Source organism: Brevundimonas naejangsanensis (assembly GCF_003627995.1).
GTDB lineage: Bacteria > Pseudomonadota > Alphaproteobacteria > Caulobacterales > Caulobacteraceae > Brevundimonas > Brevundimonas naejangsanensis_B.
Window position 1 is genome coordinate 2,014,640 of the sequence record NZ_CP032707.1, and the last position, 112,301, is coordinate 2,126,940.

Below are 112,301 nucleotides of genomic sequence, written 5' to 3' on the forward strand. Positions count from 1 at the left end.
CGCGCCTTGGCCGGATCATGTGGATAGAGGCCGGTCAGGTCGACATAGCCCGGCGCCTGACGCGAATAATGGCTGCCGATCGGCTGGCCGAAGCCGAACATGGCCCCCTGGATCAGGGCGTCGCGGTCGATGGCGTAGGACAGGGCGCGGCGCACCCGCACATCGTTGAACGGCGCCTTGGTGTTGTTGATCCCCAGGATGACCTTGCCCTCGGACGCGCCGACGACGACGCGGAAGCGCGGGTCGCGCTGGAACTGGGCCACGTTTTCGGGCGCGGGATAGTTGGGGAAGGCGTCCACGTCGCCGGCGCTGACGGCGGCGAAGGCGGCGGTCGGGTCGCTGATGAAGCGGAAGACGACGGTGTTCAGGCGCGGCGCCGGCCCCCAGTAGCCGTCGCGGCGGATCAGGGTCAGTTGGCTGCCGCGCTGCCAGCTCTGCAGTTTGAACGGGCCGGTGCCGATGGGGGTGACGGCGTTGGTCGTGGCGCTCTTTGGCGAGACCATGACCGCGTCGCCCCAGGCCAGGACGTAGGGCAGGGTGGCCATGGGGCGCGACAGGTGGATGCGGATTGTCGCCGGGTCGACGACCTCGACATTGCGGATCGGCTCGAACAGGGCCTTCTGGGCGTTGGTCGAGCCCTCGGCGGTGATGCGGTCGAGAGAGAATTTGGCGACGGCGGCGTCGAACGGCGAGCCGTCGGAGAAGGTCACGCCGCGCCGCAGATGGAAGGTCCAGGTGAGGCCGTCGGGGGCGGCTTCCCACGACTCGGCCAACGACGGGGCGACCGCGCCGTTCTGGGTCAGCCTGGTCAGGCCCTCGAAGACGTTGGCGTAGACGACTTCATCCACCGCCGCCGCCGCGCCCGAGGTCGGATCGAGGTTCGGCGGCTCCAGCGGCAGGCCGAGGATCAGACGGTCACGCGGCGCTTGCGCCTGAACCTGCGGCGCCGTCAGGCCCCAGACGAGGCACAGGGCCAGCGACAGCACGAGCGTGATCAGGCCGGACCGAAGCCCGCCGTTCCGGCCACGCCGTCGGGATGCTGTCGCGACGCGTGTCGCCCCTGTCTTCGTCACCTTCCCTCGATCTCCCCTCGTGCGACGTGGCCGATCTGCGTCAGCCTACGTCATGAATTCGGCGTCACGCCATCGGTTAAGCGCGCCTCACCACGGCTGGCGCGCCAGAGAGGCGGGGCAGGCGGCGGTCGCCTCCGTCGCGGCGGCGCGGGCAGCGTCGAACTCCTGCTTGGCGCGGGCGAAGTCGGCCTGGAACGCCGGGTCGGCCTTCAGCCGGGTGACGATGGTCGCGCCGACGATCCGGCCCGCCTCGACGTCGCTGGGATAGTGGACGCCGCAGACGGCGCGGCTTTCGCCGTAGGCCAGTCCGCGCCGCAAAATGGCGTCGGCGCGGTCGGGGGCCAGTTCAGCCAGCACCAGACCCCAGGCCCAACCCAGCGCCGAGTGGCCCGACGGATAGGAGCCGCTGGCCCCCAGCCAGACCTCGGGCGCGATGCAGGTCGGCAGCGGCTCGACCACGAAGGGCCGCTTGCGGAAATAGCCCTTCTTGGCCGGGGTCTGGATCATCTCCAGATCGCCCAGCATTTTGCCCATCAGCAGGGTCAGGGTCGGCATCTTTTCCGGTTCGAATTTGAAGCCCAGGGCGCAGTCGAAGGCGCGCGGGGCGCCGGGCGTCTCGATCTCATTGTCGGCGCGGGCGATGGCCCAGCGCTCGGAGCCTTCCAGCGACCGCATGGCCCGATAGGCGGCGATGTCGGCCTGTTCGCGCAGCGAGCCTTCTTCAGGAGGCGGCGGCAGGAAGTTGGCGGCGTTGGGCGTATTCTCGGCCGTCAGATAGCCGTGCGGGTGGTCGCGGAAGCCTTCCCAGAAGGTTGCGGGCGCAGGCGTGGCGACCGCCGCGGTCTGCGTCGACACGGCGCCGGCGCAACCGCCCAAAGCCCCGCTCAGGGCCAGGGCGAAGCCCATGGCGATGAGAGAAGAAGCGAGGCGCGGCTGGGTCATAGAGAAGCTCCGGTCAAAAGGGATCATGCGGCGACGGCGCCGGGGCGGCCCGATTCAACAGTCCAGGATTTCAGGGTCGACAGGCTGGCCTTGGGATCGCGCACGTCGCTGATCACCTGATAGCGCGTATCCATGCGGTCGGGGCGCACGTCGATCGACATATAGCCGCGCGGGCGGCTGTCGAAGAACTTCACCTGCGGATTATTGGGCATGACCGCCATCAGGCCGTCGTAGCTGGGGCCGGTCGAGGTGATGGAGGAGCCGACGAACTCGGTCGCCACGGTGGCCGAGGACGGGTCGCGGCTGTCCAGCTTCACGTCGTTGGTCCAGAAGGAGTGGTAGTCGCCGCTGAGCACCACGGGGTTGGACGGCTTCAGTTCGGCCAGGGCGCCGGTCAGCCGGTCTCGGGCGGCGGGAAAGCCGTCCCAGGTGTCGGTCCAGTAGCGGTTTTCCTCGGCCGGGCTGCGCGCCAGACGCAGGCCCGCCATGACCAGATTCTGGCCCAGGATGTTCCAGCGCGCCTCGGCGCGGGCCAGACCGTCATAGAGCCAGCGCTCCTGCTCGAAGCCCAGGAAGGTGCGCGACGGATCCAGCCGGTCGGTGCAGGTCGCGTCGGTGACGATCTGGCCCTTGCCGCCGTTCTCGCCGGCGCTGCACGGCTGTTTCGATCGGTATTGGCGCCCGTCCAGCATGAAGAACTCGGCCAGCCTGCCGTAGCGGACGCGACGATGGATCGGCATCTGCAGGGCGGCGCTCAGGCGCGTGCGGCGGATCGGCATGGCCTCGTAGAAGGCCTGATAGGCGGCGGCGCGGCGTTGCAGGAAGTCGGTCGGGGCGACGCCGGAAACCTTGGACCAGACGCCGGAATAGTCGTCCTGAACCTCGTGATCGTCCCAGACGGCGAGGCAGGGGGCGACGGCGTGCAGACGCTGAAGGTTCGCGTCGGTGCGGTGCAGGGCGTAGCGGTTGCGATAGCCTGCGAGCGTCGTGGCTTCCTCGAGGTTGTAAGGGCGCACCACCTGGTCGGCGCGGTCCGGCCCCAGGCTGTATTCATAAATGTAGTCGCCCAGGAACAGGGTCAGGTCGGGCTGTTCGTCGGCCATGTGGCCATAGGCGCTGAAATAGCCGCGCTCCCAGTGCGAGCAGGAGGCGACGGCCAGACGCAGGCGATCCGCGCTGGCGTTCGGGGCGGGGGTGGTCAGGGCGCGGCCGGTCGGGCTCTGCTGGCCCTGGGCGGTGAAACGGTACCAGTAAGGGCGGTGGGGGGCGAGACCGGCGACCTCGACATGCAGGCTGTGGGCGGCGTCGCGGGAGGCGATCGCGTTCCCCGCGGCGACGATGCGGCGGAACTGGTCGTCGGCGGCCACTTCCCAGCGCACCGGAATGTCTGCGGACAGACCGCCCAGCCCATCGGCGGCGAGGGGATCGGCCGCTAGCCGGGTCCAGATGACGAAGCCGTCCGGCGCGGGATCGCCGCTGGCGACCCCCAGCGGGAACAGATAGGCGCCGCCCGCCTGCGCCCGGCCGAAGCTCAGCACGGCGGGCGCGACGACCAGGCCCGTCAGCAGGGCGCGGCGATCAAGGCGGGAGGTGGAAGAATGCATCATGACATCAGCAAAAGGCGGAGGCGGGTCGGCTGAAACCGACCCGCCTCGTTCGGAAGAAAGCCTTAGAAGTCCATCGACAGCCGCACGCCGAAGGTGCGGCCCTGGCTGGGCGAGGTGGTCGGCCGCGACGAGCTGTTGAAGCCGTTGCGGGTCTCTTCGTAGTAGGTGTTGAACATGTTGCGCACCCACAGGCCCGCCCGCCAGTTGGCGCCCGCCGGGCTGACGCTGAAGTTGGCGTTCCACAGCCAGTAGGCGTCGATGATCGAGGCCGAGCTGACCGAGTACAGCTCGTCACGATAGTTGTAGTTGGTCTCGGCGCGCAGCTCCCAGCCCGCCATGTCCCAGTCATAGCCGACCGAACCGCCATAGTTCATCTTGGGGAAGGACAGGCGTTCGCCCGAGCGGTCGTTCGAGATGATGATGTCCCAGGGGCCGTCGGGCGGGTTGGCGGCGACGGTCGCGGCGCTGTCGACGGCGAAGTATTCGTCATACTTGCCCGTCTTGTAGCCGAGGTTCTGGGTGATGGTCAGGCCGTTGATCGGAGCCCAGACCAGTTCCACCTCACCGCCCCAGATGTGCGACTTGGGCACATTGGTGATCTTGCCCAGGCGACCGGCGGTGCGGTCGAACTCGATGCCCTGAACCTGCTGATCCTTGTAGTCGTAGTAGAACAGCGCGCCGTTCAGGCGCAGGCGACGGTCGAACAGGTCGGATTTGACGCCAGCCTCATAGGCGCTGACGATTTCCGGCTTGAAAGGACGAGCGGCCTGAGAGTTCGGAGAGTTGTAGGTGGTGAAGCCGCCTGATTTCACGCCGCGCGCCACGCTGGCGTAGAACAGGGCGTCGTCCGTCAGCTTGTATTCCAGTCCGGTTCGCCCCGTGACTTCCTCCATCGTGGTGTCGAAGGTTTGCGGGGCAGGCGGCAAGGCCGGGGCCGTATAGGTGCCGCGGCTCGTCAGTTCACGCTCTTCCTTCTCCCAGCGCAGGCCCAGGATCAGGTTGAGTCGATCGTTGACCTGATAGGAGTTGTGCGTGAACAGACCGAAGGCGGAGACGCTCTGGTCGTAAGCCGTGTTGATCAGGCTGGACAGATAGTTCGGCGGGGTCGAGCCTCGGAACTCGGTATAGAATCCGCCGTCGATGCTCTCATCGGCGTAGTGGGCGCCGACCATCCATTGCAGCGGGCCGTCGCTGGTGGAGCTCAGGCGGAGCTCTTGAGCAAAGACATTGATGTCATTGTAGAAATAGACATCGGACTCCTGGAAGCGCGTGCCGTCCCAGTCGTTGTATTCCTTGCGGGAGAAGGTCTGGTAGGCGGTGATCGACGACAGGTCGGCCCAGCCCAGATCGGCCTTGATGCGGGCGTTGACGTCGAAGCCGTCGTTGTCGCGGAACGGCTTGGCGTCGGTCGAAACGCCGGCCACATCGGCCAGGCGTTGGGAAATGCCCCAGCCCGTGATGCGCCAGGCCGTGTCCTTCGGATAGGTAACGCTGCCGTTGGCGACCTTATAGGGCCCCAGCAGGCGGAAGCCGCGGCCGTCGGACTTGTCGATCGAATAGGTGGCGGCCAGGTCGACGGTGACCGTCTCGCTGGCGTCCCAGGTCAGGCGGCCGCGAATGGCGCTCTTGTCGAGGTCGCCGAGCTTTTCGCCGGTGTCGCGGTGGTATTGCCAGGCGCCGCCCTGTTCGGTGACGGCGGCCAGGCGGCCCAGCAGGTTCGGCGCGATCTGGCCCGAGACGTAGCCCTCGACCTTGAAGCGGTCGAACGTCCCGTATTCGGCGTTGAAGCCGGCGCGGAAGTCGGCCGTCGGGGCGTAGGTGATGATGTTGACCGCGCCGCCGGTGGTGTTGCGGCCATAAAGGGTGCCCTGCGGGCCGCGCAGGACTTCCATGCGGGCGATGTCGAACAGGGCGCCTTGCGTGGTCACGGTATAGGGGTGGGCCACTTCATCGACGTAGATGCCGACCGTGGAGGCGTTGTTCGAGGAGTATTCGCGCGCGCCGATGCCGCGGATGCGGAACTGGGGCTGGCCGCCGCCGAACTGGCTGTCGACCTCCATGTTGGGGACGGCGTTCTCCAGGTCGTTGACGACCGAGATGCCCTTCTCATCCAACTGCTCGCCGCCGACGACGCTGAGCGAGACGCCGACGTCCTGGCTGGCCTGTTCGCGGCGCTGGGCGGTGACGATGACTTCATCGACGCGCGTGGCCTGTTGTTCGCTGCGCGTCCCGCTCTGAGCGCTGGCGACAGTGCAGAAAGATATCGTCAGCAGGCTGACAGATGACGCGAGGATATACTTCTTCACTTAGTTCCCCTCAATCCCGTTGGTATCAAGATGTTTGCTTGATGATTGTCGAAAGCCGATCGATCAACTCGTCGATCTGGGCGCGGCTGATAATCAAGGGAGGCGACAGAGCGATGACGTCCGCCGTGACCCGCACTAGAATTCCGTCGTCGAACGCGCGGTGGAACACCTCGGTGGCTCGGGCGCCCGGCGCGTCGGCGCGCGGGGCCAGTTCGATGCCCGCGACCAGGCCCAGGTCGCGCACGTCGATCACGTGGGGCAGGCCTTTCAGACTGTGCACCGCGTCCTGCCAGTAGGGCGTCAGTTCAGTCGCGCGCTCGAACAGGCCTTCGCTTTCATAGACGTCCAGCGTCGCCAGGCCCGCCGCCGCCGCCAGCGGGTGGCCGGAATAGGTGTAGCCGTGGAAGAACTCGATGCCCGGCCCGGCGGCGCCCTCGACCACGGACTGATAGACGGCGGCGCTGACGCCGACGGCGCCCATGGGCACGGCGCCGTTGGTCAGCCCCTTGGCGCAGGTCAGCAGGTCCGGCGTCACGCCCAGGGCCTCGGACGCCGTTAGCGCCCCCATCCGGCCGAAGCCGGTGATGACCTCGTCGAAGATCAGCAGGATGCCGTGCCGCGCCGTGATCTCGCGCAGCCGCTCCAGATAGCCGACCGGGGGCACGATCACTCCGGCCGAGCCGGACATGGGCTCGACGATGACGGCGGCGATGGTCTCGGCGCCGTGGCTCGCGATCAGGGCCTCCAGCTCATCGGCTAGGTGCAGGCCCCAGGTCGGCTGGCCGCGGGTGAAGGCGGCCTCGTCCAGGTTCAGGGTGTGCGACAGGTGATCGACGCCGGGCAGGGTGGGGAAGCCGCGCCGGTTGTTCTCCAGCCCGCCGACGGAAATGCCGCCGAAGCCGACGCCGTGATAGCCCTTCTGACGGCCGATCAGGCGGGTGCGGTTCTCGAACCCCTTGGCGCGCTGATAGGCGAAGGCGATCTTCAGGGCGCTGTCGACCGCTTCCGAGCCCGACCCCGCGAAGAAGACGTGGTTCAGGTCGCCGGGCAGCAGCATGCCCAGGCGCGACGCCAGCTCGAACGCCAGCGGATGCCCCAGTTGGAAGGTCGGAGCGTAGTCCAGGATCTCGGCCTGGCGCTGGATCGCCTCGACGATGGGTTTGCGGGCGTGGCCGGCGTTGACGCACCACAGGCCCGCCGTCCCGTCCAGCACCGCCCGGCCGTCGGGGGTGAAGTAGTGCATGTCCCGGGCCGAGGCGAACAGGCGCGGCTGGGCCTTGAAGGCGCGGTTGGCCGTGAAGGGCATCCAGAAGGGATCGAGATCGTTGGCGGCCTTGCCGGCGCTTGGGGCGGTCATGCGTTCATCCTTCGTCGCGGTCTGCGCCGCCTGGGGCCGTCACGGCCGACTTGAACCCTTTCGGGCATGAGTAGCCGACGGATCGATATTGGCGGCAAGCCTGTTTCTTACGTGGCCTATGTTGCTGAGATCGATGGGATAAATATTCCAATGATCGCTATAATGATCGCCCGCAACAGCGCGGTCAGAAGGTCGGCGGGGTGCAGGCGCTGATGACCACGCAGGGGATGTCGCCCACGTTGCGGAAACGGTGCGGCAGGACGCTGGGAAACAGGTAGCCGTCGCCCGCCTTCAGCACCCGCGACTGGCCGTCGACGGTGACTTCCAGGCGGCCGGAGATGATCAGTCCGCCTTCCTCGCCTTCATGGGACAGCATGACCCGGCCGCTGTCCGAGCCGGGCTGATAGGTCTCGTAAAGGATCTGCAGGCTGGTGTCCTGGCCCGAGCCGAGCTGGCGATAGGAGACCTCGCCGCGCGAGATGTCGGTCAGTTCGTCGTGGCGATAGAAGTATTTGGTCGGGGTCTCGAATTCCGAACTGAAGAACTCGCCCAGGGAGATGCCCGCCGCGTCCAGCAGCCGTTTGAGCGAGCCGACGGACGGGCTGGTGCGGCCGCTCTCGACCAGGCTGACGGTGCTGGACGGCACGCCCGCCTTGCGCGCCAGGGCGCGTTGCGACAGGCCGAGGCGATCCCGCAGCGCCCGCAGGCGCGGACCGATGATGTTTTCTTCGTCCATATCGCCGCGCGCCATTCCGTCAGCTCCGCTTGCGGGTCAGCAGGTCGTAGGCGGCGCGGGCCATGACCTTGGCGGAGTTGGTCATGTCCTCGATGCCCACCCATTCGTCGGGCTGGTGCGCCAGGTCGAGGACGCCGGGGCCGTAGGCGATGCAGTCCTTCAGCTTGCCGATGCGGTCGATGTGCTTCTGGTCATAGGTGCCGGGCGAGCAGACGAACTGGGCCTTGCGCCCCAGCACCGTCTCGATGGCGGCGGCGGTGGTGCTGGCGACGGGGCCGTCGCGGTCGGCCATGCTGGGCGCCACTTCGAACAGGTCGCGCATCTCATAGCGAAAGCCGTGGCGCTGGGCGGCCAGCCCGTCGAGGATGGCCTTCACCTCGCCCTTCACCTCGTCCAGCGTCTCTTCGATCAGGAAGCGGCGGTCGATGATCATGCGGCTGGAATCCGCCACGCAGGGGGCGGGCAGGCCGTCGAAGCCTTCGTCCTGGCCGCCGTGGATGGAGTTGATGTTCATGGTCGACTGGCGGGCGCCTTCGGGCACCACGGGCATGTCGGAACGGCGGGCGGCCATGGCGGGGTAGAGCTTGCTTTCGAACTCCTCCATCACCGCGCCCATGTGGCGGATGGCCGAGTCGCCCAGGAAGGGCATGGAGCCGTGGGCGATGCGGCCCTTGGTCTCGATCTCGGCCCACCAGACGCCGCGATGGCCGATGCAGACCCGGTCCACGTTCAGCGGCTCGGGGATGATGACGTGGTTGACCTTTGGTTCGGAGAACCAGCCGCGCTCGGCCAGATAGGCGACGCCGCCGTAGCCCCCGGACTCCTCGTCCACCGTGCCGGAAATCTCTAGCGCGCCCGGCAGGGGCAGGCCGGAATCGATCAGGGCCTCGACCGCGATGATGGAGGCGGCCAGCCCGCCCTTCATGTCGCAGGCGCCCCGGCCATAGACGCGGCCGTCCTTCACCTCGCCGCCGAACGGATCGACGGTCCAGCCCGCGCCGACCTCGACCACGTCGATGTGGCTGTTGAAGTGGACGCAAGGGCCGGGCTCGGAGCCGGTCCAGCGGGCGATGACGTTGGTGCGGGGATACTGGTCGCTGTCGCCCGGCGAGCCTTCGCCGCGCACATATTCGACGATGAAGCCGCGCTTCTTCAGCCGCTCGCCGATGTATTCGGCGCAGGGGCGATAGGCCTCGCCCGGCGGGTTGATGGTGGGAAAGCGGATCAGGTCCTGGGTCAGGGCGACCAGTTCGTCGGTGCGGCCGTCGATCAGGTCCATGACGGTCTGCATTGTGGGGGCGCTCATTGGTGGAACCTCACTGGGCGTCCAGCGCGGTCAGAACCGCGTCGGTCATCTCGATGGTGGAGACGGCGGCGATGCCGGCGTGGGCGATGTCGGGGGTGCGGACGCCGCTATAGACGACGTGGCGCACGGCGCGCTCCAGACGGTCGGCCAGGTCCGCTCGGTCGAAGGACCAGCGCAGGCACAGGGCGAAGGACAGGATGGTCGCGATGGGGTTGGCGACGCCTTGGCCCGCGATATCGGGCGCCGAGCCGTGGATCGGCTCATACAGGCCCCGGCTGCGGCCGCCTTGTCCGAGGCCGGACAGGGAGGCGGAGGGCAGCAGGCCCAGCGACCCCGTCAGGGCCGCCGCCGCGTCGGACAGGATGTCGCCGAAAAGGTTGTCGGTGACGATGACGTCGAACTGGTCCGGGCGGCGAACCAACTGCATGGCGCAGTTGTCGGCGTACATGTGCGACAGCTCCACGTCGGGATAGTCGGCGGCGACCTCGGTCGCCACGGCCCGCCACAGGGCGCCGGTCTCCATGACATTGGCCTTGTCCACCGAGCAGACGCGGCGCTGGCGGGTGCGGGCCAGTTCGAACGCCGTGCGGCAGACGCGGGCGATCTCGGCCTCGGTATAGGCCTGGGTGTCATAGGCGCGGCGCTGGCCGTCGGGGGCGACCTCATTGGCGCGGGGCAGGCTGAAATAGACCCCCGCCGTCGCCTCGCGCACGATCAGGATGTCGAGGCCCCGGATCAGTTCAGGCTTCAGCGCCGAGGCGTCCAGAAGCTCGTCGAAACAGACGGCGGGGCGCAGGTTGGCGTAGAGGTCCAGCGCCTGACGCAGCCGCAGGATGCCCATCTCGGGCCGCTGGGCGCGAGGCAGGTGGTCCCACTTCGGCCCGCCGACCGCGCCGAACAGGACGGCGTCGGACGCCAGCGCCTGCTGCACCACGTCTTCGGCCATGGGGGCGCCAGCGATGTCGATGCTGGCGCCGCCCGCCAATCCCTCGCTCAGTTCAATGCGCAGCCCGGCGTTCCGGGCCCAGTCGATGACGCGCAGGGTTTCGCGGATGATCTCCGGTCCGATGCCGTCGCCGGGCAGGACCAGCAGTTTGAACACGCGGTCAGATGCAGCGGCCACCGTCGACCTCCAGCGCCACGCCCGTGATCATCGAGGCGTCGTCCGAACACAGGAAGGCGGCGGCGGCGCCCATGTCCTCGGGCGTCGAGAAGCGGCCGATGGGGATGGAGGCCAGGAACTTGGCCCGCACCTCGGGAGTGTCGGCGCCCATGAAGGTCTTCAGCAGGGGGGTGTCGCCCGCCACCGGGTTCAGCGCGTTCACCCGTACCTGGAAGGGCGCCAGCTCGACCGCCATGGCCCGCGTCGCCGTGATGACCCAGCCCTTGGAGGCGTTGTACCAGGTCAGGTTCGGGCGCGGGCTGACCCCGCCGGTCGAGGCGATGTTGAGGATGGCGCCGGACCCTTGCGCCTTCATCGCCGGCACGAAGGCCTTCGACATCAGATAGATGGCGCGCATGTTGACGGCGGCGATGCGGTCGAAGGCCTCGTCCGACAGTTCGTCCAGCGGCTGGGGCGTGTGGCCGACGCCGGCGTTGTTGACCACGATGTCGATCCCGCCCAGCAGGCGGTTGGCGGCCTCGGCCAGGGCGGCCACGTCGGCGGCGCTGGACACATCGACCTTCACGCCCAGATCGGCGTCGCCCAGTTCAGCGGCCAAGGCGCGGGCGGCGTCGCCGCTCAGGTCGGCGACGATGACGCGGGCGCCTTCCTCGGCGAAGCGGCGCGCGATGCCGGCGCCGAAGCCGGAGGCTCCGCCTGTGACGATCGCTCGCTTGCCCTCCAGCCGCTTCGATCTGTTCTCCCCCAAGACGCTTACTCCCTGCTATCCGTGATGGGCCGCGACGGTCTTCAGGACGGTGAAGGCGTAGAGCGCCTCGAACCCTTTCTCGCGACCGTGGCCCGACCTGCCGACGCCGCCGAAGGGCAGTTCGACCCCGCCCGCCGCGCCGTAGTTGTTGATGAAAACCTGTCCCGCGCGCAGCCGTTTCGCCAGCCGCATCTGTCGTCCGCCGTCGGCCGTCCAGACCCCGGCGACGAGGCCGTAGTCCGTGCCGTTGGCGATGGCGACGGCTTCGTCCTCCGTCTCGAACGGGATGACGACGACGGCGGGGCCGAAGATTTCCTGCTGCGCCAGCGGGTGATCGGGCGCGACGTTGGCGAACAGGGTGGGCGCGACATAGGCGCCGCCCTCGGGCAGGTCGGCCAGGGTCGCCTGGGCCACGATCATGCCGTCGGCGCGGCCCTTGTCGATGAAGCTCTCGACCATGGCCTGCTGTTTCTTCGACACCAGCGGGCCGACGTCGCGGTCGTCCATGGCGGGGCCGACGCTTAGGGCGCTGAAACGTTCGGCCATGCGGCGCACGACCTCGTCATAGACGTCGCGCTGGACCAGCACGCGCGAACCCGCCGAGCAGGTCTGGCCTGCGTTCTGGACGCCCGCGTTGACGAGGAAGGGCAGGGCCTTCTCCAGATCCGCGTCGTCGAACACCAGTTGCGGCGACTTGCCGCCCAGCTCCAGCGTCACCGGCACGGCGTTGACCGCCGCCGCCTGCTGGATGGCCACGCCCACCCCGGTCGAGCCGGTGAAGGACAGGTGGTTGATGCCCGGATGGGCGGCCAGCGCCGCGCCCGCCTCGGCCCCCGTGCCGGTCACGACGTTCAGCGCGCCTGCGGGCAGGCCGCAATCCGCCGCGATGTGAGCGAAGGCGAGGGCCGTCAGCGACGCCTGCTCGGCGGGCTTGAGCACCACGGCGTTGCCGACGCACAGGGCCGCCACGACCGAGCGGCCGATGATCTGCATCGGATAGTTCCAGGGGATGATGTGGCCCGTCACCCCGTGCGGTTCGCGCAGGGTGTAAACGGTGTAGCCGTCCTGAAAGGGAATGGTCTCGCCGTGCAGCTTGTCCGCCGCGCCGGCGTAGAATTCGAGATAGCGGGCCAGGGCGATGACGTCGTTGCGGGCCTGCTTCAGCGGCTTGCCGACGTCGAGGGCTTCCAGTTCGGCCAGCAGGTCGATGCGGGCTTCGACCTCGCGGCCCATGCGGGCCAGGATGCGGCCGCGCTCGACCGCCGTCATGCGACCCCAGTCGCCGCCGAAGGCGGCGCGGGCGGCCTGGACGGCGGCGTCCACGTCGGCGGCGGTTCCGGCGGCAAGCTGGCCCATGACCTCGCCCGTCGACGGGTTCTCGATCGGCAGGGTCGCGCCGTCGCCCGCTGCGCCCCAGGCGCCGCCAATGAAGACCTGATCCGTCGGAAAGGGCGCGATCATCGTGTTCGTGCTCACCGCAAGGACGATCGCCCCGTCGACCGCCGCGACCAGTGGGCCCGATAATGGATTGCGCAACAAGCCCTTTATGGGGGTGCCCTAAGTCATTGATCTGCTGTTTCTGACGCTCGTTAAAATGAGCGTCCGCCGCTCGCGGAAACCGAGCAGGGCGAAAAGCGGCAGCGCGGCGACAGTTGCCAATCTTAGTTCGCCGAACATTGTTTACATAAACCGCGCCGCAGCTTACATCTGGGCGGATCGGGGGCTCATGCAATCACAGCGGCCGAAAAGGCGCGCGTGGCCGGTTCGTCTGTGTGCGCCGTCGGGAGGGCGGATTTCGCCGATGTCGCGGTGAAACGCGTTCCTCCGGGCGTGCATGGCCTCCCTGCTTGCTCAGACGTGGCCCAGGAGGTCTCAGTGTCACGACTTATGGTCATCGGCGGCGCGGCCTTGTGCGCGGCCGCGCTTTCGGCGTGCGCGACGGTGGAGCCCACGCCCGTAGCGGTCGTGGCGCCCGTGCCCGCCGTCGTTCGCCCGGCGTCCGCCGCCGTCCAGCCGGTGCTCAAGCGGCGGATCGCGGTCGGGCGGTTCTCGAACAGCACTAGCTACGGGCGCAGTCTGCTGTCGCCCGGTGAGGCCGACCCGATCGCGGATCAGGCCGGCGACATGCTGGCCAACGCCCTGGTCGGATCGGGTCAGTTCCTGGTGTTCGAGCGCAACGACCTGGACTGGGTGGTCGCGGAACAGGCCCTGTCCGGCGTCGGCTCGGACGGCCTGGTCGGGGTGGACGCCCTGGTCATCGGTTCGGTCACCCAGTTGGGGCGGCGGACCGAGGGGCAGTCGGGGTTCCTGAGCTCCACGCGCAAGCAGGCGGTCAATGCGACCGTGGAAATTCGCCTGGTCGACGTGCGCACCGGCCAGGTCTTCTTCACCACCTCGGGCTCGGGCGAGGCGTCGACGGAAGCGGGCGAGGTCGCGGGCTTCGGCTCGCGCGCCGGTTATGACTCGACGCTCAACGACCGGGCCATCGCGGCCGCCATCGCCGATTGCATGACCAACGTGATCCAGCAGCTGCAGCAGCGTCGCTGGTTCACCGACATTCTGCGGGCCGAGGGCCAGACGGTCTATGTCAGCGGCGGCCCCGCCCAGGGCTTGAAGATGGGCGACCGCTTCAACGTCGAACAGGCCGGAGAGACGGTGATCAGCGCCCAGACCGGCCTGCCGATCACCCTGCCGGGGGCGGTGGTGGCGGGCATCGAACTGACCGCCTTCTTCGGCGACGCGCCGGAAACCCAGGGCGCCGTGGCCCGCGTCATCTCCGGCGCCGTTCCCAGCGAAACGCGCGGCCTGCGCGTGGTGGAGGCGAGGCCATGAGAGCCCTGATCTTCGCGGCCGTGATCGGCCTGTCCGTCGCGGGGTGCGCCACCGCCTATCCCACCTCGACCGTCAGCCAGGGCACGCCGGACGGCCGGTTGTGGTTCAGCGGCGCCCCCGCCGGGGCGCGGGTCGTGATCGACGGGGTCGATGCGGGGGAGGCCGCCGCCTTTGACGGGCGCGCCGCGATCCTCGAGGTCACGCCGGGCCGCCATGTCGTCGAAGTGGTGGCGGCCGGCACGCCCATTCATTCTCAAACCGTGATGGTGGGTGCCGGCTCACGCATCCAGATCAAGGTGCGTTGATGCGCAAGATCATCCTTCTGGGGCTTCTTTGTGCGGGGGCCGGCCTGGCCGCCTGCGCCCCGACCAGCCGCTTCGAGTGGGGCGCCTATGACACGGCCCTGTACGCCTACGCCAAGAAACCGGAGACGCGGGACGCCTATCGCGCGGCCCTGGTCGCGGCCATCGAGCGGGGCCGCGCGTCGAACCGGATCGCGCCGGGCCTGCTGGCGGAACTGGGCTACCTGCATCTCGAGGACGGGCAGCAGGCGGCGGCGATCAAATGTTTCGAGGAAGAAATGAGCCTGTTCCCCGAATCCGCCCCCTTCATGAGCGGCGTCATCGCTCGTCTGACCGGCCGGCCCGTCAATGCGGCCGCCTCGACGACCGCCTCAACGACCCGCGCTGGAGAAGCCGCATGAAGGCCGCGCTGAACGCCCTGAGGGGCGCCGTCTGCCTCGCCGCCGCGCTGACGCTGTCGGCCTGCGTCATCGCCGGCCCGCCAGCCAAGGACTATACGGCCTTCCGCGCGGCCAGCCCGCGCAGCATCCTGGTCGTGCCGGCGCTGAACAACACAGTGTCGGTCGAGGCGCCCGACTTCTTCCTGTCGACCATCTCCCAGCCGTTCGGCGAGCGCGGCTATTATATGTTCCCGGCCTATATGGTGAAACGGCTGCTCGAGGAGGACGGCCTGTCCGACGCCGGCCTGGTGCACAACGCCGACGCCTCGCGCTTCGGCGCCCTGTTCGGCTGCGACGCGGTGCTGTTTGTGTCGATCGAGCGCTGGGAGTCGCAGTACATCGTCATCTCGAGCTCCACCAATGTGGAGTTCACCTACACGCTCAAGAGCTGCCGCACCGGCCAGGCGCTGTGGACCGACACCCAGTCCATGACCTACAGCCCCCAGGCGTCCAATTCGGGCAATCCTCTCGCCGACCTGCTGGCCCAGGCCATTGTTTCAGCCCTGGAAAAAGCGGCGCCCAACTATATCCCGCTGGCCAAGATGGCGAACCTCCAGGCCTCCACGATCGCCGGCCGCGGGCTGCCCGCCGGTCCCTATCTGCCGGAGCAGCATCTCAAGGACGCCACGGCCTTTCCGGCCAACTGATCGGGCCGTGAAAGGCGCAGCAGGGGCTTCGGCCTCTGCCGCGCGTGCGCCGAGGAGGGCGGCCGCCCGTCAGGATGGCTTGGCGTACTGTTCGGCGCTCATGACTTCGATGCCGACGAAGCCGTCGTTGCCTTCCACCCAGGCGTCATGGCCGGGGGGGATCGTGTAGGACATGCCGGGGCTCAGGGTTTTCTGAGTCCCGTCATTCATTTTGACGGTCAGGGTCCCCGACAAGACGTGGCCGACGTGCGCCATCTGGCAACTGTCTGTCTTGACGACGGGCTTCACGCACTCGGACCACTTCCATCCCGGCTCCAGTTTGAAGCGTCCGAGGGTGGCGCCGGGCAGCCGAACCACCTCCACCCGAGTCTTGTCGGGGGTCCGCAATTCATCGGGACTGTCGTGGGATTTGGCCTCGAATTTCAAGGCGTTCATTTCGCCGGCACCCATGGCGTCCTCCTGACGTTTCAACACTTGGTCTGACGCATTCGGTTCCCATAACGGCGAGAGCTTCCCGGCGTTCCCGAGGCGATGTGGAAGGGGGCGTCACCCTTCGGCGCGTCTGCGCCGGCGCCGTTTTCGGCGAACGACGCGCCGTCAAGGACGGCCTTTGGACAGCCGTTCCAGCCAAGATCTTGTATTTTGGACCATAAGATCAGTGGTCGATCAGGGTGTCGGTCATGCGCTGGACGCATGGATTGATACGAAACTGCAATATTGTTGCATTCGATCCCCCGACCCTGCTCCTTCCGTCTCAATCGCACGCCCCGATCCAGAACAGGGGCGGCGCAAAGGGCATCGGAAGACCGGGGAGTGACCATGACGGTATCTGTGAACGGACAGGCGCGACGCCTGCTGAATGGGGCGGCGCTGGCGGCGCTGGCCTGGGGCGCCGCGGGCGCGGCCTGGGCGCAGGAGCAGGCGCCTCAACAGCCGGACGACGCGACTGCGGTCAGCGAGATCGTCGTCACCGGCTCGCGCATCCAGCGCAAGGACGCCGACTCGGTCGGCCCTGTGCTGACCCTGACCGCCGAGGACATCAAGAACTCCGGCGCCACCTCGATCGGCGACCTGCTGCAGAAGCTGCCGTCGGCGGGCGTCAGCCTGAACAGCAATGGCACCCAAGGCACCTCTTACGGCGCCTCCTCGATCAACCTGCGCTACCTCGGCGGGGCCGAGGGCAGCGGCAACCGCGTCCTGGTGCTGGTCGACGGCCACCGCTGGGTGGACGGCGTGGGCCAGCGCGGCTTCCGTGACTTCGTCGACCTGAACACCATGCCGCTGGGCATGATCGAGGGCATCGAGGTGCTGAAGGACGGCGCCTCGGCCATCTACGGCGCCGACGCCATCGCCGGGGTGGTCAATATCCAGACCCTGCGCGACTTTGACGGCATCCGCCTCAGCACCCGCTATGGCTCGACCGATCGCGGCGACGGCGAACAGTTCCAGACCATCGCCAACTTCGGCAAGCGTTTCGACAACGGCGCCCTGGTCTTCTCGGCCAGCTATGTGAAGGACAGCCCGATCCTGACGACGGATCGCGACCTGACCCGGGTCTCTCTCGTGCCGCTGACGGCGCCGGGCACCAGCCCCTATGGCCTGTTCACCCTGCCGGGCCTGGCCAACAACGCCTATTTCGGCACGGGCGCGGGCTTCGCCAGCTCGGCCTCGCCGATCACGGCCAATGGCTTCGGCTCCATCGGCGCGGGCGCCCTGGCGGATGACAGCTTCCACGTGGCCAGCCTGCCGGGCGACTATTTCAATCCGCTGACGCAGGGCGTCTACACGACCGGCCCCAGCGAGCGTTACGGCTTCTACGGCCGTTATCGCGGCGACCTGTCCGATACGCTGAGCTTCCACGCCGAGGCCCTGTTCAACCGCCGGGTGTCGGACCAGATGTTCGCCCCGGTGCCGCTGGACATCGGCGGCACGGCGGGCTCGGTGCGCGGCTTCAGCCTGCCGGTGAACCACGCCTACAACCCCTTCGGCACGGCCAACGGGGCGCCGGTCGCCAACGCCCTGGCCTTCAACGCCAACCAGGCCTGGCGCGTGCGCAAGGTCATGTCCGACGTCGGCAACCGCGACAACGTCCAGGACGTGAAGACCTATCGCTTCGGCGCGGGCTTCGACGGCCAGGTCCGCCTGTTCGAGCGCGACTGGAGCTGGGGCGCCTACGGCAGCTACGCCCGCAACGAGATGAAGTCTTCGGCGTTGAACGGCATCAACTACGACAACCTGTTCCTGGGGCTGGGCAATCCGGCGACCTGCGCCGCCACGGCGGGCTGCGTGCCGGTCAATCTGTTCGGGCCGATGAGCGCCGAGGCGGCCGACTACATCCGCTTCACCACGCGCGAATCCAACAGCACCGAGATCTACGACCTGGCGTTCAACGTCACCGGCGACCTGTACGAGCTGCCGGCTGGTCCGCTGGCTGTGGCGGCGGGCTATGAGTATCGCCAGAACAAGGCGACCGACACGCCGGACCCCTTGGTCAACGCGCCGTCGAAATATCTGTCGAGCGCCTACGCCGCCACCTCCTCGCAGACGCGGGTGCCGACGACGGGCCAGTACAGCCTGCACGAAGCCTATGTGGAGCTGGCCGCGCCCCTGCTGCGCGACATGCCGATGGCCCAGAGCCTGGATCTGAGCCTGGCCGCTCGCTACTCCAACTATGACACCGTCGGCGACGCCACCACCATGAAGGTCGGCCTGGGCTGGCGGCCGGTCGAGGACGTGCTGGTGCGGGGCACCTGGTCGCAGGGCTTCCGCGCGCCGTCGATCCTGGAGCTGTTCCAGGGCGGCCGCGAGGTCCTGCTGCAGGTCATCGACCCGTGCAACGGCGGCGCCGCTGCCAACCCCAGCCTGCCGGGCTGCGCCGGCGTGCCCGCGACCTATCACCAGCAGAACCACCAGACCCTGATCCCCGGCACCACCTCGGGCAATCTCGACCTGAAGCCCGAGACGGCCGACACCTACAGCCTGGGCGTGGCCATCAAGCCGCACTGGGTTCCGGGCCTGAGCCTGACGGTCGACTGGTACGAGATCACCATCCAGGACGCCATCGCCTCCCAGTCGGCCGCCCAGATCATGAATCTGTGCGCGGTGCGCGGCGACCCCTACTGCTCGCTGATCACCCGCGACGCCTCGACCGGCGCCGTGCTGAACCTGGTGCAGGGCGCGCAGAACCTGAACGAGATCCGGACCTCGGGCGTCGACGCCACGGCGCGCTATGAGTTCAGCACCTCGGTCGGTCGTTTCGCCGCCATGGTGGACGTCTCCTATCTGAGCGAGTTCGCGACCGTCAGCCCCGATCCGGCGGGCGGCCCGGCCATCGTCGACGACCGCGCGGGCAAGGGCGACCGTTCGCGTTCGACCTATCCGCACTGGAAGGGCCAGACCTCGCTGCGCTGGAGCGACGGTCCGTGGAACGCCCTGTGGCGCGGCCGCTACATCGGCGACAGCACCGACGTGGTGAACCCGGTCAAGGACGCCAAGACCGACGCCGTCTTCTATCAGGACCTCGAGGCCGGCTATCGCTTCGACCGCTACGACACGACGATCACGGTCGGGATCAACAACCTGTTCGACGTGATGCCGCCGGCGTCCTACGCCAACGCGCCGATCAACTTCGACATGTACACCTATGACGTGCGGGGCCGCAGCGCCTACGTTCGCCTGGGCTTCCAGTTCTAGGATCAGGCGCTTTCCATGACGGACACCGAGGCTCCGCCGGCTGACACGGGCCGGCGGAAACGGAACTGGCTCGACCGGATCGAGGCGATGGGCAACGCCCTGCCGGATCCGGTCTTCATCCTGCTGTTCTGCATCGGGGTGCTGGTGGCCGCCTCGGTGGTCGCGGACTTTACTCAGTGGAGCGCGATCAACCCGGTGACGGGCGAGCGGCTGCAGGCCCAGAGCCTGTTGTCCGGGGCCAATGTCGCCCGCCTGCTGGTCGACATGCCCAAGACCCTGACCAGCTTCCCGCCTCTGGGCCTGGTGCTGGTGGTCATGATCGGGGCGGCGGTGGCCGAGCGGTCGGGCCTGTTCGCGGCCCTGCTGGGCGGCGGGGTGAGGCGGCTTCACACCCGCTTCCTGACGCCCGCCGTCTTCATCATCGGCCTGTTCTCGCACCATGCCTCGGACGCGGCCTATGTGGTGCTGATCCCGCTGGCGGCGCTGGTTTACGCCAAGGCCGGACGCCATCCCCTGGCCGGGATCGCCATCGCCTATGCGGGGATTTCGGGAGCCTTTGCGGGCAATGTCATTCCGGGCCAGTTCGACCTGCTGATGCTGGGCATCACCGCCCCGGCGGCGCAGCTTCTGGACCCGAGTTTCACCGTCAATCCGTTGGGCAACTGGTGGTTCACTCTGGCCATCGGCGTGGTCTTCACGCCCATCGCCTGGTTCTTGACCGACCGCGTGGTCGAGCCGCGCCTGGGCGTCTGGGACGGCGACAGCGCGGCGGGCGAGGCGGAGGCGGCCGGCCTCGGCGTGCTGGGGCCGGCTCAGAAGCGCGGCCTGCGGCGCGCGGGCGTCGCCGCCTTGCTGGTCGTCGGCCTGTTCGCCGCCCTGACCCTTTGGCCGGGGTTCAGCCCCCTGGTCGATCATGAGGCCGTCGGGCCGCGCCGCCTGGCGCCCTTCTACGGCGCCCTGATCGCCGCCTTCATGCTGCTGTTCGTCTCGACCGGCTGGGCCTATGGCGCGGCGACGGGGACGATCCGCTCGCACCGCGAGCTGGTGAAGATGATGGCCGAGGGGCTGAAGAGCATGGCCCCCTACATCGTCCTGGCCTTCTTCGCCGCCCATTTCGTCGCCATGTTCAGCTGGTCCAACCTGGGCCCGGTGCTGGCGGTCAAGGGCGCCGAGGGCTTGAAGCAACTGGCCCTGCCGCTGCCGCTGCTGCTGGTCGGCCTCTTGATGATGTCGTCCGTTCTGGACCTGGTCATCGGCTCGGCCTCGGCCAAGTGGAGCGCCATGGCGCCGGTGGTGGTGCCCATGCTGATGCTGCTGGGCGTCTCGCCCGAGATGACCACGGCCTCCTATCGGATGGGCGATTCCATCTTCAACATCGTCACCCCCCTGGCCAGCAACTTCCCCCTGGTGCTGATCATGTGCCAGCAGTGGAAGCCGAAGTTCGGGGTCGGGTCGATGATCGCCCTGATGCTGCCCTACAGCGCCGCCTTCGGCGCGGCGGGGATGCTGCTGATCCTGACCTGGGTCGGGTTCCAGCTGCCCGTCGGACCCGGCGCGCCCGCCGCCTATCATCTGCCACAACCGGCGGCCGCCGCCGCTCCGGTCGTCCCCCAGGTCGTCGCGCCATGACCGATCTGCCGATCCTGTCCGGCGTCCGCGTCCTGCGCGACGTCATGATCCCGATGCGCGACGGCGTGCATTTGGCTGCTGACGTCTATCTGCCGGACAGCGAGGAGGGGCCGCTGCCCGCCCTGCTGGAGCGCACCCCCTACGACCGGCGCGGGACCAACCACGCCGACCGCAGCGCCGCCGATCCGACGCCGCGCTCCAAGCCCGAGATCGCGGTCGAGTTCGCGCGCGGCGGCTACGCCTATGTCCTGGTCGACTGCCGGGGGCGCTACGGCTCCGAGGGCGTCTTCACCAAATACGCCAACGAGGCCGAGGACGGCTTCGACGTCATGGCCTGGCTGGTCCAGCAGCCGTGGTGCGACGGGCGCATCGGCGCCCTGGGTCTGTCCTACGGCGCCCACGTCCAGGCGGCGGCCGCCTGCCTGAACCCGCCCGGACTGCGGGCCATGTTCATGGACTCCGGCGGCTTCGCCAGCGCCTTCCACAGCGGGGTGCGCCAGGGCGGGGCCTTCGAGCTGAAGCAGCTGACCTGGGCCATGAAGCACGCCCGCCTGTCGCCCCTCAGCCAGGACGACCCGGCCCGTCTGGCCGCCCTGAACGCCGAGGACGTGCGCGACTGGATGGCGGTGAATCCGTGGCGGCCGGGCCGAACGCCGCTGGCCGCCGCGCCCGAATACGACGCCTTCATCCAGGACATGTGGCGGCGCGAGACCTTCGACGACTTCTGGCGCGCGCCCGACTTCTGCGCCGCCTGTCATGAGGAGGCGTTCACCGACGCGCCCATGGTCTTCATGAGCAGCTGGTACGATCCCTACGCCCTGTCGGCGACGGACAACTACGCCCGCTTCAGCCGCGCCAAGGCTGGGCCGGTCAAGCTGGTCATGGGGCCGTGGACGCACGGCCAGCGCTCCGTCGCCTTCGCCGGGGACGTGGACTTCGGCCCGTCGGCGACGCTGGACGGCTGTCTGGCGCCCGACTACCTGGCCCTGCGCCGGGCCTGGTTCGACCGCTGGCTGAAGGGGCGGGCCGCGCCCGACTACCTCGAGGCGCCGGTCAGCCTGTTTGTCATGGGCGGCGGCAGCGGGCGACGCACGGCCGAGGGGCGGCTCGACCACGGCGGCTGTTGGCGGGCCGAGGCCGACTGGCCCCTGCCGGGCACGGTGTTCACCGACTTCCACCTGCACGCCGACGGCGGCCTGTCGACCGAGGCGGCCCAGCCGGGCGAGCGCGTCTGGCGTCACGACCCGGCCCATCCCGTGCCGACCATCGGCGGGGCCATCGCCTCGGGCGCGCCGGTCATGGCGGCGGGCGGCTATGACCAGCGCGAGACCGGGGGCCTGTTCGGCGCGACTCAGCCCGGCCGCGCCCTGTGCGACCGCGACGACGTCCTGACGTTCGAGACCGCGCCCCTGGACGCGGCGGTCGAGGTCACGGGGCCGATCACGGCGCGCCTGTCGGTGTCGTCCTCGGCCCTGGACACGGACATCATGCTCAAGCTGGTCGATGTCTATCCGCCCAGCGCCGACTATCCCGAAGGCTACGCCCTGAACTTGACCCACGGCGTGCTGCGCCTACGGTTCCGGGACTCCTTCGCGGCGCCGCGCCCGTTGGTTCCGGGTGAGGTCTATGACGTCGAAATCCAGCTGTTTCCGACCAGCAACCTGTTCGCGGCGGGGCATCGCATCCGCCTGGACGTGGCCGGCAGCAACTTCCCCCACTTCGACGTCAATCCCGGCACGGGCGCTCCGGCGGGCGAGGCCAGCGAGGCCGTGGTCGCGATCAACCGCATCCACACCGGGCCGGCGAGCCTGTCGCGGCTGGTCCTGCCGATCGTTCCGGCGCGCAGGGGCTGAGTGATGGCGCTGGTCTCGGCCGGCGCCCGGCGCCCCATCCGGCTGCGCGCCATGCGCGCCTTCCGCGCCATCCTGCAGCAGGGGTCGGTGACGGCCGCCGCGCGCACCCTGGGCCTGACCCAGCCCGCCGCCAGCCGCCTGCTGGCCCAGCTGGAGCAGGACCTCGGCTTCGAGCTGTTCCATCGCGACCGGGGCCGCCTAGTCCCGACCGCCGACGGCCTGATGCTGTACGAAGAGGTCGAGCGCGCGCTCGACAACGTCGACCGGGTCCAGGATCTGGCGCGGGACATTTCCGACTTCCGCGTCGGTCGTCTGCGTCTGGTCGCCCCGCCCAGCTTCCTGGAAGCGATCCTGCCCGACGTCATCGCCGCCTTCCTGGACCAGTATCCGCGCGTCCACCTGTCCATCGATTCCCACGGGGTGGAGACGACCAAGAGCATGATCGCCTCGCGCGCGGTCGACGCCGGCTTCGTCAAGCTGCCGCTGAACCGCGACGATCTGGACGCGCGCACCGTCCTGGTCAGCGAGACGGCCTGCGTCCTGCCGTCCGACCATCCGCTGGCCGAGCGCGAGGAGGTCACGGCGCAGGACCTGAAGAACACGCCCCTGGTCCTGCTGGGGCAGGGCAGGCGATTCCGCTCCCAGGTCGAGGCCGCCTTCGCCGAGGCCGGGGTCGCCCCGCGCGTGCGGGTCGAGACCCACACCGTGGCCTCGTCCTGCGCCCTGGTCGCGCGCGGCGTCGGGGTCGCCATCGTCAACGAGCGCCTGGCCCAGGCCTATGTCCGCGACCGGACCGTGCTACGGCCCTTCCGGCCTGGAATCCTGCACGAATACGCCTTCGTGGTCTCGAACAGCGTCAAGCCCTCGCGCCTGGCCGAAGCCTTCTTCGCGCTGGCCCTGGCGCAGGGCGCGCCGCCGACGGGCGGCGCCTGACGTCCAAACTCGCCTAGCCCGCCCGAGCGGCGGGTTTCAGCCACGCCTCCCTCTGGTTGCTTTCTCGAGACGCGCCCGTTGCGCGCGCGGTGGCGTTCGCGCGGACAGCTGGCCTCCGCATTGGCATGGACGACCGCGACGCCTCCCTTCGGAAGCTTGATCGCCACGGCGAAATGTCCGCTGAGAGGGCAAAGAATTTGTCCCATCGAAATTTGAATTTCTCAGTGGATCTTCTGTAAGCGCGATGAATCATTTTAAATTCGATCAGAATTTCTTGAATTGCGCATCCATTTTTGAATTCTGATACAATTGAAGGAAAATTATTTTGTTAACTTTTGGGGTAGGTAATTGTCCCTATTTCCAAAATGCTGCGGCCTTATCATTCTCGAAGAGCATTGATTGGTATTTTAGCGTTCAAAGGCATTTGGATAGAAAAAGAAAATTATGGATAAAATTCTTACTTCAGATGCATCGATAACATTGAAACAAGTTTATAGTCTTAAAGAGAATTTAATCTCTGAATTTGGGAATTATAATCATATTGTTGTCGATATAAGCGATGACTGTTGCGTGGATTTGTGTGGATTGCAGCTCATTGAGTCCGCGCGTTGCTACGCGACGTTGACCGGAAAGCGCCTGTCATTGTCACGGCCCGCGGAGCATTTGCGTTCGCTTCTCAATGACGCAGGCTTCCTTGCAGGCGGATCGTCTGACGCCGTCAGCTTCTGGTTTCATGAAGAGCCGGCGCAATGACTGCCTCTATTCTTACCGTCGACGACTCGCCCAGTATCCGGGTCGCGTTGAAGATCGCCCTGAGTAACGCTGGCTATTCGGTCACCGAGGCCGCCAACGGCGCGGAGGGCATAGACAAGGCCCGGGCCGCCGACTTCGACCTGATCATCACCGATCTGAACATGCCGGTCATGGACGGGCTGACCATGATCGAGGAAATGCGCCGCCTGCCCGAGCTGATGGGCGTGCCGATCGTCTTCCTGACCACTGAGTCCGACGCCGCCATGAAGGACCGGGCAAGGGCGGCCGGCGCTACGGGCTGGCTGACCAAGCCTTTCGATCCCGACCAGCTGGTGCGTATCGCCAAGAAGGTGCTCGGTCGATGAGCGACGACGCCATCGCCGTTTTTCAGGTCGAGGCGCGAGAAAACCTGGAACTGATCGAACAGGGTCTGCTGGACCTGCTCGACCGTCCCGAGGATCGCGATCTGGTCGACGCCGTTTTTCGCGGCCTTCACACCCTGAAGGGGTCGGGCGCCATGTTCGGCTTCGACGCCCTGGCCGCCTTCACCCACCATTGCGAGAGCGCCTTCGAGCGGGTCCGCAAGGACGAGGTCGCGGCGACTGCGGACCTGGTGTCGGCCGTCCTGGCCGCGCGGGACCATATGCGTCGCCTGATGGAGGACCCGTCGGGCGATCACGCCGCGGCGGGCGACCTGTTGCTGGCCGATCTGGAGCGAGCGGTGCGTGAGGCGGAAGCGATCGCCCCCACGTTCGCCGCGCGGCCGGGCATGACGACCTGGCGCATCCGGTTCGACCTGCCGTCCAACGCCTTCAGGAACGGCGTCAATCCCTTGGCGCTGCTGGCGGAGTTGCGCGACCTGGGCGAAGCTTCCGTGGTCGCCGACATGTCGCGCGTGCCGCCCTTGAACCTCATCGAGCCGACCGACCATTACCTGGCCTGGGACGTGCTTCTGACCACCGACCAGGGCCGCGCCGCCATCGAGGACGTCTTCATCTTCGTCATGGACGACATGACCCTGGAGATCGAGGCGGTCGAGGACGCGGCGTGCATCGAGGGCGGAGAGACGGAAGCCGCGATGGTCCAGCCCGCCGCCGCCCTGGCGGACCCGATGCCTAACCCGGCGACGGCGCCTGCCGTCGGCGATCCGGTTGACGTCGATGTGGCTCGGCCCGTCCGGATCGCGGAGAGCGTTCGGGTCCCGGCGGATCGCCTGGACGAATTGATGGACCGGGTCGGCGAACTGGTCATCGCCCAGTCGCGGCTCGGCCAGATCGCCCACGCCAGCGCGGACCCGCTCCTGCGCGCGGTGTCGGAAGACATCGGCCGCCTGTCGGGAGAGCTGCGCGACACCATGATGGTCTTGCGCATGGTCCCGGTGGCGACCCTGTTCGGCCGCTTCCGGCGTCTGATCCATGATCTGGCGCGCGAGACGGGCAAGGCCATCGAACTCTCCACGGACGGCGAAACGACGGAAATCGACAAGACCGTCATCGAGCGCCTGGCCGATCCGCTGATCCACCTGATCCGCAACGCCGCGGATCATGGGCTGGAGCAGCCCGAAGACCGCGTCGCCGCGGGCAAGACCGAGACCGGCTCCATCTGCCTGTCGGCGCATCAGTCGGGCGGCGAGGTGGTCATCGTCATCCGCGACGACGGCCGAGGCATCGACCGCGAGCGGGTGCGGGCCAAGGCCGAGGCCCAGGGGCTGATCGAGCCCGGGGCCGCGATCAGCGACCATGACCTGCTGCAGATGATCTTCCATCCGGGCTTCTCCACGGCCCAGGCGGTCACCAATCTGTCGGGGCGCGGCGTCGGCATGGACGTGGTCAAGCGGACGATCGACAGCCTGCGCGGCTCCATCGACGTCGCCAGCCGCCCCGGCGAGGGCTCGGAGGTGTCGCTGCGCATCCCCTTGACCCTGGCCATCATCGACGGCCTGCTGGTTCGCGTGGGGCAGGGGCGCTACGTCATCCCCCTGAGCGCCGTCGAGGAATGCCTCGAGCTGTCATTGGACGAGGACCGGCGCTCGCGCGGGCGAAGCTTCATTTCCCTGCGCGACCGGCTGGTGCCCTTCCTGCGCCTGCGCGAACTGTTCGCCACCGGAACCCCGCCCGAACTTCACCAGAAGGTCGTCGTCGTCTCCAGCGGCGAGGAAAGGATCGGCCTGGTCGTCGACCAGATCATCGGCGACCACCAGACGGTCATCAAGTCGATGTCCAAGCTGCACGCGAGCCTGTCGACCTTCTCGGGCGCGACCATTCTGGGCGACGGGGGCGTCGCCTTGATCCTCGACATCGCCAATCTGGTCGCCATGGGCCAGGAGCAGGAGGCGCAGATGCGTGAAGCCGTATGAGCGCCCAGGACGACGTCGCGCCGGCGGCGGGCTGGACCGGCGCCGAACAGGTTGAAGTCCTGACCTTCGAGTTGAGCGGGGAGTTGTTCGCGCTCGACGCCGTGCGGGTGCAGGAGATCATCGACCTGGCGCCCGAGACCGTGGTGCCGGGCGCCGATCCCTTCGCCGGATCGGTGATCAACTTCCGCGGCAAGGTCATCCCCCTGGCCGACTTGCGGGTCGCCTTCGACCTCGAGATCGGCGCTTTCACCATCGACAGCCGCATCGTCGTCATCGAGATCGAACTCGACGGCGAGCAGACGCTGGTCGGCCTTCGCACCGACAAGGTCCACGAGGTCACCACCCTGGAGCGCTCCGCTAGCGAGGCTCCGCCCAGCGTCGGGATGCGCTGGCGCCCCGAATTCATCCAGTGCCTGGTGAAGCGAAAGGACGAGTTCATCGTCGTTCCCGCGCTCCAGGCCATTTTCAATCAGCACCAGGACGCCCGCCAGCCGGTCGCGTCCCAAACTCGCCACTGACCGGCCTTTAGGGATCCATCATGCGTTTGACTATTAAAGCAAAACTCACTCTGACGTTTGCTGTCCTCATAGTGGCCCTGGCCACGGTTGTCGGCGTTTCCATTTCGCGGATGGGCTCGCTGAACCAGTCCATCAATAACGTGATCGAAGGGCCGGCGGCGCAATTGGCGCGCGCCCAGACCATCGCGACCGAATACGGAGCCGTTGTTCGCAGAGAGCGCGGGATGGCGCTGACCGTCGACCCCGACACGAACCGCCAGCTCGACGGACAGATTCAGAAAAGCCGCGACCAGATCGACGCCTTGCTGAAGACGGGAATCGAGGGGGCTTCCGAGAAGGGCAAACCGGCATGGCTGCGCCTTGAAGCGGCATGGAACCGATACAAGCCGGTCAGCGACCAGATCCGCCGCCTGGCCCTGTCGAACGACAACGCCGGCGCCGCGAGCCTGACCTTGGGTGAGGCCCGCCGGATCAACGCCGAGGTTGAAGAGGCCTCTGCCGCTATCGTCGAGCTGAGCGAACAGATGATGTCCGATGCGGCCAAGGACACCGACGAACTCTACGCCAGCTCTCGCGCGGCCTTGATCATGGTGGCGGTCGTCGCCCTGCTTCTGGCCCTGGCCGGTGCGGTGTGGATCTCGGTCATCATCAGCCGCGGTCTGAATCGCGCCAACACGATCGTGCGGGCCGTCGCCGATGGCGACCTGACGCAGACCGTCGCCGTCACGACGCGCGACGAAATCGGCGACATGCTGGGCCACGTCAACGCCATGATCGAGCGCCTGCGGGGCATTGTGAGCGACGCCCTGTCGGCGGCCGACAACGTTTCTTCGGGCAGCCAGGAGCTGTCGTCGACCTCGGAACAGATGAGCCAGGGCGCGACCGAACAGGCCGCCGCCGCCGAACAGGCCTCGGCCTCGATGGAAGAGATGGCCGCCAACATCAAGCAGACCGCCGACAACGCCGCCCAGACCGAGAAGATCTCGCGTCAGTCGTCGCGTGACGCCGAGGTCAGCGGCGAGGCCGTCAACCGCGCCGTCGACGCCATGCGCACCATCGCCGACAAGATCGGCATCGTGCAGGAGATCGCCCGCCAGACCGACCTGTTGGCCCTGAACGCGGCCGTCGAGGCCGCCCGCGCCGGCGAGCACGGCAAGGGCTTCGCCGTCGTCGCCTCGGAAGTGCGCAAGCTGGCCGAACGCAGCCAGACGGCCGCCGCCGAGATCAGCGCGGTCTCGGGCGACACCGTCAAGGCCGCCCAGGAAGCCGGCGAAATGTTGCAGCGCCTGGTGCCCGACATCCGCAAGACCGCCGAACTGGTGTCCGAGATCAGCGCCGCCTGCCGCGAACAGGACATCGGCGCCTCGCAGATCAACGAGGCCATCCAGCAGCTCGACAAGGTGACCCAGCAGAACGCCGGCGCCTCCGAAGAGATGTCGGCCACCTCCGAGGAACTGGCCGCCCAGGCCGAGGAACTGCAGACCTCGATCGCCTTCTTCCGCACCGACGCCGCCGGCGCCCGCAACGCGCCGCGTCCGACGGCCTCCGCCTCGACCTTCGCCCCCGTGCGCCCGGCGGCCAAGGCCGCTCCGGCCCGGCCCGCCGTGCACCAGCAGCAAGCTCGCGCCAAGGGCTTCGCCCTGGACATGGCCACGGGCGGCGCCGACGCCGAGGACATGGACTTCCGGGTGAGCGCCTGATGTCGGGCGCCGCTGAGGGCCAGTACGTCACCTTCGGCCTGGGCGACGAGACCTTCGCCGCCCCGGTCGGACTGGTGCGTGAAATCCTGACCTATCAGACCCCCTCGCGCATCCCCAACGGCCCGCCCTATCTGCTGGGGCTGACCGACGTGCGCGGGCGGGGCGTGCCCACGGCGGATCTGCGGATCCGCCTGGGCATGGCGCCGGTCGAGCCGACCCTGAACACCCGCATCCTGGTGCTGGATATCCCGGTCGAGGAGCGCATTCTCAGCCTGGGTCTGGTCGCCGACCGGGTCTATGAGGTCACCGGCTTCGCCGCTGAAGAGATCGAGCCCTCGCCCGACATCGGGGTGAAGTGGCGCTCGGACTACATCTCGGGCGTGGTGCGCCGGTCCGACGGCTTCGTCGTCCTGATCGACCTGGCCCGCCTGCTGTCCACCACGGACGCGGCGATGCTGGAGTCGGCGGACATGGACAGCGCGGCCTGACGGCCGCGCGTCCCCCGCACCTCGCGAAGGAAGTTCCTTGGCTGCAGCCTCTCTCCTGTCCGCCGCGCCCGTAGATCAGATCAGCGCCCGCAATTTCGAACGGCTGGCCCGCTACATCTACGACTACAGCGGCATCAAGATGCCCTCGTCCAAGCGGACCATGCTGGAGGGGCGGCTGCGTCGCCGCCTGCGCCATACGGGTCACGCCACCTTCGACGACTATTGCGATCATCTGTTCGACGGCGGCCTGGACGGCGGCGAGACCGTCTTCCTGATCGACGCGGTCACCACCAACAAGACCGACTTCTTCCGCGAGCCGCGGCACTTCGACTTCATGACCGAGCGGGTGCTGCCCGAGTATCTGGCCGTTGGCAAGCGTCGCATCCGCGCCTGGAGCGCCGCCTGCTCGACGGGCGCCGAGCCCTACACCATGGCCATGGTGATGCAGCGCTTCGCCGACGAGCACGGCGGGCCCGACTTCCACATCCTGGGCACGGACCTGAGCACCGAGGTGCTGGAGACGGCCCTGCGCGGCGTTTACGCCAACGAGATGCTGGCCCCCGTGCCCGCCGAGATGCGCCGCTGGGTCATGCCGGCGCGGGACAGCCGTCGCCGCGAGGCGCGCATCCATCCGTCGCTGCGGGCCAAGCTGTCGCTGGCGCGGCTGAACCTGATGGACGACAGCTATGCGGTCGGCGAGCCCTTCGACCTGATCATGTGCCGCAACGTGCTGATCTATTTCGACAAGCCGACCCAGGGCCGGGTGCTCAAGCGCCTGTGCGACCGGCTGAAGCGCGGCGGCTTCCTGTTCATCGGCCATTCCGAGAGCATCACCGGCATCGACCTGCCGCTGACGACCGTCGCCAACACCGTGTTCCGAAAGACCTGAATTCATGCCCAAGGTTCGCGTCCTGGTCGTCGATGACTCGGCCAGCGTCCGCCAGACCATGGTCGACGTCCTGTCCGCCGATCCGGCGATCGAGGTCATGGGCGTCGCCGCAGACCCCTTCGTCGCCGCCCGCCGCATCGCCGAAGACGTGCCCGACGTCATCACCCTGGACGTCGAGATGCCGCGCATGGACGGCATCACCTTCCTGCGCAAGATCATGTCGCAGCGACCGATCCCGGTGGTCATGTGCTCCTCCCTGACCGAGGCCGGGTCCGAGACCCTGATGCAGGCGCTGGAGGCGGGCGCCGTCGACGTCATCCTGAAGCCGCGCATCGCCGCCGCCGATCATCTGGCCGAGGTCGGGGACCGCATCCGCGACGTGGTCAAGGCCGCCGCCCGCGCGCGCCTCAACGCCCGCCCCGGCGCGCGGCGCGCGACGCTGAAGCCGCTGGAGCCCGACGCCAAGCTGACCGCCGACGCCGTCCTGCCGCCGCCCAGCGGCGCCGCCATGGCCCGCACGACCGAGATGGTCGTCTGCATCGGCGCCTCGACGGGCGGCACCGAGGCCCTGCGCGAGGTGTTGCAGGCCCTGCCGGCCAACGCCCCGGGCGTGGTGGTCGTCCAGCATATGCCCGCGGGCTTCACCGCCGCCTTCGCCAAGCGTCTGAACAGCGTCTGCGAGGTCGAGGTCAAGGAGGCCCGCCACGGCGATCCGGTGCTGCGCGGCCATGTCCTGATCGCGCCCGGCGACAAGCATCTGCTGCTCGAGCGCCAGGGGGCCCGCTATCAGGTGGCGATCAAGGACGGCCCGCCGGTGTCGCGCCATCGTCCTTCGGTCGATGTCCTGTTCCGCTCGGCCGCCCGCGCCGCGGGACGCAACGCCCTGGGCGTGATCATGACCGGCATGGGCGACGACGGCGCGCGCGGCCTGCTGGAGATGAAGGAGGCAGGGGCCTGCACCCTGGCCCAGGACGAGGCCACCTCGGTCGTCTTCGGCATGCCGCGGGAGGCCATCGCGCGGGGCGCGGCGCTGAAGGTCGCTCCCCTGGAGCAGATCGCCGGCGAGATCATGCAGGTCGACCGCCGCCGCTGACGGCAGCGGTCAGAACAGCAGGTCGTCGAACTCGTCTTCCGCTGGGGCGGAGGGCGCGACGGCCTCGTCGGCGGCGGCGCCGATCGCGTGGCCGGCGTGGATCGTGCGCTCGCGCGCCATGGTGTAGCACAGGGCGATCTCGTCCATCGCCGCGGTCACGACGTCAGCGATTTCGGCCAGGGTCTCGTCGGCCGGCCCGGCCCGTTCGGTCAGGGCGATGGCCGCCGCGTGCAGCGTCTCGCCCAGATCTTCTCTCAGACCCAGCTGGCCGGTCGCCAGTTCCAGCGACCGCGCGGTCTCGGCGCCCGTGGCGCCCAACTGGCCCAGGTCATGCTCGATGACGTCGGCGGCGCGGCGCAGGCGGCCGCTGACGCTGTCCAGCCGGGTCGCGTCGATCGCGGCGACGGCCTTGTCGGTCATGTCCTCGGCCGCGGACGCCAGCCGCGTGAGGGCGTCCAGGGTCTGGTCCGCCGACTCCTCCAGCTGGACGGCGTGGCTGCTCAGCTCCAGGGCGATGACGTTCAGCGGCTTGCCGACCTCGCCCAGCCGGTTGCAGCTCAGGCTGCTGTTGATGGCCATCTGCTGGATGTCGCGCTTGACGCCGAAGATGACGTCCACCCGATGGGTCAGGGTCTCGACCGTCGAGGCCGTCTGATCGCTGATGCGATTGGCGTTGTCCATCGCCGCGCCGACGTCGCCGACCAGGACGCGGGCCTGGGCCAGGCCGCTTTCCAGGTCGCGCAGCCCGCCGGAGCCTTGCGTGTCCGCCAGGCCCTTGAAGGCCAGGATCTGCGCCGTGTCCTGGGCCATGCCGTCCAGGCTCTGGGCCACCTTGGCGGCTTCCGTTTCGAAGGCCGAGGCGGTGTCCCCCATCTGGTCGGCCAGCAGGCGGACCAGGCGACGCTCGGCGCGCGCACGGGAGTCCGGGGCCAGGCCGGAGGCCGCCAGCCGCGCCGTCGTGACGCTGAGGCCCGTCTGGACGTGCTCGATGCGCTGGCGGGTGATGTCGCCGATCTGCAGCGCGGTCAGGGCGCGGGCGACCTTCATCTGGATGTCGCGCGCGATGGCGGCGACCGAGGCGGTGACTGCGGCGATCCGGGCGTGGTGCACGCCGATGGCCTGGGCGTCGATCGCCAGCTTGTCCGGGACGGCGGGGATGACCGCCTGATATTTGCCGCTGAGCACCTGCTCGAAATCCAGCGCGTCCGACAGCTGCCGGTCCAACTGCGACAGTTGGCGGGCCAGTTCGTCCAGCTCGCCGCCGCCGACATCCAGCTGGCTGCACATCTGTTCGGCGAAGCCGCTGAATTCGTCCGACGCGGCCCCGATCGCGCTGGCGGTGATCTTCACGTTCATGGCGAAGGCGCGGAGATACCGCAGGGTCTGGCGCATCTCGTCGATGTGCGACGCCAGGATGCCGCCGGTCTCGCGTAGGCGGCGCATCCGCACGATCCGCTCGTGCTGGGCGTCGGGAAGGGCCGTCAGCCCGTCAGCGGTCGACAGCAGGTCGCGCGTCGTGCCCGACACCGTGTCGGCGTTCAGGGCCGACCCCAGGTGGTCCAGGGAATCGATCAGCCGCCCGACCATGTCCAGCGACCCGGCCAGCCGCCCCCCGGCGTCCGAGAAGCGCGCCTCGATCTGTCCACGGGCGGATTCGAGTTGGTCGGAAATCGCCGAGAGCGAAGGATCGACCGGCGCGGCGACGTCGAGGTGAGGATGATCTGCAGTCTGCACGAAAGGCTCTTGTCTCGAATTATCGAGCCAAGTTAGTCGCGACATGACAACTGAGGGTAAAGATGCGCTTCAAAGCCTGGGACGCGGAACAGCGAGGCCGCTGGCGTGGCGCGCGCCCCGTTTCCCGAGAAACGCGATATCTGATGACCGGGGAATTAAATGGCGGAGAGGGGGGGATTCGAACCCCCGGTACGCTTCCACGTACGCCGCATTTCGAGTGCGGTACATTCAACCACTCTGCCACCTCTCCGCGGGTCGAAAGTCCCAAATGGGGCTGAGCGAGGGGCTTCTCTAGTCAAAGGCGGCGCTGGCTGCAAGCCACCTGGGCGAAGAAATTTGAACGGCCGTTCAACGTTGTCCCGGAAGCGACAGGCCGAAGGCGCCGCCGTCGCCCGGCTCGGGCCGGACGTGGCGGAAAAGTTCAGCGGGGCGGCCGCCGGTGTCGCTGGCGAACACGCCCGTGGGCTGGACCAGGCCGGCGCGCTCCACGCCCCGACGGAAGTTCTGCTTGTGCAGCGAAAGGCCTGCGACGGCTTCCGCGGCGGCCTGCAACTCGGAGAGGGTGAAGGTCTCGGGCGTCAGGTCGAACAGGACGGGCCGATACTTCAGCTTGCTGCGCAACCGGCCGACCCCGGTGGCGAGGATGCGGCGGTGATCCGAGGTCATGGGCAGGTCGCCCAGGGCGGGGGGCGTCGGGCGCTGGTGGTCGCGCGCGGATTCGGCCAGCAGCCCCGCCTCGTAGAGCAGTTCGTAGCGTTCCAGCACCCGCTCTTCGTTCCAGCGGGCGTTCGGCGACAGGGCGAAGAGCGACTCGGCGCGGCCGCGGCGGGCGGCGTCGTCCCCGGCCCAGGCCGACAGGGCGGCGCCGAGGCGCTCCACTAGGGCCGGGCGGCCCCGGCGCCAGTCCTCCCACGGGAAAATGTCGAAGATCGGCGTCCAGGCGGCGTCCCGGCCCGAGGCGCCGAAGCTGGGGTCGTCGGGCGCGTCGGCGGTCAGGGCCAGGTAGCCGACCGAAACCTCGCGCGCCTGGTCGGGGCCGGGCGTGGCCCGCGGCGAGGCGCGCCCCAGGTCGCCGAAGGTGTAGAGCTGTTCGACGAAGCCAAGGGGAAAGCCGGTCTGCGCCGCCACGAAGGCACGCAGGGCGAGCTCGAACGTCCGGTCGCGCGCCGGGTCGAAGGGGCCGAAGGGCAGGGCGGGTGCGCCGTCGGGGGCATGGGTGGTCAGGACCGCGGCCTCGCGGTTCCGCAGGGCGATGATCACCGCCGACAGGCCGATCCTTATGCCGGTCTGAGAGGCCGCAGCCCCCGTCCGCCCCTGCGCCATGCCTCTCCCTTGCGCCAGTCGCTCTATTCCGTGTGCCAGGCGTCGGCGCCGGGCAGGATGCCGACAGCTTCGGCCAGAACGCGGTAGCGGTCCAGATAGCGCTGCTGGGCCACGGCGGCGGGCAGGGGCTCGATCACCAGGTCATAGCCCGCCGGCGGGGCGCCGAAGATCTGCAGGGACTCGCGTCGGGTAAAGCCGGCCAACTGCGTCGCCTCATAGAAGGCGCAGGCCCTGTCCGCCTTCTTGATCAGGGTCTTGATCGTCTTGGGCGTCTTGGGCGGCAGTTGGAAGCGAACGTGGATGGCGGCCTCGAGCCGCGCCTCGAAATCCTTGTAGCCGGCGCCGAGCGCCGATTTGAACGGCGAGATCATGTCGCCGATGACGTATTCCGAGGCGTCGTGCAGCAGGGCGGCCAGGCGCCACTTCGGCTCCAGCCCCGGCCGGATGTGGGCGGCGATCTCCTCGACCACGAGGGAGTGCTGGGCCACCGAGAAGGCGTGCTCGCCGATGGTCTGGCCGTTCCAGCGGGCGACCCGGGCCAGGCCGTGGGCGATGTCCTCGATCTCGATGTCGAACGGCGACGGGTCGAGCAGGTCCAGGCGACGGCCCGACAGCATCCGCTGCCAGGCGCGCGGCGGTTTAGGCGTCCTGATCCGGGGCGTCGGCGCCGGCTCATCGTGTTCTTCGGCCAAGTTCGAATTCCTGCGCATGGGGCAGGTGAGGTGACTCAGACCGAACGTCCGATCAAGGGCAGGCGTTGCGATAGGTGGGGTTAATCCCCGACGTTGAGCGTCACGAGCGCCTTGGCGGCGTCGAACAGGCGGTTTTCGTTGCGATCCTTGCTGCGGACGGTGGCGATGACGATGGGGCCGCCGACCGGGCCGCGCGCCTCATAGCCCACGGTGCGCCAGCCGCTTTCCGACGTCCGATCGGCGGTCATCATGAAGGTGGCGCGCACAGCCTCGCCCGGCGCGCTGGTCTGCACGCGGGCCGCGCCGTCGGTCGCGTCGATGTTCACCGACTTGTCGGGGGAGGCCACCTTGACGTTGCCGGACTTGTCGTCGGCGCGGATCGTCAGTCCGCCGATGCGGATGTCTGCCCGATCCCCGTCGGCCTTGATGCTGATGCCCGGCAGTCGCACCGAGGCCTTGTCGTCCTGAGCGTGCACGCGGACGGGGCCGGCGATCACATGGGCCGTGTCGCGCGCCGCCTCGTCGGCCGCCTGCGCGGCGGCGTCCGCGCCGGCCTGGGCGACGTCAGCCGCTGCCCTGGCGTCCACGGCGGCCTGGGCTTCCGGCAGGGAGGCGGAGAGCCGGGTCTCGAAATCCTTGAGCACCTGATGGACGGAGGCGTTGTCCAGCTTCACCAGCTGCAGGGTGACTTCCGACCCACGCGGGCCTCCGTAGATGCAGGTGGCGCCCTCGGCCTGGGCGGATCCCTTGCGCGTCAGCACGCCCTGGGTCTGCGGGCATTGCAGGGCGTCGACCACCTTGAGCACGCCGGGCGAGTCCTTGCCCGACGAACGGGTGCTGATGCGCACGCCGCCGCCGCTGTCGCAGGCGGCGGTCATCAGCGCCAGGGCGATTACGGGCCAGGTGATCTGTTGCATGGTCGGCTCCATTCCAAGGGCGATTGTGCGCCTTGCGCGCCGCCAAGCCAGTGAAATCGCGGTAATCGAAGGTGACGGAAGGAGGGCGGGTCAGCCGCCGGGCCGCATTCCGTCGCGGCGCGCCAGGAAGGCCAGCCGCTCGAACAGGTGCACGTCCTGCTCGTTCTTCAGCAGAGCGCCGTGAAGCGGAGGGATCAGCTTGCCCGGCGTCTTCTCGCGCAGGGTCTCCGGCGCCACGTCGTCGACCAGCAGCAGCTTCAGCCAGTCGAGCAGTTCCGAGGTCGAGGGCTTCTTCTTCAGCCCCGGCGTGTCGCGGATTTCATAGAAGGTCTTGAGCGCCTCGGAGACCAGGCGCGGCTTGATGCCGGGGAAGTGGACCTCGACGATGTCCTGCATGGTCTCGGCGTCGGGAAAGCGGATGTAGTGGAAGAAGCAGCGGCGCAGGAAGGCGTCCGGCAGCTCCTTCTCATTGTTCGAGGTGATGACGACGACGGGGCGGACTTCTGCGCGGATCGTCTCGTCCATCTCCTGGACGTAGAATTCCATGCGGTCGAGTTCCTGCAGCAGGTCGTTGGGGAACTCGATGTCGGCCTTGTCGATCTCGTCGATCAGCAGGACGGGGCGGACGGGAGAGGTGAAGGCCTCCCACAGCTTGCCCTTCTTCAGATAGTTGCGGACGTCGTGGACCCGTTCGTCGCCCAGCTGGCTGTCGCGCAGGCGGCTGACGGCGTCGTATTCATACAGGCCGTTGTGGGCCTTGGTCGTCGACTTGACGTGCCAGGTGATCAGCGGCGCGTTCAGCGCCCGGGCCAGTTCATAGGCCAGGACCGTCTTGCCGGTGCCCGGCTCCCCCTTGATCAGAAGCGGCCGTTCCAGCGCCACCGCTGCGTTCACCGCGACCTTCAGATCGTCGGTGGCGATGTAGCTGGACGTGCCTTCGAACCGGCTCATGTCGGACCTGCTCCATTCCGGGGGAAGGGAGCAGGTAGCTTAAAGGAACGCGCCTGAACAGGCGCAGGGCGTCAGGTGATGCGCTTGGCCGACACCGGGTCGCTGGCGGGGAAGGTCTCTTCGACGCCCTCGTCGATCAGGGCTTCCTGGCGGCTCTCGGCGCCCTTGGTCTTGTCTTTCAACTGGTCGGCCTTGCCTTCCTCGCGCGCGGCGCGCTTGGCCGGAGGGGTGTTCGGATCGGCGTCTTCCTGAGCCTTGGTCGGGTGGCGTTCGGTCATGAATCCCTCACTTTTCAGGGCCGTAGCCCAGGTCCTCGATGTCGTCGTCGGAAAGGCGCTTGGCCTCCCAATGGGCGGCGCTGGCCTGGGCGCCGCGCTGGTTGCGCATCAGGCCGGAATAGACCAGCTCGACCTCGTCCGGCCCCGGCGCGGGGCCGCCGTCGGAGTCGGCTTCGCTGAGGCGCGTGCTGTCGACGCCCAGCAGGGCGTCAGCCTCGGCCTCGACTCCGTCCAAGGCCAGTTCTTCGTCCAGGTCGACCGCGTCTTCGTCGAAGGGGGCCTCGTCGGCGTCGCCTTCCATCTGGGTGACGTCCAGCACGTCCTCGGCCTCGTCGAACGACAGATCGCCGTCGCCCTCGTCGTCGAGGTGGGTCTCGTCAAAGACCTCGGCCTGATCCTGGCCGTCGAAGTCGATGTCCGGCGCCGCCATGGTTTTATCTCCTTCCAGTTTGATCAACGGCGCAGGCTCAGGCTGCGTTCCGTCGTCGCGCTTCGGTTCGGGATCAACTGGGGAAGGAAGGGATGGTTAACCACGTCGGTTTACAGTTTCCTCAGCTGCCCGCCGTCACCGTGAGGGCGGCGCCACGGAGACCTTCCCTTGCCTCTGAAACTGTCGCTGAAGCCCGGCGAGAAATTCGTCCTGAACGGGGCCGTCGTCCAGAACGGCGACCGTCGTGGCGTCCTGATCCTGCAGAACAAGGCCAGCGTCCTGCGCGAGAAGGACATCATGCAGCCCGAGGACGTGACCACGCCCGCGCGCCGCATCTATTTCCCGGTCATGATGATGTATCTGGACGAAGCTGAGGCGCCGAAATTCTATGACGAATTCGCCCTTCGCCTGACCGAATTCATGGGCGTGGTGCGCAACCCGGACATCCTGACGGAATGCGTCGCCTGCTCCAAGCACGTCCTGGCGCGGCAGTATTACAAGGCCCTGATGGGCGCTCGCAAAATCGTCGATTACGAAGACCAAAGGCTCGGTAATGTCGCTTCAGGCGTACAAGACGGCGGCCACGCGGGCTGAAACCCCGCGTGAGATGGAGTACCGGCTTTTCGGCCAGGTGACGCGCGCCCTGATGCACGCCTCGACCCTGGATAAGTCGGACCTGGCCGGGCGCATGGATGCCCTGGACTGGAACCGGCGGCTGTGGTCGGCCCTGTCGACGGCCTGTTCGGATCCGTCCAACGCCATGCCCCACGCCTTGCGCGCCCAGATCATCTCGCTGAGCCTCTTCATCAACCGCCACACCTCGGAAGTGATGCGGGGCGGCGACGACTTCACGACCCTGATCGACATCAACCGGATGATCATGCAGGGCCTCGGCGGCGCGTCGGACGCGGCCTGAGCCTGTTCGCCGCCTAGAACAGGCTCGCGGCCCAGTGGACGAGGCCGCTGACGATGGCGGTGACGGTGGTCCACACTAAGGCCAGATAGATCCCGCAGACCGCTGTGCCCAGAAAGCCGGCGATGACGAAAAGCCCGTCGCGCTGGATCACGGCCATGCCGAACAAGGCCAGCGTCAGGCCGGGCAGGGCGTCGCCCAGAGGCACCGGCAAGGCCATCATCAGCGCCAGCAGGATGCAGGTGAGGCCGACGGCGACGTCGGCGATCTCGCCGGTCAAGGCGGGCCAGCGCGGCCGGGTCAGGCGCTCGACGCGGTCCAGACGCGGCAGGATCTTCGCCGTCGCGGCGCGATAGGCCGGGCGGCTCACCGACAGGTTGAGCAGCCATCTCGGCAGCCAGACTTCGTCGCGTTGGAGCGCCATTTCGGCGGACAGCAGGATGATGGGGATGGCGAAGACCGCCTTTCCGCCCGGCGGCCAGGGAAACAGCGCCATCAGCGCCAGGAGCAGGATCAGGGCGCCGAAGCCCCGTTCGCCGAAGGCCTCGACCATCTCGCGCAGGCTGAGCTTGGGGTCCTCGCCCACGCCCAGGCCCTCCAGAACGTCGGCGAACGTCCGGCTCTCATCGGGGGACGGCAGGGGAACGAGCGTCATCGAGCGGGACTCAAGGCGTTGGGATCGCCAAGGTAGGGAGCGGAGCGGCCCGACGCCATCCCTCGCGCGCAACGGCGGCTTTAATGCTTTGAGACGTGCTCGGGTTTGCCCTTGCGCCGGGTATGGGCGAGCTCTTCCAGTTGCTCTTCGGTCATCGATTCCATCATGGACTTCGACGCGCCCCTCAGCCTGGACTTGGGCGTTTCGCCGCGCTTGGCCGACAGGGCGGCTCCGGCGGCCTTCTGCTGGGCGGCGGATCTGGCGGGCATGACGATCTCCTTTCGAGTGAAAGGCAACCGCCCGCCCGCCTCAGGGTTCCGTCAGCTTCCCAGAAGCTCGCGGCCGATCAGGAAGCGGCGGATTTCATTGGTGCCGGCGCCGATGTCGTAGAGCTTGGCGTCGCGGACCAGGCGCTCGACCGGCCATTCCTTGGTGTAGCCGGCGCCGCCCAGGGCCTGGACGGCCTCCAGCGTGACCTTCACGGCGTTTTCCGAGGCCAGCAGGATGGCGCCCGCCGCGTCGTAGCGGGTGGTCAGGCCCTGATCGCAGGCGCGGGCGACCGCATAGACATAGGCGCGGGCGCTGTTCAGGGCGACATACATGTCGGCCACCTTGCCCTGCATCAACTGGAAGGAGCCGATGGCCTTGCCGAACTGCTTGCGGTCGCGGACGTAGGGTAGGACCACGTCGAGGGCGGCCTGCATGATGCCCAGCGGACCGGCCGACAGCACGGCGCGTTCATAGTCCAGGCCGCTCATCAGCACGGCCGCGCCGCGCCCTTCGCCGCCCATGATGTTCTCTTCGGGGACTTCGCAGTCCTCGAACACCAGCTCGGCCGTGTCCGAGCCGCGCATCCCCATCTTGTCCAGCTTCTTGGAGACCGAAAAGCCCTTCATGCCCTTTTCGATCAGGAAGGCGGTGACGCCGCCGTTGCCTTCGCCCGTCCGCGCATAGACCACCAGGGTCTCGGCGTGGGGGGCGTTGGTGATCCAGAATTTCGTGCCGTTCAGGACGTAGCGGTCGCCCTTCTTCTCGGCGCGGGTGCGCATGGACATGACGTCCGAGCCCGAACCGGCCTCGGACATAGCCAGGGAGCCGACGTGCTCGCCCGAGATCAGCTTGGGCAGATACTTCGCTTTCTGCTCCGGCGTGCCCCAGCGGCGGATCTGGTTGACGCACAGGTTGGAGTGGGCGCCGTAGCTCAGGCCGATCGAGGCCGAGGCGCGGCTGACCTCCTCCATCGCCACGACGTGTTCGAGGTAGCCGAGGCCGAGGCCGCCGAACTCTTCCTCGACGGTGATGCCGTGCAGGCCCAGCTCGCCCATCTCGGGCCACAGGTCGCGGGCGAACTCGTTCTTTTCGTCGATTTCGGCGGCGCGGGGGGCCAGCCGTTCGGCGGCCCAGCGGGCGGTGGTGTCGCGGATGGCGTCAGCGGTCTCGCCGAGGCCGAATTCCATGGATTGGGGCGCGAAGGGAATGCTCATGCCGCAAGGCGTAGCATCGTGCGCGGACTTCGCAAAGACGCCTGTTAGCGGGACCGTTTGTGCTTCGCGGCGCTCGTCGAAGCGCCCTTGCCGCGCAGGCCGCTCCAGGCTGTCACCCCAATGAAGACCAGGCCCGTGATGGCCAGGCCGGCGCCGATCAGGATGGTCGCGTCGCTGGAGGCCGGGGCGCCCAGGGCGCGGTGCAAGGCGGCGATTCCCGCGATGAAGGCCAGGACTCCGACGCCGCCGATGAACAGGACGGCGCCCTTGTCACCGAGTGGTGCGTCGGAGGCGGCGGCGCGCGCCTCATGACGCATGACCGGGACCGTGGGCGGGGCGGCGTCGGTGGGCGGCTCGGCGGTTCCCGGCCCGCGCACCGGGGCGGTCAGAAGGGCCTCTAGCGGAGCGGGCCTGTCGGCCGGGGCGTCGAACAGGGCGCGTTCGGCCGAGCGGCGGCGATACAGGGCGTCGACCGGGGGCGAGGCGCGCTCGGGCCAGGCGGACAGGGCGACGGCGGCCTCGGCCGGGGCGCCGGCGTCCAGCTTGGCCTGCACGTCCGATCCCTGGAAACGCTCCAGGCCGATGGAGAAGATGAAGCTGGCCAGGGCGTCGAACTGATGCTGGTTCAGCGGCAGGCGAACCCGCTCGTTCAGCAGGGCGACGATGGGCATCAGGTCGTATTGCAGCAGCAGTTCGGCCTCGGCCTCGCTGATCACGGCGCCGGGGCGGGCCGAGCGCGAGTGGCCGTAGCCGATGACGGGCGTCCCGTCGCGGCGCAGCACGGTGCGCGGGCGGAAGCCCTCGAAGCTCTTGATCAGCAGAAGGCCTTCTCTCGAGACCTTGCGGCGTTGCGGCGCGGCTGCGGACACGGACTGACCCAATTCGAAACGGGCGTTCTCGCCCGACAGGCGAGGGAGCAAGCCGCGTTCCGAAACGACCTGGGCCGTTTCAGGCCAGGTGTCGGTCTAAGGTTTTCCTATATTTTCTATTGATTTCATTCGTCATTCTCGGGCTTGTCCCGAGAATCCATAAACATGACGGCTGCAATTCGGGACTCGGCGCTCGCCTGTCGCCCGTTGAGTCTATGGATCCTCGGCACAAGGCCGGGGATGACGGAAGAGGGGCTCAGAATATGGGCCCCAGCATCGCCGTCAGAGCAGGACAATGGTCGCCAGGCCGAGGAAGATAAGGAAGCCGAAGAAGTCGGTCGTCGCCGTCACGAAGACGGCCGAGGACACGGCCGGGTCGAACTTCAGTTTCGCCAGGCTCAGCGGAGTAAGAACGCCCACGCTGGCCGCGACCAGCAGGTTCAGGATCATGGCCGCGCCGATGACGGCGCCGATGCGCCAGTCGTGGAACCAGAAGCCCGCCGCCAGGCCGATCAGGGGCGCCAGGATGAAGCCGTTGGCCAGACCCACGGCCATCTCGCGCCAGAAGGTGCGCAGGGCGTTGGAAGCGTTCAGCTCGCGCGTCGCCAGGGCGCGCACGGTGACGGTCAGGGCCTGGGTCCCCGCATTGCCGCCGATGGCCGAGACGATAGGCATCAGCACGGCCAGGGCGACGATCTCCTGGATGGTGCCCTCGAACAGGGCGATGACGCTGGCGCCCAGGACGGCGGTGAAGAGGTTGATGCCCAGCCAGGGCACGCGGCCGCGCACGATCTCCAGCACGCTGGACGACCGGTCCTCGTCGGAGACGCCGGCCAGGCGCAGGATGTCCTCGCGGTTCTCTTCCTGGATGATGTTGACCACGTCGTCGACGGTCAGCTGGCCGACCAGCCGCCCGCCCGCATCGACCACGGGCGCCGAGATCAGGTGGTATTTCTCGAAGATGTAGGCGACCTCTTCCTGGTCGACGTCCACCTCGATGACGTTCACCGGCGCCATCAGTTCGGTCAGGGGCGTGGTGCGCGGGCTGCGCAGCATGCGGCTGATGGCGACCCCGCCGATCGGCCGGTTCATCGGGTCGACGACATAGATGTCGAAGAAGAGTTCGGGCAGGTCGTCGCCCTGGGCGCGCACGTGGTCGATGGTGTCGCCGACGTTCCAGAACTGCGGCGCGGCCATGAACTCGCGCTGCATCAGGCGCCCGGCCGAATCCTCTTCGTAGCCGAGCGAAGATTCGATGGCGGCGCGCTCGACCTCGGGCATGGCGGCCAGAACGCGCTCACGCTGATCCTCCTCCAGGTCCTCGACGACCGAGGCGGCGTCGTCCGAATCCAGCTCCTGCAGGGCTTCGGCCAGGGTGGCCGAGGGGACGCGCTCCAGCACCTTCTCGCGGATGCCGTCGTCCATTTCGGGCAGGGCTTCGGCCAGCAGGTCCGGCGGCAGCCACTGGACCACGACCGAGCGGTGCTCGGCGGTCAGGAAGCCCATCAGGTCGGCGACGTCGGCAGGGTGCAGGTCTTCCAGCAGGCTGCGCAGCCGCATGCCGTCGCCGTCGTCCGCGGCGTCCACCACCTTTTCGACGAAGGCCGCCGTCAGGGCATAGTCTTCGCCCAGGGGCGCGTGATCGGTTTCGATATTCAGCTCTTCGGGGCGCAGAGGGGCGGAATCCGTGTGGGTCACGTGTCTGCCTCCTCTGGAGTTGATGTCAGCTGTATGTAGCCGAGATTCGCCCTGTCAGATCAGATGGTGCGGTCGAGAAGACTCGAACTTCCACGGGTTGCCCCACAGCGACCTCAACGCTGCGCGTCTACCAATTCCGCCACGACCGCTCGCATCGGAGGGCGGGCAATAGCGGAGAGAGAGCGGAAAGAAAAGAGCGTTTTGCGGAAATAGCGGCGGGCGGCGCAATTCCCTCTCCTGATGCGAGAGGGAAGCCTTAGGCGGCGCCGGCCATGAAATCATACACATCCGCGGGCCGCGTCACCGTGATGGCGATGCGGTCGTCGCGAATCTCGATCTCGCCGCGCGCGACCGGGTGGTTGTTGGCCAGGATCCAGACTTCGTCCTTTTCCGAGGCGTCCAGCGGAATCACCGCGCCGCGTCCCATGCGCAGCAGTTGCTGCATCGGCAGGACCGAACGGCCCAGCACGACCGAAATCTCGACATCGACGGCTTCGATCTGGCTCAAGACGACACTCGCAATTCAACGGGCGGACCTTGCGCCGCCGCGTTCGTCCCCACATTGAAGCCTCATGCTTGCCGAGCCGTTAAACATCTCCGACCGTCCGCTGTTTCGCGCCGATGGACGGCCCGTCGAATGGGCCGTGTCGTCCGGCTATGTCGACTACGCCGCCGCCGAGGCCGCCATGGAGGCGCGCGTCGCCGCCATCGCCGCCGGGGAGGCCGAGGAACTGGTCTGGCTGCTGGAGCATCCGCCGCTCTACACCGCAGGCGTCTCGGCCAAGGACGACGACCTGCTGGCCCCCGACCGCTTTCCGGTGCATCGCACGGGGCGGGGCGGTCAGTTCACCTATCACGGCCCGGGCCAGCGGGTGGCCTATGTCATGCTGGACCTGAACCGGCGCGGCAAGGACGTGCGGGGCTTCGTGCACGGGCTGGAGGACTGGATCATCGGCGCGCTCGACCGCTTCGGCGTCGAGGCCGGGATGCGCGAGGGCCGGGTCGGCGTTTGGGTCGAACGCAAGGGCGCGGGATGGAGCCGCGAGGACAAGATCGCCGCCATCGGCGTCAAGGTCCGCAAATGGGTCAGCTTCCACGGCATCAGCCTGAACGTGGAGCCGGACCTGGAGCACTTCGGCGGCATCGTGCCGTGCGGCATCACCGAGCACGGGGTGACCAGCCTGGTCGACCTGGGCGTTCTGGCGACGATGGACGAGGCGGACGACGCGCTGAAGTCGTCCTTCCAGCGGGTGTTCGGCCCGGTTCAGCCGGGCGTCGCCCCGCTCTGAACGCCCTTGCCGGGCGCGGCGCCGTAGCGATTGAAGCCCGCCTGGCCGGGCAGCAGGACCAGATCGATCACGACCAGAACCAGGGCGGCCGCCGCGACCCAGTCCAGCAGGCCGTGCGGCAACGGCCAGGCCAGGACCAGGGCCAGCAGGATCAGGCCGCTCCACCAGCCCGACCGACCGCGATCATGCAGCCGCTGCGACAGCAGGCAGGCTCCGGCGTAGAGCAGGGCCGCCGCGATCGCGCCGTCGACCCAGGCGGGCAGGGCGGTCAGGCGCTCGACGGCGCAGCCTGCCAGCAGCAGGGATCCCCCGCCCAGGACGAAAGGCAGGCGCCCGATCCGCCCGGTGGAGTTCAGAAACAGGTCGGCCAGAAGGGTCATCAGGCGGTCGTCGGCCTCAAGGCAAGGGGAGGGACAGGCCTAGTCGCGGCGGCGGCGTTCGTAAACCAGGGCGTCGCGGCGTCGCACATTCGACGAAAGAGTGGCGAGCACGGCTTTAATGGGTCTAAAACACGCTAAACCCGCGTTTTGACGGACTCTGGGAGAACCCTATGCAACGCCTGCTTTCCGCTTCGGCGGCCGTACTGGCCCTGACCTTCGCCGCTTCGGCCGCCTCGGCCCAGAATTTCAGCGACCTGGCCCGTCAGGACCTTCAGGCCATGCACACGGCCCTGCGCGACAATCATCCGGCCGCCGTGGTGCCGGGCGAGGCCAGCGCGACCTTCCGCTCGTGGCTGGATGCGGGCCTGCAGCAGGCCCAGGCCAAGGCCGGCCAGGTCAACAGCGGCGACAGCCACGCCTATTTGCTGCGCTGGTACGCTAACGGCTTCCGCGATTCCAACATCGCGGCCCGCCCGACCTATGAGGGCCTGGGCCCGTATTTCGCCACCGGTTGGTCCGGCGTGGCCACCGCCTGGCGCAATGGCCAGTATGTCGTCTCCTACGTCCAGCCCGGGGTGCGCGGCGCGCCGCCGCTGGGCGCTGTGCTCAAGAGCTGCAACGCCCAACCGATCGAGGACCTGGCCAAGGCCAAGCTGGATCAGTTCGAAGGCGACCTGACGACTGAGGCCGGCCGCGTCCGCACTGCCCCCTATCTGCTGTGGAACCGCAACAACCCGATGACCTCGGGCGTGCCGAGCACCTGCGAGTTCCAGGTCGGCCGTCGCGCCCGCGACTTCACCCTGTCGCCCCAGCCGGCGACGCGTGAGGCGCTGGAGGCCGCCTATCGCGCCTCGGTCTATGTGCCGTCGGGCGCGCCCCTGTCGGTCGAGACGGTGAACGGCCGTCCGTGGATCAACGTCCACTCCCTGGCCGACGACGCGGGCTGGGACGCCTTCTTCGCCCAGGTCGAGGCCCAAGCCGGCGCCATTCGCGGCCCGCAGGGCTTCGTTCTGGACCTGCGCGGCGCCGCCGGTTCGTCGATCAACGCCACCTCGCGCGGCTACGGCCTGGCCAACCGCATCTGGTCGCCCGAGTTCACCGTCAGCCGCCAGCCCGAGGCCGGCCAGATCACCTACCGCGCCACGCCGGGCAACCGCGCCTGGTTCGTCGACACCCTGAACCGGATGCAGGCGGACCCGCGTTTCGTGCAGGAATCGGGCGCCGTGATCGAGCAGACCCAGGCCATTGTCGCCGCCTTCGACAGCGCCATCGCCGCCGGTCAGCCGACCTTCGTCATGCCGGGCCGACCGGCGGTGCCGGACACGGGCGCGGCCAATCCGGTGAAGGGGCCTGTGGTCGTCCTGGTGGATTCCGGTTGCTCGGGCGGCTGCCTGGACACGCTGGACCTGCTGAGCCGCCTGCCGAACGTCCGCATCGTCGGTTCGACCACGGCCGAGGACACCATCTTCATCGAGCCGACCGTCCTGCGTCTGCCGTCCAACTACGCCGACCTGACCTATGGCCATAAGGCCTGGACGACGCGTCAGCGCGGCAACAACGCGCCCTACGCCCCGGCCGGCGCCCTGGCCTACACCGGCGACGCCACCGACGAGGCGGCCGTCCGCGCCTGGGTCGGCGGGCTGTTCTAAGGGCCGCGCTAAAGCCCCTCCCCTCGATGGGGGAAGGGAGCATTTGCGAGGAAACAGGGCCGGACGGTGGAACGACCGTCCGGCCCTTCCTATTTTCAAGCCATGACCCAGACTGATTCCGCTACGCCCCTGCGATCCACGTCCGGCTTTGACCTGACGCCGCCGAGCGACAGCCAGCGCGTGGCGCTGGAGGCCGACCTGTCGCCTGAAGAGAAGCGGGTGCTCTTGGCCCACGGCACGGAGGCGCCCTTCTGCGGGACGCTGCTGGGCGAAAAGCGGGCCGGGGTGTTCTGCTGTCGCGAATGCGGCCTGCCGCTGTTCCGGTCGGGAACCAAGTTCGAGAGCGGCACCGGTTGGCCCAGCTTCACCGAGCCGGTCGATCCGGCCCACGTCCGCGCCGTGCGCGACGACAGCCATGGCATGGTGCGGGTGGAGACCCGCTGCGCCCGCTGCGACAGCCATCAGGGCCACGTCTTCCCCGACGGTCCGCCGCCGACCGGGCTGCGCTATTGCATCAACTCGGTCGCCCTCAGCTTCGTGCCCGAGGGCGCGCCCTTGCCCGATCCTTTGGGCCGCGGCGACGGGACGGCCTGACCTTGGCCGCATTCAGGGTTAGGGTGGTCGTGAACCGGAGCAGACGCTTATGCTGATCGAACTCATGGCCGTCTCCCTGCTGGCGACGGGCGCCGACCCCGAAGGGATCGTCTCGACCGCGCCGCGTGGCGGGTTGCAGGCTGTCCCGGCGGCCTCGGCGGCGTCCCTGGCCGAGGCCCTGGGCGACGCTTCCCCGGCCGTGACGCTGCAGAGCGCGGCGCCCCACGGCCTGACCACGGAAGAACAGATCACCCGCTGGATCGGCGAGCGGAAGGCGGAGACCTCCCCCGCACAGCCCTGGACGGATCCCTGGGAAGAGGCCGAACCCCGGCGCATGCGCGGCCAGGTCAGCGCCGGAATCGGCACCGGCGGCTATCGCGACTTCGCGGCCGAGGTCTCCATGCCGTTCGGCGAGAGCGGCACGCTGAACCTCAGCGTCAGCCAGACGAGGAACGCGCCCTGGGCCTATCCCTACGGCTATGGCCATGGCCTCTATGGCGCGCGCTACGGGCTGGACGGCTACGGCTGGCGCGACGCCTACGGCTCGGTGGCCGGTCCCCTGGGCGCGCGCAGCCCGCACGAGCGGCCCAGCCGCATCCGTCCCTTTGATCTGGATGAAAAGACGCGCGAGGCGCCGTCGGACGACGCCGGACGATAGGGCGCGGCCCAGAGGAAGTGCGGCCTGAGAGCCACTCCCGCGCTTTTTACCGTCGGGCGTCGCATCGCCGCATTCCCTTGATAGGCGCTGATCCCATATGCCCTCGGGCAAAGGATCAGTATGGACAGTTTGCTTACCTCGGCCGCCGAATTCATCGCTCGCAACGCCGTGTGGGCGGGCGCGATCCTCGGCGCGGTGACCTTTTTCGAGTCCCTGGTCGTCATCGGCGCCTTCGTGCCGGCGACGGGGCTGCTGGTCGCGGCGGGGGGCTGGTGGCGGCGGGCGTGCTGGACCCCTTCACGGTCATCGCCGGCTGTGTTCTGGGCGCCGTGATGGGCGACGCCATCTCCTACTGGATCGGGCGGCGGCTGGGCACGCGGGTGCTGCGCCACAACATGCTGGTTCCGCACCGCCGCAAGCTGGCCTGGACGCGCCTGTACTGCCGCCGCTACGGCGTGGCCTCCATCTTCATCGGCCGCTTCTTCGGCCCCCTGCGCGCCTTCGTGCCGGTGATGGTCGGGGTGCTGCAGATGCGCCAGCGCGTCTTTCAGTTTGCCAACGTCACCTCGGCCTTCGTCTGGGTTCTGGCCATGCTGGCGCCCGGCTATTTGGCGGCCAAGGGCTTGGAGCGGCTGGAGATGTTGACCGAGGCGCACAACCCGACCCTGCTGCTGCTGACCTTCGGCGCGGTCCTTGTGGCGCTGATCGTCGGAATGCGCTGGCTTAAGGGCCGCGCGGCGCGCCGCAACGCCCTGCTGGAGGCCTCGGTGCGAGGGCTGGGGGAGTAGTTCCGCCTGTTTTTTTGGGGCGGAAGCGGAGGCGCTTGAAATCTGACGGGCGTAAAGCGGCCCGTTTTGCCTTCACGCGTCGCGGCAGCCCTTATCAATCGCACCCACGAAAAAGGGCCCGGCGGATCGCCGGGCCCTTTCGCGTTCTCGCCCTGCGGCGGGATCAGTCGTGGGTGTGGCCGTGAGTGTCGGCGGCGGAAGCCGTGCCGCCTGCGCTCCAGGCCTGGCCGTCCTCGCTCTCGAACCAGAACGGCTTGCGCTCAGAGCCGCCGACCTCGTTCATGTGATTGTCGAACAGGCGGCCGTTGATCATGGTGTAGCCGATCTTGGTCGAGTCCCGCAGGTTCTCGAGCGGATTGGCGTTCAGCACGACCAGATCGGCCAGCTTGCCGACCTCCAGCGAGCCGATGTCCTTGTCCATGCCCAGGGCGCGGGCGCCGTTCAGGGTGCCGACGCGCAGGGCTTCATGGGCGCTCATGCCGCCCTGTTCGAACATCCACAGCTCCCAGTGGGCGCCGAGGCCTTCGCGCTGGCCGTGGGCGCCGATCTGGATCGACACGCCCTGGTCCGCCAGGCGCTTGGCCTCGCGGGCGATGGAGATGTGGTTCAGCTCCTCCGGCGGAGTCTTCACCGGGCGGCGCGAGCGCGAATCGAGGATGCGGCGCGGCACGTACTGGCTCAGGATCGGGTCCTTCCAGACGTCCGTCGTCTCATACCAGTGGTTCTCGCCCCAGGAGCCGCCGAAGCCGACGATCAGGGTCGGGGTGTAGGCCGTGCCCGTCTGCGACCACAGCTGCACCGCGTCGTCGTACATGCGGGCCACCGGCACCGAGTGTTCGATGGTGGTGTGGCCGTCGACCAGCATGCTCATGTTGTGGTGGTAGAGGGAGCCGCCTTCCGGCACGACCATCATGCCCAGTTCGCGGGCGGCCTGCATGATCTGCTGACGCTGCTCGCGGCGGGGCTGGTTGTAGCTCTTGACGCTCCAGGCGCCGACGGCCTGCATCCGGCGCAGCTGCGAGCGGGCGTCGTCCAGGTTGTTGACCACGGCCGTCGTCGGCGTCGCGGCCCCATACAGGATGGTGCCGGTCGAGAAGATGCGCGGCGACACCACGCGCCCGGCCTTGGCCAGTTCGCTGTGGGCGAAGATCTCGCTGGTGTCGTTCGACGGGTCGTGCAGCGTCGTCACCCCGAAGGCCAGGGCGGCGTAGTTTACCCAGCTCTGCTGCGGGATGATCTCGTCCGACCCCATGCGGCCGTGCCAGTGGGCGTCGACCAGGCCGGGGATGATGGTCTTGCCGGCCATGTCCATGACGCGAGCGCCGGCCGGAACCGTCACCGAGCCGCGCGGGCCGATGGCCTCGATGCGGTTGCCGTTGACGACCACCACGCCGTCCTCGATCACCTCATCGCCCTTCATGGTGATGAGGCGGGCGCCGGTCAGGACGGTGACGCCGCTGGGGCGGGCGTAGTCGGCGCTGAAGCCGATCTTGATCCCGTGCTCGGCGGGCTTGGGCAGCTCGGCCGGCGCGCCGTCCATGAAGGCGAAGCTCTGGTTCAGCGGACGCGAGAACAGCTCCGGCCCCAGCGACCACTGCAGGCGGTTGGAATCGCCCGACCAGTGCAGCCATTCGCCGGCGTCGCGGGTGACGCGGGTCTGGGGCAGGGCCTTGGCGTCGGCGCCGACGGTGACGGCGCGGCCCGTGGGGACGAAGGGGGCGACATAGGCGTTGAACCGCTCGGTCCAGGCGATCCACTGCTCGTCGGGCGAGACCGAGAATTCGGCGGCCCATTCGCTGCTCAGGTGGGTGCGTTCGTCCTGACCCGACAGATTAACGGACTTCAGCACGCGCTTGTCGCCGTCGCGCGCGGTCACGAAGATGCGGTCATTGCGGGCGCCGAACTGCGGGTTGGTCCCGGCGTCGGTGATCTTGACAGGCTCGCCCCCGCGAACGGAGACGCGATAGATGCCCGGCTCACGGCTCCACAAGGCAGAGCGCAGATAGCCGTCGCTGGAGGTGCGATACACGACCGTCTGGCCGTCCGGCGAGAAGCGCGGCTCCAGATAGTGGCCCGGGTTGGCCGTGAGGGTCCGGCCCTCGCCGCCGGAGGCGGGAACGACGCGGATGGAGCCGAGCTTGTCGTCGCTCCAGGTCGTATAGACGATCGAGCGGCCGTCGCGCGACCAGGACGGATAGAGTTCGAAATGGTCGCTCTGGCGCGTCAGGCGGCGGGGCGTCCCGGCCACGCCGTCACGCAGGTCGCGGACCCACAGATTGCCCAGGGCCTCGAACACCACCTTGGAGCCGTCGGGCGAGGTCTGGGCCCAGCGGACCATCTTCACGTCGAACTGGGCGGGCGCCACCTCGACGGGGAAGCGGGCGGTCTCCTGCACCCGGCGGGTGTCGGAGACGTGGAAGGGGATGTCGCTGACGGCCTTGGAGGCCACGTCGACGCGGCGGATCTTGCCGCCGGCCCAGATGACGATGGAGCGGTTGTCCGGCGTCCAGGCGAAGCCCGGATAGACGCCGTGGACGGCCCAGGTCTCCTGCATGTCGCGGTCCAGGCCGTCATAGATCGGGGTCTCGCGGCCCGACTCCAGGTCCATGACGTAGAGCACCGACTGGAAGCGGTCGCGGCGCACGAAGGCCAGCGACTTGCCGTCGGGCGACGGGGTGGGGCGCACCGAGCCGCCGGGGCCGGTGACGAAGGGCTTGATCTCGCCCGTCTCGCGATCCAGGCGGCGGATTACATAGATCTGGGTGTTGGGATCCTTGGAGTATTCGAAGACGCCGCCGGGCGTGGAGTCGTCGCTGAAATACAGATAGCGGCCGTCGGGCGAGAAGGCGGGCTCGCCCGTGTCCTTCTGCTGGGTGCGGCGCTCGGTCAGCTGCACGCCGCCGCCGCCCGAGCGGTGGTACATCCACATCTCGCCCGCGCCCAGCGAGCGCGAGGAGGTGAAGTGCTTGCGGCCGACGATGAACTGGCCGTCCGGCGTCCAGGCCGGGGAGTTCAGCAGGCGGAAGGTCTCGTTCGACACCTGGCGCGGGTTCGAGCCGTCGCGGTCCATGACCCACAGGTTGTCGCCGCCGGCGCGGTCCGAGGTGAAGGCGATGGAGCGGCCGTCCGGCGAGAAGCGCGGCTGCATGTCCCAGGCGACGCCCGAGGCGATGGGGCGGGCCTCGCCCCCCGTGATCGGCATCACATAGATGTCGCCCAGCAAGTCGAAGACGATCTCGCGCCCGTCGGGGCTGACGTCCAGCGCCATCCAGGTGCCTTCATTGACGTCGATGCGGACGTCGCGCTGGGCGCCGATGGGGTTCTGAACGTCCCATTTGGCCGCGGCGTCGGTCCCCGTCTGGGCCAGCGCCGGAAAAGCCACGGCCATGGCCGCGACGGTGGTCAGCAAAACGCGCTTCATGGAAGCCCCCTCGATCCCCTTGAACTCACAGAGGCGATGAAGCTAGCGGCGCGCGGACGAGCTTGGCCAGTCGGGATAATGACGCGCGGGCCGAATATTCTTCGGGGAGTGGAGCGTGATGGCGATGTTGGGGGTTTTGGTCCAGGCCCTCGCGAGATGTCTCGCAAGGGCCTGGGTGGTGCCGCCGGGCAGGATTGAACTGCCGACCTCAGCCTTACCAAGGATGCGCTCTACCACTGAGCTACGGCGGCGGGTCGCTGAGGAAGCGGCCGTATAGCCAAAGGTTTTGGCGGGGCCAAGCCCAAAATGCATGCTTGATCAAAATCTTTGCACGCGGTCTCCTGTCGACCATGGATACCCCGCCCGACGACGACGCCCGCCCCAAGACGACGCCCTCAACGCCGGGCACGTCGCCCGCCGGGGCTGCCGCCAAGGCCGAGCGCGCCGCGCGCCTGGCCGCCGCCCTGCGCGCCAATCTTCGACGCCGCAAGGCGCCGCCTGCCGCGCCCCGTCCTCCCGAACAGAGCAACTGAAAGTCATCCCGACCGTCCGATTCCGACCTATCGCACGCGCCGTCAGGCTTGCTAGATAGCCGGTTTGCCGGGCCGCAGGGGTCCGGGCCTCCCAGGACTTCTCCATTTCCATGGACAGCATCGTCATCCACGGCGGCCATCGCCTCAACGGCTCGATTCCGGTCAGCGGGGCCAAGAACTCGGCCATCAAGCTGATGGCCGCATCGATTCTGACCGACCAGCCGCTGCTGCTGACCAATATGCCGCGTCTGGCCGACACGCGATTCCTGGGGCAGCTGCTGCAGCAGTTCGGCGTCGAGGTGACCGAGCGCGACGGCGCCGACGGCCAGGAGACCCTGTTCCACGCGGCCGAGCTGACCTCGACCTTCGCCCCTTATGACCTGGTACGCCAGATGCGGGCCTCGTTCAATGTGCTGGGGCCGCTGCTGGCGCGGACCGGCCAGGCCAAGGTGTCCCTGCCGGGCGGCTGCACCATCGGCGCGCGGCCGGTCGACCTGCACCTGATGGCGCTGGAGGCCATGGGGGCGCAGATCGAGCTGGAGGAGGGCTATGTCTCCGCCACCGCGCCCAAGGGGCTGCAGGGCGCCGAGATCGAGTTTCCTTTCGTCTCCGTCGGCGCGACCGAGCACGCCCTTCTGGCCGCCGTCATGGCCAATGGCGTGACGGTGCTGAAGCGTGCCGCGCGCGAGCCCGAGATCGGCGACCTGGCCCGCTGCCTGATCGCCATGGGGGCCAGGATCGAGGGGCTGGACACTGACGTCCTGACGATCACCGGCGTCTCCTCGCTGAGCGGCGCGACCTGGTCGGTGATTCCCGACCGAATCGAGATGGGCTCCTACGCCCTGGCCGCGGCCATGGCTGGGGGCGAGGTGCGCCTGACCAAGGGCCGCGCCGACCTGATCACCGCCCTGACCGACAAGATGATCGAGGCTGGCGTCGGCATCGAACCGACCGAGGACGGTCTGATCGTCCGTCGCGACCCGGCGCAGCGGCTGAAGGCGGTCAACGTCACGACCGAGATCTATCCCGGTTTCGCCACCGATCTGCAGGCCCAGTTCATGGCCCTGATGACGACCGCCGAGGGTACGAGCGTCATCCACGAGAACATCTTCGAGAACCGCTTCATGCACGCGCCCGAACTGGCGCGTCTGGGCGCCGATATCACCGTCCACGCGGGCGAGGCGCGGGTGCGCGGGGTCGAGACCCTGAAGGGTGCCCCGGTCATGGCCACCGACCTGCGCGCCTCCATGTCCCTGGTCATCGCCGGCTTGGTGGCGGAAGGCGAGACCACGGTCGGCCGCGTCTATCACCTGGATCGCGGCTTCGAGCGTATGGAAGAGAAGCTGAGCGCCTGCGGCGCCGACGTCAGAAGGATCAAGGGGGAGGGCGATGAGCACTGAAGCCGATCCGACGGCGCCCCAGGGCGGCGATGCTCCCGAATCCGAGGCGACGGCGGCGATTCCGCCCCTGCACCTGCTGGCCGAGGACGCCGACGACCTGCAGATCATCTCGGCCGCCCTGCAGGACGCCATCCTGCGGCCCGTCGACATCCGCTGGGAGAAGGAGGCGCGCCGCCTGACGGTCGTGCTGTCCCGCTTCTGCTGGGAATGCGGCGGGACCCGGGTCATGGCCGCCATGCAGTTCGGCGACGTCCAGGCGGTCAAGAGCCGCCGCTTGCCGCGCGCGCCCGAGTCGGCGCTGGAGCTGCTGGCGCTGGACTTCCTGCCGACCGAGGCGCCGGGCGGCCAGGTGATGATGATGTTCGCGGGCGGGGGCGATCTGCGGATCGACGTGGAATGCCTCGATGCGGTCCTGACCGACCTGTCGGAGCGCTGGCCGGCGCGCATGTCGCCGACGCACCTGGACGAGGCGGACTGATGAGCGGGCCCCACAAGCTGGCGTCGATCGAAATCGACAACACCACCCTGCCAGCCGCCACGGCCGAGATCGAGCATCAGCGCCGCGTCGCCATCTTCGACCTGGTCGAGCAGAACAGCTTCATCCCCGAGGGGGCGAAGGGCGGTCCCTATGCGCTGAAGCTGTCGTCCCAGGACAACCGCCTGGCCTTCGACATCGCCGGGCCGGCTTTCGCCCGCACCCACGTCCTGTCGCTGACGCCGATGAAGGCGGTGATCCGGGACTACGGCTTGATCTGTGAAAGCTATTATGAAGCGCTGCGCGGCTCGTCGCCTAGCCAGATCGAATCGGTCGACATGGGCCGACGGGGGCTTCACAACGAGGGCGCGGCCCTGCTGAAGGCGCGGCTGGAAGGCAAGGTCGAGATCGACCACGAGACCGCCCGACGCCTCTTCACCCTGGTGTGCGCCCTCTACCGTCGGGGCTGAACTCGACTATCTAAGCGTTTTGGTGCATTAGACGCCCTTCTTTCACGGCTCGCGCTCACGCCCGGCGCGGGCCTTAAGCTGTATTCACACGGGCGAGAGAGGCCGCATGGCTAAGGAAGAACTGCTGGAGTTCCCCGGCGTGGTCAGCGAACTGCTGCCCAACGCGACGTTTCGCGTGACGCTGGAAAACGATCACGAGATCATCGCCCATACCGCGGGCAAGATGCGCAAGAACCGCATCCGCGTCCTGGCCGGCGACAAGGTGCTGGTCGAGATGACGCCCTACGACCTGACCAAGGGTCGCATAACCTACCGCTTCAAGTAAGGACGCGCGTTGTCGCGTCCTGACGCTCCTGCTCGCCGGCTGATCCTGGCCTCGGCGAGCCCGCGCCGCGTTGAGCTGCTGGCGCAGATCGGCATCGCGCCCGACCTGGTGGCGCCCGCCGACATCGACGAAACGCCGCTGAAAGCCGAGCCGCCCGCGCGGCTCGCGCAGCGCCTGGCCTGCGCCAAGGCGGCGGTCGTGGCTGCGGGCTATCCCAACGACGTCGTCCTGGCGGCCGACACGGTGGTCGCCCTGGGCCGACGCCTGCTGGAGAAGCCCGCCGACGAGGCCGAGGCGGCGAAATTCCTGAACCTTCTGTCCGGCCGCAATCACCGCGTCTTCACCGGCGTCGCCGTGGCCAGCGCCGGCCGCACGACCTGGCGCGTCGTCGAGACCCGGGTCAGCTTCAAGCCGCTGTCCGACGCCGAGGTCGCCGCCTATGTCGCCTCGGGCGAATGGCGGGGCAAGGCGGGGGGCTACGGCATCCAGGGCCGGGCGGCGGCGTTCGTCAGTCGAATCGTCGGCAGCCATCCCGCCGTCATGGGCCTGCCTCTCTATGAGGCGACGAATCTGTTGCACGGCGCGGGCTGGCGGGCCGAGGCGGCCTGATGGCCGACGTCGAGGTCTTCCTGGACGCGGCTCCGGGCGAGACCCGGGGCATGGTCTTCCGCGACGGCCGCGCCTGCGCCCTCATTATACATAGAGACGACGACCGGCCCGAGCACCGCCTGGGCGCGCGCCTGGTCGGCCGCGTCGCCAAGCTGGCGCCGGGGCTGCACGGCGCCTTTGTCGACCTGGGCTGCGGCGAGCCCTTCGGCTTCCTGCCGCTGGGCAAGGCCGACCGGCCGGGGGAGGGCGCCAAGCTGGAGGTCGAGGTCACGGCAGAGCCGCGCGAGCGCAAGGGGCCGGTCCTGCGCCGTCTCGGCGAAGCGTCGGGGGAGCCGCGCCTGCTCGCGCCCGGCCCCGGCGTCGCCGCCATCCTGAAACACCTGGCGCCGGGCGTGGCCGTTGTGACGGGCGCCGAGGCCATACGCGCCGCGCTCGAGGCCGAGGAGGAGGCGCTGTCAGGCGGCGTGGTCGAGCCTGCCGTCGGCCTGGATCTGGCGATCCAGCGCACGCGCGCCCTGATCGCCGTCGACATCGACTACGCCCCGGCCGCCGGCCGCGATTCCCGCAAGGGGCGCGAGGCGGTGAATCGCGAGGGGCTGCGCCAGGCGGCGCGGCTGCTGGCGCTGAAAGGGTGGGGCGGTCTGGTCGCCGTCGACCTGGTCGGGGTCGGACTGCATCCGGACGCCGTCCTGCAGGCGGCGCGCCAGGCCTTCGCCGCGCATGAGGGGGCGGCCGTGGGGCCGCTGAGCCGGTTCGGCCTGCTGCAACTGTCCCTGCCCTGGGGGCGCACGCCCGCGGATGAGCGGCTGGCCGCGCCGAGTGCGCGTGAACTCGGCGCCCTGCGCCGGCTGCGCCTGGCGCTGCTGACGGATCGTGCAGCTCCACGCCTGACTTTGCATTGCGATTCCGGGGCGGCGGCCGTTCTGGCGCCCTGGGTCGCCGACCTGGGGCCGCGGGCTCACATTCGCCCTGACGCCGCGCCGGGCGTGTTCGAGATCAAGGAGGGCTGAGCATGGCCCAATGCCCCATCTGCCGCCGCGCCGAGGCCGTTCCGGCCTACAAGCCTTTCTGTTCCAAGCGCTGCGCCGACGTCGATCTGCAGCGCTGGTTCAGCGGCGGCTACGCCATTCCGGCGGAAGATGCGCACGATGACGAAAAAGATCGCGGAATTGAGTGAATTGGCGTCTGGACAGCCCGTTCGGGCTCGCCTATAGAGCCGCCTCTCGCGACGCACTGCGACGCCTGGATAGCTCAGTTGGTAGAGCAGCGGATTGAAAATCCGCGTGTCGGTGGTTCGAATCCGCCTCCAGGCACCACTTCCCCTTGAAATGACGATTATTCGCCCCGGCCTTGAAAAAGCCGGAAATTTGTCATGGGTCTAAACTTTTCTTAACTTTCTCGGCCCCGCACTATTGTTGCTGTTTTTTGGCGGAACGGTGCAAATTTCGTGCATCCCTGGCCCTTAGGCCCCGGGGCGGGGGTGAAAACCTATTTTCCGCCCTTGACGCTAAGAAAGGCGTTCGCCAAAGGGACTTACCGCATTCTTGCTTGCAGGCCCTGGACGGGGGGATATGGTTCCATCGATCCAGTCTGCGGGCGTCTCAGGACGCTTCGGAAGATTGCGGTACCGACCGGCGGGGGAGAAATTCCGGCGGGAGGAAAGATTTCAACTGTAAAGGCTCGGCCGACTGACGCGGTCCAAGTCTTGGGTTCCACGAGTCAGACCAAAGCAGGAACTGGCGAAACATGCTCGATAGCAAGAAGACGAATATCCTCCTCGCAATGGCCGGCGCCGCCGTCCTGATGGCGAGCTCGCCGGTTCTGGCGCAGGACGCTGCGGCTCCGGCCGCTCCGGCCGCCGCTTCGGCTCCGGCCGCCGGCGAAGCCGCTCCCGCGGCTGACGCTGCTCCGGCCGCTGACGCGACCGCCGCCGAAGCCGATCCGGCCTCGGTCGGTGAATCGGTGGGCGGCGGCCACGGCGGCGGCATCACCCCGATCTCGATGTTCATGGAAGCGACGATGGTCGTGAAGCTGGTCATGGCTGGCCTGCTCCTCGCCTCGATCTTCTCGTGGACCCTGCTGCTCATCAAGCTGCTGGAGTTCGCGTCGCTGAACAAGGTCACCAACCGCTTCCTGGAAGCCTTCCGCGGCTCGCGCACGATCGCTGACATGCGTCGCGTCGCCACCTCGGAAGAGTTCGACGGCAACCCGCTGGCCGACATGGTCGCTGCGGCCACCGAAGAAATCGAACTGTCGCGTCAAGCCGGCCTGGACGTGACGGGCGCCAACCGCGACGCCACCGTCTCGCGCGCCGCCAACGCCGTCAGCGCCGTTCAGGGCGGTCTGGGCATCCGCCTGTCGGGCGGCCAGCAGTTCCTGGCCTCGGTCGGTTCGGGCGGTCCGTTCATCGGTCTGTTCGGCACCGTGTACGGCATCATGAACTCGTTCATCGGCATCGCCGAGTCGAACACCACCAACCTGGCCGTCGTTGCTCCGGGTATCGCTGAAGCCCTGCTGGCCACCGGCATCGGTCTGTTCGCGGCTATCCCGGCGGTTATCTTCTACAACTACTTCAACACCCGCATCGCGGCCTATGGCGCTCGCGCTGACGGCTTCGTCGCCGAACTGCTGAACGCCATCTCGCGTCAACTCGACAAGGGGGCGTAAGACGGATGGCCGCCAAACTTTCCGGTTCCGGCGGCGGCAGGTACACCGTCGAGGCGAACAGCGAAATCAATGTCACGCCTTTCGTGGACATTATGCTGGTTCTCCTCATCATCTTCATGGTGGCGGCTCCGCTCGCCACCGTGTCGGTGCCGGTGAAACTTCCTCGCGCCGTCGCTCCGCCGGCCGTGAATCCGCCCAAGCCGATCTTCATCTCCATCCAGAACGACGGGGATGTGTTCGTGGGCGACTTCCGGACGTCGGTCGCAACGCTGGGCGAAGATCTGAAAGAACAGATCGGCTCTCGTAGCCCTGATCAGGAGCGGATCTTCATTCGCGCTGACCAGCTCACGCGCTACGGGGACTTCATGCAGGTCATGAACGCCTTGCAGGACAATGGTTTTTACAGCGTCGCCCTGGTTGGCGAAGATCAATCGTAAGGGGGCGTGGCGCATAGCATGACAGCTGAACCTCACGACCACCGCGATCCGCTCCTCGACCCGCCTCGGAAGAAGAAAAAGCTTTCGACGGGGGCGATTGTCGGGATTGGCGTCTCGGTGATCGTTCACGGCCTGGCTGGTTTGTACTTGTACAACAACAAGTTCAAGCTGAAGGAGTTCAACTACGTGGACGAAGCCGTCGACGTGGAGCTGATGGAGGTTCCCCCTCCGCCGCCCCCGCCGCCGCCTCCGCCGCCGCCTCCGCCTGATCAGCCTCCGCCGCCGAAGCTCCAGGTGCGCGAGCCGGTCGTCAACACCTCGGCGCCTCCGCCGCCGGTGACTCTGCCGATCGAGCCGACGAAGAAGGAAGACCGCGTCGAATATTCGGGCCCGCCCGTTATCGTCCCTGGTCCTCCGCCTCCGCCGTCGCCGCCCGCGCCGCCGCGTCCTTCGGTGATCACCAACCCGCAATGGTCGCGCCCTCCGCGTCCGACCGAGCGTGACTTCCCGCAACGCGCCATGGATCGCGGCGTGGGTGGTTCCGCCACGGTGGAGTGCACCGTCACTCCGAGCGGGCGTCCTGAAGACTGCCGCGTCGTCTCGGAAGAGCCGGCCGGCATGGGCTTCGGGGCCGCGGCCGTCCGCATCGTCCAACGTGGGCAGCTTTCGCCCCGTACGGTCGACGGCGCCGCGACGAACGCCAAGTTCGTGGTCCGGGTGCCGTTCAACCTGGACTAAGCGAGCGATCGCACGAAACGAAAGAAGCGCCTCGAGGTTCGCCTCGGGGCGCTTTTTTCATGCGCCTTCGGTTCGGCGGCGATGAGCGTCGCGCCGGCTGAATCCATGGAGCCGGAAGCTCAGCCTGTGCATTATGGAGGGCTGAAACGCTGTCTGGAGGTTCCATGTCCTGCAAGCCTATCCTCATCGTCCTGGCCGTCGGCGCGGGGGTCTTGAGCGCCGGCATTGCCGGTTGCGCCTACAATGAGGCCCTGGGGCGCAACCAGCTGGTCTTCGTCGACGACAGCGCCCTGATCCAGCAGTCGCAGGCGGCCTGGGCCGAAACGCTGCGGACGCAGAAGGTGTCGAACAACACGGCCCAGAACGCGCGCGTTCGTCGGGTGGGCGACCGCATCGTCCAGGCGGCCAACCTGACCAACCGCCACTGGGACTATGCGGTGTTCGACGATTCGACGCCCAACGCCTTCGTCCTGCCGTCGGGCCACATGGGGGTGACGACGGGCCTGCTGAACCTGGCCAAGAACGACGACCAGCTCGCGGCCGTGATCGGGCACGAGGTCGGCCACGTCGTCGCCCGCCACGCCGCAGAGCGCGCCTCTACCACCCAGACGGCGGGCCTGGTGCTGGGCGCCGTGCAGAGCCGGGCGGGGGACTACAGCCAGGCGGTGCAGGCCTTCGGCGGCCTGGGCGCGCAGCTGGGCGTGCTGCTGCCCTTCTCGCGCAGCCACGAGCTGGAGGCCGATCGCCTGGGCGTCGATTACATGGCCGCGGCGGGATACAAGCCGTCCGAAGCCCTGGTCCTGTGGCGCACCATGGCCGCGCAGCGCCAGACCGGCACGCCCGAATTCGCCTCGACCCACCCTTCGGACCAGACGCGGATCAGCCAACTTCAGCAGTACATCGCCAATCGGGGCTGGAACTGACGGGGATAAAACACAAAATCCTGCGCCGAGGGTGAAAAGGCCGCTTGCCCCGCCGGGCGAGGCCCGCTAGAGAACCGCCCTCGCGCAGAGATGTGCAGCCTTAGCTCAGCTGGTTAGAGCGCCGGTTTGTGGAGCCGGAGGTCCTCAGTTCGATCCTGAGAGGCTGTACCATTCGCCCCGACCCAATCGCCCAGGCGATTCGGAACGGGAGATGATGACGATATGACGTCGCCGGCGTGGGACCCCCAGCAATACAATCGTTTCGAGCGCCAGCGCGATCGCGCCGCGCTGGATCTGCTCGGCCGCCTGCCGGACGACCTGGACCCGCATGAGGTCTGGGACGTCGGCTGCGGGACCGGCCAACACGCCGCCTTGCTGAAGCGCCGCTGGCCGCAGGCGCGGGTGCATGGGCTGGATTCCAGCGCCGCCATGCTGGAGCAGGCGCGCGGCCTGCCGGACGCGGTCGACTGGGTTCAGGCGGATCTGGAGGTCTGGGCGCCCGAGCGCCCGGTGGACCTGCTGCTGGCCAACGCCTCCCTGCAATGGGCGTCGGACCATCAGGCCCTGTTCGCGCGGCTGGCGGCCTATCTGGCGCCCGGCGGGGTGATGGCCGTGCAGATGCCGATGGCCTGGGAGACCCGCCATCACACGCTCATGCGCCAGACGGCGGCTGTGGGGCCCTGGCGCGACCGCCTGGCGGGCGTCGACACCATCCAGCCGCTGTTGTCCATGGCCGCCTACTATGACGCCCTGGCCGGAGCCTGCGACGACATCGACATCTGGTCCACCACCTACCTGCACGTGCTGGAGGGCGAGGACGCGGTGCTGGAATGGATGAAGGGGACGGCGCTGCGCCCCTATCTGACCGCCCTGGCGGACGAGCCGCCGCTGCGCGAGGCCTTCCTCAAGGCTCTGGGGAAGGCGTTGGCGGAGGTGTTCCCGCAACGTCCTGAGGGAAGGACGCTTCTGCCATTTCCTCGACTATTTCTTCTGGGGCGGGCTTCGGGCGCCGGTGCAGGGTCTCGACCGGCCCGTTGAGCGTGGCCAGGGCGGCGCAGGCCGCCTCGTAGCCCGACTGCACGGCCGGCTGATAGGCCTTCCAGTCGCGGATATCGACGCCCTCGGGGTTGGGGAGAATCAGCAGGTCGGTCTCTGCTCGCGCCTGCAGCCGTTCGGCGTCGCTGGACAGGGTGGCGGAGCGCATCAGGATGGAGACGATCGGCGGGCCGCGCCGCCAGTCGCCCGACAGGATCCAGCGCCACCACGACGGCGGATTCTCCAGCGCCTGCGGATCGACGCCGCGGGTCTGGGTCACGTCGACGCCGACGACCGGGCCGGAGTTGTAGCGGCGCATGATCTCGGTCGGGAAGTTGCGCAGGACGGCGCCGTCGACCAGCACCTGATCGTTCATCACCACGGGGGGCAGGACGCCGGGAATGGAGATGGAGGCGCGCAGGGCATGGCGCAGCATGCCCTCGCGATGCACCTCCAGCCGGCCCGAGGTCAGGTTGGTCGAGACGGCGAAGAAGGGCAGCAGCATGTCCTCGATCTGGACGTCGCCGAAGGCGTCCTTCATCAGCCGCTTGACCTTGCGGGCGTGGGTCATGGCGATGATCGGCGGGGCGATGTCGTCCAGAGGGTTTGACAGCACGAAGGCCTTGCGGATGTGGTAGTCCAGCTCCTCGTCCGACCAGCCCAGGGCCGGTCCGGCGCCGATGACGGCGCCCATGGAGGCGCCGCCGACGAAGTCGATGGGCGTGCCGGCCTCGCGCAGGGCCCTCAGGGCTCCGATGTGGGCATAGGCGCGGGCGCCCCCGCCCGAGAGCACCACCCCGACGGCGCAGCCCATGATCAGCCGCGCGATGCGCGCCGTGTCGTCGAACCGCCCCTCGATCGCATGGAACCAGCGTCCGGGCTTCAGGGCGTCCAGCCAGGCGCGGGTGTTGCTGGGGCGCGGCCGGCTGGGGTCGCGGAGCAGGATCAGGTCCGTTCTCTGGCCGGCGTCATCCCAGTCGTCGGCCACGGGCGGCGCGGGGGGCGGCGCATGGTCGGCAGCGCCCACGAAGAACAGGCGATCCACCTGGCGCGCGCACAGGGCGGCCCAGCCGGGTTCGTCCGACTCGGCGACATAGAGGACGTAGTCGTGGGCGTCCTCGACCCGCGAGAACCATTCGGCGGCCGAGGCGAGGGCGCTGTTGTCGATGACGTGGCAGGTGGCGCCCTGGGCCTCGATGGCGCGGGCGACGCGCTCGACGAAGGCCCGAATCGGTCGGCCGCGCGCGGAGACGAAGCCGAACACGCTAGGGTCGCCGCCGCCGCTGCGGTCGCGCGCGCGCTGCAGCATGATCTGGCCCAGTTCGGACATCAGCATGGGATTGTCCCGCGCGGCCTGGAAAAAGGCCTCGCGCGGGAGGGCCAGGACGTCGCTGTCGCGCAGGGCCACGACGTCCGACATGTGCGAGGTGCCCGCCAGCAGGGCCAGTTCGCCGACCGGATCGCCGGGCTTGATGATGGCGATCATCTGGGGCGGGCGGCCGTCGTCCTGCCGGAACACCCCCAGGCGTCCGGCGCGCAGCAGATAGAGGGTGTCGGCCGGATCACCCGCCGAGAACAGCCGCTCGCCCCGCGTCAGGGCGAACCAGCTGGCCTGGGTGTTCTTCGTGCCTTCGAAGACCCGGGACAGGTCGGCGGCGAAGCTGTCGGAGGAAGACGGGGCCATGAATGCTCAGATATCCCGGATTCCCCGTCGCGGGAAATCGAACCCGCTTCCCCCCGAGGCGGAAGCCTCCTAAACCTTGGGCATGCCCAAGCTGATTTCCGCCGTCGATCGCAACAGTCCTGCTTTCAAAACGCTGGATGCGCACAATCGCGCCTTGCGGGACGAGCTTTATGAAAAGGTCGCCAAGGCGGCGCGCGGCGGCTCGGACGCCAGCCGCGAGCGCCATGTGGCGCGCGGCAAGCTGTTGCCGCGCGATCGCGTCGAGCGGTTGCTGGATCCGGGCTCGCCCTTCCTGGAGATCGGCCAGTTGGCCGCTGACGGCATGTACCGGGATGAAGCCCCCGGCGCGGGCATGATCTGCGGCGTCGGCCGGGTGTCGGGCCGCGAGGTGATGATCGTCGCCAACGACCCGACGGTGAAGGGCGGCGCCTACTTCCCGATGACGGTGAAGAAGCACCTGCGGGCGCAGGAAATCGCCGAGCAGAACAATCTGCCGTGCGTCTATCTGGTCGATTCTGGTGGGGCCAACCTGCCGCACCAGGCCGAGGTCTTCCCTGACCGCGACCACTTCGGCCGCATCTTCTTCAATCAGGCGCGGATGAGCGCCAGGTCGATCCCGCAGATCGCCTGCGTCATGGGCTCGTGCACGGCGGGCGGCGCCTATGTGCCGGCCATGTCGGACGAGACGGTGATCGTGCGCAATCAGGGCACCATCTTCCTGGCCGGCCCGCCGCTGGTGAAGGCGGCGACGGGCGAGGTCATCAGCGCCGAGGAGCTGGGCGGGGCCGAGACCCACGGCCGCAAGTCCGGCGTGGTCGATCATGTGGCCGAGAACGACGAGCACGCGCTGGAGATCGTGCGCTCCATCGTCGCGAATCTGAACACCATCAAGCCCCAGCCGCTGGACGTGCGCGAGCCGCGCGCGCCTGCCTATGATCCGGCGGAACTGTACGGAATCATCCCCGAGGACGTCCGCGCCCCCTATGACGTGCGCGAGGTCATCGCCCGCATCGTCGACGGCTCGGAGCTGGACGAGTTCAAGGCGCTTTACGGCACGTCGCTGGTGTGCGGCTTCGCCCGCATCTGGGGCCAGCCGGTGGCTATCCTGGCCAACAACGGCGTCCTGTTCTCGGAGAGCGCCCAGAAGGGCGCGCACTTCATCGAACTGGCCTGCAAGCGCAAGATTCCGCTGCTGTTCCTGCAGAACATCTCGGGCTTCATGGTCGGCGGCAAATATGAAGCCGAGGGCATCGCCAAGCACGGCGCCAAGCTGGTCACGGCCGTCGCCTCGGCTGAGGTGCCCAAGTTTACCGTCCTGATCGGCGGATCGTTCGGCGCGGGCAACTACGGCATGTGCGGCCGGGCCTACAGCCCGCGCTTCCTCTTCACCTGGCCCAACAGCCGCATCAGCGTGATGGGCGGCGAGCAGGCGGCCAGCGTCCTGGCCACCGTTCACCGCGACGCAGAGACCTGGACGCCGGAAGAAGCCGAGGCCTTCAAGGCGCCGATCCGTCAGAAGTACGAGGACGAAGGCAATCCCTATTACGCCACCGCCCGCCTGTGGGACGACGGCGTCATCGACCCGGCCCAGACCCGCGATGTGCTGGGCCTGGCCATCAGCGCCAGCCTGAACGCCCCTATCCCTGAAACGACCTTCGGCGTGTTCCGGATGTAACCGGCGAAAGCCTGCACCAAAGCCGTACTGCCGCGTTTCACTTCGGCAAGGAGCCGACCATGACCGACCAGAAACCGACCGAAGACGAGCTGAACGCTCTGGATATCACCGACGCCGAGGCGGCGGAGATGAACGCCATCGCCCATCCCTTCGTCGCCGATCCGGCGCCGGACGCGAACGATGATCTGGTGCAGATCGACGCCACGGCCGACGGCGTGGTCTTCGTCACCATCAACCGGCCGCAGAAGAAGAACGCCTTCGACGCCGCCACCATCGCCGCCCTGTATGAGGCGTTTGAGACCCTGCAAGGCGCGGACCGGGTGCGGGTGGTCTTCATCCGCGGCGCGGGCGGGACGTTCAGCGCGGGCGCCGACCTGAACTGGATGCGCGACGCGGCCGACTGGTCCGAAAGCGACAACCGCGACGACGCCATGGGCCTGGCGAAGATGCTGAAGGCCCTGCACGACGTGCCAGCGCTGACGGTGGCTCTGGTCGAAGGCGCGGCCATGGGCGGCGGGGCGGGCATCGTCGCCGCCTGCGACATGGCCGTGGCGGTCGAGGGGACGCGCTTCGCCTTCTCCGAGGTCAAGCTGGGCCTGATCCCCGCGACCATCGCCCCCTATGTCATCGAGGCGGTCGGCGCGCGCCGCGCGCGCCAGCTGTTCCTGACGGCCAACATCTTCGACGCCGATTACGCCGCTCATGCGGGGCTGATCGACATGGTCCTGCCCGAAGGCTCGGTGGACGAGTTCATCTCCATGCTGACGGACAGCCTGTCGGCCAATGCGCCGGGCGCCATGGGCGACGCCAAGCGGCTGGTCAACGATGTCGCAGGCGAGGATATCGATCATCGCCTGCTGGAAGAAACCGCCAAGCGCATCGCACGCGCCCGCGTCTCGCCCGAGGGCCAGGAGGGCGTCCGCGCCTTCCTCGACAAGCGCGCGCCCAACTGGGCGCAATGAGTTCGTCCTTCTCCCCTTGCGGGAGAAGGTGTCATGTGGAGCATGACGGATGAGGGGTTGCGCAGAGCTCCGCCTCATCCGGCCTTGCGAAACCCCTCATCCGTCGGCCTGCGGCCGCCACCTTCTCCCACAAGGGGAGAAGGGCTAAGGACAAGCCATGTTCAAGTCCGTCCTGGTCGCCAATCGCGGCGAGATCGCCTGCCGCGTCTTCCGCACCGCCCGCCGCATGGGCCTGCGCACCATCGCCGTCTATTCCGAGGCCGACGCCCAGGCCCTGCATGTGCGGGAAGCCGACGAGGCGGTGCTGATCGGCCCGGCGGCGGCGCGCGAATCCTATCTCGACGCGGAAAAGGTGCTGGCGGCGGCCAAGGCGACGGGGGCGGAGGCCATCCACCCCGGCTACGGCTTCCTGTCCGAGAACGCCGACTTCGCCGAGGCGGTCATGGCGGCGGGGATCGTCTGGATCGGCCCGCAGCCGTCCTCGATCCGCGCCATGGGCCTGAAGGACGCGGCCAAGACGCTGATGATCGAGGCGGGCGTGCCCGTCACCCCCGGCTATCAGGGCGAGGACCAGTCGTTGGAGACCCTGACGGCCGAGGCGAACCGCATCGGCTTCCCCGTTCTGATCAAGGCGGTCGCGGGCGGCGGCGGCAAGGGGATGCGCAAGGTCGACCGCGCAGAGGATTTCGCTGAAAATCTGGCGTCGGCGCAGCGGGAGGGGCAGTCGTCCTTCGGCGATCCGCGCGTGTTGATCGAGAGCTACATCACCCGTCCGCGCCACATCGAGGTGCAGGTGTTCGGCGACAGCCACGGCAATGTCGTCCACCTACATGAACGCGACTGCTCGCTGCAACGCCGCCACCAGAAGGTGATCGAAGAGGCGCCCGCGCCCGGCATGGATCAGGCCACGCGCGACGCCGTCACCGCCGCCGCCGTGCGCGCCGCAAAGGCCGTGGACTATCAGGGCGCAGGCACCATCGAGTTCATCGCCGACGCCTCGAACGGGCTGAAGGCCGACCGCATCTGGTTCATGGAGATGAACACCCGGCTGCAGGTCGAGCACCCGGTGACGGAGGCCATCACAGGCGTCGATCTGGTCGAATGGCAGTTGCGCGTCGCAGCGGGCGAGCCGATTCCTTTGGCGCAGGAACACATCCCGATGAAGGGCTGGGCCATGGAGGCCCGCCTCTATGCCGAGGATCCGGCCCACGGCTTCCTGCCGTCGATCGGGCGGCTGGATCACTTCGTCATGCCCGACGACATCCGCGTCGATACCGGCGTGGAGCAGGGCGGCGAGGTCAGCCAGTTCTACGACCCGATGATCGCCAAGCTGATCGTCCACGAAGACAGCCGCGAGGCCGCCGCTGCCCGCCTGGCCGACGCCTGCCGCGAGGTCGAGGTCTGGCCCGTCCGCACCAACGCCGGCTTCCTGGCCCGCTGCCTGGAGCATCCGCGCTTCGTCGAGGGCGACGTGGATACGGGCTTCATCGCGGCGGAGGAGGGAACTCTTGCCAGCGATTGCGTCTCAGATGAGCTTGTCGCCGCAGCAGCAAAGCTGATTGCAGAGGAAGTGACCTGGCGTTTCATAGGGCGGGATCATGCCGATACCTGGGAATCAAGGATCAGCCAGCTTTTCGGCTTCCGACTGAATGCCCCACAGTCATCACATGTCGTTCTGGACGTGGACGGAGCCAAGCGAACCGCACGCCTCTCACCTGGCCCCAAGCCTTGGTCCTATGCGGTTGACCTTGAGGGTTCCTCGCATGTCGTCGAGCAGATCTCAGGAAATCGCCTAAAGGGATTGAAAGCCTCGCTTCGGGTCGCACCGAGCGGACAGTCGTTCCACTATCGTTTGGGCGATGATGATGCCGAAGTTGTCGTTTTCAACTCTGGCTTGGCGGTAACGGTGAAGCCGTTCACCGCATTGCGTGGATCGGTTGAAAGCGGCTCCGACGGCGGCCTGCGCGCGCCCATGCCGGGCAAGATCGTCGCCGCGCCCGCCAAGGTTGGCGACGTCGTGACCAAGGGCCAGCCGGTCGTGGTGCTGGAGGCCATGAAGATGGAGCACGCCCTGACCGCGCCCTTCGACGGCGTGGTGGCCGAGTTCAACGTCGCGGTCGGCGATCAGGTGACGGACGGCGCGGTGCTGGCTGTGGTGAAGGCGGCCGACGCGGCCTGAAACCTGTTCATCCCGAAGGCTGTGGGGCTCAGCGCGCGAGGCCGACGCCGCCCAGCGGCTCCGTTTCGGTCCGGCTGTCAAAGCCGGCGATCAGCGGCCGCCCCTTGGCGATGGCGGCTTGAACGGCGGGCAGCGACAGCGAGGCGCGGTGGCTCTCTTGGCTGTCCCACACTTCGGTGACCCATAGAGCGTCGGCGTCCGCCGGATCGCGCGCGACCACATAGCTGAAGCAGCCCGGCATGATGGCGGTCCCTTCCAGCAGAATGGCGGCCAGGGCGTCGCGCTGGCCCGGCTGGGCCTTTATCCGGCCGATCAGTCCATACATGGGCGTTTCTCCAAGCGTTGGCGCGGCCACGGTCATGGCGGCCAAACCCAGACCTGCGGCGAGGATTTGTCGGCGGTCGAGGGTCATGACGCGCAGCATGGCGCCGTTCGCGCAGAATGTCCGCCATGACGTCGCCGGCAATCTGATGTTAGAGGCCCCTCATGCCCCTTCATATGATCAAGCTTTGCGTCGGCGTGTCCGAGGTCGAGACGCTGGAGGCGAACGCCGCGCGGTCCGACTGGCGCATCGTCCACACCCGCATGACGCCCAAGCGCGCCGCCGAGATCGAAAACGGCGGCTCCCTCTATTGGGTCATGAAAGGCTCCGTGACCTGCCGCCAGCGCATCCTGGAGATCACCACCATCGGCGAGGGCAAGGCCAGCCGCTGCGAGATCAAGCTGGACAGCCAGGTCATCCGCACCGCGCCCCTGGCCCGGCGGCCCTTCCAGGGCTGGCGTTATTTCGAGAAGGACGTGCCGCCGGACCTGTCCGTGGCCGAACCGACGGACCTGCCGCCCGAACTGGCGCGCGAACTGCGCGAACTGGGCGCCTGGTAGGCGCCCGAAACGCACGGAAAATCGATTGACGCGCGCATGGGCGCGTGGCTGTTGCGGCCTCCGATGACCCACGCCCTGTTCAGCTTCAAGACCCGCGCCACCCTGTCCGAGCTGCTGAAGCTGGCCTGGCCGGTCGTGCTGGCGCGCCTGGGCATCATGACCATGGGCCTGACCGACGCCATCGTCGTCGGCCACTACGCCAGCCGCGAGCTGGCCTATCACTCTCTGGCCTGGGCGCCGTCGTCGGTCGTGCTGACCACGGCGGTCGGGTTGATGATGGGGGTTCAGGTCATGACCGCCCGGCTGCTGGGCCAGGGTCGCCGCGACGAGGTCGGGGCCGTGTTGCGACGCGGCATGGTCTATGCCCTGCAGATCGGCGTCCTGGGCATGATCGGCCTGTTGCTGCTGGGGCCGTTCGGCCTGGTCCACATGGGGCTGGAGGACGGACTGGGCGAGGGCGCGACCCCGGCCCTGATGGTCTTCGCCCTGTCGATGCCGGCCTATCTGGTGTCGGTGGCGGCGCAGTTCTTCCTGGAGGGCCTGCATCGGCCCAAGGCCGGGATGGTCGCCATGTGGGTGGCCAATGCGGTCAACCTGGGCCTGAACCTGCTGCTGGTGCCGGACCTGCTGGGCATCGGCCTGCATGGGGCGGTGGCCTCGTCCTGGGCGACGTTCGGCGCGCGGACGGCGCTGGCGGTCTTCCTGGTGATCTTCATCCTGCGCCTGCCCGAGGCGCGGGCCCTGGGCGTCTTCTCCAAGCCGAAGCGCGACAAGGCGGTCGAGAGCCAGCAGATGCGGGTGGGGCTGGGCGCGGGCGCGTCCAACTTCATCGAGGTGGGCGCCTTCGCCGCCATGACCCTGTTCGCCGGACAGCTGGGCGCGGCCGAGACCGCCAGCTGGGCGGTCGTCATCAACATCTCGGCCATCGTCTTCATGGTGCCTATGGGGTTGTCGTCGGCGACGGCGGTGCTGGTGGGCCGCAGCTACGGCGCCGCCGATCGCGCGGGGGTCCTGCGCGGCGGGCTGGCGGGCATCGGGGTGGTGACGGTGCTGGCCTTCATCATCGCCGTGGGGCTGTGGCTGGCCGCGCCGCTGGTGGTGCGCGCCTATACCTTCGACGCGGCTATCCTGGCGATCGCGACCCCGGCCCTGGTGCTGGCGACCCTGTTCTTCGTCGCCGACGCCCAGCAGGTGGTGGCGGCCCAGGCCAACCGCGCGGCGGGCGACGTGGTGTGGCCTACGCTGATGCATCTCTTCTCCTATGGCCTGGTCATGATCCCCCTGGGCTGGGTCCTGGCGCACCGGATCGGGGTGGACGGCCTGGTCTGGTCGGTGATCGTGGCCAGCCTGATCTCGGGAGCCTTGCTGACCGGGCGCTTCATAAGGATTGCAAGAAGGCTGTAACGCGCGCGGGCGTTCTCCCTCCCCGGCCCGGGGAGGGTGGCTGAGGCGAAGCCGAAGCCGAGTGGGGCGGCAAGGCAAACCAAACGTCGCGCCTCGTATCACCTGACCTCCCCACCCGGTCGCGGAGCCTGTCCTCGGGTTCGCCTTCGGCGAAGCCCGGGGGCGACCACCCTCCCCATGAAGGGGAGGGAGAAGGTGACGCCTCGGGTTTCGCGCTCTATATCCGTCTGCTTCCTCCCGCAGACTGGACGACCATGGCCCGCATCCTCATCACCTCGGCGCTGCCCTACATCAACGGCATCAAGCACCTTGGAAATCTGGCCGGGTCGATGCTGCCCGCCGATGTGTGGGCGCGCTTCAAGCGGGCGCAGGGCAATGATGTCCTCTACGTCTGCGCCACCGACGAGCACGGCACGCCGGCCGAGCTGGCTGCCGCCGCCGCCGGCCAGGACGTCCGCACCTATTGCGACGAGCAGCACGAGGTGCAGCGCCGGGCGGGCGAGGCCTTCAACCTGTCCTTCGACGTCTTCGGCCGCAGCTCCAACGCGCCCAACACCCGTCTGACCCAGCATTTCGCCAAGGTGCTGGAGGAGCGTGGCCTGATCGAGGAGCGCGTCGACCGGATGATCTATTCGATCGACGACGCCCGCTTCCTGCCCGACCGCTATGTCGAGGGGACGTGTCCGCACTGCGCCTATGAGAAGGCGCGTGGCGACCAGTGCGACAATTGCGGCCGGCTGCTGGATCCGACCGACCTGATCAATCCCTATTCAGCGGTGTCGGGCAGCCGCAACCTGGAGGTCCGCGACACGCGCCACCTCTATCTGCTGCAGACCAAGGTGGCCGATGAAGTGCGCGCCTGGGTCGACGCCCGCTCGCCTCAGTGGCAGCCGCTGGCTCGCTCCATCGCCTACAAGCATCTGGACGAAGGCCTGATCGACCGGGGCATTACCCGCGATCTGAAATGGGGCGTGCCGGTCGTCGGACCCGACGGCGGCCCGCGTCCGGGCATGGAGGGCAAGGTCTTCTACGTCTGGTTCGACGCCCCCATCGAATACATCGGCGCGACCGAGGAGTGGGCTGAGAAGACCGGCGGAAACTGGCGCTCGTGGTGGCGACTGGACGAGGGCGCCGAGGACGTGCGCTACGTCCAGTTCATGGGCAAGGACAACGTCGCCTTCCACACCGTCAGCTTCCCGGCCACCATCCTGGGCTCGGGCGAGCCGTGGAAGACGGTGGACCAGTTGAAGGCCTTCAACTGGCTGAACTGGTACGGCGGCAAGTTCTCGACCAGCATGGGCCGAGGCGTCTTCATGGACCAGGCGTTGGAACTGCTGCCCGCCGACTACTGGCGCTGGCACCTGACGGCCTATGGCCCGGAACACTCCGACGCGGCCTTCACCTGGGAGCAGTTCCAGGCGACGACGAACAAGGACCTGGCCGACGTGCTGGGCAACTTCGTCAACCGCATCGTCAAGTTCACGGAATCCAAGTTCGACGGGGTCATCCCGGCCGAGGGCGAGGTCGGGCCGCTGGAGCAGAAGCTGGCCGCCGACATCAAGGCGGGGCTGGAGGAGCTGACGGCCGATTTCGAGGCCATGGAGTTCCGCAAGGCCGCCCAGGGCGCGCGGGCGCTGTGGGCGCTCGGCAATGAGTATCTGCAGGTTGCGGCCCCCTGGACGGCGCTGAAGACCGATCGCGAGCGCGCCGCCGTCGGCGTGCGCACCGGCTTGAACCTGGTCGCCCTGTTCGCCCGGGTCACCGCGCCCTTCATGCCCGAGGCGGCCGCCCGCATCGCCGCCACGGTCGGGGCGACGGACCTGTCCTGGCCGGACGCCGAGAGCGATCTGCTGAACGCCTTGCCGGTCGGTCAGGCCGTGGCCTCGGCCCAGGTGCTGTTCGCCAAGATCGAGGACGCCCAGGTCGCCGAATGGACCGAGCGCTTCGGCGGCGCGGAGGGGTGAGCCCTCCGATCCTGAATGCGGTGTCGCCCGAGCGGCGCGCCGCCATTCGCCAGCGGCTGCAACGGACGGGGCGCGCCCAGGTCGAGGGCATCCTGGCCGAACCCACGGCCGCGGCGCTGCATCATCTGGCGCGCGAGGCTGACTACAACGTCGTAACGCGGCGCGGGACCGGCCATGTGGATTTGCCGTCCGCATGGCTGGCTTCCCTGCAGCCCGAGCAGAAGCGCGGACTAGCCGAGGCGATCCAGAAGTCGGCGACAGCGGATTTCCAGTATCTGTACGACAACTATCCGGTGTTCGACCTGGTGCAGGACGGTCATGCGGACGCACCTTGGCGCGATCTGGCGGCCTTCCTGAATGGCGAAGAATTCCTGGGCCTGATGCGCGACCTGACCGGGGAAGATCGCATCGCCCTGGCCGACATGCAGGTGACGCGGTTTCGCGCCGGGCATTTCCTGACCGAGCATGACGATCACGCCGAGGGAAAGAACCGCTACTTCGCCTATGTGCTGAATTTGACGCCGAGCTGGCGGATCGACTGGGGCGGGCTGCTGGCCTTCCACGGCGACGACGGCAATGTGGCCGAGGCCTTCACACCGCGCTTCAACACCCTGAACCTGCTGCGGGTGCCCGCGCCGCACTCGGTCACACAGGTGGCCCTGTCGGCGGGCGGCGACCGGATTTCGATCACCGGCTGGCTGCGCGGCCGCTGAGGCTCTGCTGGATATGAGAAAGGCCCGGATCGCTCCGGGCCTTTTGTCGTTTCAGGACGCTTGCGGGGCGGGCTCCGCCGCGACCGGCGGCGGATCGCGGCGTTCGCGGCCGCCGGGCAGGGCTTCGGGCGTGTGCCGCCCTGGGCCCTCGCCGCCGTGGCGCAGGTGCTTGGCCTGCTCCTCGGCGCCGATGTCGAGGAAGGTGGGGGCCGAGGCGTTGAACTGATCCGTGTGGCCGGTGCGCACGATGACCGAACGCCCGCCGTCCCAGATCATGTGCAGGGCGACGTACAGCACGATGGCCAGGCCGATATAGGCGATCCAACGATAGCGGTTCAGCAGCTTGGCGATGAAGCTGGCGGCCAGGCCCATCAGGGCGATCGACAGGATCAGGCCGAAGACCATGATCCACGGGTGGTCGTGGCTGGCGCCGGCGACGGCCAGGACGTTGTCCAGGCTCATGGTCAGGTCGGCGACCATGATCTGGATCAGGGCGGCGCCGAAGGTCTTGCGCTTCAGGCCCAGCTCTTCCGGGCTGGGGCCGCCGCCGTGTTCGATGGCCATGGCGCGTTCGATCTCGGCCTCGGCCTCGGCCTGATCGTGGGTCGCCTGCTCGCGCAGTTCGCGCCACATCTTCCAGCAGACCCACAGCAGCAGGAAGCCGCCTGCCAGCAGCAGGCCGATTATGGCCAGCAGCTGGACGGTGATCAGGGCCAGGCCGATGCGCATGATCACGGCCGCGGCCAGGCCGATGAGGATGGCCTTGCGGCGCTGGTCCTGGGGCAGGGCGGCGGCGGCCAGGCCCACGGCCACGGCGTTGTCGCCAGCCAGAACCAGGTCGATCATGAGCACCTTGCCGAGCGCGGACGCCTGGCTGACGAATTCGGGATTGGAGAGGAAGTCCATGCCCGCTCTTTAGAGCCCGGGGCCTGCCGCGCCAAGACGCCGCAGGGGCGAGTTGACGCGGCCGGGGAGCGTTACCGGGTTCGGTCTAGAGGGCGCGGCCCTGCGCGCGCGCCGCCTCATAAAGAGCGATGGCGGCGGCGTTGGAGACGTTCAGGCTCTCGAACCCGCCGGGCATGGGAATGCGGGCCATGATCTCGCAGTGTTCGGCCACCAGGCGGCGCACGCCGTCGCCTTCCGAGCCCATGACGATGATGGTCGGCCGGGCGTCCAGCGCCTGCTCCAGCGTCAGATCCGCGCCGCCGTCCATGCCGATGGCGCGCCAGCCGTGGTCGGCCAGCTTCTCCAGGGCGCGGCTCAGATTCGTCACCCGGGCGCAGGGCAGGCGCTCGGTCGCCCCGGCCGCCGCCTTGGCCAGAGCGCCGGCCAGGGCGGGAGAGTGCCGGTCCTGCACCACGATGCCGCGCGCGCCGAAGGCCAGGGCCGAACGGAAGATGGCGCCGACGTTCTGGGGATCGGTCAGCTGGTCCAGCATGACGATGACCCCTTCGGCGGGTTCGGCCAGGTCCTCCAGGGCGACGCCTTCCAGCGGCTGGACCTTGAAGACCATGCCCTGGTGCACCGCCCCGGCGGGCAGCATCCGGCCCAGGGCGAGCGAATCGACCACTTCGATTCGGTGGCCGTTCGCCAGATTCTCGCGCTGAATCTCCTCGGCGCGGTCTTCCGTGACCATCAGACGGCCCATTCCGCGACGCGCCGGATTCGCCAAAGCGGCCAGAACCGGATGGCGTCCCCAAAGAAAATTATCGGCGTCCGGGCGCGAACGGGCCGGCCGGCGCTCGGGCTCGCTTCCGCCGCGTCCTTGCGGGGCGGGCGTTTGAGGCCGATCGAGGCGGCCTTCGCCTCTCTTGTGGAAAGATTGTTTTTTACCGGTTTTCCGGTCGTTGCGTTCTCGAAATGACGACACTATAAGACGGCCTCCGATTTGGGCCCCAGGGCTTTCGGTTCAGGCGCTTCCTCTACTGCAGGCGTCGCCCGACAGCGAAGGCTTTCGTCGCGAAATGATCGAAAGATTGTTTCCGGCGTTTCCAGACCGGCATTGACATAAGGCGCGCTGGGGGAATGTCCCGAGCGGCAAAGGGGGCGGACTGTAAATCCGCTGCGTAAGCTTCGCAGGTTCGAGTCCTGCTTCCCCCACCACGCGCTTCAATGCCCCACGGGCCGGGAGTCCAAAAAGGAATCGGGTGCGGAAACGTCGCTCTTCGAACGAAGGGCGGTGCGACTGCATTCTTCGTGCGGGTATAGCACAATGGTAGTGCAGCAGCCTTCCAAGCTGAGGATGTCGGTTCGATCCCGTCTACCCGCTCCAGGTTTATTGAACTGAGCACAAGCGCCCCTCCGTTCCGGACCCGGGCCACAGGAGTTTGGCCATGGCCAAGGAAAAGTTCGAACGCACCAAGCCGCACTGCAACATCGGCACGATCGGCCACGTTGACCACGGCAAGACGACGCTGACGGCGGCGATCTCGATGACGCTGTCGAAGGCCGGCGGCGGCAAGGCGATGAACTACGCCGACATCGACAACGCGCCGGAAGAGAAGGCGCGCGGCATCACCATCAACACCTCGCACGTGGAATATGAGACGGAAAACCGTCACTACGCCCACGTCGACTGCCCGGGCCACGCCGACTACGTGAAGAACATGATCACGGGCGCGGCTCAGATGGACGGCGCGATCCTGGTGTGCTCGGCCGCTGACGGCCCGATGCCGCAGACCCGCGAGCATATCCTGCTGTCGCGTCAGGTCGGCGTTCCGGCCCTGGTGGTGTTCCTGAACAAGGTCGACATGGTCGACGACGAGGAGCTGCTCGAGCTGGTCGAGATGGAAGTTCGCGAACTTCTGTCGTCCTACCAGTTCCCGGGCGACGACATTCCGGTGATCAAGGGCTCGGCCTTGGCCGCGGTCGAAGACCGTGACCCGCAGATCGGCGCCGAGCGCATCCTGGAGCTGATGGCGGCGGTCGACGCCTACATCCCGCAGCCGGAACGTCCGGTCGACATGCCGTTCCTGATGCCGGTCGAAGACGTGTTCTCGATCTCGGGCCGCGGCACCGTGGTGACGGGTCGCGTCGAGCGCGGCATCGTCAAGGTCGGCGAGGAAGTCGAAATCGTCGGCATCCGTCCGGTTCAGAAGACGACCTGCACGGGCGTCGAAATGTTCCGCAAGCTGCTGGACCAGGGCCAGGCCGGCGACAACGTGGGCGTGCTGCTGCGCGGCACCAAGCGTGAAGACGTCGAGCGCGGCCAGGTGCTGTGCAAGCCGGGTTCGATCACCCCGCATACCAAGTTCGTGGCCGAGGCCTACATCCTGACCAAGGAAGAAGGCGGCCGTCACACGCCGTTCTTCACGAACTACCGCCCGCAGTTCTACTTCCGCACGACCGACGTGACCGGCATCGTGAAGCTGAAGGAAGGCGTGGAAATGATCATGCCGGGCGACAACGCCGAGCTGGACGTCGAGCTGATCACCCCGATCGCCATGGAAGAGAAGCTGCGCTTCGCCATCCGTGAAGGCGGCCGCACCGTCGGCGCCGGCGTCGTGGCCAAGATCGTCGAGTAATCGACGATCAAGGAACAAGCGTAGGCTTACCAGTTTCAGTAAGAGTAGCGTAAGCGTTCCGGCCTCAAGCAGCCCGCAAGGGCGTTAGGCTATAGTATCAAGCGTAACAGAGCGGCCCTCCGGTTCTCCGGGGGGCCGTTTTGCTTTGGATCAAAACTGAATTTACGACTTTGGTCGAACCCGACAATTAAGATTTTTCTCAGCGCGGCGGGAGCATTTCGGGCGGCTGAAAGGACCTACTAATGACTGACGTCGACTGGCCCCGCCGCGCTGGCCTCTCCGCTGCGCTCGACGAGGCCGCTATCGTGGCGATCACGGATCGCGCCGGTCGCATACTGTATTGCAACGACAAGTTTGAAGCGGTCAGCGGCTACGCCCGCGACGAACTGATCGGCCAGACCCACCGGGTGGTGAACTCCGGGGCGCACGGGCGCGACTTTTTCCAGGGCCTCTACCGCACCATCGCTCAGGGCGAGGTCTGGCGCGGCACGATCCAGAATCGCAAGAAGATGGGCGAGCCCTATTGGGTGGACACCACCATCGTGCCCAATCTGGGACCCGACGGTTGGCCTGAGACCTATACGGCCATCCGGTTCGAGGTGTCGGACCACGTCCGCGCGCTCAAGGCCCTGGAGGCGGCCCAGGCGGAGGCGAGGCGGGCCGCCGAGGTGCGGGATCGCTTCTTCGCCAACATCAGCCATGAGGTGCGCACCCCGCTGAACGCCGTCCTGGGGCTGGCCTCGGCCCTGACCCACACGACGCTGACGCCGCGCCAGGCGGAGATGCTGAATCTGATCACCGGGGCGGGCGACGCCCTGCGCCGGGTTCTGGATGACATGCTCGACCTGTCGAAGATGCAGGCGGGCCAGTTCAGCCTGTCGCCCGGACCCTTCGACCTCCGAGCCGACATCGAGGCCGTGGTCGAGATGCGCCGGGCCGCAGCCGAGGCCAAGGGGCTGGCGCTGGACGTGGCCTTCGCTCCGGGCGCGCAGGGCGAGGTGATCGGCGACGGGGTGCGGATCACCCAGATCGTCTCAAATCTGGTGTCCAATGCGGTGAAGTTCACGCCCCAGGGCCGCGTGTCCGTGCGTGTCGACGTGCGCGCGCAGAACGGGACCGACCGGCTCGTGATTGAGGTCGAGGACACGGGCATCGGCTTCGACGCCGTGGCGGCCCAGCGACTGTTCAGACCCTTCGTCCAGGCCGACGACGCCATTTCGCGCCAGTTCGGCGGCACGGGGCTGGGCCTGTCGATCTGCAAGTCGCTGGCGGAGCTCATGGAGGGCGAGATCACTGCGGAATTCACGCCGGGCAAGGGCAGCCGGTTCACGGTGGACCTGCCTGTGGTCCGTGCGGCTTCGAGCGGGATGACGGGCTCGGCGGACGAGGGGGTGGCTGAGGAGGGGCCCTGCTTGCGGATTCTGGCGGTCGAGGACAATCCGGCCAACCAGATGGTCGTGCGCTGCCTGCTGGAGCCGCTGGGCTTCGAGATCGTCACCGCCGACGATGGTCTGGAAGGCGTGCGGCGCTTTCAGGAAGAACGCTTCGACATGGTGCTGATGGACATGCAGATGCCGGTCATGGACGGGCTGGAGGCGATGCGGCGCATCCGGGCCGAGGAGGCGCGCCGAGGCGCGCCGCGCACCCCCATCGTCATGCTGACGGCCAACACCACGGAGGTCCACCACCTCAAGGCGGCGCAGGCCGGGGCTGATCATCTGGTCGCCAAGCCGGTCACACTGGAGCTTCTGCTGCAAGGGATGGAGCAGGGCGCGGCCGCCGCTGCGGAATGGGCGCCCGAGGCGGTCCTGCCCGTCGCCTGAGCGCGGAACCCGGCGGGCGCCCCTGCGTTCACGCCCGGTCGCCAATGAATGGTTAACCACCATGGGCCGCGCCGCGCGTCTGGGCTTGATGATAGGACTGGTGATCGGTCTCTGCGCCTGCGCGTCCCAGAATGGGGGACGCCGGGCCGCGACAGGCTTCTACGGCGCCGCCGAGATCGGGCGCACATCCTGAACGCCCCATTCAAGACAAGAATGGCTGGCGTGTCGGCGGCTTCGCCCTTAATATCAACACCGCGGACGCCGGTAGTCGCGCCGCGTCAGGGCTTCTCCCTTTTCGATGTTGACCATCGCTATCGCCGTCGTGCTGCTGCTCGTGGTGCTGAACGGCCTCTTCGCCATGACCGAACTCGCGGTCGTGTCCTCCCGCAAATCCAAGCTTCAGAGCCGCGCCGAGCGAGGAGACCGGGGCGCTCGGAAGGCGCTCAAGCTGGCGGAAGAGCCGACGCAATTCCTGTCGGCCGTGCAGGTGGGCATCACCCTGATCGGCATCCTGGCCGGCGCCTACGGCCAGGCGGCCATCGCCGGGCAGCTGACCGAAATCCTGAAGCAGGCCGCGCCGGTGCTGGCGCCCTACGCCCAGGTGGGCTCGACCGCGCTGGTCGTCGTGCTGATCACCTATGTCTCGCTGATCGTGGGCGAACTGGTTCCCAAGCGGCTGGCCCTGATCTTCCCCGAGACGATCGCGGCTAAGATGGCCGGGCCGATCTCGACGCTGGCGCTGATCATGAAGCCCTTCGTCCTGCTGCTGACCGCCTCGACCTCGGGCATTCTCAAACTGCTGGGCGTCAAGGACCGCGACGGTTCGGACGTCACCCAGGAAGAGGTGGAGAGCATCCTGGCCGAGGGCGCTTCGGCGGGCCTGATCGAGCCGGAAGAGCAGGAGATGATCGAGGAGATCCTGCGCCTGGGCGACCGCGCCGTGCGCGTCGCCATGACGCCGCGCCACGAGGTCTATTGGATTGCCCTGGACGACCCCGAGGCGGTGCTGCGCGAGGAAATCCGCACCTGCCCCTATTCACGCATCGTGGTCGCGCGCGAGAATGACGTCGATAATCCCCTTGGGGTGGTCCACAAGAAGGACCTGCTGGACAGCCTGTTGGACAAGGGCGAGTTCGACGTCGAGAAGCTGGTCGCCGAGCCGGCCTTCATCCCCCAGTCGACCTCGGTGCTGAAGGCGCTGGAGATCCTGAAGGGGTCGAAGGTCCACATGGCCTTCGTGGTCGACGAATACGGCGCCTTCGAAGGGGTGGTCACGGCCACCGACCTGCTGGAGATGATCGCCGGCGACTTCAACGAAAGCCACGACGAGACCGAGGTCGCCATCCGCAAGCGCGAGGACGGCTCCTGGGCCGTGGACGGCCAGGCGGACCTGGACGAGCTGGGCGAAACCCTGGGCGAGGAGTTCGGGGAGCACGAGGGCTTCCACACGGTGGCGGGTCTGGTGCTGCACCACCTGTCGCGCGTGCCCGACGAGGGCGAGATCCTTCAGCTGGGCCGGTTCGAGGTCGAGGTCATCGACATGGACGACCGCCGCATCGACAAGCTGCTGTTCCGCCCGATCATCAAGGGGCCGGAGACCGACGCCGCCTGATCATCGGCGGCGCCGGTCGCGTCGGCTCAGGGCTGGTCGAGCGGATTGACCACGGCGACCCTGTAGGGGCGCATTCGGCCGCCCGGCTCGGCCAGGGAGACGTATTCGCCCGCGACGAAGCGTTCGTCCTCGAGGCGGAAGCCGACGGCGTCGGAATCCTCACCCGGGAAGTCCAGCAGCCAGCGGCCGTCGGAGCCTTGCGTCAGCTGGCCGACGGCCAGGGTCTCGCCGTCGCGGAAGCGTCGCACGCGGGTGCGTTCGGGCGCGGCGAGCAGGGCCGGGGCGTCCAGCCGCGCCTGATCATCCAGCATCACGACCAGATCGTAGCCGTCGCCGGGATCGCCGTGAGGCGCGTCGGCCTCGCGCGCCAGCTCCAGCCGGATATGTTGCAGGCTCATGACCTAGCGTTCCTTGCGCTCGGCCATGTTGGTGGCCACGACGCCATAGCCCACGGCGGCCATGAAGATGAGGAAGAAGGCGGCGAAGGCGGCGACGGCGGGGATGATTTCGGTGGGCATGGTTGGTCTCCTATGCCGCCAGCAGAGCTTATCGCCGCCCGCTGCGCCTTGATGGAGATCAAAGGTTGGCCACCGTCAGGCCGCGACCCGGATCGGCTGGACGCGGGCCCGGATGCGGCCGTCGGCAGCGATGCCGGTGACAGCCAGAGCCTGGTCGCACAGAGCAAGGGGCGCGGGGCGGTGGCTGATCAGGATCAGGCCCTGGCCGGTGCGCTGCAGGCGCAGGGTCAGACGCTCCAGCACCAGGGCCTCCGTGGCGGGGTCCAGGCCTTCGGTCGGCTCGTCCAGCACCAGCCAGGGGGCGGGACGCAGATAGGCGCGGGCCAGGCCCAGGCGACGCCGCTCGCCGCCCGACAGGCGGGCGCCGTTCTCGCCCAGGGCGACGCCCAGGCCGCTGGGCGCGGCGCGAATGCGCTCGGCCAGGCCCGCGTCCTCGAGCGCGGCCCACAGCTGGGCGTCGTCGGCCGAGGGGGCGGCGAGGCGCAGGTTCTCGCGCACCGTCCCGGCCATCAGCACCGCCTGTTGCGGGGCATAGGCGAACAGGGCGCGCGCGGCGTCCGGGCTTAGGGTCGCGGCGTCGGCCTCGCCGAGGCGGATCTCGCCCGGCAGCGGCTCGCGCAGATGCATCATGCGCTCGACCAGGGTGGTCTTGCCCGCGCCCGAGCGCCCGACAATGGCCAGGCACTGGGGCGGGGCCAGGCGCAGATCGGGCGTCGTCAGATGAAGCGAAGGCGCGACCGGCGCGGCGGCCTCGACCGAAGGCGCGGCCTCGAGCAGTGCGCCCAGGCGCTGGACGGCGGCGGCGACGGCGCCGTTCTGGCGAAAGGCGTTCAGCAGATTTCCCGCGCTCTCGACCGTGGCCACGGCCGCCAGCATGGCCAGGGCGGTCAGGGGCGGCGAGGCCGGGCCGGCCGCCAGGGCGGCCCCGGCGACGCCCAGAGCCATGGCCAGGGTTTGCGCGGCCATGAGCCAGCCGCCCGCGCGGGCCAGGGCTTCGGCGGCGGCCTCGACGGCGCCGCCCTGACGGGCCAGGCGGTCGACGGCCCAGTCCTTCATGCCGTAGGCCTGCAGTTCGGGCGCGGCCGCGGCCAGGGCGGCGAAGTCGGTCTTGAAGGCGCCGACGGCCTCCTGCAGGCGCCGCCCGGCGGGCTCGGCCAGGCGACGGCCGAGAACGAGCCCCAGGACCACGCCGACGACGGCGGCCAGGGCGACGGCCAGCGCCGCGCCCCAACCGGCCAGGGCGGCCAGGCCGACGCCGGCCGCCAGGCCCGCGCCCGCGCTCCACGGCGCGGACAGGCGCACGAAGCGGTCCTGTACGGCGTCCACGTCCTGCACGAGACGGGCCGAGGCCTCGCCCCCCGCCAGGGACAGGGCGCGTCTCGCCGGGCCGCGCGCCAGGCCCTCGAACAACTGCGGCCTCAGGGCGGCCAGGGCCTTCAGCGCCGCCTCATGGCCGGTGACGCGCTCGCCGTAGCGGGAGCCGGTGCGCACGATGGCCAGGAAGCGGATGGTGGCGCTGGGGATCAGATAGTTGAAGAACTGGACCGCCGCCGGTCCGGCCGCTCCGGCCAGGGCGGCGGCGGTGATGAACCATCCCGACAGCCCGAGCAAGGCGATGGCGCCCGCCGACACCAGGGCGCCGGTGATGGAGGCGGCCAGCAGGCGCGAGGACTGGGCCCGCTCCTGCGCGCGGATCAGGGCCTGGAGGCGGGCGACGCCGGGGGAGGACGGAAAGGTCATAGGCGCACCACGACGTCGGCCAGTTCGGCCACGGCCTCGGAATGGGTGGCGATCAGGGTCGTGCGGCCGCGCGCCGCCTCGCGGATGATCGGCAGAAGGGCGGCCTCGGCCTCGGCGTCGAGGTTGGCGGTCGGCTCGTCCAGAAGCAGCAGGGGCGCGGGCTTGAGGAAGGCGCGGGCCAGGCCCAGACGGCGACGCTCGCCGCCCGACAGGCCGCCGCCGCGCTCGTCGATCAGTCGGTCCAGCGCGCCCTCGAGACCCGCCTTGCGGGCGGCCCCTTCGATCTCCTCGGCCGAGGCGCCGCGTCGGGCCAGGGCGATGTTCTCGGCCAGGGTCCCGCGAATGACGACCGGCGCCTGGCCGGCCCAGGCGACCCAGTCGGTCAGGTCGGGGCTGTCGGACAGGCGGAGCTCGCCGATCTCGACCTCGCCCTCGGACAGGGGCGCCAGGCCCAGGAACAGGTTGAGCAGGCTGCTCTTTCCCGCGCCGCTGAGGCCGATCAGGGCGACCACGGCGCCGGGCGCGGCCTCCAGATTGAAGCCGCTGAGGACCGGCGCGCCGTCATAGGCGACGGCTACGTCACGGAAGCGCAGGGCCGGGGCCGAAGCGGGCAGGGCGGGGCGCGGGCGCGGCGCCTCGGCCGCCTGGTCCAGGCGACGCAGGCTGGGCACGGCCGATTCGGCGGCCTGGCGGTCATGATAGGCGGCGGCGAGGCGGCGCATCGGCTGATAGACCTCGGGCGCCAGGGCCAGGACGAAGAAGGCCTGGGTCAGGCTGAGCTGCTCAGGAGCCGGGAAGGGCAGCAGCTTCAGCAGGTTGAAGCCGCAATAGACGGCGACCAGGGCCACCGCGAGGGCCGAGAAGAACTCCAGCACCGCCGAGGACAGGAAGGCGACTTTCAGCACCCGGCCGGTGCGGCGCGCCAGGTCGTCCGAGGCGCGGGCGATGACGCGGGTCTGCTGGGACTCGGCCTGGAAGGACAGGATGGCGGGCAGGGCGCGCACCCGGTCCAGAAACAGGCCGGACAGCCGCTCCAGCGCCTGGAACTGGCGGCGGCTCTCGGCTCCGGCGGCCATGCCGGTCAGGGCCATGCCCAGAACGAAGGGCAGCAGGGTGAAGACCAGGATGCCGGCGGTGAAGGGGCTGACCACGGCGGCGGCGGCGATCAGGATCAGGGGCGAGGCGGCGGCCGCCAGGCGCGCAGGCATGAAGCGCGCGACGTGACCGTCCAGGGCCTCGACCCCCTCGGCGACGGCGGTCATCGAGGCGGCGTCGGACAGGCGGCCGGACAGGGCGCCCTTCAGAACGCGGCGGCGCAGGCCTCCCTTGGCGGCTCGCGCGGCGCGGGTGTTGAACCGGACGGCGGCCTGGCTCAGCGCGGCGCGGGTCACGAGGGCGGCGACGGCCAGGGCCAGCCCCGGCGTCGCCTCGGCCAGACCGTGCGGCAGGGCCCCCACGGCCAGCGCCAGTCCGGCGGCGAAACCGATGGCCGGAGCGGTGTCGGCGATCACCAGGGCGCCGCCCAGGCCCATCAGCCGCCGCCACGGCGACAGGGCGGATTTCAGCCAGAGCGCGGGCGTCTCTTCTCCCGCGATTCTCCGCGAGGCTGTCGGCTGTGGGGCGAGCGGCTGGGCCGTCATCATGTCTCCTGGTTCGTCCGCCTGATCAGGCATCATCGGCGACGAGGGAGGATTGGGCAAAAAGCCCATGTGGCGAAAGGCCCTTGGGCAAAAGGCCGTCTAGAGCGAGTCTGATGGCAAGGCTTTGATACGGATCAAGGCGGAGCAAACGGCGTCGCTTTAGGTTATAGTCGAACGCCGGTCGATGGGGGCTGGCGGTCAGGAGCCTTGCCAATGATCGACCTGGCGGTCGTAGACCTATCACGCCTTCAGTTCGCACTGACGGCGCTATATCACTTTCTATTCGTGCCCCTCACCTTGGGCCTCTCCTTCATGCTGGTCATCATGGAGAGCATCTATGTGATGACGCGCAGGCCCATCTGGCGGACCATCACCCGCTTCTGGGGCGTGCTGTTCGGCATCAACTTCGTGCTGGGCGTGGCCACAGGCCTCACCATGGAATTCCAGTTCGGCATGAACTGGAGCTACTATTCGCACTACGTAGGGGACATCTTCGGGGCACCGCTGGCCATCGAGGGCCTGATGGCCTTCTTCCTGGAAGCGACCTTCGTGGGTCTGATGTTCTTCGGCTGGGACAAGCTGAAGCCGGTGACCCACCTGTTCGTCACCTTCCTGGTGGCCCTGGGCACCAATCTGTCGGCGCTGTGGATCCTGATCGCCAACGGCTGGATGCAGAACCCGGTCGGCGCGGCCTTCAATCCCGACTCCATGCGCATGGAGGTCGTGGACTTCATGGCCGTGCTGTTCAACCCGGTGGCCCAGGCCAAGTTCGTGCACACGGTGTCGGCCGGCTACGTCTGCGCCGCCGTCTTCGTCATGGGCGTCTCGGCCTTCTATCTGCTGAAGGGCAAGCATCGCGGCTTCGCCAAGCGCTCGATGACGGTCGCGGCCGCCTTCGGCCTGGCCTCGTCGCTGTCGGTCGTCGTCCTGGGTGATGAGTCGGGCTACGCCCTGACCGACAACCAGAAGATGAAGCTCGCCGCCCTGGAGGCCATGTGGCACACCGAGGAGGCGCCCGCCGGCCTGACGGCCATCGGCTTCCCCAGCCTGGAAGACCGCAAGACCCACTATGAGATCAAGATCCCCTATGTCCTGGGCCTGATCGCCACGCGCAGCGTGGACAAGCCGGTCGAGGGCATCCTGGAGCTGGTCGCCATCGCCGAGGACCGCATCGAACGCGGCGTCGTCGCCTATGACGCCCTCGAAAAGATCAAGGCCGATCCGACCGACATGGCCGCCCGCGGCCAGTTCGAGACGGTGCGCAACGACCTGGGCTACGGCCTGCTGCTGAAGCGCTACGTCGAGGACCCGCGCCTGGCCACGCCGGATCAAGTCAAGCTGGCGGCCTGGAGCACGGTGCCGAACGTGCCGGTCATGTTCTGGACCTTCCGCACCATGGCGGGGATCGGCTTCCTGATGATCGGCCTGTTCGCCACGGCCTTCGTGCTGTGCACCCTGCGCAAGCATGAGACCAGGTGGTTCCTGCGCCTGGCCGTCCTGGCCATCCCGCTGCCGTGGATCGCGATCGAGTTCGGCTGGATCCTGGCCGAGGTCGGGCGTCAGCCCTGGGCCGTGGACGGCGTGCTGCCGACCTTCCTGGGCGCGTCCAGCCTGACGGTGACGCAGCTGTGGACCACGATCATCGGCTTCACCCTGCTGTACGGCGCCCTGGCCGTGATCGAGGTCGGCCTGATCCTCAAGGCCATCAAGAAGGGCCCCTTCCACGAGCAGGAAGCCCAGGACCAGTCGGCGGCCGACGCCGAACCGGCCGTCGCCTGAGCCCCGCAGATCAAGGATAATCGAAGATGGAACTTCCTCTCGACTTCGCCACGCTTCGCCTGATCTGGTGGGGGCTGGTCGGCGTGCTGCTGATCGCCTTCGCCCTGACGGACGGATTCGACCTGGGCGTCGGCGCCCTTCTGCCCTTCGTCGCCAAGACCGACGAAGAGCGCCGCATGGCGATCAACACCGTCGGCGCCACCTGGGAAGGCAACCAGGTGTGGTTCATCCTGGGCGGCGGCGCGATCTTCGCCGCCTGGCCCTTCGTCTATGCGGTCAGCTTCTCCGGCTTCTACCTGGCCATGTTCCTGGTGTTGTCGGCGCTGATATTGCGGCCCGTGGCCTTCAAATACCGCTCCAAGCGCCCGGGCGCGAAGTGGCGGGCGATGTGGGACTGGGCCCTGTTCATCGGCGGCTTCGTGCCCGCCCTGGTGTTCGGCGTGGCCATGGGCAACGTCCTGCTGGGCGCGCCCTTCCGTCTGAACGGCGACCTGCGCGCCTTCTATGACGGCTCGCTGCTGGGCCTGTTCACCCCGTTCAGCCTGGTCGCCGGCCTGCTGTCGGTGGCCATGCTGGTGCTGCACGGCGCCGCCTGGCTGGGCCTGAAGGCCGAGCGTGGTCCGGTGGCCGACCGCGCCCGCATGATCGGCACGGTCGCGGGCCTGCTGAGCATCGTCCTGTTCGCGGTCGGGGGCCTGATGGTGGCCTATGGCGACATGGGCTTCCGCATCACCGGCGCCCTGGACGTCCATGGCCCGTCGAACCCGCTGCGCACGGCGGTCGAGGCGGCTTCGGGCGCCTGGTTGGACAACTACGGCCGCTATCCGTGGATGATGATCGCTCCGGCGCTCGGCTTCCTCGGCGCGGCGGCGGCGGTGCTGGGCCTGTGGCGGCGCAGCGAGGCCCTGGCCTTCGGCGGTTCGTCGCTGTCGGCGGTGGGCATCATCGCGACCGTCGGCCTGTCGATGTTCCCCTTCATCCTGCCCAGCACAGTCGACCCGCAGTCCAGCCTGACGGTGTGGAACGCCTCGTCCAGCCACCTGACGCTGTTCATCATGCTGCTGGTGACGGTGGTCTTCCTGCCGCTGATCCTTCTCTACACGGCCTGGGTCTATAAGGTGCTGTGGGGCCGTTCGAGCACCGCCGCGCTGAAGACCAACCCCGACCTCTACTGAGTTCCGACAAGGAGATCCTAGCATGTGGTATTTCGCCTGGATTCTGGGCCTCGGCCTGGCGGTGCTCTTCGGGGTGCTGAACGGCCTGTGGCACGAGTTCCGCCTGTTCGACGAAGGCGACCAGGGCCACTCCGAGCCCTGACCGCCGTCCCCGCGACAGCATGATCGAGAGATCCCCTTCGGCCTCGCCGGAGGGGATTTTTCTTTTTATAAAGATGATATATTTCCATAGGTTGCGATGGATCAAGGCTGGCGGGAACGGGGTGGGGCACGGTCATCGGGACATCGAAGCCGGGCGCTTTTCGACCCGACGAATGTCGGGGATTTGATCCGATGAAAACCGCCGCCGCCCTTGTCGCCTCCGTCAGCCTGCTGGCCGTCGCCGGCGCCGCCTCGGCCCAGACCGCCGCGCCCGAACCGGTGGGCAAGGGCTCGCTGATCGTCACCGCCCGCATGACCGGCGTCCTGCCGCAGGCCGACGACGCCATCGTCACCGCCGCCGGCGCCGACAGCGGCCTGAAGGTCGACGTCGGCGACGACTGGATGCCGACCCTGGGCTTCACCTATTTCGTCGCCGACCATTGGGCCGTCGAGGCCATCCTGGGCGCGACCCAGCACGAGGTCCGCGCCCAGGGCGGCGCGACCGATGTGGCCGTGCACGAGACCTGGGTCCTGCCGCCGGTGGTGACGCTGCAGTATCGCCCGACGCCGAACGCGACGATCAGCCCCTATGTCGGCGCGGGCGTCAGCTACATGGCCTTCTTCAGCGGCAAGGACAGAAACGGCTTCGAGGTCGATCTGGACGACGGTTTCGGCGTCGCGCTTCAGGCCGGCGCGGACTGGAACCTCTCCGGCCCGTGGACGCTGAACCTGGACGCCAAGAAGGTGTGGTTCGACACGGACGCCACGATCAACGGCGGCGCGCTGAAGAGCAGCGTCAGCCTGGACCCGTGGGTGGTGTCGGTCGGCGTCGGCCGGAAATTCTAGGGCCGACGCGGGGAGGGGCGCGGAACGTCAGGCCGCGCCCCTTCACCCCTTTTCAGAATGAATCAGGCGGCGCCTTCGCCCAGGGCCTTCAGCGCGGCCGGATCGGGCAGGGCGACGTCGTTGCCCGGCAGCAGCTGGATCAGGCCCGAGGTCTTGAACTGGGTGAAGACCCGGCTGACCGTCTCGATCGTCAGGCCCAGGTAGTCGGCGATGTCGAGGCGCGTCATCGGCAGGTGGACGTGGCCCTCGGGGCCGCCCAGCTGCACCTGGCGTTCGGACAGGCGGGTCAGGAAGCTGGCCAGCCGCTCGCGCGCCGTCTTGCGGCCCAGGAGGACGATCTGCTCCTGCGCCGCCATCAGCTCGTCCCCGGCCAGGGCCACCAGGCGGTGCTCCAGCGCGGGCAGGGCGTTCAGCAGTTGATCGAAGTCGCCGCGCCGGAAACGGCAGGCGTTCAGAGGCGTCAGGGCCTCGGCCGTGAAGCTGGACGGTCCGCGTCCGCCCAGGCCCAGGAAATCGCCCTGGAACAGAAAGCCGGTGATCTGGCGCCGCCCGTCGGGCAGCAGGCGATACAGCTTCACCGCCCCATCGACGACGTTGAAGATGTAGGGGTTCGGATCGCCTTCGTGGAACAGCGCCTGTCCCGGCTGGGCGGTGATGGTCTCGCTGGCGCAGGCCATGCTCTGCAGCTCATGACCCTTGAGGTCCGCGCACACGCCCAGGGGCCGCGCGCCGCAACTGGCGCAGGGGTGGACGTCTTCCAGACGCACGTCGGCGGAATCGGCGGCAGCGGCCTGGGCAGCGGCGGTGTTCACGAAGGGTCGTCTCCCGGATGACGGGCTAGCTTAGGCGATGGCGCGCCGATTCCGAATAGGTCAGGCTGTCCTCGATAGGTCAGGCTGTCCTGGCCGGCAGTTCGGCGGCGCATTCGGGCGAGGGCGCCTCTTCGGCGTAGCGCAACCGGGCGCCCAGCTGGCAGGCTAGGGCGGTCAGCTCGACGGCCAGGCTTTGCCGCACCAGGGGCCGCACGCCCATCTCGCGAACCACGAAGGGACCGGCCCACAGGGTCTCGCCGTATTCCAGGTCCGGTTGCCGCCACCAGCTGACGAAGCCCAGCACGCCGCCGCGACGATTGCGCGCGCTGAGGATGCCCCGGCTTTCGGGCGCGGCGCGCCAGGCCGACAGGAAGGCGTCCCACTGGGCCGGCTCCAGATTGGGCCGCCACAGACGCGCCAGGGCGAAGGCGGCGGGCGCTTCGGCCTCGCTCAGGGGAGCGACCTCCAGCCGGGGCGCGTCGGACGCGAAGCGAGACTCTGTCATGGGGGCATTGGAACCCGGGCGGGGCCCAGCCGCCTTGATCTGCGTCAAGGCTGCGTCGAAGCTGTCCAGTCAGTCTGCCGGCTCAGGCCGCCGTCGTCATCCCCGGAGAATCGTCATGAACCCGACCCCGCGCGTCACCCCGATCCACGGCGGCGCGGTGACCGCCATCCTCAAGCTGCTGGACAGCCAAAAGCTGATGACCCTGGCGGTGAATCGCGCCGACGGCCGGCCCCAGGCCGCGACGCTCGGCTATCTCAACGACGGGCTGAACCTCTACTTCGTCACGGCGCGCGACAGCGAGAAGCTGAAGCACCTGACCGCCGACCCGCGCGTCGGCGTCGCCATTCGCGGCGTGGGCCAGGAAGGGGAGGCGGTCGGCGTCTCCATCGACGGCCGGGCCGAGGAGGTGACCGACGGCGACGAGGTGAAGCGGGTCAACGACCTGATCATCCAGCGCTCGCCGGAAATCAGCCCCTGGGCGCCGGGCGGGGACGCCGTGGCGGTGGTCAAGGTGATTCCCGAAGAGATCGAGGCCGTCGCCGTCCTGGACGGCCGCAGCCGCGCCCAGACCTTCTCGGTCGGCGATCCGGCGGCCGCGGTGCAGGGGCTGAGCTACGAGCCCAGCGCCATCGCCCGGCTGTTCTGACAAAAACCGCTTCGTTCCGCGACTTGAGGACAATCGGCCCTTGAAATGCCCGTGTGCGTCAGGCATACGCCCCCCTCTGGCGAGGGTCGCGCCGACGGGCATGCTCACGGCGCGTTGACCTTTGTCCGGGACACTAGGAGTGTAGCTCAGCTGGTAGAGCATCGGTCTCCAAAACCGAGGGCCGGGGGTTCGAGTCCCTCCACTCCTGCCATTCCCCCTGTTGTCAACGCCTGGGACTTCCCATGTGGGGCAGCAGGATCCAGAGGTTGAAGAGACGTCAAATGGCTAAGGCGAAGACCCCGGGCGGACGCCGCACCGCGGGGAACCAGACCGCAGCAGCCGCGCCCGGCGCGGCCACCGTGGCCGTCGACGCGCCTGCGCCCAAGAAGAAGACGTCGATCCCGCAGTTCATCAGCCAGGTTCGCGCCGAGGCCCGCAAGATCGTGTGGCCCAGCCGCAAGGAGACCTGGATCACCTCGGTGATGGTCTTCATCATGGTGCTGATCGCCGCCGCCTTCTTCTGGATCGTCGATACGGGCCTGGGCTTCGCGTCCCGGATCATCCTCAGCCTTGGCCAATAAAGGAGACGCGCACATGACCGATGCAGCGCCCAAGCCGGCGGCCAATCCCCGCCACAAGTGGTACATCGTCCACGCCTATTCGAACTTCGAGAAGAAGGTCGCCGAGCAACTGCGCGACCAGGCTCGCCAGCAGGGCCTGGAGCACGCCTTCTCGGAAATCCTGGTCCCGACCGAGGACGTCGTCGAAATCCGCCGCGGCAAGAAGGTCAACGCCGAGCGCAAATTCTTCCCCGGCTACGTCCTGGTGAAGATGGAGATGACCGACGAGGCCTATCACCTGGTCAAGAACACGCCGAAGGTCACCGGCTTCCTGGGCGCCGCGGGCGGCACCAAGCCGCTGCCGGTCTCGGAGCGTGAAGTCCAGAACATCATCGGCGCCGTGGAAGAGGGCGTCGAGCGTCCGAAGCCCACGATCCGCTTCGACATCGGCGAGAACGTCAAGGTCATCGACGGCCCGTTCGCCAGCTTCGACGGTCAGGTCGAGAGCGTCGACGAGGACAACGCCCGCCTGCGCGTGGCCGTCTCCATCTTCGGCCGCCCGACCCCGGTCGACCTGGAATACAATCAGGTGGAGAAGGTCAGCGCCTGATCGGCCTGACGTTTTCGGCAAGTATGCAGCGGCGGCCTCCGGGCCGCCGTTTTGCGTTTGGCTGCCTAATCCCTCTCCCGGCGGGAGAGGGTTATGAGGCGCTTCATTTGCCTTCCAGCCCCCCGCCTGCTACACGCGCGCCTTCGCTGGACGCTCCTCGAGTCGCCCGGCGGCAAATCCGTGGGAGGCAGCCATGCCCGACCACGGCTCACCGGCCCTGGAGCTTATCCCAGGGTCATTCATAGGAGAGACCAATGGCCAAGAAGATTCTCGGCTATATCAAGCTGCAAGTGCCGGCCGGTTCGGCCACGCCTTCGCCCCCGATCGGCCCGGCTCTGGGTCAGCGCGGCGTGAACATCATGGGCTTCTGCAAGGAGTTCAATGCGCGGACCGAGAAGGAAGCCAAGGGCACCCCGCTTCCGACCGTCATCACCGTCTATCAGGACAAGTCGTTCACCTTCATCACCAAGACGCCGCCGGCGACCTGGTATCTGAAGCAGGCCGCTGGCATCAAGTCGGGCTCCAAGCTCGTCGGCCGCGAGTTCGCCGGCAAGATCACGCAGACGCAACTGCGCGAAATCGCCGAGAAGAAGATGAAGGACCTGAACGCGAACGACCTGGACGCCGCGTCGCGCATCATCGAGGGCTCGGCCCGCGCCATCGGCATTCAAGTGGTGGAGGGCTAAATCATGGCCAAGCTGACCAAAGCCCAGAAAGCCCGCACCGGCATCACCGAAGAGCTGCTGCCGTTCGCCGACGCCATCAAGCTGGTGAAGGACAACGCCAAGGCCAAGTTCGACGAGTCGATCGAAATCGCCGTCAACCTGGGCGTCGACCCGCGTCACGCCGACCAACAGGTCCGCGGCGTGGTGAACCTGCCCTCGGGCACCGGCCGTGACGTCCGCGTCGCCGTCTTCGCCAAGGACGCCAAGGCTGAAGAAGCCAAGGCCGCCGGCGCCGAGCACGTCGGCGCTGAAGACCTGTACGAGAAGATCGCCGGCGGCTTCATGGAGTTCGACCGCGTGATCGCGTCGCCCGACATGATGGCCCTGGTCGGCCGTCTGGGTAAGGTGCTGGGCCCGCGCGGCCTGATGCCGAACCCGAAGGTCGGCACCGTGACCCCGAACGTCGCCCAGGCCGTCAAGGACGCCAAGGGCGGCGCCGTCGAGTTCCGCGTCGAGAAGGCGGGCATCGTCCACGCCGGCATCGGCAAGGTCTCCTTCACCCAGGACGCCCTGGAAGCCAACGTCAAGGCCATCGTGGACGCTCTGGTCCGCGCCAAGCCGTCGGGCGCCAAGGGCACCTATGTGAAGCGCATCGCCCTGTCCTCGACGATGGGCCCGGGCTTCAAGGTCGACCCGGCTTCGCTGGGCGCCTGATCCGGCTTCACGGCTAAAGATGACGACGGCCCCGGAGAGACATCTCCGGGGCCGTTTTCTTTTGGAACGGGGTGTTCAGGTCCCCATGAAATCCCGCTGGGCCTTCATCATCTCGGTGATCAACCGCTTTTCGCCCTCGTCGAGGTAGGGGTTCCAGACGTCGAAGATCAGGATGACCCGCATGGCGTCGGCGTCGTTCCAGGCCTCGTGCTCGATGGTGTCGTCGAAGACCCAGGCCTCGCCCATCTTCCAGGCCCGCTCGGTGTTGCCGACGCGGAAGCGCGCCGGCCCCGGCAGGATCAGCGGCAGGTGGGCCAGCAGGCGCACGTTCGATGATCCCGTATGCGGCGGGATATGGGTCCTGGGCTGCAAGGCTGAGAACATGGCCGTCGGGGCGAAGCCGTCCTGGTCCGCCATGGGCAGACCTTCCAGCAGGGCGGCGGTCTGGGGGCAGCGGGCGCAGACCTCATCCTGGCGGCGGCCGTCGCGCCACAGGAAGAGCGAACTCCATTTGCGCGAGTGGTTCAACTCGCCCCACTGATTGACCGGCGCACCCTTGGGATAGGCGATGTAGGGCGAAAATTCGTCGAAGGCGGTCTCGAGCAAGGTCGCCAGTTCGGCCTGGATGACGGGGGTGGCCTCTTCCAGGGTGGCCAGCCAGGGGAACAGGCTGCGGTCGTAGAAGGGGATGGCGGGCAGACGCGGATAGTTGAGCAGGAGCGGCTGCTGCTTCGGCGGCTGCTTCAGCCCGGCGTAGATCTCCAGCCCCTCCTCGAATCGGTCCCGGCTGGCTTCGCCCAGGTCGGAGCGCAGGGGCTCCACCCGCTCCTTGAGAAAGGCGGCCAGGGCCTGGGCGTGCCGGTCGACCATCTGGCTGGCGTAGTCCATCTGGCTGACCACGCCGGGTGGGCAGGTCTCACGCGGCGGGGCGATTTTCAGGGCGTTCCGATAGACCTCGGCCGCCGCCTTGGGCTGGCTGATCTTTTCAAGCATGGCCCCCTTGGCCAGCAGCGCCATGAAATCATAGGGCCGCATCTCCAGGGCGTCGTCCAGGACGAGCAGGGAGGCCTGGAAGTCGCCCAGCAGCCGCAGGGCGACAGCGCGGTTCAGGGTGGCGTTGTGCGTCTTTCCGAACTGGTCGGCCTGATCCAGCAAACCGAGGGCCGAGCGAGGGTCGCGACGGGCCAGGGCCTGGCCGGCCTCGACGAGCAGGCGTTCCTGCGCCGCTGGATAGGACATGGCCGATTTCGCCTTTAATGGAACACAAAGATGACATCTTCTTCATGCGGCAGACGGTAGCGCGACGTCAATGATGACCAATGACGGCGGCGGATATCCACGATTCCGTATACGGATGACTTGACGAAGGAGCCGGAAGTCGGGAGTGGGAGCGCGGGCTCGGCCCTCGGTGTGCGCGAGGCGGCCCTGCGGGAGACGATCCATGCTCAACTGGTTCCAGGCGCTGCTGCCCAAGGAAGATAATTTCTTCCGGCTGTTCGACGCTCATGTGCAATCGCTGGCGCATGGGGCGGACGCCCTGCGCCACATGATGGACGGCGGGGCCGAGACGCCCGACTGGTGCGCCAAGGTCGTGGCGCATGAGGAACAGGCCGACGAGATCGCGCGCGAAGTGCTGTTCGCCGTGCGCCGCAGCTTCATCACCCCCTTCGACCGCTCGGACATTCGCGGCCTGACCAACTCCCTGGACGACACCATCGACCAGATGCAGAAGGCGGCCAAGGTCGTCACCCTGTACGAGATGCGCGACTTCTCGCCCAAGATGCAGGAACTGGCCGACATCGCCGTGCAGTGCGCGGCCCTGACGCAGGAAGCCTTCACCCTGCTGCCGGCCATGCGCAAGAACCACGACCGCCTGGCCGTCCTGACCGAGCAGATCACCGATCTGGAGGCGCGCAGCGACGACCTGTTCGACGCGGGCATGAAGGCGCTTTACGAGGCGCACCGCCACGACATGACCGGCGGCAACACTCTGGGCTTCATCATCGGCAGCCAGCTGCTGGATCACCTGGAGAAGGTGGTCGACCGGTTCGAGGACGTGGCCAACCGCATCAACGGCGTTCTGGTCGAGCACCTGTAGGAACGTCATGGATCACGCCCTCCTGATCCTGGTCTTCCTGATCGGCGTCGCCCTGCTGTTCGACTTCCTGAACGGCCTGCACGACGCGGCCAACTCGATCGCCACCATCGTCGCCACCCGCGTCCTGCCGCCGATCTATGCGGTGGGGTGGGCGGCCTTCTTCAACTTCATCGCCTTCCTGTTCTTCGGCCTGCACGTCGCCGACACCATCGGGCGGGGCATCATCTCGCCGGACATCATCTCGGACCAGGTGATCTTCGGCGCCTTGATGGGGGCCATCAGTTGGAACGTCATCACCTGGCTGGGCGGCATTCCCTCGTCCAGTTCGCACGCCCTGATCGGCGGTCTGCTGGGCGCTGGCATCGCCAAGGCGGGGGCGGGGCTGTCGTCATCGGCGGCGTGGTCAAGACGGTCGGCGCCATTTTCATGTCGCCAGCCATCGGCTTCCTGCTGGCTCTGCTGCTGGTGCTGCTGGTGTCCTGGCTGTTCCGGCGATCGAACCCGGCCTTCGCCGACCGCGTGTTCCGCGGTTTGCAGTTCGTCTCGGCCTCGGCCTATTCCCTGGGGCACGGGGGCAACGACGCCCAGAAGACCATGGGGATCATCGCCATCCTTCTGTATTCGCGCGGTATGCTGGGGGGCGAGTTCCACGTGCCCTTCTGGGTGGTCATCACCTGTCAGGCGGCCATCGCCCTGGGCACCCTGTTCGGCGGCTGGAAGATCGTCCACACCATGGGCTCGCGCATCACGCGCCTGTCGCCGCAGCAGGGCTTCTGCGCCGAGACGGGCGGGGCCATCACCCTGTTCGCGGCCACGGGCCTGGGCATTCCGGTGTCGACCACCCACACCATCACCGGCGCCATCGTCGGCGTGGGCGCGGCCAAGCGCGTCTCGGCCGTGCGCTGGAGCGTGGCGCGCAGCATCGTCACCGCCTGGTTCATCACCATGCCGGCGGCGGCCGCCATCGGGGCCCTGTTCTACGCCCTCGGCGGGCTGTTCCTGAACTGATGTCGAACAAGCCCCGCGCCCTGTCGTCAGAGACCCGCCAGGTCGCGGCCCTGCCGTGGCGGCACGGCGCCGACGGCGTCGAGATCATGATGGTCACCTCGCGCGAGACGCGCCGCTGGGTGATCCCCAAGGGCAACCGCATGGGGGGCAAGACCGACGCCGAGGCCGCCGTGATCGAGGCCTATGAGGAGGCGGGCGTCCAGGGCGACGTCATGGGCGCGCCCATCGGCTGGTTCCGATACGGCAAGCGGCTGAAGTCCGGGCGGGTCCAGGCCACCATCGCCAGCGTCTATCCGCTGGAGGTCTATATCCAGCTGGGCGCCTGGCCCGAGGACGCCCAGCGCCAGCGCCGCTGGATGTCGGCCGAGGACGCCGCCGCCGTCGTGGACGAGGCGGAGCTGGCGGAGCTGATCCGGGACTTCAAGCCAGGGCGTTCGGCCGAATAAGGCTGACCCGCTTCACAATCGGAACGGTGTTCTCTACTGGTGGCGCGGTCGCTAAGGAGAATCTTATGTCGCGGGTTGTGGCCGCCGTGTTCCTGTCTTTCGCCGTCGCGGGGTTCGGCGCCTCGTCCGTGCAGGCGCAAGCGCGACAGGACGAGTTGCTTGAGGTCCGCGTGCGAGACGCCGATCGCCGAGAGGCCTTGACGCAGCGCTACCTGGAACTGACGACCGGCGGGGCGGACAAGCTGATCCAGCAACTGGTGAACCAGGAAATCGCCGCCCTAGCCGGCACCATGCCCGCTGAACAGGCGGCCTGGCTGCGCAATAACGCTGTGGCGATCATGAGGCCGCACCTCAACCAGTTGATCCGAAGCATGGGGGAGGAGATTCAGGCGCGCTTTTCGGAGGCCGAGCTGGAAGCCTTGGTCCGCTTCTACGACACGCCTCAGGGGCGGACGATCGCGACCAAGCAGGTCGAACTGGGTGCTGGGCTCGGGTCAACCATGGCGACGTTCGAGCAGGCCTATCTTGAGGATCTGCTAACGAAATTCTGCGGGACCTTCGACTGCGAGGCCATGGCGCAGCAGGCCACGGGCGCCGCCAAGCCGTCCAAGCGTTGATTTTCCAGCCGGGCCGTGTATAGAGCCCGCATCTCGTCCGGGCCCCGGCCCTGGCGAAGCCTGTCCGAGAACTTCGGGATGCGGGGGTCGCCCGCGTCATAATCGTCAGAAGGCCTTCTGACGCCGTGGGGAGATGGGGATGCAAAGACCTTTTGCCCTGCTGCTTTCGCGGCGGGCGGGCCACGCTTCCTTCGGACAATAAGACCGGCCTGAACGCTGTGCAGCGATGCATGGCGCTTAAGCCAAATCCGTCGTCGGGAATAAGCCCGGCGACGAATGCCAAAACTGGAGACCACAATGGACCGCGCACAAAAAGCCGAGTCGATCGAACAGCTGAAGAGCGTGTTCGCCGGCGCGGGCGCCGTGGTCGTGACCCACAACCTGGGTCTGACCGTTGTGGAGATGGAAGACCTGCGTGGTCGCCTTCGTAAGGAAGGCGGCGCGTTCAAGGTGGTGAAGAACCGTCTGGCGCTCAAGGCGCTGGGCGTCGAGGAAGGCAGCGAGTACCACAGCCTGTTCAAGGGCCCCGTGGGCATCGCTTACGCCGCCGACCCCGTCACCGCCGCCAAGGTCACGGCCGAATTCGCCAAGGGCAACGACAAGTTCGCTGTTCTGGGTGGTTTCATGGGCGACAAGGTTCTGGACGCCAAGGGCGTCGAGGCCCTGTCCAAGCTGCCGTCGCTGGATCAACTGCGCGGCAAGCTCATCGGCCTGCTGCAAGCCCCGGCGACCAAGGTTGCTGGCGTCCTGCAGGCGCCGGCCGGCCAACTGGCTCGCGTCTTCAACGCGTACGCGACCAAAGACGCCGCCTAAGCCCCGTCATCTCTGCATATCTCTCTGAACCTCATCCTACCGAAGGAAGACTAACATGGCTGATCTCGCCAAAATCGTTGAAGAACTGTCGGCTCTGACCGTCCTGGAAGCCGCTGAACTGTCGAAGCTGCTGGAAGACAAGTGGGGCGTCTCCGCCGCCGCTCCGGTCGCCGTGGCCGCCGTCGCCGGCGCCGCTGCTCCGGCTGAAGCCGCTGAAGAGCAAACCGAGTTCACCGTTGTCCTGGTGGACGGCGGCGACAAGAAGATCAACGTCATCAAGGAAGTCCGCGGCGTCCGCACCGACCTGGGTCTGAAGGAAGCCAAGGACCTGGTCGAAGGCGCTCCGCAGCCGGTCGTCGAGAACGTCTCGAAGCAAGCCGCTGAAGAGCTGAAGAAGAAGCTGGAAGAAGCCGGCGCCAAGGTCGAAATCAAGTAAGATTTCGGATCTGGCCTCTGGATCTCCAGAGACAGCTTTCAAAGCAAGACGGGCCGGAGGGAAACCTCCGGCCCGTTTTCTTTTGGTCCCCAGTCAGCCTTCTCCCCTTGGGGGGAGAAGGGCGACCTCCTACCGTCGGCGCGGGCTGAGGATGTCGCCCAGCCGATCCGGGGTGCCGGGAATGCGCTCCAGGCGCGGGTAACGCAGGCCGTCGTGGTAGTCGAAGTCGACTGTGCGATAGCGGTCGCCGTTCTTGAGCAGCAGACGGATCGGGGCGTCGGTTCCCTTGGCGGCGGTGACGGCGTCGCGCAGTTTCTCGGCCGAGGCGGCGACGTCGTTGACGGCGACCAGCTCCCAGCCCGGCCCGATGTCCGCCTCGAAGGCGCGGCCCCCCCAGCGGATGCCGGTCAGCTTGTTCGAGGACGACAGGGTGAAGCCCAGGGAATACTGGAAGTCGTTAGCCCAGCCCGATTGAACGCGCTTTTCATCGGCGGTCAGGCTGTCGGTGTAGGTCAGGCGGTAGCCGCCGCGCGTCAGACCGTCCAGCGGCGCCTTGGCGTCCGGCCCGTTGGCGTCGAGGCGCGTGCGCAGGAAGGTCGCCCAATCGTGCGGGTGGACCGCGTTCAGCGCCGTCACAACGTCGTCGAACGTATAGCCGCGCGGCCCCCAGGAGCCGTCGTCGCCGCCGAAGAAACCCTTGGCGAAGTCGTCCAGCGACTTCTTGCCGCCGGTCGCCTCGCGGATCAGGGTGTCGGCGTCCAGCCAGATCAGCAGGGCCTCGCGGTAGTAGTCGCCGGTGCCGCGCATCCACGAGGAATAAGGGTTGGAGGTGCGATAGCCGAGCAGGTTGTGGTTGTTCGTATCCTGCAGCGGACGCCATTCGCGGCCCGGCTGATTGTCGTAGAAGGCCGCGACTTCGGCGAAGCTGGTCAGAATGTCGGCCTTGGAGGCCAGGCCCGAGCGCGCCGTCAGCACGTCGCCCCAATATTCCGTCTGCCCCTCATAGACCCACAGCAGGGTGTTCTGGGTTGGGATGTTGTGGTTGGCGGTCAGTTCGTCGGCCGGGCGCTGGCGCTTGCCGTTCCAGGCGTGGGTGAACTCGTGCGGCAGCAGGCCGACGGCGCCCAGGCTCTTGCCCCAGTTGGTGAAGAAGTCGGCCGGGACCGAGTTCTCGGACGAGCGGTGATGCTCCAGCCCGATGCCGCCCAGCTTGGACGTGGCCGCCAGCAGGAAGTCGTAGCGGTCATAGGGGCGGGCGCCGAACAGACGGTCGGTCTGGGCGACCAGATTTTCGAACCAGCTCAGTTGTTCGGCCGTGGGGGCGAGATCCTTGGCCGTATCGGCCATGATGTTCAGGTGAACGGAGCCTTCGCCGTTCCCGCGGCGCGGGTCGATGGCGATGCGCTGGAAGTTCACGCCGCCGAACAGGGGGCTGTCGATCAGGGTGTAGAGGTCGGTCGGCTTGAAGGTGGCCAGGCCGTCGACGAAGCTTTCGGTGTCGAGAGCGACGCCGTACTGCCAGCCCTGGGGCAGGCGGATCGACGGGGCGAAGGTGATCCCGGTCGAGCGATAGCCCGCCGGATAGAGCAGGGCCTTCTCCCACTGCAGATTGACCATCTCGGGCGTCATGACGACGCGCCAGGTCGCGTTGTCCGGCTGGGTCAGCCACTGGAAATCGACGGTGATCTCGTCGACGCCCTGCGGCACGTCGATGTGGAAGGCGTAGGGGTCGATGGTGTCGCGCAGCCAGTCGATGCGCTGGCCGCCGCCCTCCACCGTGACGCCGGAAACCAACTGGATCGGGCCGGTCGCGGCGTGGTTGCCAGGCAGGAATTTCGGATAGAGCAGAACCAGGTGGCCGGGCGTGACCGGGATGGTCTGGCGCACGCGGACGATCTTCTTCTCGACGTCGGTGGCGTCCACCTCATAGCGGATGACGCCCGGATAGGTCTCGGCCGTCGGCGCCGGGATCGGCGGCAGGGCGCGGGGCAGGGCCAGGGGCGTGTTCTGCGGCGTCGGCGCGGCGGGGGCCTGAGGTCCGGTCCACTCCTGGGCGAGGGCGGTCGAGGCGGCCGAGGTCAGCAGCAGGGCGAGGGCGGCGGCGGGCAGGCGGCGAGTGATGATCATACTGTTCTCGTAACCCTTCTCCCCTCGGGGGAGAAGGTGGGCGGCGACGGAGCGCGACCTTCTCCCTCCCCTTCATGGGGAGGGTGGTCGCAGCGAAGCGGAGACCGGGTGGGGAGGGCTTGGCGATGCAGGACGCCGGCGCTTGATCAGCCTTGCCGCCCCCACCCGGCTTCGGCCTGACGGCCTCAGCCACCCTCCCCATGAAGGGGAGGGAGAGACGCCGCGCGTGGCTTTACCGCCGCTTCGGCGACAGGATGTCGCCCAGGCGGTCCGGCGTGCCTTCGATCCGCTCCAGGTGCGGGTAACGCAGGCCGTCGTGATAATCGAAGCGCACCGTTTTGAAGCGGTCGCCGTTCTTGAGGATGAGCTCGATCGGCTCGGACGATCCCTTGGCGGCGGTGACCGCCTCCTTCAGCGCGTCGGCCGAGGCGGCGCGGCCGCCGACGGCGACGACTTCCCAGCCCGAGGTCAGGCCCTGGTCGAAGGCCGGCCCGCCCCACAGGACGGAGGTGATCTTGTTCGACCCGTTCATCATGAAGCCGAGCGAATAGGTGAAGTCGTTACGGCCCAGTTCCTTATAGAGGGCGCCCATGTAGCCGGACGGCTCCTCCTTGAAGACCAGGCGGTAACCGCCGCGCTCGATGCCGTCCAAGGGACCGCGCGAATTGGGGCCGACGGCGTCCAGCCGCTCGCGCAGGAAGGCGGCCCAGTCGTTCGCCTGCACCCCGTTCAGCGTCGCGGTCACGTCGGCGAAGGTGTAGGGGGCCGGGTCCCAGTTCCCATCCTCGACGCCGAAGAAGGCCTTGGCGAAGTCGTCCAGCGACTTCTTCCCGCCGGTCCGCTCGCGGATCAGGGTGTCGGCGTCCAGCCAGACCAGCGAGCCCTCGCGGTAATAGTCCTCGCTGCGCTGATAGGAGCCCCAGGGCTGCGGGCGGCGCTGGCTGATGATCGGGTCGTTGGTGGTGTCCTGCATGGCGCGCCACTGGCGGCCGGGGATGTTCTGGAAGCTGGCGGCGCTCATGGCCAGGACGTCCAGCGCCTGCTGCTTGCTCATCAGGCCCGCGCGGGCGGTCAGGACAAGGCCCCAATACTGCGTCTGGCCCTCATAGACCCACATCAGCGAGTTCTGCAGCGGCTCGTTCAGATTAGGCGTCAGCTGATCCGCCGGACGGCGCCATTTGCCGTTCCAGCTGTGGGTGTATTCGTGGCCCAGAAGGTCGCGGTCGGCCAAGGTCGCCTCGCGGTCAGTGAAATACTTCACGTCGACGCTGTTCTCGGACGAGCGGTGATGCTCCAGGCCGATGCCGCCCAGCTTGTCCGTCACGGCCAGCAGGAAGTCGTAGTGGTTGTAGTGGCGCGCCCCGAACAGGCGGTCGGCCTGCTGGACCAGGTTGCGGTGCAACTGGATGTGCTCGTCCGTCGCCTCCAGCATCTTGGCCGTGTCGGCGACGACGTTGAGGCGCACCGGCGAGCGGCCGCCCGGATCGAGGTCGATCTGGCGATAGTGGGCGCCGGCGAAGACCGGGCTGTCGGCCAGGTGCTCCAGCGTGATCGGGGCGAAGGTCGCCAGACCGTTCTCGAAGCTGACGGTGTCGAGGCCCGCGCCATAGCTCCACCCTTGCGGCAGCTTCAGCGTCGGCTGGAAGGTGATCTGGCGCGAGTAATAGCCTGCCGGATAGAGCAGGGCCTTCTCCCACTGGATGTTCAGCATCTCGGGCGTGACGACGACGCGGCCCTGGGCGCCCTCGATGGGCGTCAGCCACTGGAAGGCGGCCTGGACCTCGGTCACGCCGGCCGGGATCTCGATCTGATAGGCCCACGGGTTGACCGTGTTGCGGACCCACTCCAGCCGCCGGCCGTCAGCGGTGAAGGTCAGGCCGCCGACGTTGGCGACGGGGCCGACCGGGCCGTGCTGGCCGGGAATCCACTGCGGATAGAAGAGGACCAGCGGGCCGGGGCCGCTGACGGGAATGGTCTGGCGTACCTGCACCAGGCGGCGGTCGATGTCGGTGGCGTCCACGTCCAGCTTGATGACGCCGGGATAGGCCTCGTCCTTGGCCGCCGGGATCGGCGCCAGGGCGACGGGCAGGGCGGGCGTCCCGACCTGGGCCAGCGCGGGCGCGCCCGTCGCGAACAGGAGAACCGAGGCGCTGGCGGCCAGGAGTAAACGCTTCATGACGGGCTATCTCAGGACGGCCGCCCCCACGCGGCCTCGACAGGGAGGCGCAGACGACAGCGTGTCGCAGGCGCCGTCAAGCCGGATGATGAGTCCGTGTCGCGAACGACCCGTCAGCCCTGCGGGTTCACGTCCAGCAGTTCGACCGTGAAGCGCAGCGCCGAGTTGGCGGGGATTTCCGTCCCCATCCAGCGCGAGCCGTAAGCCAGGTCGGCGGGGATGACGAACTCGTAGGTCTCGCCCTCGCGCATCAGAGCCACGCCCTCGGTCCAGCCCTTGATGACGCGGTTCAGGGGGAAGGTCGCGGGCTCGTTGCGCGAATAGGAGCTGTCGAACTCGCGCCCGTCGATGAAGGTGCCGCGATAGTGGACCTTGACCGTGTCGGTCGCGGTCGGCTGCGCGCCGTTCGGATTGGCCTTGCTGACGAGGCGATATTGCAGGCCCGACGGGGTAGAGGTCCAGCCGCGACGCTGGCTGTTCCACATCAGATAGGCGGCCTGGCCGACCTCCCAATTTTCCTGGGTCGCGGGTCCGACCGCCTCGCGCAGGCCGGGGTAACCGACATCGGACGTCGAGGCGCAGGCGGCCAGCGACACGGCGGCGAGGAGGGGCAGGGCGATGTGCTTCATAACGCAAGGCTTATCATATCAGCGTCATCGCGCCAGATGATTGAGCGGACGCCCCGCTCTTGTCATCCCGGAAGACGCGTAGCGGCTATCCGGGACCGCCGGAAGCGCCGCGTCTTGGGGCGGTCCCGGCTCCGCGCGGCTGCGCCGCATGGCCGGGATGACGGTCCAGGGTCAGATTATGCACAGGGCCTTTATTTCGCCGAAGAAGCGGGTATATATGCGCGTTCGCAGATTCCATGAATCCCGCGCGGAAGCGCCGAGGCCCGGTTTGTCGCCCTCCGACCGGTGCGAAGGCGTCGCCCCTCCCCAAGGGGGCGGATACATCCAGGCGTCCTGATCCGCGTGAGGATCGAGGGTGGACGCCGAGAGACATTTAACGGTCACGGATCGCCGGTCGGCGCGCCGTGGCTGCTGCATTGAGAGCGGGCCTCGCAAGGGGCCGCGATTGGGAAAACAGAATGGCCAAGTCCACCGACGGTCTCGCCTTGGGTAAGATCGCTGCCGCCACGTCGTTTACCGGCAAGAAGCGCATTCGCTACAGCTTTGGGCGCATTCCCGAAGCCGTGCAGATGCCGAACCTGATCGAGGTTCAGCGCGCTTCGTACGAGCAGTTCCTGCAGCGCGAGTCGCGTCCGGGCCTGCGCAACGACGAGGGCATCGAGGCGGTCTTCAAGTCGGTGTTCCCGATCAAGGACTTCAACGAGCGCGCCGTCCTGGAATACGTCTCCTACGAGTTCGAGGACCCGAAGTACGACGTTGAGGAATGCATCCAGCGCGACATGACCTATGCCGCGCCGCTGAAGGTCAAGCTGCGCCTGATCGTCTTTGAGACCGAGGAAGAAACGGGCGCCCGTTCGGTCAAGGACATCAAGGAGCAGGACGTCTACATGGGCGACATCCCGCTCATGACGGACAAGGGCACCTTCATCGTCAACGGCACCGAGCGCGTGATCGTTTCGCAGATGCACCGCTCGCCGGGCGTCTTCTTCGATCACGACAAGGGCAAGACCCACTCGTCGGGCAAGCTGCTGTTCGCCGCCCGCGTGATCCCGTATCGCGGCTCGTGGCTGGACTTCGAATTCGACGCCAAGGACATCGTCTACGTCCGTATCGACCGTCGCCGTAAGCTGCCCGCCACCACCTTCCTCTATGCCCTGGGCATGGACGGCGAGGAGATCCTCAAGACCTTCTACGAGACCGTCCCCTACGAGAAGCGCGGCGAAGGCTGGGTCACCCCCTACAAGCCGGAGCGTTGGCGCGGCGTGAAGCCGGAGTTCGACCTGGTCGACGCCGACACCGGCGAGGTCGTCGCCCCGGCCGGCCAGAAGATCAGCGCCCGCGCGGCCAAGAAGCTGGCCGATGGCGGCCTGAAGTCGCTGTCGCTGGCGGCTGACGCCCTGCTGACCAAGTATCTGGCTTCCGACGCCGTCAACTATCAGACCGGCGAAATCTACGCCGAGGCCGGCGACGAGCTGGACGCCGCCACGATCGAACTGCTGGAAGCCAACGGCTTCACCACCATCGACGTGCTGGACATCGACCACGTGACGGTCGGCGCCTACATGCGCAACACCCTGCGCGTGGACAAGAACACCGGCCGCGACGACGCCCTGTTCGACATCTATCGCGTCATGCGCCCCGGCGAGCCGCCGACGCCGGAAGCGGCCGAGGCCATGTTCCAGTCGCTGTTCTTCGACGCCGAACGCTACGACCTGTCGGCCGTGGGCCGGGTCAAGATGAACATGCGTCTGGAAACCCCCGAGGTCTCCGACGAAATCCGCGTCCTGCAGAAGGACGACGTGCTGAAGGTCCTGCAGATCCTGGTCGGCCTGAAGGACGGCCGCGGCGAGATCGACGACATCGACAACCTGGGTAACCGCCGGGTCCGCTCGGTGGGCGAGCTGCTGGAGAACCAGTACCGCGTCGGCCTGCTGCGCATGGAGCGCGCCATCAAGGAGCGCATGAGCTCGGTCGACATCGACACGGTCATGCCGCACGACCTGATCAACGCCAAGCCGGCCGCCGCCGCGGTGCGTGAATTCTTCGGCTCGTCGCAGCTGTCGCAGTTCATGGACCAGACGAACCCGCTGTCGGAGATCACCCACAAGCGTCGCCTCTCGGCGCTTGGCCCGGGCGGTCTGACGCGTGAGCGCGCGGGCTTCGAAGTCCGCGACGTTCACCCGACCCACTACGGCCGGATCTGCCCGATCGAAACGCCGGAAGGCCCGAACATCGGCCTGATCAACTCCCTGGCCACCCACGCCCGCGTGAACAAGTACGGCTTCATCGAGAGCCCGTACCGCCGCGTGGTCGAGGGCAAGGCGACGGACGAGGTGGTCTACATCTCGGCCATGGAAGAGGCGAAGCACGTCATCGCCCAGGCCAACATCGACCTGAAGGACGGCGAGATCGTCGAGGAGCTGGTGCCGGGCCGTATCAACGGCGAATCCCAGCTGCTGACCAAGGAAACGGTCGACATGATGGACGTGTCGCCGAAGCAGGTCGTTTCGGTCGCCGCCGCCCTGATCCCCTTCCTGGAAAACGACGACGCCAACCGCGCGCTGATGGGCGCCAACATGCAGCGTCAGGCCGTGCCTCTGGTGCAGTCGGACGCGCCGCTGGTCGGCACCGGCATGGAAGCGGTCGTGGCCGTGGACTCGGGCGCCGTGGTGATCGCCCGTCGTGACGGCGTGGTCGAGCAGATCGACGGCACCCGCATCGTCGTCCGCGCCACGGGCGACGTCGAGGCCGGCCGTTCGGGCGTCGACATCTATCGCCTGTCGAAGTTCCAGCGCTCCAACCAGTCGACCTGCATCAACCAGCGCCCGATCGTGCGTGTGGGCGATGAAGTGAAGGCCGGCGACGTGATCGCCGACGGTCCGTCGACGGACCTGGGCGAACTGGCTCTGGGACGCAACGTCCTGGTCGCCTACATGCCCTGGAACGGCTACAACTTCGAAGACTCCATCCTGATCTCCGAGCGCATCGTGCGCGACGACATCTTCACCTCGATCCACCTGGAAGAGTTCGAGGTCATGGCCCGCGACACCAAGCTGGGCCCGGAAGAAATCACCCGCGACATCCCGAACGTCGGCGAGGAAGCCCTGCGCAACCTCGACGAGGCCGGCATCGTGGCCATCGGCGCCGAAGTCCAGCCGGGCGACATCCTGGTCGGCAAGGTGACGCCGAAGGGCGAAAGCCCGATGACCCCGGAAGAGAAGCTGCTGCGCGCCATCTTCGGCGAGAAGGCTTCGGACGTGCGCGACACCTCGCTGCGTCTGCCGCCCGGCGTCGCCGGCACCATCGTCGACGTGCGCGTGTTCAACCGCCACGGCATCGACAAGGACGAGCGCGCCATGGCTATCGAGCGCGCCGAGATCGAACGCCTGGGCAAGGACCGCGACGACGAGCTCAAGATCCTTGAGCGCAACGTCTACGGCCGCCTGAAGCCGCTGCTGCTCGGCAAGACCGCCGTGTCCGGCCCGAAGGGCATGGGCCGCGGCGACGTGACCGAAGAGAAGCTGGCCGAAGTGTCCAAGGGCCTGTGGTGGCAGATCGCCCTCGACGACGAGAAGGCGATGGGCGAACTCGAGGCCATGAAGAAGCAGTTCGAGGACGCCCGTAAGGCCCTCGACCGTCGCTTCGAGGACAAGGTCGAGAAGCTGCAGCGCGGCGACGAGATGCCGCCTGGCGTCATGAAGATGGTCAAGGTCTTCGTGGCCGTGAAGCGCAAGCTGCAGCCGGGCGACAAGATGGCCGGCCGTCACGGGAACAAGGGCGTCATCTCCAAGATCCTGCCGATCGAGGACATGCCGCACCTGGACGACGGCACCCACGTCGACATCGTTCTGAACCCCCTGGGCGTGCCCTCGCGCATGAACATCGGCCAGATCTTCGAGACCCACCTGGGTTGGGCCGCCGCGGGCCTGGGCAAGCAGATCAAGGGCTTGCTCGAGCAGTGGATGGACGGCGGCATGCGCGACGCCCTGGTGTCGCGTCTGACCGAGATCTATGGCGCCGACACCCCGCTGCCGCAGAGCGACGAAGAGCTGATCGAACTGGCTCAGAACCTGTCCAAGGGCGTTCCGTTCGCGACGCCGGTCTTCGACGGCGCGCGCATCTCGGACATCGAGGATCTGCTGGAATCGGCGGATCTGGATCGTTCGGGCCAGTCGATCCTGTTCGACGGTCAGACGGGCGAGCAGTTCAAGCGTCCTGTCACGGTCGGCTATGTGTACATGCTGAAGCTGCACCACCTGGTCGACGACAAGATTCACGCCCGTTCGATCGGCCCGTACTCGCTGGTCACCCAGCAGCCGCTGGGCGGCAAGGCGCAGTTCGGCGGTCAGCGCTTCGGGGAAATGGAGGTCTGGGCTCTGGAAGCTTACGGCGCCGCCTACACCCTGCAGGAGATGCTGACGGTGAAGTCGGACGACGTGGCCGGCCGGACCAAGGTCTACGAGGCGATCGTCCGCGGCGACGACAGCTTCGAGGCCGGCATCCCCGAGTCGTTCAACGTGCTCGTGAAGGAAATGCGCTCGCTGGGCCTGAACGTGGAGCTGGAAAACAGCTGATCGGATCAAGCGCCCTTCCTCGCTTCGGCGGGGAGGGCGGTCCGCCTGTTCTCCTCTCTGAATGATTTTCGCGGGGCAGCCCCGCAGAAGGAATAAAGATGAACCAGGAAGTCCTGAACATCTTCAACCCGGTTCCGGTCACGCCGACGTTCGACCAGATCCGCATCGCCCTGGCCTCGCCGGAGAAGATCCGCTCGTGGTCGTTCGGCGAGATCAAGAAGCCGGAAACCATCAACTACCGCACGTTCAAGCCCGAGCGTGACGGTCTGTTCTGCGCCCGTATCTTTGGCCCGACCAAGGACTACGAATGCCTGTGCGGCAAGTACAAGCGCATGAAGTACAAGGGCATCATCTGCGAGAAGTGCGGCGTTGAAGTCACCCTGGCTCGCGTCCGCCGCGAGCGCATGGGTCACATCGACCTGGCCGCCCCGGTCGCCCACATCTGGTTCCTGAAGTCGCTGCCGTCGCGCATCTCGCTGATGCTGGACATGGCGCTGAAGGACGTCGAGCGCGTCCTCTACTTCGAAAACTACATCGTCACCGAGCCGGGCCTAACCCCGCTGAAGCAGAACCAGCTGCTGACGGAAGACGAGTTCTACCACTATCAGGAAGAGTTCGGCGACGACGGCTTCACCGCCGAGATCGGCGCCGAGGCCGTGCGCAACCTGCTGATGGCCATCGACCTGAACGCCGAGGCCGAGAAGCACCGCGCCGAGCTGGCCGACAACCCGTCGGAGCTGAAGGCCAAGAAGGCGTCCAAGCGCCTGAAGCTGCTGGAAGCCTTCATCGAGTCGGGCAACAAGCCCGAGTGGATGATCCTGACCATCGTGCCGGTCATCCCGCCGGAGCTGCGTCCGCTGGTGCCGCTGGACGGCGGCCGCTTCGCGACCTCGGACCTGAACGACCTGTATCGCCGGGTCATCAACCGGAACAACCGCCTGAAGCGCCTGATCGAGCTGCGCGCGCCGGACATCATCATCCGCAACGAAAAGCGGATGCTGCAGGAGTCGGTCGACGCCCTGTTCGACAACGGCCGCCGCGGCCGCGTGATCACCGGCGCCAACAAGCGTCCGCTGAAGTCGCTGGCCGACATGCTGAAGGGCAAGCAGGGCCGCTTCCGTCAGAACCTGCTGGGCAAGCGCGTCGACTACTCGGGCCGTTCGGTCATCACCGTGGGCCCCGAGCTGAAGCTGCACGAGTGCGGCCTGCCCAAGAAGATGGCGCTGGAGCTGTTCAAGCCCTTCATCTACGCGCGTCTGGACGCCAAGGGCCTGTCGGGCACCGTCAAGCAGTCCAAGCGCATGGTCGAGCGCGAACAGCCTGCCGTCTGGGACATCCTGGACGAGGTCATCCGCGAGCACCCGGTTCTGCTGAACCGCGCCCCGACGCTGCACCGTCTGGGCATCCAGGCGTTCGAGCCCAAGCTGATCGAGGGCAAGGCCATCCGCCTGCACCCGCTGGTCTGTACGGCGTTCAACGCTGACTTTGACGGCGACCAGATGGCCGTGCACGTTCCTCTGAGCCTCGAGGCCCAGCTGGAAGCGCGCGTGCTGATGATGTCGACGAACAACATCCTGTCGCCCGCCAACGGCAAGCCGATCATCGTGCCGTCGCAGGACATCGTCCTGGGCCTGTACTACCTGTCGCTGGTCAAGGAGAACCAGCCGGGCGAGGGCAAGCTGTTCGCCAACATGGGCGAGATCGACGCGGCCCTGGACGCCAAGGTCATCAGCCTGCACGCCAAGATCAAGGCGCGCTGGACCGAGATGAACGCCGAAGGCGAAGTGGTCACCAAGGTGATCGACACCACGCCGGGCCGGATGAAGCTGGGCGCGCTGCTGCCGCACAACCCGAACATCGGTTACAAGCTTCTTGAGAAGAACCTGACCAAGAAGGAAATCGGCAACCTGATCGATCAGGTCTACCGTCACTGCGGTCAGAAGGCGACGGTGATCTTCGCCGACCAGATGATGCAGCTGGGCTTCCGCGAAGCCGCCAAGGCCGGCATCTCGGTGGGCAAGGACGACATCGTCATCCCGGCCAAGAAGGTCGAGTACGTCGAGGAAACCCGCAAGCAGGTCGAGGAGTACGAGCAACAGTACGCCGATGGCCTGATCACCAAGGGCGAGAAGTACAACAAGGTCGTTGACGCCTGGGCCAAGGCCACGGACCGGATCGCCGACGAGATGATGGGTGAGATCGCCCAGCCTCGCGTCCTGATCAAGGGCCAGGAGCCGGACATCAACTCGGTGTTCATGATGGCTAACTCGGGCGCTCGTGGCTCGCAGGCCCAGATGAAGCAGCTGGGCGGCATGCGCGGCCTGATGGCCAAGCCCTCGGGCGAGATCATCGAGACGCCGATCATCTCGAACTTCAAGGAAGGCCTGACCGTGCTGGAGTACTTCAACTCCACCCACGGCGCCCGTAAGGGTCTGGCCGACACCGCCCTGAAGACCGCCAACTCGGGTTACCTGACCCGTCGTCTGGTGGACGTGGCGCAGGACTCCATCGTCACCGAGGAAGACTGCGGCTCGACGCGCGGCATCACCCTGCGCGCCGTGGTCGAAGGCGGCGACGTGCTGGTCTCGCTGGGCCAGCGTGTCCTGGGCCGTTACGCGGCCGAGGACATCAAGGAGCCGGGCGGCGAAGTCCTGTTCCCTGCCGACACCTATCTGCAGGAAGAAGAGGTCGAGCTGATCGACAAGGTCGGCGTCCAGTCGATCAAGGTCCGTTCGGCCCTGACCTGTGAAGCCGACGCGGGCATCTGCGGCATGTGCTACGGCCGTGACCTGGCGCGCGGCACCAACGTCAACATCGGCGAAGCGGTCGGCGTCATCGCCGCCCAGTCGATCGGCGAGCCGGGCACCCAGCTGACGATGCGTACCTTCCACATCGGCGGTACGGCCCAGGTGGCGGAAACCTCCTTCTTCGAGGCGACCAACGCCGGTATCGTCAAGGTGGTCGGCTCGACCGTTGTCGCCGCCCATGGCGACCCGGTGGCCATGAGCCGCAACGTCGTGGTCACCGTGACCGTCGACGGCAAGGACCGCGAATCCTACAAGGTGCCGTACGGCGCGCGCCTGCGCGTCAAGGACGGCGGCGAGGTCGCCAAGAACCAGCGTCTGGCCGAGTGGGACCCCTACACCACCCCGATCCTGACGGAAGTCGGCGGCGTGGTGCGCTTCGAGGACCTGGTCGAGGGCCTGTCGGTCAAGGAAGAGACGGACGAAGCCACGGGCATCGCCCAGCGCGTCGTCTCCGACTGGCGCGCCAGCCCGCGCGGCGCGGACCTGCGTCCGGCCATGGGCGTCACCCAGGGCGACAGCTACGCCAAGCTGTCGAGCGGTTCCGACGCGCGCTACCTTCTGCCCGTCGGGGCCATCTTGTCGGTGGCCAACGGGGACGAGGTCAAGCCGGGCGACATCATCGCCCGTATCCCGACCGAAGGCGCCAAGACCCGCGACATCACCGGCGGTCTGCCGCGCGTGGCCGAACTGTTCGAAGCCCGTCGTCCGAAGGACTGCGCGGTCATCGCCGAGATGGACGGCCGCGTTGAATTCGGTCGCGACTACAAGAACAAGCGCCGCATCAAGATCACCCCGGAACCGGATGCCGACGGCAACCAGGGCGAAGCGGTCGAGTTCCTGATCCCGAAGGGCAAGCACATCTCCGTCCACGACGGCGATCTGATCCAGAAGGGCGACTACATCATCGACGGCAACCCGGATCCGCACGACCTGCTGCGCATCCAGGGCGTCGAGGCGCTGGCCGAGTATCTGGTGAACGAAGTGCAGGAGGTCTATCGACTGCAGGGCGTGCCGATCAACGACAAGCACATCGAGGTGATCGTTCGCCAGATGCTGCAGAAGGTCGAGGTCATCGACTCCGCCGAGACGACGCTCATCAAGGGCGACCACGTCGACAAGGTCGAAGTCGATATCGAGAACGCCAAGGTCGAGAAGCGCGGCGGCCGCATCGCCACCGTGCAGCCGGTCCTGCTGGGCATCACCAAGGCGTCGCTGCAGACCCGCAGCTTCATCTCGGCGGCCTCGTTCCAGGAGACCACCCGCGTCCTCACCGAGGCTTCGGTCCACGGCAAGAAGGACACGCTGGAAGGCCTGAAGGAGAACGTGATCGTGGGTCGCCTGATCCCGGCCGGCACGGGCTCCTACCTGCGCAGCCTGCAGAAGATCGCCAACGATCGTGACGCTGAGCTGACCCAGGCGCGCGAAGAGGCGGTCGAGCCGCTTCCGGCGGACCTGGCCCTGGAGCTGGAGCAGTCGGCCGACTGATCCGGTCTTCGGTCTGAAAAACTGAAGAGGGCGGCGTCGAAAGGCGCCGCCCTTTTTGTTTGAGCCTACCGCGCTTCGCGCTGCTTGAGGCCGTCGCTTCACGCAACGCCTCTCGCTTCCTTCTCCCCTTGTGGGGGAGGTGTCATGCGCAGCATGACGGATGAGGGGTGGCGCAGAGCTTGGGTCGAGCCTCCATTCGACGACAAAGAGACACCGCATCCGAGCGCCTGCGGCGCCCACCTTCTCCCACAAGGGGAGAAGGAACAGATTTCACTGCGGCTTCATCGGTTCACGCGGTCTGGGCGCGCCGGCGCTGGCGGGGGGGCCGTCGCGGGACGTCTGGATGTTCTGGGTGGAATCCATCCGCAGCGAGGGATTCAGAAGGTCCCCGGCGCAGCCCGAGCCGAAGTTGGAGCCGGGGCAGTCGCGGGGGCCCGTGATGCCGACGCCGCCGCTGGCCGGGCGTCTCGGAGCCTCATAGCGCTCCATCTCGCGGGCGCCTTCGCGGGCGAAGCGGGCGTCGCGCTCGGCGTTGCCCGTGCCGGTGATGCGGCCGCGCTCGGCCCCCTCGGCGGCGCGGGCGTTGAAGCGTTCCTCGCAGATGAGTTCCTCGCCTCGGCGCAACAGCTGGGTCGCCGGACAACCCGCGGGCG

104 protein-coding genes, 8 tRNA genes and 2 pseudogenes (2 of these 114 running past the window's edge) are annotated in these 112,301 nt (G+C 67.9%); 70 read left to right on the forward strand and 44 right to left on the reverse strand.

Annotated elements, in window-relative coordinates:
* The 10 genes from D8I30_RS09475 to D8I30_RS09520 form a co-directional block, all read right to left on the reverse strand.
* Positions 1–986: the 5' end (the start) of an ABC transporter substrate-binding protein gene (locus D8I30_RS09475; protein WP_121482527.1), read on the reverse strand. Its footprint begins 1,549 nt before the window's first position; only the first 986 of its 2,535 coding nucleotides appear in the window; it begins with the start codon at positions 984–986; its stop codon lies off the left edge, out of view.
* Positions 987–1,160: 174 nt separating this feature from the next.
* Positions 1,161–2,015: an acid phosphatase gene (locus D8I30_RS09480; RefSeq protein WP_240387204.1), complete on the reverse strand. Its 855-nt coding sequence runs from the start codon at positions 2,013–2,015 to the stop codon at positions 1,161–1,163.
* 23 nt (positions 2,016–2,038) lie between these two features.
* Positions 2,039–3,619 carry an alkaline phosphatase D family protein gene (locus D8I30_RS09485; protein ID WP_240387205.1) on the reverse strand — a complete coding sequence of 527 codons (1,581 nt, stop codon included), beginning with the start codon at positions 3,617–3,619 and terminating at the stop codon, positions 2,039–2,041.
* A 65-nt stretch (positions 3,620–3,684) separates the two neighbouring features.
* Positions 3,685–5,928 (reverse strand): TonB-dependent receptor, encoded by a 2,244-nt coding sequence (locus D8I30_RS09490; protein ID WP_121482529.1) that lies wholly within the window; start codon positions 5,926–5,928, stop codon positions 3,685–3,687.
* 25 nt (positions 5,929–5,953) lie between these two features.
* On the reverse strand, positions 5,954–7,285 hold the full coding sequence (locus D8I30_RS09495; RefSeq protein WP_121482530.1) for an aspartate aminotransferase family protein: 1,332 nt from the start codon (positions 7,283–7,285) through the stop codon (positions 5,954–5,956).
* A 184-nt stretch (positions 7,286–7,469) separates the two neighbouring features.
* Positions 7,470–8,036 (reverse strand): cupin domain-containing protein, encoded by a 567-nt coding sequence (locus tag D8I30_RS09500; protein ID WP_205570688.1) that lies wholly within the window; start codon positions 8,034–8,036, stop codon positions 7,470–7,472.
* 4 nt (positions 8,037–8,040) lie between these two features.
* Positions 8,041–9,327 carry an acetylornithine deacetylase/succinyl-diaminopimelate desuccinylase family protein gene (locus D8I30_RS09505; protein WP_121482531.1) on the reverse strand — a complete coding sequence of 429 codons (1,287 nt, stop codon included), beginning with the start codon at positions 9,325–9,327 and terminating at the stop codon, positions 8,041–8,043.
* 10 nt (positions 9,328–9,337) lie between these two features.
* Positions 9,338–10,429 carry a 3-isopropylmalate dehydrogenase gene (gene leuB / locus D8I30_RS09510; RefSeq protein WP_205570776.1) on the reverse strand — a complete coding sequence of 364 codons (1,092 nt, stop codon included), beginning with the start codon at positions 10,427–10,429 and terminating at the stop codon, positions 9,338–9,340.
* A gap of 4 nt (positions 10,430–10,433) precedes the next feature.
* Positions 10,434–11,198, reverse strand: coding sequence for a glucose 1-dehydrogenase (locus tag D8I30_RS09515; protein ID WP_121482533.1), 765 nt, complete (start codon positions 11,196–11,198; stop codon positions 10,434–10,436).
* Between the two features lie 15 nt (positions 11,199–11,213).
* Positions 11,214–12,659: an aldehyde dehydrogenase family protein gene (locus tag D8I30_RS09520; protein WP_121482534.1), complete on the reverse strand. Its 1,446-nt coding sequence runs from the start codon at positions 12,657–12,659 to the stop codon at positions 11,214–11,216.
* A 414-nt stretch (positions 12,660–13,073) separates the two neighbouring features.
* On the opposite strand from D8I30_RS09520, the gene D8I30_RS09525 reads away from it, so the two are divergent.
* From D8I30_RS09525 to D8I30_RS09540, 4 genes are read left to right on the forward strand one after another with little or no spacing between them, the layout of a single operon-like run.
* Entirely contained in the window at positions 13,074–14,030 is a 957-nt protein-coding gene (locus tag D8I30_RS09525) for a CsgG/HfaB family protein (protein ID WP_205570689.1), read from the forward strand.
* Positions 14,027–14,335 (forward strand): hypothetical protein, encoded by a 309-nt coding sequence (locus D8I30_RS09530; protein WP_121482536.1) that lies wholly within the window; start codon positions 14,027–14,029, stop codon positions 14,333–14,335. Before D8I30_RS09525 ends, D8I30_RS09530 begins: the two co-directional genes overlap by 4 nt.
* Complete coding sequence (locus D8I30_RS09535; protein WP_121482537.1) at positions 14,335–14,733, forward strand: DUF4810 domain-containing protein; 399 nt, start codon at positions 14,335–14,337, stop codon at positions 14,731–14,733. The genes D8I30_RS09530 and D8I30_RS09535 overlap by 1 nt, the downstream gene beginning before the upstream one ends.
* Positions 14,730–15,419 (forward strand): DUF799 domain-containing protein, encoded by a 690-nt coding sequence (locus D8I30_RS09540; protein ID WP_121482538.1) that lies wholly within the window; start codon positions 14,730–14,732, stop codon positions 15,417–15,419. Before D8I30_RS09535 ends, D8I30_RS09540 begins: the two co-directional genes overlap by 4 nt.
* A 69-nt stretch (positions 15,420–15,488) precedes the next feature.
* Here D8I30_RS09540 and D8I30_RS09545 read toward each other — a convergent pair whose 3' ends face one another.
* A complete protein-coding gene (locus tag D8I30_RS09545) occupies positions 15,489–15,869 on the reverse strand; it encodes a cupin domain-containing protein (RefSeq protein WP_205570690.1) in 381 nt (126 codons plus the stop codon).
* Positions 15,870–16,238: 369 nt separating this feature from the next.
* Between D8I30_RS09545 and D8I30_RS09550 the strand changes: the two genes are divergently transcribed.
* The 12 genes from D8I30_RS09550 to D8I30_RS09600 all read left to right on the forward strand — a co-directional run bounded on the left by D8I30_RS09550 (position 16,239) and on the right by D8I30_RS09600 (position 31,324).
* Complete coding sequence (locus D8I30_RS09550) at positions 16,239–19,112, forward strand: TonB-dependent receptor (protein ID WP_121483486.1); 2,874 nt, start codon at positions 16,239–16,241, stop codon at positions 19,110–19,112.
* 15 nt (positions 19,113–19,127) lie between these two features.
* Positions 19,128–20,741, forward strand: a complete 1,614-nt coding sequence (locus tag D8I30_RS09555) for an AbgT family transporter (RefSeq protein WP_121482539.1) — start codon at positions 19,128–19,130, stop codon at positions 20,739–20,741.
* Positions 20,738–22,594, forward strand: coding sequence for a CocE/NonD family hydrolase (locus tag D8I30_RS09560; protein ID WP_121482540.1), 1,857 nt, complete (start codon positions 20,738–20,740; stop codon positions 22,592–22,594). Before D8I30_RS09555 ends, D8I30_RS09560 begins: the two co-directional genes overlap by 4 nt.
* 3 nt (positions 22,595–22,597) lie before the next feature.
* Complete coding sequence (locus tag D8I30_RS09565) at positions 22,598–23,527, forward strand: LysR substrate-binding domain-containing protein (protein ID WP_240387206.1); 930 nt, start codon at positions 22,598–22,600, stop codon at positions 23,525–23,527.
* Positions 23,528–23,971: 444 nt separating this feature from the next.
* Positions 23,972–24,280, forward strand: a complete 309-nt coding sequence (locus D8I30_RS14435) for an STAS domain-containing protein (RefSeq protein ID WP_162938852.1) — start codon at positions 23,972–23,974, stop codon at positions 24,278–24,280.
* On the forward strand, positions 24,277–24,645 hold the full coding sequence (locus tag D8I30_RS09570; RefSeq protein ID WP_121482542.1) for a response regulator: 369 nt from the start codon (positions 24,277–24,279) through the stop codon (positions 24,643–24,645). The genes D8I30_RS14435 and D8I30_RS09570 overlap by 4 nt, the downstream gene beginning before the upstream one ends.
* A complete protein-coding gene (locus D8I30_RS09575; protein WP_121482543.1) occupies positions 24,642–26,636 on the forward strand; it encodes a chemotaxis protein CheA in 1,995 nt (664 codons plus the stop codon). Before D8I30_RS09570 ends, D8I30_RS09575 begins: the two co-directional genes overlap by 4 nt.
* On the forward strand, positions 26,633–27,154 hold the full coding sequence (locus D8I30_RS09580; protein ID WP_121482544.1) for a chemotaxis protein CheW: 522 nt from the start codon (positions 26,633–26,635) through the stop codon (positions 27,152–27,154). The genes D8I30_RS09575 and D8I30_RS09580 overlap by 4 nt, the downstream gene beginning before the upstream one ends.
* Positions 27,155–27,174: 20 nt before the next feature.
* A complete protein-coding gene (locus D8I30_RS09585; protein ID WP_121482545.1) occupies positions 27,175–28,854 on the forward strand; it encodes a methyl-accepting chemotaxis protein in 1,680 nt (559 codons plus the stop codon).
* Positions 28,854–29,342 (forward strand): chemotaxis protein CheW, encoded by a 489-nt coding sequence (locus D8I30_RS09590; protein ID WP_205570691.1) that lies wholly within the window; start codon positions 28,854–28,856, stop codon positions 29,340–29,342. Before D8I30_RS09585 ends, D8I30_RS09590 begins: the two co-directional genes overlap by 1 nt.
* A gap of 37 nt (positions 29,343–29,379) precedes the next feature.
* On the forward strand, positions 29,380–30,231 hold the full coding sequence (locus D8I30_RS09595; RefSeq protein ID WP_121482547.1) for a CheR family methyltransferase: 852 nt from the start codon (positions 29,380–29,382) through the stop codon (positions 30,229–30,231).
* A gap of 4 nt (positions 30,232–30,235) precedes the next feature.
* Positions 30,236–31,324 carry a protein-glutamate methylesterase/protein-glutamine glutaminase gene (locus D8I30_RS09600; RefSeq protein WP_121482548.1) on the forward strand — a complete coding sequence of 363 codons (1,089 nt, stop codon included), beginning with the start codon at positions 30,236–30,238 and terminating at the stop codon, positions 31,322–31,324.
* Positions 31,325–31,333: 9 nt separating this feature from the next.
* On the opposite strand, the gene D8I30_RS09605 is transcribed toward D8I30_RS09600, so the two are convergent.
* The 8 genes from D8I30_RS09605 to D8I30_RS09640 all read right to left on the reverse strand — a co-directional run bounded on the left by D8I30_RS09605 (position 31,334) and on the right by D8I30_RS09640 (position 37,649).
* Positions 31,334–33,058: a hypothetical protein gene (locus D8I30_RS09605; protein ID WP_121482549.1), complete on the reverse strand. Its 1,725-nt coding sequence runs from the start codon at positions 33,056–33,058 to the stop codon at positions 31,334–31,336.
* Between the two features lie 160 nt (positions 33,059–33,218).
* Positions 33,219–33,308, reverse strand: a tRNA-Ser gene (locus D8I30_RS09610).
* Positions 33,309–33,406: 98 nt separating this feature from the next.
* Positions 33,407–34,381 carry an NUDIX hydrolase gene (locus D8I30_RS09615; RefSeq protein ID WP_121482550.1) on the reverse strand — a complete coding sequence of 325 codons (975 nt, stop codon included), beginning with the start codon at positions 34,379–34,381 and terminating at the stop codon, positions 33,407–33,409.
* A 23-nt stretch (positions 34,382–34,404) separates the two neighbouring features.
* The gene (locus D8I30_RS09620; protein WP_121482551.1) at positions 34,405–34,998 is read right to left on the reverse strand and encodes a YfbR-like 5'-deoxynucleotidase; all 594 of its coding nucleotides are present in this window, start codon (positions 34,996–34,998) and stop codon (positions 34,405–34,407) included.
* 155 nt (positions 34,999–35,153) lie between these two features.
* Positions 35,154–35,990 carry a methyltransferase type 11 gene (locus D8I30_RS09625; RefSeq protein ID WP_162938853.1) on the reverse strand — a complete coding sequence of 279 codons (837 nt, stop codon included), beginning with the start codon at positions 35,988–35,990 and terminating at the stop codon, positions 35,154–35,156.
* 90 nt (positions 35,991–36,080) lie between these two features.
* The gene (locus D8I30_RS09630) at positions 36,081–36,941 is read right to left on the reverse strand and encodes an AAA family ATPase (RefSeq protein ID WP_121482553.1); all 861 of its coding nucleotides are present in this window, start codon (positions 36,939–36,941) and stop codon (positions 36,081–36,083) included.
* Positions 36,942–37,012: 71 nt separating this feature from the next.
* A complete protein-coding gene (locus D8I30_RS09635; protein WP_121482554.1) occupies positions 37,013–37,219 on the reverse strand; it encodes a hypothetical protein in 207 nt (68 codons plus the stop codon).
* A gap of 7 nt (positions 37,220–37,226) precedes the next feature.
* Complete coding sequence (locus D8I30_RS09640; protein WP_121482555.1) at positions 37,227–37,649, reverse strand: hypothetical protein; 423 nt, start codon at positions 37,647–37,649, stop codon at positions 37,227–37,229.
* 168 nt (positions 37,650–37,817) lie between these two features.
* Here D8I30_RS09640 and flbT point away from each other — a divergent pair, with 168 nt between their 5' ends.
* Positions 37,818–38,243, forward strand: a complete 426-nt coding sequence (gene flbT, locus D8I30_RS09645; protein WP_121482556.1) for a flagellar biosynthesis repressor FlbT — start codon at positions 37,818–37,820, stop codon at positions 38,241–38,243.
* Complete coding sequence (flaF, locus tag D8I30_RS09650; protein ID WP_121482557.1) at positions 38,203–38,565, forward strand: flagellar biosynthesis regulator FlaF; 363 nt, start codon at positions 38,203–38,205, stop codon at positions 38,563–38,565. Before flbT ends, flaF begins: the two co-directional genes overlap by 41 nt.
* 13 nt (positions 38,566–38,578) lie before the next feature.
* Here flaF and D8I30_RS09655 read toward each other — a convergent pair whose 3' ends face one another.
* The 7 genes from D8I30_RS09655 to D8I30_RS09685 form a co-directional block, all read right to left on the reverse strand.
* Complete coding sequence (locus D8I30_RS09655; protein ID WP_121482558.1) at positions 38,579–39,217, reverse strand: exopolysaccharide biosynthesis protein; 639 nt, start codon at positions 39,215–39,217, stop codon at positions 38,579–38,581.
* Positions 39,218–39,297: 80 nt separating this feature from the next.
* Positions 39,298–39,486, reverse strand: a complete 189-nt coding sequence (locus D8I30_RS09660) for a DUF3008 family protein (RefSeq protein ID WP_121482559.1) — start codon at positions 39,484–39,486, stop codon at positions 39,298–39,300.
* Between the two features lie 51 nt (positions 39,487–39,537).
* Positions 39,538–40,701: an isovaleryl-CoA dehydrogenase gene (locus D8I30_RS09665; RefSeq protein ID WP_121482560.1), complete on the reverse strand. Its 1,164-nt coding sequence runs from the start codon at positions 40,699–40,701 to the stop codon at positions 39,538–39,540.
* Positions 40,702–40,745: 44 nt separating this feature from the next.
* Positions 40,746–41,621, reverse strand: coding sequence for a lysozyme (locus D8I30_RS09670; RefSeq protein ID WP_121482561.1), 876 nt, complete (start codon positions 41,619–41,621; stop codon positions 40,746–40,748).
* A gap of 231 nt (positions 41,622–41,852) precedes the next feature.
* Positions 41,853–43,268, reverse strand: a complete 1,416-nt coding sequence (gene mgtE, locus D8I30_RS09675) for a magnesium transporter (protein WP_121482562.1) — start codon at positions 43,266–43,268, stop codon at positions 41,853–41,855.
* 64 nt (positions 43,269–43,332) lie between these two features.
* Positions 43,333–43,417: transfer RNA gene (locus tag D8I30_RS09680), tRNA-Leu, on the reverse strand.
* Positions 43,418–43,524: 107 nt separating this feature from the next.
* Positions 43,525–43,776 (reverse strand): FliM/FliN family flagellar motor switch protein, encoded by a 252-nt coding sequence (locus D8I30_RS09685; protein WP_003164329.1) that lies wholly within the window; start codon positions 43,774–43,776, stop codon positions 43,525–43,527.
* Between the two features lie 64 nt (positions 43,777–43,840).
* Between D8I30_RS09685 and lipB the strand changes: the two genes are divergently transcribed.
* Entirely contained in the window at positions 43,841–44,557 is a 717-nt protein-coding gene (gene lipB, locus D8I30_RS09690) for a lipoyl(octanoyl) transferase LipB (RefSeq protein ID WP_121482563.1), read from the forward strand.
* On the opposite strand, the gene D8I30_RS09695 is transcribed toward lipB, so the two are convergent.
* Positions 44,533–44,937, reverse strand: a complete 405-nt coding sequence (locus tag D8I30_RS09695; RefSeq protein WP_121482564.1) for a DUF805 domain-containing protein — start codon at positions 44,935–44,937, stop codon at positions 44,533–44,535. The two genes, lipB and D8I30_RS09695, sit on opposite strands and share 25 nt — an antisense overlap.
* Positions 44,938–45,107: 170 nt before the next feature.
* On the opposite strand from D8I30_RS09695, the gene D8I30_RS09700 reads away from it, so the two are divergent.
* The 5 genes from D8I30_RS09700 to D8I30_RS09715 all read left to right on the forward strand — a co-directional run bounded on the left by D8I30_RS09700 (position 45,108) and on the right by D8I30_RS09715 (position 48,626).
* Positions 45,108–46,586 (forward strand): hypothetical protein, encoded by a 1,479-nt coding sequence (locus D8I30_RS09700; protein WP_121482565.1) that lies wholly within the window; start codon positions 45,108–45,110, stop codon positions 46,584–46,586.
* Between the two features lie 102 nt (positions 46,587–46,688).
* Positions 46,689–47,180, forward strand: coding sequence for a peptide-methionine (R)-S-oxide reductase MsrB (gene msrB / locus D8I30_RS09705; protein WP_121482566.1), 492 nt, complete (start codon positions 46,689–46,691; stop codon positions 47,178–47,180).
* A gap of 49 nt (positions 47,181–47,229) precedes the next feature.
* The gene (locus D8I30_RS09710) at positions 47,230–47,838 is read left to right on the forward strand and encodes a hypothetical protein (RefSeq protein ID WP_121482567.1); all 609 of its coding nucleotides are present in this window, start codon (positions 47,230–47,232) and stop codon (positions 47,836–47,838) included.
* 120 nt (positions 47,839–47,958) lie between these two features.
* Entirely contained in the window at positions 47,959–48,171 is a 213-nt protein-coding gene (locus tag D8I30_RS14785; protein WP_240387207.1) for a hypothetical protein, read from the forward strand.
* The gene (locus D8I30_RS09715; RefSeq protein ID WP_240387208.1) at positions 48,123–48,626 is read left to right on the forward strand and encodes a DedA family protein; all 504 of its coding nucleotides are present in this window, start codon (positions 48,123–48,125) and stop codon (positions 48,624–48,626) included. The genes D8I30_RS14785 and D8I30_RS09715 overlap by 49 nt, the downstream gene beginning before the upstream one ends.
* A 163-nt stretch (positions 48,627–48,789) precedes the next feature.
* Here the strand turns inward: D8I30_RS09715 and D8I30_RS09720 are convergent, their stop codons facing one another.
* On the reverse strand, positions 48,790–52,047 hold the full coding sequence (locus D8I30_RS09720) for an amidohydrolase family protein (RefSeq protein ID WP_121482568.1): 3,258 nt from the start codon (positions 52,045–52,047) through the stop codon (positions 48,790–48,792).
* A 176-nt stretch (positions 52,048–52,223) separates the two neighbouring features.
* Positions 52,224–52,298, reverse strand: a tRNA-Thr gene (locus tag D8I30_RS09725).
* A gap of 99 nt (positions 52,299–52,397) precedes the next feature.
* On the opposite strand from D8I30_RS09725, the gene D8I30_RS09730 reads away from it, so the two are divergent.
* From D8I30_RS09730 to D8I30_RS14790, 15 genes and pseudogenes are all read left to right on the forward strand, one after another.
* The gene (locus D8I30_RS09730) at positions 52,398–52,580 is read left to right on the forward strand and encodes a hypothetical protein (RefSeq protein WP_121482569.1); all 183 of its coding nucleotides are present in this window, start codon (positions 52,398–52,400) and stop codon (positions 52,578–52,580) included.
* 110 nt (positions 52,581–52,690) lie between these two features.
* Positions 52,691–53,980 (forward strand): UDP-N-acetylglucosamine 1-carboxyvinyltransferase, encoded by a 1,290-nt coding sequence (gene murA / locus D8I30_RS09735; RefSeq protein WP_121482570.1) that lies wholly within the window; start codon positions 52,691–52,693, stop codon positions 53,978–53,980.
* Complete coding sequence (locus D8I30_RS09740) at positions 53,970–54,458, forward strand: DUF2948 family protein (RefSeq protein ID WP_121482571.1); 489 nt, start codon at positions 53,970–53,972, stop codon at positions 54,456–54,458. Before murA ends, D8I30_RS09740 begins: the two co-directional genes overlap by 11 nt.
* Complete coding sequence (locus tag D8I30_RS09745) at positions 54,458–54,925, forward strand: UPF0262 family protein (RefSeq protein WP_121482572.1); 468 nt, start codon at positions 54,458–54,460, stop codon at positions 54,923–54,925. The genes D8I30_RS09740 and D8I30_RS09745 overlap by 1 nt, the downstream gene beginning before the upstream one ends.
* A gap of 106 nt (positions 54,926–55,031) precedes the next feature.
* A complete protein-coding gene (gene infA / locus D8I30_RS09750; protein WP_003164348.1) occupies positions 55,032–55,250 on the forward strand; it encodes a translation initiation factor IF-1 in 219 nt (72 codons plus the stop codon).
* Positions 55,251–55,259: 9 nt separating this feature from the next.
* Positions 55,260–55,859, forward strand: coding sequence for a Maf family protein (locus tag D8I30_RS09755; protein WP_121482573.1), 600 nt, complete (start codon positions 55,260–55,262; stop codon positions 55,857–55,859).
* Positions 55,859–56,869: a ribonuclease E/G gene (locus tag D8I30_RS09760; protein WP_121482574.1), complete on the forward strand. Its 1,011-nt coding sequence runs from the start codon at positions 55,859–55,861 to the stop codon at positions 56,867–56,869. Before D8I30_RS09755 ends, D8I30_RS09760 begins: the two co-directional genes overlap by 1 nt.
* A 2-nt stretch (positions 56,870–56,871) precedes the next feature.
* On the forward strand, positions 56,872–57,036 hold the full coding sequence (locus D8I30_RS09765; protein WP_121482575.1) for a DNA gyrase inhibitor YacG: 165 nt from the start codon (positions 56,872–56,874) through the stop codon (positions 57,034–57,036).
* Between the two features lie 63 nt (positions 57,037–57,099).
* Positions 57,100–57,175: transfer RNA gene (locus D8I30_RS09770), tRNA-Phe, on the forward strand.
* A 430-nt stretch (positions 57,176–57,605) separates the two neighbouring features.
* Positions 57,606–58,526, forward strand: a complete 921-nt coding sequence (locus D8I30_RS09775) for a MotA/TolQ/ExbB proton channel family protein (RefSeq protein WP_121482576.1) — start codon at positions 57,606–57,608, stop codon at positions 58,524–58,526.
* A gap of 5 nt (positions 58,527–58,531) precedes the next feature.
* Positions 58,532–58,963 carry an ExbD/TolR family protein gene (locus D8I30_RS09780; RefSeq protein WP_121482577.1) on the forward strand — a complete coding sequence of 144 codons (432 nt, stop codon included), beginning with the start codon at positions 58,532–58,534 and terminating at the stop codon, positions 58,961–58,963.
* A gap of 18 nt (positions 58,964–58,981) precedes the next feature.
* Positions 58,982–59,701, forward strand: a complete 720-nt coding sequence (locus D8I30_RS09785) for an energy transducer TonB (RefSeq protein ID WP_121482578.1) — start codon at positions 58,982–58,984, stop codon at positions 59,699–59,701.
* A gap of 164 nt (positions 59,702–59,865) precedes the next feature.
* Positions 59,866–60,624 (forward strand): M48 family metallopeptidase, encoded by a 759-nt coding sequence (locus tag D8I30_RS09790; RefSeq protein ID WP_121482579.1) that lies wholly within the window; start codon positions 59,866–59,868, stop codon positions 60,622–60,624.
* A 94-nt stretch (positions 60,625–60,718) separates the two neighbouring features.
* A tRNA-His gene (locus tag D8I30_RS09795) sits at positions 60,719–60,795 on the forward strand.
* A 51-nt stretch (positions 60,796–60,846) separates the two neighbouring features.
* Positions 60,847–61,245 (forward strand): annotated as a pseudogene (locus D8I30_RS14790) (methyltransferase domain-containing protein); the annotation flags it as partial.
* A 283-nt stretch (positions 61,246–61,528) separates the two neighbouring features.
* Here the strand turns inward: D8I30_RS14790 and D8I30_RS09805 are convergent.
* The gene (locus D8I30_RS09805) at positions 61,529–63,343 is read right to left on the reverse strand and encodes a patatin-like phospholipase family protein (protein ID WP_240387209.1); all 1,815 of its coding nucleotides are present in this window, start codon (positions 63,341–63,343) and stop codon (positions 61,529–61,531) included.
* Positions 63,344–63,425: 82 nt separating this feature from the next.
* On the opposite strand from D8I30_RS09805, the gene D8I30_RS09810 reads away from it, so the two are divergent.
* From D8I30_RS09810 to D8I30_RS09820, 3 genes are all read left to right on the forward strand, one after another.
* The gene (locus D8I30_RS09810; protein ID WP_121482581.1) at positions 63,426–65,018 is read left to right on the forward strand and encodes a carboxyl transferase domain-containing protein; all 1,593 of its coding nucleotides are present in this window, start codon (positions 63,426–63,428) and stop codon (positions 65,016–65,018) included.
* Positions 65,019–65,077: 59 nt separating this feature from the next.
* Positions 65,078–65,980, forward strand: coding sequence for an enoyl-CoA hydratase-related protein (locus tag D8I30_RS09815; protein ID WP_121482582.1), 903 nt, complete (start codon positions 65,078–65,080; stop codon positions 65,978–65,980).
* Between the two features lie 157 nt (positions 65,981–66,137).
* Positions 66,138–68,159, forward strand: a complete 2,022-nt coding sequence (locus tag D8I30_RS09820; RefSeq protein WP_121482583.1) for a biotin carboxylase N-terminal domain-containing protein — start codon at positions 66,138–66,140, stop codon at positions 68,157–68,159.
* Between the two features lie 28 nt (positions 68,160–68,187).
* Here the strand turns inward: D8I30_RS09820 and D8I30_RS09825 are convergent, their stop codons facing one another.
* Entirely contained in the window at positions 68,188–68,484 is a 297-nt protein-coding gene (locus tag D8I30_RS09825) for a putative quinol monooxygenase (RefSeq protein ID WP_121482584.1), read from the reverse strand.
* A gap of 161 nt (positions 68,485–68,645) precedes the next feature.
* Between D8I30_RS09825 and D8I30_RS09830 the strand changes: the two genes are divergently transcribed.
* The 4 genes from D8I30_RS09830 (at position 68,646) to D8I30_RS09845 (ending at position 73,122) form a co-directional block, all read left to right on the forward strand.
* A complete protein-coding gene (locus tag D8I30_RS09830; RefSeq protein ID WP_121482585.1) occupies positions 68,646–69,041 on the forward strand; it encodes a DUF1489 family protein in 396 nt (131 codons plus the stop codon).
* 63 nt (positions 69,042–69,104) lie between these two features.
* A complete protein-coding gene (locus D8I30_RS09835; RefSeq protein WP_121483487.1) occupies positions 69,105–70,445 on the forward strand; it encodes an MATE family efflux transporter in 1,341 nt (446 codons plus the stop codon).
* A 254-nt stretch (positions 70,446–70,699) separates the two neighbouring features.
* On the forward strand, positions 70,700–72,409 hold the full coding sequence (gene metG / locus D8I30_RS09840; protein ID WP_121482586.1) for a methionine--tRNA ligase: 1,710 nt from the start codon (positions 70,700–70,702) through the stop codon (positions 72,407–72,409).
* Positions 72,406–73,122 carry a 2OG-Fe(II) oxygenase gene (locus tag D8I30_RS09845; protein WP_240387210.1) on the forward strand — a complete coding sequence of 239 codons (717 nt, stop codon included), beginning with the start codon at positions 72,406–72,408 and terminating at the stop codon, positions 73,120–73,122. The genes metG and D8I30_RS09845 overlap by 4 nt, the downstream gene beginning before the upstream one ends.
* A gap of 51 nt (positions 73,123–73,173) precedes the next feature.
* Here the strand turns inward: D8I30_RS09845 and D8I30_RS09850 are convergent, their stop codons facing one another.
* A complete protein-coding gene (locus D8I30_RS09850; RefSeq protein WP_121482587.1) occupies positions 73,174–74,028 on the reverse strand; it encodes a TerC family protein in 855 nt (284 codons plus the stop codon).
* A gap of 85 nt (positions 74,029–74,113) precedes the next feature.
* On the reverse strand, positions 74,114–74,992 hold the full coding sequence (gene rlmB, locus D8I30_RS09855; RefSeq protein WP_121482588.1) for a 23S rRNA (guanosine(2251)-2'-O)-methyltransferase RlmB: 879 nt from the start codon (positions 74,990–74,992) through the stop codon (positions 74,114–74,116).
* 149 nt (positions 74,993–75,141) lie between these two features.
* Here rlmB and D8I30_RS09860 point away from each other — a divergent pair.
* The 5 genes from D8I30_RS09860 to D8I30_RS09880 all read left to right on the forward strand — a co-directional run bounded on the left by D8I30_RS09860 (position 75,142) and on the right by D8I30_RS09880 (position 80,081).
* Positions 75,142–75,225, forward strand: a tRNA-Tyr gene (locus D8I30_RS09860).
* Positions 75,226–75,320: 95 nt separating this feature from the next.
* A tRNA-Gly gene (locus D8I30_RS09865) sits at positions 75,321–75,394 on the forward strand.
* 61 nt (positions 75,395–75,455) lie between these two features.
* Positions 75,456–76,646 (forward strand): elongation factor Tu, encoded by a 1,191-nt coding sequence (gene tuf / locus D8I30_RS09870; RefSeq protein ID WP_121482615.1) that lies wholly within the window; start codon positions 75,456–75,458, stop codon positions 76,644–76,646.
* A gap of 242 nt (positions 76,647–76,888) precedes the next feature.
* Positions 76,889–78,469, forward strand: a complete 1,581-nt coding sequence (locus D8I30_RS09875) for a PAS domain-containing hybrid sensor histidine kinase/response regulator (protein WP_121482589.1) — start codon at positions 76,889–76,891, stop codon at positions 78,467–78,469.
* Between the two features lie 298 nt (positions 78,470–78,767).
* On the forward strand, positions 78,768–80,081 hold the full coding sequence (locus D8I30_RS09880) for a hemolysin family protein (protein WP_205570692.1): 1,314 nt from the start codon (positions 78,768–78,770) through the stop codon (positions 80,079–80,081).
* A 26-nt stretch (positions 80,082–80,107) separates the two neighbouring features.
* Here the strand turns inward: D8I30_RS09880 and D8I30_RS09885 are convergent, their stop codons facing one another.
* From D8I30_RS09885 to cydD, 3 genes are all read right to left on the reverse strand, one after another.
* Positions 80,108–80,479 carry a hypothetical protein gene (locus D8I30_RS09885; RefSeq protein WP_121482590.1) on the reverse strand — a complete coding sequence of 124 codons (372 nt, stop codon included), beginning with the start codon at positions 80,477–80,479 and terminating at the stop codon, positions 80,108–80,110.
* A gap of 195 nt (positions 80,480–80,674) precedes the next feature.
* Entirely contained in the window at positions 80,675–82,339 is a 1,665-nt protein-coding gene (locus tag D8I30_RS09890) for an amino acid ABC transporter ATP-binding/permease protein (protein ID WP_121482591.1), read from the reverse strand.
* The gene (cydD, locus tag D8I30_RS09895; RefSeq protein WP_240387211.1) at positions 82,336–83,979 is read right to left on the reverse strand and encodes a thiol reductant ABC exporter subunit CydD; all 1,644 of its coding nucleotides are present in this window, start codon (positions 83,977–83,979) and stop codon (positions 82,336–82,338) included. Before cydD ends, D8I30_RS09890 begins: the two co-directional genes overlap by 4 nt.
* Positions 83,980–84,195: 216 nt before the next feature.
* Here cydD and D8I30_RS09900 point away from each other — a divergent pair, with 216 nt between their 5' ends.
* The 4 genes from D8I30_RS09900 to D8I30_RS09915 all read left to right on the forward strand — a co-directional run bounded on the left by D8I30_RS09900 (position 84,196) and on the right by D8I30_RS09915 (position 87,920).
* Positions 84,196–85,758, forward strand: coding sequence for a cytochrome ubiquinol oxidase subunit I (locus tag D8I30_RS09900; protein WP_121483490.1), 1,563 nt, complete (start codon positions 84,196–84,198; stop codon positions 85,756–85,758).
* Between the two features lie 26 nt (positions 85,759–85,784).
* Positions 85,785–86,933 (forward strand): cytochrome d ubiquinol oxidase subunit II, encoded by a 1,149-nt coding sequence (gene cydB, locus D8I30_RS09905; RefSeq protein WP_121482593.1) that lies wholly within the window; start codon positions 85,785–85,787, stop codon positions 86,931–86,933.
* Positions 86,934–86,955: 22 nt separating this feature from the next.
* Positions 86,956–87,075, forward strand: coding sequence for a cytochrome bd-I oxidase subunit CydX (gene cydX / locus D8I30_RS09910; RefSeq protein WP_121482594.1), 120 nt, complete (start codon positions 86,956–86,958; stop codon positions 87,073–87,075).
* Positions 87,076–87,266: 191 nt separating this feature from the next.
* Positions 87,267–87,920, forward strand: coding sequence for an OmpW/AlkL family protein (locus tag D8I30_RS09915; RefSeq protein ID WP_121482595.1), 654 nt, complete (start codon positions 87,267–87,269; stop codon positions 87,918–87,920).
* Between the two features lie 62 nt (positions 87,921–87,982).
* On the opposite strand, the gene D8I30_RS09920 is transcribed toward D8I30_RS09915, so the two are convergent.
* Positions 87,983–88,732, reverse strand: coding sequence for a Crp/Fnr family transcriptional regulator (locus tag D8I30_RS09920; RefSeq protein ID WP_121482596.1), 750 nt, complete (start codon positions 88,730–88,732; stop codon positions 87,983–87,985).
* A 79-nt stretch (positions 88,733–88,811) separates the two neighbouring features.
* Positions 88,812–89,237 carry a hypothetical protein gene (locus D8I30_RS09925; RefSeq protein WP_121482597.1) on the reverse strand — a complete coding sequence of 142 codons (426 nt, stop codon included), beginning with the start codon at positions 89,235–89,237 and terminating at the stop codon, positions 88,812–88,814.
* 115 nt (positions 89,238–89,352) lie between these two features.
* On the opposite strand from D8I30_RS09925, the gene D8I30_RS09930 reads away from it, so the two are divergent.
* The 6 genes from D8I30_RS09930 (at position 89,353) to rplA (ending at position 92,432) form a co-directional block, all read left to right on the forward strand.
* Positions 89,353–89,883 carry a pyridoxamine 5'-phosphate oxidase family protein gene (locus D8I30_RS09930; protein WP_121482598.1) on the forward strand — a complete coding sequence of 177 codons (531 nt, stop codon included), beginning with the start codon at positions 89,353–89,355 and terminating at the stop codon, positions 89,881–89,883.
* Positions 89,884–90,018: 135 nt separating this feature from the next.
* Positions 90,019–90,094 (forward strand) — tRNA-Trp (locus tag D8I30_RS09935).
* Positions 90,095–90,164: 70 nt separating this feature from the next.
* On the forward strand, positions 90,165–90,464 hold the full coding sequence (secE, locus tag D8I30_RS09940) for a preprotein translocase subunit SecE (RefSeq protein WP_162938854.1): 300 nt from the start codon (positions 90,165–90,167) through the stop codon (positions 90,462–90,464).
* A 13-nt stretch (positions 90,465–90,477) separates the two neighbouring features.
* A complete protein-coding gene (gene nusG / locus D8I30_RS09945; protein WP_121482600.1) occupies positions 90,478–91,053 on the forward strand; it encodes a transcription termination/antitermination protein NusG in 576 nt (191 codons plus the stop codon).
* Positions 91,054–91,307: 254 nt separating this feature from the next.
* On the forward strand, positions 91,308–91,739 hold the full coding sequence (rplK, locus tag D8I30_RS09950; protein ID WP_121482601.1) for a 50S ribosomal protein L11: 432 nt from the start codon (positions 91,308–91,310) through the stop codon (positions 91,737–91,739).
* A 3-nt stretch (positions 91,740–91,742) separates the two neighbouring features.
* A complete protein-coding gene (gene rplA / locus D8I30_RS09955; protein ID WP_121482602.1) occupies positions 91,743–92,432 on the forward strand; it encodes a 50S ribosomal protein L1 in 690 nt (229 codons plus the stop codon).
* Positions 92,433–92,507: 75 nt separating this feature from the next.
* On the opposite strand, the gene D8I30_RS09960 is transcribed toward rplA, so the two are convergent.
* Positions 92,508–93,671, reverse strand: coding sequence for an aspartyl/asparaginyl beta-hydroxylase domain-containing protein (locus D8I30_RS09960; RefSeq protein ID WP_240387212.1), 1,164 nt, complete (start codon positions 93,669–93,671; stop codon positions 92,508–92,510).
* 202 nt (positions 93,672–93,873) lie between these two features.
* Here D8I30_RS09960 and D8I30_RS09965 point away from each other — a divergent pair, with 202 nt between their 5' ends.
* Positions 93,874–94,530 (forward strand): DUF47 domain-containing protein, encoded by a 657-nt coding sequence (locus D8I30_RS09965; RefSeq protein ID WP_121482603.1) that lies wholly within the window; start codon positions 93,874–93,876, stop codon positions 94,528–94,530.
* Here D8I30_RS09965 and D8I30_RS14795 read toward each other — a convergent pair.
* The gene (locus tag D8I30_RS14795; protein WP_240387213.1) at positions 94,502–94,726 is read right to left on the reverse strand and encodes a hypothetical protein; all 225 of its coding nucleotides are present in this window, start codon (positions 94,724–94,726) and stop codon (positions 94,502–94,504) included. The genes D8I30_RS09965 and D8I30_RS14795 overlap by 29 nt on opposite strands.
* Between D8I30_RS14795 and D8I30_RS14800 the strand changes: the two are divergent.
* From D8I30_RS14800 to rplL, 6 genes and pseudogenes are all read left to right on the forward strand, one after another.
* A pseudogene (locus D8I30_RS14800) lies at positions 94,655–94,840 on the forward strand (inorganic phosphate transporter); the annotation flags it as partial. The gene D8I30_RS14795 and the pseudogene D8I30_RS14800 overlap by 72 nt on opposite strands.
* Positions 94,841–94,956: 116 nt before the next feature.
* Positions 94,957–95,538: an inorganic phosphate transporter gene (locus D8I30_RS14805; protein ID WP_240387214.1), complete on the forward strand. Its 582-nt coding sequence runs from the start codon at positions 94,957–94,959 to the stop codon at positions 95,536–95,538.
* A complete protein-coding gene (locus D8I30_RS09975; RefSeq protein WP_121482604.1) occupies positions 95,538–95,984 on the forward strand; it encodes an NUDIX hydrolase in 447 nt (148 codons plus the stop codon). Before D8I30_RS14805 ends, D8I30_RS09975 begins: the two co-directional genes overlap by 1 nt.
* 65 nt (positions 95,985–96,049) lie before the next feature.
* Positions 96,050–96,601: a DUF2059 domain-containing protein gene (locus tag D8I30_RS09980; protein ID WP_121482605.1), complete on the forward strand. Its 552-nt coding sequence runs from the start codon at positions 96,050–96,052 to the stop codon at positions 96,599–96,601.
* Positions 96,602–96,898: 297 nt separating this feature from the next.
* Complete coding sequence (gene rplJ / locus D8I30_RS09985) at positions 96,899–97,414, forward strand: 50S ribosomal protein L10 (protein WP_121482606.1); 516 nt, start codon at positions 96,899–96,901, stop codon at positions 97,412–97,414.
* 55 nt (positions 97,415–97,469) lie between these two features.
* Entirely contained in the window at positions 97,470–97,850 is a 381-nt protein-coding gene (gene rplL, locus D8I30_RS09990; protein ID WP_025976270.1) for a 50S ribosomal protein L7/L12, read from the forward strand.
* A gap of 129 nt (positions 97,851–97,979) precedes the next feature.
* Here the strand turns inward: rplL and D8I30_RS09995 are convergent, their stop codons facing one another.
* The 3 genes from D8I30_RS09995 to D8I30_RS10005 all read right to left on the reverse strand — a co-directional run bounded on the left by D8I30_RS09995 (position 97,980) and on the right by D8I30_RS10005 (position 102,782).
* Positions 97,980–99,977 carry a M61 family metallopeptidase gene (locus D8I30_RS09995; protein WP_121482607.1) on the reverse strand — a complete coding sequence of 666 codons (1,998 nt, stop codon included), beginning with the start codon at positions 99,975–99,977 and terminating at the stop codon, positions 97,980–97,982.
* A gap of 232 nt (positions 99,978–100,209) precedes the next feature.
* Positions 100,210–102,153 (reverse strand): M61 family metallopeptidase, encoded by a 1,944-nt coding sequence (locus D8I30_RS10000; RefSeq protein WP_121482608.1) that lies wholly within the window; start codon positions 102,151–102,153, stop codon positions 100,210–100,212.
* Between the two features lie 113 nt (positions 102,154–102,266).
* Complete coding sequence (locus D8I30_RS10005; RefSeq protein ID WP_121482609.1) at positions 102,267–102,782, reverse strand: FKBP-type peptidyl-prolyl cis-trans isomerase; 516 nt, start codon at positions 102,780–102,782, stop codon at positions 102,267–102,269.
* 458 nt (positions 102,783–103,240) lie between these two features.
* Between D8I30_RS10005 and rpoB the strand changes: the two genes are divergently transcribed.
* Both rpoB and rpoC read left to right on the forward strand, forming a co-directional pair.
* A complete protein-coding gene (gene rpoB, locus D8I30_RS10010) occupies positions 103,241–107,356 on the forward strand; it encodes a DNA-directed RNA polymerase subunit beta (protein WP_121482610.1) in 4,116 nt (1,371 codons plus the stop codon).
* Positions 107,357–107,454: 98 nt separating this feature from the next.
* Positions 107,455–111,648, forward strand: a complete 4,194-nt coding sequence (rpoC, locus tag D8I30_RS10015; protein WP_121482611.1) for a DNA-directed RNA polymerase subunit beta' — start codon at positions 107,455–107,457, stop codon at positions 111,646–111,648.
* A gap of 270 nt (positions 111,649–111,918) precedes the next feature.
* On the opposite strand, the gene D8I30_RS10020 is transcribed toward rpoC, so the two are convergent.
* A protein-coding gene (locus tag D8I30_RS10020; RefSeq protein WP_162938856.1) for a hypothetical protein crosses the window boundary here: on the reverse strand, positions 111,919–112,301 show its end. Its footprint extends 787 nt past the window's final position; the window shows 383 of its 1,170 coding nt (coding positions 788–1,170); its start codon lies beyond the right edge, outside the window — the gene reads right to left on this strand; it ends in the stop codon at positions 111,919–111,921.

Excerpts from the sequence above, each read along its gene's own strand:
- D8I30_RS09480 (WP_240387204.1), bottom strand. The coding sequence starts at position 2,015 with ATGACCCAGCCGCGCCTCGCTTCTTCTCTCATCGCCATGGGCTTCGCC.
- D8I30_RS09485 (WP_240387205.1), bottom strand. The coding sequence starts at position 3,619 with ATGCATTCTTCCACCTCCCGCCTTGATCGCCGCGCCCTGCTGACGGGC.
- D8I30_RS09495 (WP_121482530.1), bottom strand. The coding sequence starts at position 7,285 with ATGACCGCCCCAAGCGCCGGCAAGGCCGCCAACGATCTCGATCCCTTC.
- D8I30_RS09500 (WP_205570688.1), bottom strand. The coding sequence starts at position 8,036 with ATGGCGCGCGGCGATATGGACGAAGAAAACATCATCGGTCCGCGCCTG.
- D8I30_RS09505 (WP_121482531.1), bottom strand. The coding sequence starts at position 9,327 with ATGAGCGCCCCCACAATGCAGACCGTCATGGACCTGATCGACGGCCGC.
- D8I30_RS09520 (WP_121482534.1), bottom strand. The coding sequence starts at position 12,659 with ATGATCGCGCCCTTTCCGACGGATCAGGTCTTCATTGGCGGCGCCTGG.
- D8I30_RS09530 (WP_121482536.1), top strand. The coding sequence starts at position 14,027 with ATGAGAGCCCTGATCTTCGCGGCCGTGATCGGCCTGTCCGTCGCGGGG.
- D8I30_RS09535 (WP_121482537.1), top strand. The coding sequence starts at position 14,335 with ATGCGCAAGATCATCCTTCTGGGGCTTCTTTGTGCGGGGGCCGGCCTG.
- D8I30_RS09540 (WP_121482538.1), top strand. The coding sequence starts at position 14,730 with ATGAAGGCCGCGCTGAACGCCCTGAGGGGCGCCGTCTGCCTCGCCGCC.
- D8I30_RS09545 (WP_205570690.1), bottom strand. The coding sequence starts at position 15,869 with ATGGGTGCCGGCGAAATGAACGCCTTGAAATTCGAGGCCAAATCCCAC.
- D8I30_RS09550 (WP_121483486.1), top strand. The coding sequence starts at position 16,239 with ATGACGGTATCTGTGAACGGACAGGCGCGACGCCTGCTGAATGGGGCG.
- D8I30_RS09555 (WP_121482539.1), top strand. The coding sequence starts at position 19,128 with ATGACGGACACCGAGGCTCCGCCGGCTGACACGGGCCGGCGGAAACGG.
- D8I30_RS09560 (WP_121482540.1), top strand. The coding sequence starts at position 20,738 with ATGACCGATCTGCCGATCCTGTCCGGCGTCCGCGTCCTGCGCGACGTC.
- D8I30_RS09565 (WP_240387206.1), top strand. The coding sequence starts at position 22,598 with ATGGCGCTGGTCTCGGCCGGCGCCCGGCGCCCCATCCGGCTGCGCGCC.
- D8I30_RS14435 (WP_162938852.1), top strand. The coding sequence starts at position 23,972 with ATGGATAAAATTCTTACTTCAGATGCATCGATAACATTGAAACAAGTT.
- D8I30_RS09570 (WP_121482542.1), top strand. The coding sequence starts at position 24,277 with ATGACTGCCTCTATTCTTACCGTCGACGACTCGCCCAGTATCCGGGTC.
- D8I30_RS09575 (WP_121482543.1), top strand. The coding sequence starts at position 24,642 with ATGAGCGACGACGCCATCGCCGTTTTTCAGGTCGAGGCGCGAGAAAAC.
- D8I30_RS09580 (WP_121482544.1), top strand. The coding sequence starts at position 26,633 with ATGAGCGCCCAGGACGACGTCGCGCCGGCGGCGGGCTGGACCGGCGCC.
- D8I30_RS09585 (WP_121482545.1), top strand. The coding sequence starts at position 27,175 with ATGCGTTTGACTATTAAAGCAAAACTCACTCTGACGTTTGCTGTCCTC.
- D8I30_RS09590 (WP_205570691.1), top strand. The coding sequence starts at position 28,854 with ATGTCGGGCGCCGCTGAGGGCCAGTACGTCACCTTCGGCCTGGGCGAC.
- D8I30_RS09600 (WP_121482548.1), top strand. The coding sequence starts at position 30,236 with ATGCCCAAGGTTCGCGTCCTGGTCGTCGATGACTCGGCCAGCGTCCGC.
- D8I30_RS09615 (WP_121482550.1), bottom strand. The coding sequence starts at position 34,381 with ATGGCGCAGGGGCGGACGGGGGCTGCGGCCTCTCAGACCGGCATAAGG.
- D8I30_RS09620 (WP_121482551.1), bottom strand. The coding sequence starts at position 34,998 with ATGCTGTCGGGCCGTCGCCTGGACCTGCTCGACCCGTCGCCGTTCGAC.
- D8I30_RS09625 (WP_162938853.1), bottom strand. The coding sequence starts at position 35,990 with ATGCAACAGATCACCTGGCCCGTAATCGCCCTGGCGCTGATGACCGCC.
- D8I30_RS09630 (WP_121482553.1), bottom strand. The coding sequence starts at position 36,941 with ATGAGCCGGTTCGAAGGCACGTCCAGCTACATCGCCACCGACGATCTG.
- D8I30_RS09635 (WP_121482554.1), bottom strand. The coding sequence starts at position 37,219 with ATGACCGAACGCCACCCGACCAAGGCTCAGGAAGACGCCGATCCGAAC.
- D8I30_RS09640 (WP_121482555.1), bottom strand. The coding sequence starts at position 37,649 with ATGGCGGCGCCGGACATCGACTTCGACGGCCAGGATCAGGCCGAGGTC.
- flaF (WP_121482557.1), top strand. The coding sequence starts at position 38,203 with ATGTCGCTTCAGGCGTACAAGACGGCGGCCACGCGGGCTGAAACCCCG.
- D8I30_RS09655 (WP_121482558.1), bottom strand. The coding sequence starts at position 39,217 with ATGACGCTCGTTCCCCTGCCGTCCCCCGATGAGAGCCGGACGTTCGCC.
- D8I30_RS09660 (WP_121482559.1), bottom strand. The coding sequence starts at position 39,486 with ATGCCCGCCAGATCCGCCGCCCAGCAGAAGGCCGCCGGAGCCGCCCTG.
- D8I30_RS09665 (WP_121482560.1), bottom strand. The coding sequence starts at position 40,701 with ATGAGCATTCCCTTCGCGCCCCAATCCATGGAATTCGGCCTCGGCGAG.
- lipB (WP_121482563.1), top strand. The coding sequence starts at position 43,841 with ATGCTTGCCGAGCCGTTAAACATCTCCGACCGTCCGCTGTTTCGCGCC.
- D8I30_RS09695 (WP_121482564.1), bottom strand. The coding sequence starts at position 44,937 with ATGACCCTTCTGGCCGACCTGTTTCTGAACTCCACCGGGCGGATCGGG.
- D8I30_RS09700 (WP_121482565.1), top strand. The coding sequence starts at position 45,108 with ATGCAACGCCTGCTTTCCGCTTCGGCGGCCGTACTGGCCCTGACCTTC.
- msrB (WP_121482566.1), top strand. The coding sequence starts at position 46,689 with ATGACCCAGACTGATTCCGCTACGCCCCTGCGATCCACGTCCGGCTTT.
- D8I30_RS09710 (WP_121482567.1), top strand. The coding sequence starts at position 47,230 with ATGCTGATCGAACTCATGGCCGTCTCCCTGCTGGCGACGGGCGCCGAC.
- D8I30_RS14785 (WP_240387207.1), top strand. The coding sequence starts at position 47,959 with ATGGACAGTTTGCTTACCTCGGCCGCCGAATTCATCGCTCGCAACGCC.
- D8I30_RS09720 (WP_121482568.1), bottom strand. The coding sequence starts at position 52,047 with ATGAAGCGCGTTTTGCTGACCACCGTCGCGGCCATGGCCGTGGCTTTT.
- D8I30_RS09730 (WP_121482569.1), top strand. The coding sequence starts at position 52,398 with ATGGATACCCCGCCCGACGACGACGCCCGCCCCAAGACGACGCCCTCA.
- murA (WP_121482570.1), top strand. The coding sequence starts at position 52,691 with ATGGACAGCATCGTCATCCACGGCGGCCATCGCCTCAACGGCTCGATT.
- D8I30_RS09740 (WP_121482571.1), top strand. The coding sequence starts at position 53,970 with ATGAGCACTGAAGCCGATCCGACGGCGCCCCAGGGCGGCGATGCTCCC.
- D8I30_RS09745 (WP_121482572.1), top strand. The coding sequence starts at position 54,458 with ATGAGCGGGCCCCACAAGCTGGCGTCGATCGAAATCGACAACACCACC.
- infA (WP_003164348.1), top strand. The coding sequence starts at position 55,032 with ATGGCTAAGGAAGAACTGCTGGAGTTCCCCGGCGTGGTCAGCGAACTG.
- D8I30_RS09760 (WP_121482574.1), top strand. The coding sequence starts at position 55,859 with ATGGCCGACGTCGAGGTCTTCCTGGACGCGGCTCCGGGCGAGACCCGG.
- D8I30_RS09765 (WP_121482575.1), top strand. The coding sequence starts at position 56,872 with ATGGCCCAATGCCCCATCTGCCGCCGCGCCGAGGCCGTTCCGGCCTAC.
- D8I30_RS09775 (WP_121482576.1), top strand. The coding sequence starts at position 57,606 with ATGCTCGATAGCAAGAAGACGAATATCCTCCTCGCAATGGCCGGCGCC.
- D8I30_RS09780 (WP_121482577.1), top strand. The coding sequence starts at position 58,532 with ATGGCCGCCAAACTTTCCGGTTCCGGCGGCGGCAGGTACACCGTCGAG.
- D8I30_RS09785 (WP_121482578.1), top strand. The coding sequence starts at position 58,982 with ATGACAGCTGAACCTCACGACCACCGCGATCCGCTCCTCGACCCGCCT.
- D8I30_RS09790 (WP_121482579.1), top strand. The coding sequence starts at position 59,866 with ATGTCCTGCAAGCCTATCCTCATCGTCCTGGCCGTCGGCGCGGGGGTC.
- D8I30_RS09805 (WP_240387209.1), bottom strand. The coding sequence starts at position 63,343 with ATGGCCCCGTCTTCCTCCGACAGCTTCGCCGCCGACCTGTCCCGGGTC.
- D8I30_RS09810 (WP_121482581.1), top strand. The coding sequence starts at position 63,426 with ATGCCCAAGCTGATTTCCGCCGTCGATCGCAACAGTCCTGCTTTCAAA.
- D8I30_RS09815 (WP_121482582.1), top strand. The coding sequence starts at position 65,078 with ATGACCGACCAGAAACCGACCGAAGACGAGCTGAACGCTCTGGATATC.
- D8I30_RS09820 (WP_121482583.1), top strand. The coding sequence starts at position 66,138 with ATGTTCAAGTCCGTCCTGGTCGCCAATCGCGGCGAGATCGCCTGCCGC.
- D8I30_RS09825 (WP_121482584.1), bottom strand. The coding sequence starts at position 68,484 with ATGTATGGACTGATCGGCCGGATAAAGGCCCAGCCGGGCCAGCGCGAC.
- D8I30_RS09830 (WP_121482585.1), top strand. The coding sequence starts at position 68,646 with ATGCCCCTTCATATGATCAAGCTTTGCGTCGGCGTGTCCGAGGTCGAG.
- D8I30_RS09835 (WP_121483487.1), top strand. The coding sequence starts at position 69,105 with ATGACCCACGCCCTGTTCAGCTTCAAGACCCGCGCCACCCTGTCCGAG.
- metG (WP_121482586.1), top strand. The coding sequence starts at position 70,700 with ATGGCCCGCATCCTCATCACCTCGGCGCTGCCCTACATCAACGGCATC.
- D8I30_RS09850 (WP_121482587.1), bottom strand. The coding sequence starts at position 74,028 with ATGGACTTCCTCTCCAATCCCGAATTCGTCAGCCAGGCGTCCGCGCTC.
- tuf (WP_121482615.1), top strand. The coding sequence starts at position 75,456 with ATGGCCAAGGAAAAGTTCGAACGCACCAAGCCGCACTGCAACATCGGC.
- D8I30_RS09875 (WP_121482589.1), top strand. The coding sequence starts at position 76,889 with ATGACTGACGTCGACTGGCCCCGCCGCGCTGGCCTCTCCGCTGCGCTC.
- D8I30_RS09880 (WP_205570692.1), top strand. The coding sequence starts at position 78,768 with ATGTTGACCATCGCTATCGCCGTCGTGCTGCTGCTCGTGGTGCTGAAC.
- D8I30_RS09885 (WP_121482590.1), bottom strand. The coding sequence starts at position 80,479 with ATGAGCCTGCAACATATCCGGCTGGAGCTGGCGCGCGAGGCCGACGCG.
- D8I30_RS09890 (WP_121482591.1), bottom strand. The coding sequence starts at position 82,339 with ATGACCTTTCCGTCCTCCCCCGGCGTCGCCCGCCTCCAGGCCCTGATC.
- cydD (WP_240387211.1), bottom strand. The coding sequence starts at position 83,979 with ATGACGGCCCAGCCGCTCGCCCCACAGCCGACAGCCTCGCGGAGAATC.
- cydB (WP_121482593.1), top strand. The coding sequence starts at position 85,785 with ATGGAACTTCCTCTCGACTTCGCCACGCTTCGCCTGATCTGGTGGGGG.
- cydX (WP_121482594.1), top strand. The coding sequence starts at position 86,956 with ATGTGGTATTTCGCCTGGATTCTGGGCCTCGGCCTGGCGGTGCTCTTC.
- D8I30_RS09915 (WP_121482595.1), top strand. The coding sequence starts at position 87,267 with ATGAAAACCGCCGCCGCCCTTGTCGCCTCCGTCAGCCTGCTGGCCGTC.
- D8I30_RS09925 (WP_121482597.1), bottom strand. The coding sequence starts at position 89,237 with ATGACAGAGTCTCGCTTCGCGTCCGACGCGCCCCGGCTGGAGGTCGCT.
- D8I30_RS09930 (WP_121482598.1), top strand. The coding sequence starts at position 89,353 with ATGAACCCGACCCCGCGCGTCACCCCGATCCACGGCGGCGCGGTGACC.
- secE (WP_162938854.1), top strand. The coding sequence starts at position 90,165 with ATGGCTAAGGCGAAGACCCCGGGCGGACGCCGCACCGCGGGGAACCAG.
- nusG (WP_121482600.1), top strand. The coding sequence starts at position 90,478 with ATGACCGATGCAGCGCCCAAGCCGGCGGCCAATCCCCGCCACAAGTGG.
- rplK (WP_121482601.1), top strand. The coding sequence starts at position 91,308 with ATGGCCAAGAAGATTCTCGGCTATATCAAGCTGCAAGTGCCGGCCGGT.
- rplA (WP_121482602.1), top strand. The coding sequence starts at position 91,743 with ATGGCCAAGCTGACCAAAGCCCAGAAAGCCCGCACCGGCATCACCGAA.
- D8I30_RS09960 (WP_240387212.1), bottom strand. The coding sequence starts at position 93,671 with ATGTCCTATCCAGCGGCGCAGGAACGCCTGCTCGTCGAGGCCGGCCAG.
- D8I30_RS09965 (WP_121482603.1), top strand. The coding sequence starts at position 93,874 with ATGCTCAACTGGTTCCAGGCGCTGCTGCCCAAGGAAGATAATTTCTTC.
- D8I30_RS14805 (WP_240387214.1), top strand. The coding sequence starts at position 94,957 with ATGTCGCCAGCCATCGGCTTCCTGCTGGCTCTGCTGCTGGTGCTGCTG.
- D8I30_RS09975 (WP_121482604.1), top strand. The coding sequence starts at position 95,538 with ATGTCGAACAAGCCCCGCGCCCTGTCGTCAGAGACCCGCCAGGTCGCG.
- D8I30_RS09980 (WP_121482605.1), top strand. The coding sequence starts at position 96,050 with ATGTCGCGGGTTGTGGCCGCCGTGTTCCTGTCTTTCGCCGTCGCGGGG.
- rplJ (WP_121482606.1), top strand. The coding sequence starts at position 96,899 with ATGGACCGCGCACAAAAAGCCGAGTCGATCGAACAGCTGAAGAGCGTG.
- rplL (WP_025976270.1), top strand. The coding sequence starts at position 97,470 with ATGGCTGATCTCGCCAAAATCGTTGAAGAACTGTCGGCTCTGACCGTC.
- D8I30_RS09995 (WP_121482607.1), bottom strand. The coding sequence starts at position 99,977 with ATGATCATCACTCGCCGCCTGCCCGCCGCCGCCCTCGCCCTGCTGCTG.
- D8I30_RS10000 (WP_121482608.1), bottom strand. The coding sequence starts at position 102,153 with ATGAAGCGTTTACTCCTGGCCGCCAGCGCCTCGGTTCTCCTGTTCGCG.
- D8I30_RS10005 (WP_121482609.1), bottom strand. The coding sequence starts at position 102,782 with ATGAAGCACATCGCCCTGCCCCTCCTCGCCGCCGTGTCGCTGGCCGCC.
- rpoB (WP_121482610.1), top strand. The coding sequence starts at position 103,241 with ATGGCCAAGTCCACCGACGGTCTCGCCTTGGGTAAGATCGCTGCCGCC.
- rpoC (WP_121482611.1), top strand. The coding sequence starts at position 107,455 with ATGAACCAGGAAGTCCTGAACATCTTCAACCCGGTTCCGGTCACGCCG.